The organism is Xenorhabdus sp. TS4, assembly GCF_014467265.1.
GTDB lineage: Bacteria > Pseudomonadota > Gammaproteobacteria > Enterobacterales > Enterobacteriaceae > Xenorhabdus > Xenorhabdus ehlersii.
In genome coordinates this window covers 1-106,178 of sequence record NZ_NKHQ01000013.1, presented here as the reverse complement: position 1 = coordinate 106,178, position 106,178 = coordinate 1, and the positions used below count along the sequence as shown (strand labels likewise).

The 106,178-nt window shown below is 44.7% G+C and carries 89 protein-coding genes, 5 tRNA genes and 2 pseudogenes; 62 read left to right on the top strand and 34 right to left on the bottom strand.

The window, feature by feature from the left end; translation table 11 throughout:
- Positions 1-116: 116 nt before the first annotated feature.
- From Xets_RS08560 to rsgA, 8 genes and pseudogenes are all read right to left on the bottom strand, one after another.
- Positions 117-1,583 (bottom strand): lipase family protein, encoded by a 1,467-nt coding sequence (locus Xets_RS08560; RefSeq protein WP_187651453.1) that lies wholly within the window; start codon positions 1,581-1,583, stop codon positions 117-119.
- On the bottom strand, positions 1,583-2,383 hold the full coding sequence (locus tag Xets_RS08555) for a DUF4123 domain-containing protein (RefSeq protein WP_187651452.1): 801 nt from the start codon (positions 2,381-2,383) through the stop codon (positions 1,583-1,585). The genes Xets_RS08560 and Xets_RS08555 overlap by 1 nt, the downstream gene beginning before the upstream one ends.
- A gap of 5 nt (positions 2,384-2,388) precedes the next feature.
- Positions 2,389-4,389, bottom strand: a complete 2,001-nt coding sequence (locus tag Xets_RS08550; protein ID WP_187651451.1) for a type VI secretion system Vgr family protein — start codon at positions 4,387-4,389, stop codon at positions 2,389-2,391.
- 32 nt (positions 4,390-4,421) lie between these two features.
- Positions 4,422-6,260 (bottom strand): type VI secretion system baseplate subunit TssF, encoded by a 1,839-nt coding sequence (locus tag Xets_RS08545; RefSeq protein WP_255430581.1) that lies wholly within the window; start codon positions 6,258-6,260, stop codon positions 4,422-4,424.
- A gap of 876 nt (positions 6,261-7,136) precedes the next feature.
- A pseudogene (locus Xets_RS08540) lies at positions 7,137-7,742 on the bottom strand (transposase); the annotation flags it as partial.
- A 377-nt stretch (positions 7,743-8,119) separates the two neighbouring features.
- The gene (mscM, locus tag Xets_RS08535) at positions 8,120-11,464 is read right to left on the bottom strand and encodes a miniconductance mechanosensitive channel MscM (protein ID WP_099132675.1); all 3,345 of its coding nucleotides are present in this window, start codon (positions 11,462-11,464) and stop codon (positions 8,120-8,122) included.
- Between the two features lie 40 nt (positions 11,465-11,504).
- Positions 11,505-12,410 carry an archaetidylserine decarboxylase gene (gene asd, locus Xets_RS08530; RefSeq protein WP_187651450.1) on the bottom strand — a complete coding sequence of 302 codons (906 nt, stop codon included), beginning with the start codon at positions 12,408-12,410 and terminating at the stop codon, positions 11,505-11,507.
- Positions 12,411-12,504: 94 nt separating this feature from the next.
- Complete coding sequence (gene rsgA, locus Xets_RS08525; protein WP_187651449.1) at positions 12,505-13,563, bottom strand: small ribosomal subunit biogenesis GTPase RsgA; 1,059 nt, start codon at positions 13,561-13,563, stop codon at positions 12,505-12,507.
- Positions 13,564-13,687: 124 nt separating this feature from the next.
- Between rsgA and orn the strand changes: the two genes are divergently transcribed.
- The 3 genes from orn to Xets_RS08510 all read left to right on the top strand — a co-directional run bounded on the left by orn (position 13,688) and on the right by Xets_RS08510 (position 14,655).
- Positions 13,688-14,233, top strand: coding sequence for an oligoribonuclease (gene orn, locus Xets_RS08520; RefSeq protein WP_099132672.1), 546 nt, complete (start codon positions 13,688-13,690; stop codon positions 14,231-14,233).
- A gap of 217 nt (positions 14,234-14,450) precedes the next feature.
- A tRNA-Gly gene (locus Xets_RS08515) sits at positions 14,451-14,526 on the top strand.
- 53 nt (positions 14,527-14,579) lie between these two features.
- Positions 14,580-14,655: transfer RNA gene (locus Xets_RS08510), tRNA-Gly, on the top strand.
- A 99-nt stretch (positions 14,656-14,754) separates the two neighbouring features.
- On the opposite strand, the gene Xets_RS08505 is transcribed toward Xets_RS08510, so the two are convergent.
- Entirely contained in the window at positions 14,755-18,117 is a 3,363-nt protein-coding gene (locus Xets_RS08505; protein ID WP_187651448.1) for an indolepyruvate ferredoxin oxidoreductase family protein, read from the bottom strand.
- Positions 18,118-18,500: 383 nt separating this feature from the next.
- Between Xets_RS08505 and Xets_RS08500 the strand changes: the two genes are divergently transcribed.
- A tRNA-Gly gene (locus Xets_RS08500) sits at positions 18,501-18,576 on the top strand.
- 428 nt (positions 18,577-19,004) lie between these two features.
- Positions 19,005-20,438: a 4-hydroxyphenylacetate 3-hydroxylase family protein gene (locus Xets_RS08495; protein ID WP_099132670.1), complete on the top strand. Its 1,434-nt coding sequence runs from the start codon at positions 19,005-19,007 to the stop codon at positions 20,436-20,438.
- 543 nt (positions 20,439-20,981) lie between these two features.
- Here the strand turns inward: Xets_RS08495 and queG are convergent.
- Positions 20,982-22,139, bottom strand: coding sequence for a tRNA epoxyqueuosine(34) reductase QueG (queG, locus tag Xets_RS08490; RefSeq protein ID WP_187651447.1), 1,158 nt, complete (start codon positions 22,137-22,139; stop codon positions 20,982-20,984).
- Between the two features lie 206 nt (positions 22,140-22,345).
- Here queG and tsaE point away from each other — a divergent pair, with 206 nt between their 5' ends.
- The 18 genes from tsaE to cysQ all read left to right on the top strand — a co-directional run bounded on the left by tsaE (position 22,346) and on the right by cysQ (position 40,027).
- On the top strand, positions 22,346-22,810 hold the full coding sequence (tsaE, locus tag Xets_RS08485) for a tRNA (adenosine(37)-N6)-threonylcarbamoyltransferase complex ATPase subunit type 1 TsaE (protein ID WP_099132668.1): 465 nt from the start codon (positions 22,346-22,348) through the stop codon (positions 22,808-22,810).
- A 14-nt stretch (positions 22,811-22,824) separates the two neighbouring features.
- A complete protein-coding gene (amiB, locus tag Xets_RS08480) occupies positions 22,825-24,156 on the top strand; it encodes an N-acetylmuramoyl-L-alanine amidase AmiB (protein WP_255430580.1) in 1,332 nt (443 codons plus the stop codon).
- A 60-nt stretch (positions 24,157-24,216) separates the two neighbouring features.
- On the top strand, positions 24,217-26,082 hold the full coding sequence (mutL, locus tag Xets_RS08475; protein WP_187651445.1) for a DNA mismatch repair endonuclease MutL: 1,866 nt from the start codon (positions 24,217-24,219) through the stop codon (positions 26,080-26,082).
- Entirely contained in the window at positions 26,075-27,016 is a 942-nt protein-coding gene (miaA, locus tag Xets_RS08470) for a tRNA (adenosine(37)-N6)-dimethylallyltransferase MiaA (RefSeq protein ID WP_099132665.1), read from the top strand. Before mutL ends, miaA begins: the two co-directional genes overlap by 8 nt.
- Before the next feature lie 107 nt (positions 27,017-27,123).
- The gene (gene hfq / locus Xets_RS08465; protein ID WP_099132664.1) at positions 27,124-27,426 is read left to right on the top strand and encodes an RNA chaperone Hfq; all 303 of its coding nucleotides are present in this window, start codon (positions 27,124-27,126) and stop codon (positions 27,424-27,426) included.
- A gap of 95 nt (positions 27,427-27,521) precedes the next feature.
- The gene (gene hflX / locus Xets_RS08460; RefSeq protein WP_187651444.1) at positions 27,522-28,802 is read left to right on the top strand and encodes a ribosome rescue GTPase HflX; all 1,281 of its coding nucleotides are present in this window, start codon (positions 27,522-27,524) and stop codon (positions 28,800-28,802) included.
- 320 nt (positions 28,803-29,122) lie between these two features.
- Positions 29,123-30,334 (top strand): FtsH protease activity modulator HflK, encoded by a 1,212-nt coding sequence (hflK, locus tag Xets_RS08455; protein WP_099132662.1) that lies wholly within the window; start codon positions 29,123-29,125, stop codon positions 30,332-30,334.
- A gap of 2 nt (positions 30,335-30,336) precedes the next feature.
- Entirely contained in the window at positions 30,337-31,326 is a 990-nt protein-coding gene (gene hflC, locus Xets_RS08450; protein WP_099132661.1) for a protease modulator HflC, read from the top strand.
- A gap of 192 nt (positions 31,327-31,518) precedes the next feature.
- Positions 31,519-32,817 carry an adenylosuccinate synthase gene (locus Xets_RS08445; protein ID WP_187651443.1) on the top strand — a complete coding sequence of 433 codons (1,299 nt, stop codon included), beginning with the start codon at positions 31,519-31,521 and terminating at the stop codon, positions 32,815-32,817.
- 177 nt (positions 32,818-32,994) lie between these two features.
- The gene (nsrR, locus tag Xets_RS08440; RefSeq protein WP_099132659.1) at positions 32,995-33,414 is read left to right on the top strand and encodes a nitric oxide-sensing transcriptional repressor NsrR; all 420 of its coding nucleotides are present in this window, start codon (positions 32,995-32,997) and stop codon (positions 33,412-33,414) included.
- A 44-nt stretch (positions 33,415-33,458) separates the two neighbouring features.
- Positions 33,459-35,894: a ribonuclease R gene (gene rnr / locus Xets_RS08435; RefSeq protein WP_187651442.1), complete on the top strand. Its 2,436-nt coding sequence runs from the start codon at positions 33,459-33,461 to the stop codon at positions 35,892-35,894.
- A 117-nt stretch (positions 35,895-36,011) separates the two neighbouring features.
- Positions 36,012-36,749, top strand: coding sequence for a 23S rRNA (guanosine(2251)-2'-O)-methyltransferase RlmB (rlmB, locus tag Xets_RS08430; protein WP_187651441.1), 738 nt, complete (start codon positions 36,012-36,014; stop codon positions 36,747-36,749).
- Positions 36,750-36,883: 134 nt separating this feature from the next.
- Positions 36,884-37,282: a 30S ribosomal protein S6 gene (gene rpsF, locus Xets_RS08425; protein ID WP_099132656.1), complete on the top strand. Its 399-nt coding sequence runs from the start codon at positions 36,884-36,886 to the stop codon at positions 37,280-37,282.
- 5 nt (positions 37,283-37,287) lie between these two features.
- Positions 37,288-37,605: a primosomal replication protein N gene (gene priB, locus Xets_RS08420; RefSeq protein ID WP_074021066.1), complete on the top strand. Its 318-nt coding sequence runs from the start codon at positions 37,288-37,290 to the stop codon at positions 37,603-37,605.
- A 4-nt stretch (positions 37,606-37,609) separates the two neighbouring features.
- Entirely contained in the window at positions 37,610-37,837 is a 228-nt protein-coding gene (gene rpsR / locus Xets_RS08415; protein ID WP_000135199.1) for a 30S ribosomal protein S18, read from the top strand.
- Positions 37,838-37,875: 38 nt separating this feature from the next.
- Positions 37,876-38,328 carry a 50S ribosomal protein L9 gene (gene rplI / locus Xets_RS08410; protein WP_099132655.1) on the top strand — a complete coding sequence of 151 codons (453 nt, stop codon included), beginning with the start codon at positions 37,876-37,878 and terminating at the stop codon, positions 38,326-38,328.
- Positions 38,329-38,542: 214 nt separating this feature from the next.
- Positions 38,543-39,163 carry a peptidylprolyl isomerase gene (locus tag Xets_RS08405; protein ID WP_187651440.1) on the top strand — a complete coding sequence of 207 codons (621 nt, stop codon included), beginning with the start codon at positions 38,543-38,545 and terminating at the stop codon, positions 39,161-39,163.
- 120 nt (positions 39,164-39,283) lie between these two features.
- Positions 39,284-40,027, top strand: coding sequence for a 3'(2'),5'-bisphosphate nucleotidase CysQ (gene cysQ / locus Xets_RS08400; protein ID WP_167450613.1), 744 nt, complete (start codon positions 39,284-39,286; stop codon positions 40,025-40,027).
- Positions 40,028-40,100: 73 nt separating this feature from the next.
- Here the strand turns inward: cysQ and Xets_RS08395 are convergent, their stop codons facing one another.
- The gene (locus tag Xets_RS08395) at positions 40,101-40,673 is read right to left on the bottom strand and encodes a YtfJ family protein (RefSeq protein ID WP_099132652.1); all 573 of its coding nucleotides are present in this window, start codon (positions 40,671-40,673) and stop codon (positions 40,101-40,103) included.
- A 333-nt stretch (positions 40,674-41,006) separates the two neighbouring features.
- Here Xets_RS08395 and Xets_RS08390 point away from each other — a divergent pair, with 333 nt between their 5' ends.
- Entirely contained in the window at positions 41,007-41,213 is a 207-nt protein-coding gene (locus Xets_RS08390; RefSeq protein WP_099132651.1) for a DUF1107 domain-containing protein, read from the top strand.
- Positions 41,214-41,290: 77 nt separating this feature from the next.
- Here Xets_RS08390 and Xets_RS08385 read toward each other — a convergent pair whose 3' ends face one another.
- The 3 genes and pseudogenes from Xets_RS08385 to msrA all read right to left on the bottom strand — a co-directional run bounded on the left by Xets_RS08385 (position 41,291) and on the right by msrA (position 42,503).
- Positions 41,291-41,476 carry a helix-turn-helix domain-containing protein gene (locus Xets_RS08385; RefSeq protein ID WP_244208791.1) on the bottom strand — a complete coding sequence of 62 codons (186 nt, stop codon included), beginning with the start codon at positions 41,474-41,476 and terminating at the stop codon, positions 41,291-41,293.
- A 109-nt stretch (positions 41,477-41,585) separates the two neighbouring features.
- A pseudogene (locus tag Xets_RS08380) lies at positions 41,586-41,681 on the bottom strand (type II toxin-antitoxin system RelE/ParE family toxin); the annotation flags it as partial.
- A 174-nt stretch (positions 41,682-41,855) separates the two neighbouring features.
- Positions 41,856-42,503, bottom strand: a complete 648-nt coding sequence (gene msrA, locus Xets_RS08375) for a peptide-methionine (S)-S-oxide reductase MsrA (RefSeq protein ID WP_099132650.1) — start codon at positions 42,501-42,503, stop codon at positions 41,856-41,858.
- A 137-nt stretch (positions 42,504-42,640) separates the two neighbouring features.
- Here msrA and Xets_RS08370 point away from each other — a divergent pair, with 137 nt between their 5' ends.
- Genes Xets_RS08370 through Xets_RS08360 form a run of 3 tightly spaced genes read left to right on the top strand, consistent with a single transcriptional unit; the run spans position 42,641 to position 48,515 of the window.
- Complete coding sequence (locus Xets_RS08370) at positions 42,641-44,383, top strand: autotransporter assembly complex family protein (protein WP_099132649.1); 1,743 nt, start codon at positions 42,641-42,643, stop codon at positions 44,381-44,383.
- Positions 44,380-48,165 carry a translocation/assembly module TamB domain-containing protein gene (locus Xets_RS08365; RefSeq protein WP_187651439.1) on the top strand — a complete coding sequence of 1,262 codons (3,786 nt, stop codon included), beginning with the start codon at positions 44,380-44,382 and terminating at the stop codon, positions 48,163-48,165. The genes Xets_RS08370 and Xets_RS08365 overlap by 4 nt, the downstream gene beginning before the upstream one ends.
- A gap of 2 nt (positions 48,166-48,167) precedes the next feature.
- On the top strand, positions 48,168-48,515 hold the full coding sequence (locus Xets_RS08360) for a gamma-glutamylcyclotransferase (RefSeq protein WP_099132647.1): 348 nt from the start codon (positions 48,168-48,170) through the stop codon (positions 48,513-48,515).
- 90 nt (positions 48,516-48,605) lie between these two features.
- On the opposite strand, the gene ppa is transcribed toward Xets_RS08360, so the two are convergent.
- The 3 genes from ppa to fbp all read right to left on the bottom strand — a co-directional run bounded on the left by ppa (position 48,606) and on the right by fbp (position 53,884).
- Positions 48,606-49,136 (bottom strand): inorganic diphosphatase, encoded by a 531-nt coding sequence (ppa, locus tag Xets_RS08355; protein WP_099132646.1) that lies wholly within the window; start codon positions 49,134-49,136, stop codon positions 48,606-48,608.
- A gap of 166 nt (positions 49,137-49,302) precedes the next feature.
- A complete protein-coding gene (locus Xets_RS08350) occupies positions 49,303-52,365 on the bottom strand; it encodes an inverse autotransporter beta domain-containing protein (protein WP_187651438.1) in 3,063 nt (1,020 codons plus the stop codon).
- A gap of 514 nt (positions 52,366-52,879) precedes the next feature.
- On the bottom strand, positions 52,880-53,884 hold the full coding sequence (gene fbp, locus Xets_RS08345; protein ID WP_099132644.1) for a class 1 fructose-bisphosphatase: 1,005 nt from the start codon (positions 53,882-53,884) through the stop codon (positions 52,880-52,882).
- Between the two features lie 183 nt (positions 53,885-54,067).
- On the opposite strand from fbp, the gene mpl reads away from it, so the two are divergent.
- The gene (gene mpl, locus Xets_RS08340; protein WP_099132643.1) at positions 54,068-55,438 is read left to right on the top strand and encodes a UDP-N-acetylmuramate:L-alanyl-gamma-D-glutamyl-meso-diaminopimelate ligase; all 1,371 of its coding nucleotides are present in this window, start codon (positions 54,068-54,070) and stop codon (positions 55,436-55,438) included.
- 73 nt (positions 55,439-55,511) lie between these two features.
- On the opposite strand, the gene argR is transcribed toward mpl, so the two are convergent.
- Positions 55,512-55,982, bottom strand: coding sequence for a transcriptional regulator ArgR (gene argR, locus Xets_RS08335; protein ID WP_099132642.1), 471 nt, complete (start codon positions 55,980-55,982; stop codon positions 55,512-55,514).
- A gap of 437 nt (positions 55,983-56,419) precedes the next feature.
- On the opposite strand from argR, the gene mdh reads away from it, so the two are divergent.
- Positions 56,420-57,358 (top strand): malate dehydrogenase, encoded by a 939-nt coding sequence (mdh, locus tag Xets_RS08330; protein WP_099132641.1) that lies wholly within the window; start codon positions 56,420-56,422, stop codon positions 57,356-57,358.
- Between the two features lie 110 nt (positions 57,359-57,468).
- On the opposite strand, the gene Xets_RS08325 is transcribed toward mdh, so the two are convergent.
- Positions 57,469-57,735, bottom strand: a complete 267-nt coding sequence (locus tag Xets_RS08325; RefSeq protein WP_099132640.1) for a helix-turn-helix transcriptional regulator — start codon at positions 57,733-57,735, stop codon at positions 57,469-57,471.
- Positions 57,736-57,922: 187 nt separating this feature from the next.
- On the opposite strand from Xets_RS08325, the gene Xets_RS08320 reads away from it, so the two are divergent.
- Positions 57,923-58,270: a DNA-binding protein gene (locus tag Xets_RS08320; RefSeq protein WP_099132639.1), complete on the top strand. Its 348-nt coding sequence runs from the start codon at positions 57,923-57,925 to the stop codon at positions 58,268-58,270.
- A gap of 75 nt (positions 58,271-58,345) precedes the next feature.
- Complete coding sequence (locus Xets_RS08315) at positions 58,346-58,726, top strand: DNA-binding protein (protein ID WP_099117221.1); 381 nt, start codon at positions 58,346-58,348, stop codon at positions 58,724-58,726.
- A 27-nt stretch (positions 58,727-58,753) separates the two neighbouring features.
- Here the strand turns inward: Xets_RS08315 and ispB are convergent, their stop codons facing one another.
- On the bottom strand, positions 58,754-59,725 hold the full coding sequence (gene ispB / locus Xets_RS08310) for an octaprenyl diphosphate synthase (RefSeq protein ID WP_187651437.1): 972 nt from the start codon (positions 59,723-59,725) through the stop codon (positions 58,754-58,756).
- Between the two features lie 251 nt (positions 59,726-59,976).
- On the opposite strand from ispB, the gene rplU reads away from it, so the two are divergent.
- The 3 genes from rplU (at position 59,977) to cgtA (ending at position 61,863) form a co-directional block, all read left to right on the top strand.
- Complete coding sequence (rplU, locus tag Xets_RS08305) at positions 59,977-60,285, top strand: 50S ribosomal protein L21 (RefSeq protein WP_045968299.1); 309 nt, start codon at positions 59,977-59,979, stop codon at positions 60,283-60,285.
- Positions 60,286-60,304: 19 nt separating this feature from the next.
- Positions 60,305-60,562 (top strand): 50S ribosomal protein L27, encoded by a 258-nt coding sequence (rpmA, locus tag Xets_RS08300; RefSeq protein WP_011148617.1) that lies wholly within the window; start codon positions 60,305-60,307, stop codon positions 60,560-60,562.
- A 131-nt stretch (positions 60,563-60,693) separates the two neighbouring features.
- Positions 60,694-61,863, top strand: a complete 1,170-nt coding sequence (cgtA, locus tag Xets_RS08295; protein WP_099132637.1) for an Obg family GTPase CgtA — start codon at positions 60,694-60,696, stop codon at positions 61,861-61,863.
- 91 nt (positions 61,864-61,954) lie between these two features.
- Here cgtA and dacB read toward each other — a convergent pair whose 3' ends face one another.
- Positions 61,955-63,415 carry a serine-type D-Ala-D-Ala carboxypeptidase gene (dacB, locus tag Xets_RS08290; RefSeq protein WP_187651436.1) on the bottom strand — a complete coding sequence of 487 codons (1,461 nt, stop codon included), beginning with the start codon at positions 63,413-63,415 and terminating at the stop codon, positions 61,955-61,957.
- 295 nt (positions 63,416-63,710) lie between these two features.
- Here dacB and greA point away from each other — a divergent pair, with 295 nt between their 5' ends.
- Positions 63,711-64,187: a transcription elongation factor GreA gene (gene greA, locus Xets_RS08285; protein WP_099132635.1), complete on the top strand. Its 477-nt coding sequence runs from the start codon at positions 63,711-63,713 to the stop codon at positions 64,185-64,187.
- 90 nt (positions 64,188-64,277) lie between these two features.
- On the opposite strand, the gene yhbY is transcribed toward greA, so the two are convergent.
- Positions 64,278-64,571: a ribosome assembly RNA-binding protein YhbY gene (gene yhbY, locus Xets_RS08280; RefSeq protein WP_047766250.1), complete on the bottom strand. Its 294-nt coding sequence runs from the start codon at positions 64,569-64,571 to the stop codon at positions 64,278-64,280.
- Positions 64,572-64,705: 134 nt separating this feature from the next.
- Here yhbY and rlmE point away from each other — a divergent pair, with 134 nt between their 5' ends.
- The 17 genes from rlmE (at position 64,706) to Xets_RS08195 (ending at position 82,898) form a co-directional block, all read left to right on the top strand.
- Positions 64,706-65,335, top strand: a complete 630-nt coding sequence (gene rlmE, locus Xets_RS08275) for a 23S rRNA (uridine(2552)-2'-O)-methyltransferase RlmE (RefSeq protein WP_074019936.1) — start codon at positions 64,706-64,708, stop codon at positions 65,333-65,335.
- Between the two features lie 48 nt (positions 65,336-65,383).
- Positions 65,384-67,303, top strand: a complete 1,920-nt coding sequence (ftsH, locus tag Xets_RS08270; RefSeq protein ID WP_099132634.1) for an ATP-dependent zinc metalloprotease FtsH — start codon at positions 65,384-65,386, stop codon at positions 67,301-67,303.
- Positions 67,304-67,369: 66 nt separating this feature from the next.
- Entirely contained in the window at positions 67,370-68,212 is an 843-nt protein-coding gene (gene folP, locus Xets_RS08265) for a dihydropteroate synthase (protein ID WP_187651435.1), read from the top strand.
- Positions 68,213-68,308: 96 nt separating this feature from the next.
- Positions 68,309-69,646 (top strand): phosphoglucosamine mutase, encoded by a 1,338-nt coding sequence (glmM, locus tag Xets_RS08260; protein WP_099132632.1) that lies wholly within the window; start codon positions 68,309-68,311, stop codon positions 69,644-69,646.
- Positions 69,647-69,825: 179 nt separating this feature from the next.
- Positions 69,826-70,164, top strand: coding sequence for a preprotein translocase subunit SecG (gene secG / locus Xets_RS08255; protein WP_099132631.1), 339 nt, complete (start codon positions 69,826-69,828; stop codon positions 70,162-70,164).
- Positions 70,165-70,249: 85 nt separating this feature from the next.
- Positions 70,250-70,339 (top strand) — tRNA-Leu (locus tag Xets_RS08250).
- Between the two features lie 58 nt (positions 70,340-70,397).
- Positions 70,398-70,474, top strand: a tRNA-Met gene (locus Xets_RS08245).
- A gap of 224 nt (positions 70,475-70,698) precedes the next feature.
- Positions 70,699-71,151: a ribosome maturation factor RimP gene (gene rimP, locus Xets_RS08240; RefSeq protein ID WP_139292463.1), complete on the top strand. Its 453-nt coding sequence runs from the start codon at positions 70,699-70,701 to the stop codon at positions 71,149-71,151.
- A 21-nt stretch (positions 71,152-71,172) separates the two neighbouring features.
- Positions 71,173-72,681: a transcription termination factor NusA gene (nusA, locus tag Xets_RS08235; protein ID WP_099132630.1), complete on the top strand. Its 1,509-nt coding sequence runs from the start codon at positions 71,173-71,175 to the stop codon at positions 72,679-72,681.
- 25 nt (positions 72,682-72,706) lie between these two features.
- A complete protein-coding gene (gene infB, locus Xets_RS08230; RefSeq protein ID WP_099132629.1) occupies positions 72,707-75,475 on the top strand; it encodes a translation initiation factor IF-2 in 2,769 nt (922 codons plus the stop codon).
- Positions 75,476-75,549: 74 nt separating this feature from the next.
- Complete coding sequence (gene rbfA / locus Xets_RS08225; protein WP_099132628.1) at positions 75,550-75,960, top strand: 30S ribosome-binding factor RbfA; 411 nt, start codon at positions 75,550-75,552, stop codon at positions 75,958-75,960.
- Positions 75,960-76,901: a tRNA pseudouridine(55) synthase TruB gene (truB, locus tag Xets_RS08220; RefSeq protein WP_099132627.1), complete on the top strand. Its 942-nt coding sequence runs from the start codon at positions 75,960-75,962 to the stop codon at positions 76,899-76,901. Before rbfA ends, truB begins: the two co-directional genes overlap by 1 nt.
- Positions 76,902-77,076: 175 nt before the next feature.
- Entirely contained in the window at positions 77,077-77,346 is a 270-nt protein-coding gene (rpsO, locus tag Xets_RS08215) for a 30S ribosomal protein S15 (RefSeq protein ID WP_099132626.1), read from the top strand.
- 264 nt (positions 77,347-77,610) lie between these two features.
- Positions 77,611-79,749 carry a polyribonucleotide nucleotidyltransferase gene (gene pnp, locus Xets_RS08210; RefSeq protein ID WP_099132625.1) on the top strand — a complete coding sequence of 713 codons (2,139 nt, stop codon included), beginning with the start codon at positions 77,611-77,613 and terminating at the stop codon, positions 79,747-79,749.
- A 183-nt stretch (positions 79,750-79,932) separates the two neighbouring features.
- Positions 79,933-80,817 (top strand): lipoprotein NlpI, encoded by an 885-nt coding sequence (nlpI, locus tag Xets_RS08205; RefSeq protein WP_099132624.1) that lies wholly within the window; start codon positions 79,933-79,935, stop codon positions 80,815-80,817.
- A gap of 100 nt (positions 80,818-80,917) precedes the next feature.
- Positions 80,918-80,998 carry a protein YrbN gene (gene yrbN / locus Xets_RS28340; RefSeq protein ID WP_120211369.1) on the top strand — a complete coding sequence of 27 codons (81 nt, stop codon included), beginning with the start codon at positions 80,918-80,920 and terminating at the stop codon, positions 80,996-80,998.
- Complete coding sequence (locus Xets_RS08195; RefSeq protein WP_187651434.1) at positions 80,988-82,898, top strand: DEAD/DEAH family ATP-dependent RNA helicase; 1,911 nt, start codon at positions 80,988-80,990, stop codon at positions 82,896-82,898. The genes yrbN and Xets_RS08195 overlap by 11 nt, the downstream gene beginning before the upstream one ends.
- Positions 82,899-83,020: 122 nt before the next feature.
- On the opposite strand, the gene Xets_RS08190 is transcribed toward Xets_RS08195, so the two are convergent.
- The 4 genes from Xets_RS08190 to Xets_RS08175 form a co-directional block, all read right to left on the bottom strand.
- Positions 83,021-83,167, bottom strand: a complete 147-nt coding sequence (locus tag Xets_RS08190; protein ID WP_187651433.1) for a hypothetical protein — start codon at positions 83,165-83,167, stop codon at positions 83,021-83,023.
- A 299-nt stretch (positions 83,168-83,466) separates the two neighbouring features.
- A complete protein-coding gene (btsR, locus tag Xets_RS08185) occupies positions 83,467-84,186 on the bottom strand; it encodes a two-component system response regulator BtsR (RefSeq protein ID WP_099132621.1) in 720 nt (239 codons plus the stop codon).
- A 2-nt stretch (positions 84,187-84,188) separates the two neighbouring features.
- Complete coding sequence (locus tag Xets_RS08180; protein ID WP_187651432.1) at positions 84,189-85,892, bottom strand: sensor histidine kinase; 1,704 nt, start codon at positions 85,890-85,892, stop codon at positions 84,189-84,191.
- Between the two features lie 192 nt (positions 85,893-86,084).
- Positions 86,085-89,156 carry an inverse autotransporter beta domain-containing protein gene (locus Xets_RS08175; RefSeq protein WP_099132619.1) on the bottom strand — a complete coding sequence of 1,024 codons (3,072 nt, stop codon included), beginning with the start codon at positions 89,154-89,156 and terminating at the stop codon, positions 86,085-86,087.
- A 907-nt stretch (positions 89,157-90,063) separates the two neighbouring features.
- On the opposite strand from Xets_RS08175, the gene Xets_RS08170 reads away from it, so the two are divergent.
- The 5 genes from Xets_RS08170 (at position 90,064) to Xets_RS08150 (ending at position 94,255) form a co-directional block, all read left to right on the top strand.
- Complete coding sequence (locus tag Xets_RS08170; protein WP_099132618.1) at positions 90,064-91,035, top strand: HlyD family secretion protein; 972 nt, start codon at positions 90,064-90,066, stop codon at positions 91,033-91,035.
- A gap of 21 nt (positions 91,036-91,056) precedes the next feature.
- Positions 91,057-92,202 carry an ABC transporter permease gene (locus Xets_RS08165; protein ID WP_099132617.1) on the top strand — a complete coding sequence of 382 codons (1,146 nt, stop codon included), beginning with the start codon at positions 91,057-91,059 and terminating at the stop codon, positions 92,200-92,202.
- Entirely contained in the window at positions 92,202-93,374 is a 1,173-nt protein-coding gene (locus tag Xets_RS08160) for an ABC transporter permease (protein WP_099132616.1), read from the top strand. Before Xets_RS08165 ends, Xets_RS08160 begins: the two co-directional genes overlap by 1 nt.
- A gap of 237 nt (positions 93,375-93,611) precedes the next feature.
- Positions 93,612-93,752: a hypothetical protein gene (locus Xets_RS08155; RefSeq protein ID WP_370588216.1), complete on the top strand. Its 141-nt coding sequence runs from the start codon at positions 93,612-93,614 to the stop codon at positions 93,750-93,752.
- Entirely contained in the window at positions 93,746-94,255 is a 510-nt protein-coding gene (locus tag Xets_RS08150; protein WP_099132615.1) for a GNAT family N-acetyltransferase, read from the top strand. The genes Xets_RS08155 and Xets_RS08150 overlap by 7 nt, the downstream gene beginning before the upstream one ends.
- On the opposite strand, the gene Xets_RS08145 is transcribed toward Xets_RS08150, so the two are convergent.
- Entirely contained in the window at positions 94,218-94,574 is a 357-nt protein-coding gene (locus tag Xets_RS08145) for a GIY-YIG nuclease family protein (RefSeq protein WP_099132614.1), read from the bottom strand. The genes Xets_RS08150 and Xets_RS08145 overlap by 38 nt on opposite strands.
- 282 nt (positions 94,575-94,856) lie before the next feature.
- Here Xets_RS08145 and Xets_RS08140 point away from each other — a divergent pair, with 282 nt between their 5' ends.
- Together Xets_RS08140 and Xets_RS08135 are read left to right on the top strand one after the other, a co-directional pair.
- The gene (locus Xets_RS08140; protein WP_099132613.1) at positions 94,857-95,108 is read left to right on the top strand and encodes a YdgH/BhsA/McbA-like domain containing protein; all 252 of its coding nucleotides are present in this window, start codon (positions 94,857-94,859) and stop codon (positions 95,106-95,108) included.
- 117 nt (positions 95,109-95,225) lie between these two features.
- Entirely contained in the window at positions 95,226-95,657 is a 432-nt protein-coding gene (locus Xets_RS08135; protein ID WP_187651431.1) for a YhbP family protein, read from the top strand.
- On the opposite strand, the gene nrdG is transcribed toward Xets_RS08135, so the two are convergent.
- From nrdG to pyrI, 4 genes are all read right to left on the bottom strand, one after another.
- A complete protein-coding gene (gene nrdG, locus Xets_RS08130) occupies positions 95,654-96,115 on the bottom strand; it encodes an anaerobic ribonucleoside-triphosphate reductase-activating protein (RefSeq protein WP_187651430.1) in 462 nt (153 codons plus the stop codon). The genes Xets_RS08135 and nrdG overlap by 4 nt on opposite strands.
- A 4-nt stretch (positions 96,116-96,119) precedes the next feature.
- Positions 96,120-98,042 carry an anaerobic ribonucleoside-triphosphate reductase gene (gene nrdD / locus Xets_RS08125; protein ID WP_187651459.1) on the bottom strand — a complete coding sequence of 641 codons (1,923 nt, stop codon included), beginning with the start codon at positions 98,040-98,042 and terminating at the stop codon, positions 96,120-96,122.
- A gap of 265 nt (positions 98,043-98,307) precedes the next feature.
- A complete protein-coding gene (ridA, locus tag Xets_RS08120; protein ID WP_187651429.1) occupies positions 98,308-98,694 on the bottom strand; it encodes a 2-iminobutanoate/2-iminopropanoate deaminase in 387 nt (128 codons plus the stop codon).
- A gap of 138 nt (positions 98,695-98,832) precedes the next feature.
- Positions 98,833-99,297, bottom strand: coding sequence for an aspartate carbamoyltransferase regulatory subunit (gene pyrI / locus Xets_RS08115; protein ID WP_187651428.1), 465 nt, complete (start codon positions 99,295-99,297; stop codon positions 98,833-98,835).
- A 260-nt stretch (positions 99,298-99,557) separates the two neighbouring features.
- Between pyrI and Xets_RS08110 the strand changes: the two genes are divergently transcribed.
- From Xets_RS08110 to Xets_RS08100, 3 genes are all read left to right on the top strand, one after another.
- The gene (locus Xets_RS08110) at positions 99,558-100,280 is read left to right on the top strand and encodes a M15 family metallopeptidase (RefSeq protein WP_167450608.1); all 723 of its coding nucleotides are present in this window, start codon (positions 99,558-99,560) and stop codon (positions 100,278-100,280) included.
- A gap of 63 nt (positions 100,281-100,343) precedes the next feature.
- Positions 100,344-101,561 carry a DUF819 domain-containing protein gene (locus Xets_RS08105; protein WP_099132608.1) on the top strand — a complete coding sequence of 406 codons (1,218 nt, stop codon included), beginning with the start codon at positions 100,344-100,346 and terminating at the stop codon, positions 101,559-101,561.
- A 235-nt stretch (positions 101,562-101,796) separates the two neighbouring features.
- Positions 101,797-104,115, top strand: a complete 2,319-nt coding sequence (locus Xets_RS08100; protein ID WP_187651427.1) for an FdhF/YdeP family oxidoreductase — start codon at positions 101,797-101,799, stop codon at positions 104,113-104,115.
- A 173-nt stretch (positions 104,116-104,288) separates the two neighbouring features.
- On the opposite strand, the gene pyrB is transcribed toward Xets_RS08100, so the two are convergent.
- The 3 genes from pyrB to Xets_RS24295 form a co-directional block, all read right to left on the bottom strand.
- Entirely contained in the window at positions 104,289-105,233 is a 945-nt protein-coding gene (gene pyrB / locus Xets_RS08095) for an aspartate carbamoyltransferase (protein ID WP_187651426.1), read from the bottom strand.
- A gap of 299 nt (positions 105,234-105,532) precedes the next feature.
- On the bottom strand, positions 105,533-105,661 hold the full coding sequence (locus Xets_RS24300) for a hypothetical protein (RefSeq protein ID WP_255430579.1): 129 nt from the start codon (positions 105,659-105,661) through the stop codon (positions 105,533-105,535).
- Between the two features lie 36 nt (positions 105,662-105,697).
- Complete coding sequence (locus Xets_RS24295) at positions 105,698-105,961, bottom strand: carboxymuconolactone decarboxylase family protein (protein ID WP_255430578.1); 264 nt, start codon at positions 105,959-105,961, stop codon at positions 105,698-105,700.
- Positions 105,962-106,178: the final 217 nt, after the last annotated feature.

The following is a 106,178-nucleotide window of genomic DNA, read 5'->3' as shown; positions in this document are numbered from 1 at the left end:
TTATCCTCTACCCAACAAAACACCCAAATGATAAAATCTTGTTGTGACATAGCCTTTTGTTCCTTTATTTCTCTTTGTTTGTCAACTTAAAGTTATAAAGGAGCGGCTATGTCATTTCAACTCACCATAAAAGTCGAGCATCGCGTTAATTTACCATGGTGTAAAAAGGGGTCGTTATCACGGCTGAGTGACTTAACACTTTTTGCAGTGAGAACACCTGCTATACTTAATGATGTTCCAATAGCCGTATCAAATACTTCGATTGCGTATCCTACAAATTTATGATCTGCTTGAAGAGCAATATTATCCATATCCTTGTTAAACGGTACAGATGGAACAAAATCATCTTCATTAACATGACGATAATGAGTAATTTCAGTGAGTTCCTGCACTGCGCTTTGGGTGAATAAACGTGGCATACCGTAGGTATAGAGGCAGGGATTATAGGATTTTAGTTGTGCGCTATGTAATAAGGCGAGGGCACCTCCCAAACTATGACCGCAGACGAATAGTTTTTTATTTTGTGTTAATTCAATAATATGTTCAAATACTGTTTTTCCATCGTCTCTTTTAGGTACTTGGATTTCTGTGACAAGATGAAAAGCTTCCCAAAAACCTTTATGGACTTTTCCTTTTTCGCTAAAACCACTACATACACCTTTAGGTATACAGCCTAATTCTAGCGGCTGGAATGTTCCATCTGTGAGAAGGTCCTTTGTTTCCGTCATTTCAGTACCACGCCATCCAATAATAACTTCTTTCGCGTTTGCCACGTAAAAAAGTTGGGTGTGACCCTGAGGAACTTTTTGTTTATTTGAGTCAATGTAGACAACTTCAGTATAGCGATCACTAAATGGGACATCATAAACCACCGGGGAAAAGGACTGGTCATTGACCCGATGAGGTGAACGTGACAGATCGAGCAACTGTTTTTGGAAGAGGTTTGTGACTGAACCTAAGTAATTTTCAGTATCTTCGGCATAAGTTAATATACTCATTAGCGAGAGATTATAGGCATTGACCAATGAATAATCTTTTTGATGATGCAACAACAAAGACCACGCCCTAAATGGACATACTTCAATGACATAGCGATATTCACCGACATATGATGGGTAAACTTCAAGACCCTGTGGTTCACTATCAGGAAAATGGTAACTTGGAAGGGGCTTTTCTCCTTTCCATTTTTCAATAACTGGAAATTTATCAACCAATTCTCCAATTTTTGCATAACGATATTGGCGACCTGATTCCTGACTTTCTTTAAAAACGGGGGAAATAGCTTTCATGGCTTCAGGAGAGCGCGTATATTCACTGTTACGCTTCAGTCTGAGTGGGCGTTTTTCCATTTCATCGGCAAGTTCTTGCCCACTAAGAAATAAACGTAAAGGAGAAGCCAATAATTGTTCTTCCCGGATCATACCATTTCCGTCTGTTGTTCCTTTGCGCGTGGTTTTTCTATTTTTTAATGTATAGGGCATATTGGCTATGGGTTTATTATGTTCATCGACAAGCTGAATTTCTATTTTGTTCTTTAACATGGCCTGACAATCATGACAATAAATCGAATTTGCATTACTCATCAATCTTTCTCCTGTTCTTTTTCTTGTTCCATCGCCAACAGATAATCCTGACCAGAGATTTTCTCAACGTATTGGCCCGCTTCAATTCTTTGCTGCAACCACTGTTCTATTCGTAGTTCCAGACTACCCACAGGTTGATCCAGTTGTTTCGCCATCTCACCGTGGTTTTCCCATAAATCATCATAAAGTGAACTACTTAACACTTTCAGACCGTAAGGGGATCGTAGCCAGACTGTCAGCAGGTGTTCACCCAGTGTAAACGGGATTTTACTGTTACCTTCACCACAGGCTTCGGGACGGCAAAACCACATCGGCTGTGGTGTGTCGATCATCAGTTCTGTCACCGGTGATAACATCAGAGACCAGTCGCTGACCGTGAAAGCGGGCACCATCGCACCGAAAACGCGGGCGTCCATGATGCGAAACAGTACCTGTTCGCCATTCATCATCACTAACTGGCGGTGTTGCCAGTGAACAAGCTGCTTCTGCCACGATATAGTGCTGCGGTACGCCCAGCCCCAACTGTTATCACTGAGTGCGTGACTATCCAGCATCTCTCCTATCTGGAATAACTGACTGAGCTTGGCCTGTACCAGCCATGGGCTTTGTTTCAGCATCTTATGCATCGGCGTACCGCTGTACAGTGGAAACGCCTGCTCAATCCAATCATTGCGGTAAAACTGATCTACCGGATTGGGTGTTGCCAGCGAATTGAGGATAAAGAATACCGGGGCATCATTGGGTTTATTCAGCCATGCCTGCCAGCTTATTGTAGTTTCTGTCATCGTCTCTTCCGTCATTATGATTATTCCTTTTTGGCGGGTTTAATCACTGGGCTGGCATCTTGCTGAGCCAGTAACGGGCAGTATGGGTGAACCGGAAATTCCACCATTGGCAATGGCTCCACACCTTCCGGGAGTTGCAGTGAAACTCCGCGTCCGCTACCTGCCGAACCCTGCCCGACATTAATCGGTGAACAGAGAATGCCGCCTGGTGTGACTTTGAGAAAACTGCCGCCCACTTTCAATGTGATTTCTGCCGCCGCTTCCAGCACCACTTTACCGCCGCTTTTCAGGTGGATTTCCTGCCCACTGTCAATCACGGTGGCATCGCCAGTCTGGATATGCTGGCTGCCGGCAATCCGGTGGGACACATCGCCTTCGGTGGTGATTTTGCGTGAACCGGCCACTTGATGATGGTCATCGGCACGAATATCGTGGTAACGGTTGTTATCGATGCGGCTCTTCTGGTCATGCTTGATATGCCAGTAAGCATCGTTTTCGATATGCGCGGTAAAATCTTTCTGACCGTGAAAATAGATTTCTTCGCTGCCTTTCGCATCTTCAAAGCGCAGTTCGTTAAAGCCTTTGCCCTTATGCGTCTTGGTCTTAAAGGTGGTACGGGTTTTTTCTGCCGGTAAATCCAGCGGCGGACGGTTCAGACCATTATAGACACAGCCGGTAACCATCGGTCTGTCAATATCCCCGTTCAGATAAGAAATAATCACTTCCTGCCCGATACGCGGTATCGCCATAAAACCAAAACCGTTACCATTCCAGCCCTGAGCCACACGTACCCAGCACGAAGCGCCATCATCCGGTTGGTCATAGCGGTTCCAGTGAAAATGCACTTTAATTGCGCCGTCTTTGTTGACGAAGATTTCTTCCCCTTCTGGTCCGACTACGATGGCGGTTTCATCGCCATCCGCCAGCGGTTTGTAGTGGAAAGGCGGGCGATAATCATCCAGACCGGAAATAAAACTGAAATGATTACTGAGCGTGGTGCCTTCACCGGCATCGTGCCCCAGTGCTTGCGGGCAGCGTCCGTGGTGGCTGATACCGACTACCTGCCAGCGGGTATTGAGCGGGGTGTGCGGATGCCTTTTTATCTCGAAGATTTTGCCCGGCATCAGTTTGATGCAGTTACTGCTGCCGCTGCCAGTCTGTTTCTGGTTATCCCACGCTTCCTGCCGGTATTTTAAAAATGGGATGGCGGCGGCATCTTTCTGAAAACGCCCGTAACTTTCAAACACGGTGTAAGGGGGCTGGCTACCAAAATCGCGGAAGCCTTCACTGCTGTGCATATGGGAGAGGTGATAGCGCGGATTCTCCGGATTGAAATCTTTATGCAGACTGCGCTGCGGACTCATGCCGACCCCCAGCCGCACCTGATAAATGGTGTCTGTTCCGTAGGCGGTGTCCGGCTGGGGCTGGTATTGCAGCGGCAAGCCAGCGGTCATGCCCAGATGGCTGTCATTGAAAAACAGCGTTTCATCCTCAAACCAGAAACTGAATCCCTCTTCCGCCGCTAACCGGCAGAAGAAAGCATAATCGGATTCGCGCTTCTGGGTGACATATTCCCGGTCCTGATGCGCATCGTAGAGTTTCGAATCGGCTTTTACCCGGTGTTTTTTCAGCAGGCTGTTTAATATCGCCGGGGCATTTTGCAGATGATAAACCCGGCTGTCCTGATTGAGCGTCAAACGCCAGCAGGCAGGGCGGACGGTGACGGTATAGCGCGTCTTGTTACCATCGGTGCCCACCCAATTAGCGTGAGAGACAATCCCGGTGATTTTACGCTGCTCCGTTTCACCATAAAAAACCTGCAACACTGCTTCCTGCATCAGCAGCGAGGCCAAATCAATTTCCGCCTGCGACTTAAAGGGGTTCGCGTTACCGGCCCTGACCAGCGTCAGGTTGAGGGTAAACAGCTCAGAGAGTTGTTCTTGCAAAGAAAAATCGCCGACCGCAAAGGTGTCTTCCGGCACACCCGCGATACGGCAGGTAAAACGTAATCCACTTTTCATTTTTATTCCTTATCGGTTATGACATGACTGCCTTACATGGCCGGGCGTAATCCATCAACGTGCCAGAACTGCCACAGTACTTCACTGTTGTCCGGGGTAAGAATTTCCAGCATGACGAACGAGGACTGGCAGATAAAGCAGGCCATCGCCTGATTGATTAAGCGGCTGAAGCGGTACATCTCGCCGGACGTGCGGTAACAACCGGGATTCAGCGTGAGCGATAACACATACCCACGAACCGGTTGCCCACGCCTTAAGCGGTCAGTCAGGCGCTCTTTTACCTGCACAATGCCGTCAATGTGTTGCTGGAACTGGCGGCTCAGCGGACGGTTTGTCTCGCTATGCGGGTCAAACAGGCGGAGAAACTGTTTCAGGCTGTCGGGGGCAAATAACATCACCGGCGGGCTGGAGAGGCAGGAGAGCAGCGACCAGCCGTTATTTTCCTGTAACAATGGGGGATAATCGGTCACCACCGGAATAATATTCTGCACATAAAGATGAGACGGGGCACTTTCCGGCGTCACGGTAATTGCGCCTTGTTCCAGCGTCAGTGCCTGCTCATGGTAGCCAATGAAATAGCACGACACCGCAATATCCGGCAGATTGTTTGCCGGATTGCCGGTCAAATCAAAAAAGCACAGCCGGTGCCGGGTTCTGCCCAGAAAATCAGATTCAGTCTGGAGCTGGTAGTAAAACGTGTCGGGCTGCGCATCGTCATCGAAAAAACGCCCGGCGGGAACAAACTGCTCAATCGGCAGCCAGTGATAAGGCGTGCCACGCTGCTCGCTGTCTTCGGGCTGCACCACCACCTGAACCTCCCGCAGCCGGTACAAGCACACCGATCCCCCCAAGGGCAGCGGATAGCGGTGATTGCCGGCTTCCAACCGGACAGGCGGGCTGGCCTGGTTTTCCAGATGGATCGCCGGCACACAACCCAACAAAAAGGCCCCCTCGACATCCTCCAGCGGCAATTCGCCCCCGAAACGCAAAATCAGCTCAAACGTGCCATCGTCATTCAGCGGGACTTTTGCGCAACTGCTGCTGATATCCAGCGTGACAAAGTTATAAAGCGCCGGCAACGCATAGTATTCCACCAACGGTTGCAGGCCGGAATAGGGACTTTTGGCGGTGGGCAGCAACGGTTCGTCAAGCAAGCCATGCCAGCCATAAGGAAAACTCTTCATTGTTCGCTGCTCGCCCTGTGTGTTCAGGCTGATATCACAGATATGTTGATCCAGCCACAGGCTGAGCTGGGTGGCGCGCTCTGTGTCGGTGCCGAGGAAGAACGTCAGCGAGCCACTTTGCCAGACAGAAGACGCCGAACCGGTTTGGCATAGTGTCAGGATAATTTCACTGTGAGTGCCCGTTTTCCTGACTGCACGCTCCTGGACAATCAACGGTTCAATATGCAAAGAACGGCAGGTTTTAAAGTTGATCAACTGCCCGTTAAGGCTGGCAGACACCGATGTACCGATCGGGATCTCGGCAGTGCCCTGATGTTCATCATCCGTGGGCGTAAATTGTACTATCGTCGTGGGTGGAATAGGAGACAGAGCTAACGGCCAGATACGGGAGAGAATGCCGTGAACAATTTCGGGAAAATTATCCTCCAGCTTGTCCCGCAGATTGGCAATCAAAAACGCAAAGGACTCGAAAACACGGGCAATATCAGGGTCATGAGAGGAAACCAGAAATTCAGCCAGATGCGGCGACTCTTTCGCGATGTGCTCAGCCAGCTCTCGCAGGTAAGCGCGCTCTTTTAGATAAAGCGATTCCTTTTCGTTTTTCATTGAATTTAACTTATGTTTTATCAATTGGGCTTCGGTATTATGCTGAATACCAGCGAGATAAAATGCGTAGCTGACCAGCAAAGCACATTTATTCTACACATTAATCAATCAAATTAATTAACGAATCAAATCCACTTTTTGGCTGGTTTTGGCGGAATATGGGGGGATTATCGGAATATGCGCGGTAATTCAGGCAAAAATAAGGCTGGCAGGAATCCTTAACGGTTTGACTCCCTCCTATCTGACCGTTAATATCTTTTTCTACAAAAATGATCCCTCGCTTGTCAGGATCGCCTTCGGGTGGCGAACGAAAACTCTCGTAGCCTGAAAGGGAGAGCAATATTGTGGTACATCTGCACACCTTTAGAAGCAGATATTGTCTGACGATGAAGATTTCTTAAACTGAAAATACACCCAAAAGGTGTTTTTATACTGTCAACTCAGTGTATTGAACGTGGGTTCATGCACTGATTTTTTAAATCAACATAGGTCCTATTTTCCTTTATCCTCAATGAACAACTGGATGACTTTCGCACATCCTGTTCATACTTCTTACTATCTCAACTTGAATTATTCAGCGGATAAATTTTCCACACCTACACAATTAACTCATTGCTACCGTTTAACACAGAACTTTTCGATATTTTGCTGCACCTGCTGGCATTTCAACGCTTGCACGACTTTTGCTAACTGTCTACGGGACTTAAGGCGTCACTTTTTGCCGGTTTACCGCTGAAAGTAACGCAATAGCCAAAGAACGACGCAACCATTACAGGCTCACACCTGCTTAACCACACAATGAATCTGACACTGCATTTATAGATTGAAAAAGGAGAACTTGACGATATCGAGGCTGATGTGATGGACGCCCCCTTTTTCAGTGGAAAATAGTGCCATCTTTTATCCGATGCACTGAATTTCGGGAGAACATCTCATGAGTACGATCAAAGTGGTGGGTAACCACATCCCTAAAAGCTCTTTCTGCCCCTCAATATTGATACCCAGAGTGAGAAAGACGGATTTATTGATGACGCGGTTGTCCTGACGGACTTTTAGCACGATACAATCCAGATAAACAATCGGATAAATGGCATCCAGAGGCCGATTTTGCCACTCAATGACTTGGTCCATGACCGCATCGGTGACCTTGGATATTAAGGCGGGGGAGACATCTGAATCATATAACTCTTTGAAAGTGGCTACGATTTCACGCGTAGTCATGCCTTTGGCATACAAGGTTAAAATCTGATTATCCATGCCGGTGAAACGCGTTTGGTTTTTCTTGATGAGCAAGGGATCAAAGCTCCCTTCACGATCTCGGGGAGTACTGAGTTCCAGAGGTCCATCGCCAGTGATTACTGTTTTTGATGAGTATCCATTACGAGCATTAGTGCCTGTTTCGGGCTGATTTTTCTCATAACCGAGGTGATGGTTCATTTCCGCATTAAGCGCGGCTTCAACACTGAGCTTTTTTAGTAAATGATCAAATTGGTTGAGATCGTCAGGGGTTTTGAGGTTTTTAGCCAGTTCATGGGCAAGAGCCTGTAATTGTTTCTCGTTCATAAATCAACCTTATTTTGATAGTAAATTAAACAGATCAAGATAAGGCAAATACACAATTTAATTTACAGGCTCCATCAGGGTTCACTGAAGCCGAATATATGTTTGCGACTACGTTGTCAAAAAAATTTACCCACCCACTTGAATTAAATCAGTGTCCATATATCGGGTTAACTAAGTAAAATCAGTTAGATAAAAAATAAAAAGGAAGCAAAAAAATCTGGGGCATTAAAAGGGGCATAAAACAAATTGACTAAAATAAATTAAAATATTCAATTAGTTATAATAAAATTCCATTCCTAGAAACGCCATTGAATGCCAGTAATCCGCTAATTTGAAAAGGTATGCGTTTGATCATGTGGTTATTATTGGCTATAGGCTTACAGTTCTCCTGGCCTGCGTGGAGGATTACGGCCCGTGAAGTTAGTTGTAGCACTGCGGATCTCTTGTCCAAAAATATCAACCCGTGCCTGGAATGGTGGGAATGGCAAGGTGATATCATGTTTGCGGAATTCCTGCAAAATATGTTGATGCACTTCATGACGGGCAGGCATACGATGCCCCATCTCTGCGGCATAAGCACGTAGTTCATAAATCTGAATGCCTTGTTGCAAATCCACTAAATATACTTCCGGCATCGGGTTATCGAGAATAAAGGGTGAACTTTTGGCGGCAGACATTAATATGTCGGTGGCGTTTGCGGAGTCAACATCAGCCGGCACAGGGATTGTCAGGACGATACGAGTGATCGTGTCAGACAGTGACCAGTTGATGAATTGCTCTGTAATAAAGGCCTTGTTGGGAACAATAATCTCTTTTTTGTCCCAGTCAGACAGCGTTGTTGCCCGCGTATTGATCTTCGTGATACTGCCTGTCAGACCACGGATAGTTACGGTATCACCAATGCGGATCGGTTTTTCAAATAAGATGATCAGGCCAGAAATAATATTGGTGAAAATTTCCTGTAAGCCAAAACCAAGTCCAACCCCCATTGCAGCAATCAGCCATTGTATTTTTGACCATTCAATTCCCACCAGAGAAAAACCAACCAGACCACCAATGAGGGTAATGCTATATTTGGTCAGTGTTGTAATGGCATAACCTGTTCCCGGTGTCAGCACTAAGTGCTGTAACAGGGCGAGTTCCAGCAGAGCTGGCAAGTTACGGACAAGTTGAGTAGTAATAACAATAACTAAGATTGCAATTAATACGGAGCCTAGGGTAATCGGCTGAACGCTATCAACACCGTTGATGGTTGTACTCACGTCCCAAAGCCGGATATTTTCAAGGAAAGAAAAGGCTGAATGGAGCTCAGACCACAATAGGATAAGTGAAACCAGTGCTGTCATTGTCAGGATTGAACGCACTAATCCTAACGATTGAGCACTGATGGCATCCAAATCAATGACTGGCTCTTCAACTTCGATTGTGCCTTCTACACTGCTATTAATATTGCCAGAATCTTCCTCACTTTTGGCACGCTGGGCCAATATTTCTGCACGGCGTTGTTTTGCCCGCTCAAAAGCTATCTTACGGCGCTGGATCAGCATCCATCGACGCACAATGTGGTAAACGACCAGCAGGAAGAACCAGATAGCGACAGAGGTTTCCAGACGACCTAATAGCGCCTGTGAGGTTTGCAGATAACCCAGGATCGAAGCGAGGGCCGCTAAGATTGGAGCCGAGAGTAGTATCCACCATAGAACAGAACTAACAATATTCTCACCTGAACCATGTTTATCCATATAGAGTGGAATGCCGGCACGTTTTAAGCTGCTGGTTACCAAACTTAGTGAAATACAGAGCATGATGAAACATAGCCTGCCGAGGGTTGCGATAAAATCCTGGTCTTTGTAATGATTAAAAGTGATCAATGCCATCATCAAAGGCACGATCAGGAAAATGGAAAGACGATAGAAACGCATCGCTCGCTTGATGCGTTCTTCTGGCCAGCGAAAATGGGCGATAAATAAGCCATTGGGATGGGCAAAGGCCGCACTGAGCATAAAGACCCACAGAACGGGGGTGGTTTCACGTACACCGTTGCCTATTGCGGTAGCCATTGGATATTGCCATGCATTTTGCAACCCATAACCAATGGCTGACCAAAGCATTGGCAACGGTAATGCCGCGACAACAGACCAAAAAACTGTGCGCATAGTCAGAGAGAAATGATCTTGTGTCACTTTACCGATGCGATTGCTCGAACGCTCAAGAAAAGCATGATACTGACGGTGTGAGCTAACACTAAAAATGACCAATAATAAAGTACCCAGCAAATAGAGCAGAGTATCTTGTTTAGTCAACATGCTGTGGATGGCGGCACCCAACTGAGAGAACGTATCCAGCGATAACAGACGCGTCAGATTTTGCACCACCTGCAATGGATAATTGAGCGATATAGGATTGACATCTGCTACCCAGAACAGATAACGGTGGGTAGCATCCTGAACTTCTTTCAGGGCATCATTTAATTTGTTGGTGATTACCTTGAATTGTGTCTGTTCCAGTATCTCATTGTCATATCCTGATAGCAGGGAATTTAATAGCTCTTTCCTGGTGCGGATAAGTGATTCGTAGACCTTCTTTTGCTCTGGCGTCAGAGTGTGATATGAGGGCAATATTTGCTCAAGAGGCCGTTGCAGGTGTTCCAGCATTTCCTCATATTTCAGTCTTTCGACCCGTAATTCGACAATATCCCTGTCAATTTGCTGGGATTTTGACATATCGGGAATATGGGTGACTCTCGCTCTCAAGGTTTCGCCAAGTGCAGTGGAATCGTTTAGCCATTGTGCTTGTTCACGGATAGTATTGAGTGTTTGGAGAACAAAAAGAATTTCGCTATTGGCCTTGCGCTGTTTTGAACCAATGGCTTCCATTCTCTGGGCTTGTTGATTGAGCATTTGCGACAATTGGCGGTTTTGCTGGAGTTCATCCTGCAAAAACTGTGGCAGTTTTTCTCCACTCTGTTCCGCCAGCATTTCTGTATACTCCAGTGCAGATTCCGTTTTCTGCTGGCGTTGGGTATTTAACTGGCTGCGTAATTGCTGGAGTTTAAGATCCAGTCGTTGATAGCGTTTTTTGTATAATTCTGCGCGTATGCGCGCAATCTCCTGACGATTATTGACAGAAAGTTGAGCCATCTCCAGTTCATCAGACATAGCCTTACGGGCATTGACTTCTGCTTGCGCCAGCGCTAATTGCGCTTTGGCCAGTGGTGTGGAAGGTGAATCCAGAGACTGGAGCCGAGAAGTTGCCTCAGCCAGCAAACGCTTTGTTTCAGCCTGTTGTTGAGGCAATTGACTCATGGAATCACTGATTTCTCGAAGCTTATCCTGTTCGTGCTGTAATTGGCGTCCTTGTTCCTGTAATTCGTTATTTGTCTGGATAATTTGCTGTTCTAAATTGCTGATAGGCTGATTGGCCTGAATGGGAGTAGCGGCATTGTTTTCAGCAAGGATTTTTTGGCGTAGTTCTTTGATGATTTTAGGAAATTCATCAATTGCTTGTCGATACTTCTGAGTACGCTCATTGGCGGATTTTGTATCATTAACCCAATTTATTGCCCCTTGAAGTGCATGTGTGATTTCAGAATCTTGTGAGCGCTTACTACCTCCAACCTGTTTCAGCTCTTGTTTTAGTTGAGTTTCATCCAACTGAGGCACAGAAGCAAAAGCCGGGTTCGCAATTAATAGGCTGAGAAGTAAACTGAAAATCAGGCGCACAATAAGGGGCTCCTTGGTTATAAATTAGCTGATGAGATCTTTAATTCTTTGATTCATCGTTATTTACTGTGAGTTCTTCTGATGTGACAGTCTGTGCCATCATGTCTCCCATACGGATTTGTGAACCACTGTATAAGTTGTTGGCAAAATTAATCTGATTAGCAGCAAACAAGTTGATCACTGTTGAACCCAGCTTGAATCGTCCCATTTCCTCTCCTTTTTTGAGGGAGATGATGCTTTCTTGACCTTCTGTAGGGTAGGTCCAGCGCTTGATGATGCCTTCACGCGGAGGTGTGACACAGCCACTCCAGACCGTTTCAATACTGCCAACAATGGTCGCACCAACCAGAATTTGCACCATGGGGCCAAACTCTGTCTCAAATAAACAGATGACGCGTTCATTACGCGCAAATAAGTTTGGCACATTGGCTGCCGTCAATGGGTTTACTGAGAACAGATCACCAGGGACATAGATCATCTCCTTAAGCACGCCATCACATGGCATGTGGACACGGTGATAATCCCTTGGCGATAAGTAAGTCGTGATAAATTGACCATTACGAAACTGTTCGGCCAGTTGATACTGCCCTGCCAGCAGTGCTTCTATAGTGTAATAGTGGCCTTTGGCCTGAATAATCTGATCTTCTCGGATCGCCCCTATCTGGCTTACGGTGCCGTCTGCTGGTAGAGCCAATTGGTCGGCTTCATTGGCAATAGGGCGAATGCCTTCCTTAAGAGGGCGGACAAAAAATTCATTGAATGTTGAATAAGCAGTGAATGAAGGATCTTTTGCCTCATTCATATCCACTTTATAGGCCTTAGCAAAAGCCTTGATTGCAAGCTGCGTTAGCCAGCCAGCCTTTTTATTGGCAAACCAACCTGCCAGTTTTGTAATGCATTGTTTTGGCAGTAAATATTGTAGACTGATTTTAAAATTATCCAGCACGTCAACCTCTTGGATCTCTTCTTGGCAAATTGGACAAAAGTCGGCTATTGTACCTGCCATTATTTTTAATGTCAGGGTATCGTTAATTATTGCCTTATTTTTGAGCGTTTGTGAAATTTCGGCGTGGTTTAACCTGTGCCATGCTTTCCAGAATCCGGTGGTAATTTTCGAAACGTTCCTGAGCAATGATGCCTTGTTCCAATGCTTTCCTTAGGGCACATCCAGGATCATCCAGATGTTTGCAATCACGGAACTTACATCCTCCCAGATATTCGTGGAATTCGACAAAACCTTGTGTAACCTGTTCTGGCGTTAGGTGCCACAATCCAAACTCACGGACACCTGGAGAGTCGATTACATCTCCCCCCAGTGGGAAATGGTAAAGGCGTGCGGTGGTAGTGGTATGCTGACCGAGGCCTGAGTTATCTGAGACATTATTGACCAGAATATCTTCTTTCATGTCGGGCAACAGGGTATTGAGCAAGCTGGATTTCCCAACGCCAGATTGGCCTGCAAAGATAGTGATTTTGTTAGCCAGCAGAGCGGTCAGTTCAGGGATACCCTCACCGGTATAGCTAGAAACTTCCAGTACGCGATAGCCGATATGGCGATAGATATCCATGACTTCGTTAACCCACTCACGGCTTTCGACATCCAACAGATCGATTTTATTGAGTACGATCAGAGGCTCGATATTGAGTGTTTCACATGCGACTAAATAGCGATCGATAATATTCAGCGAGAGTTCAGGCAAAATAGCGGAAACTATCACGATTTGGTTGATATTTGATGCAATGGGTTTGATGCCATCATAGTAGTCAGGACGAGTAAGAACGGAAGTGCGCTCATGAACCGCTTCTACGATACCATTCACTTTGACATCAGACTGGAGTTGTAGCGCGGGGCGCCATATAACGCGATCACCAGTGACCAATGAGTGTATTGTTCTACGGATATTGCAACGCTGTATAGAAGAATCTGCTGCTTCAATATCGGCATGTTGCCCGAATCGGCTGATCACCAACCCTTCTTGTGGTTCACCAAACTGGCTGTCATCCATTTCTGGTTTTTGAGCATCAGCCTTATTCAGCTTGCGCTGATGATTGGCTTGCACACGGCGTTGTTGCCCTTTGGAAAGTTTACTTTTAGCCACCGAACCTCACTTATTTTTTTGTTTATCTTTCATCTATCTTGCTGATCATCGCTGTGAGTGATCAAAAACGTTATGATACCTCACAGATACAGACTACCTCTTTTGAAGGAAACTAGGATATATCATGTCAAAAAGTGAGAACAATCTTATCTGGATAGATTTAGAGATGACGGGCTTAGATCCCGAGCGTGATCGCATAATTGAAATTGCGACTATTGTCACTGATTCGGAATTGAATATCCTTGCAGAAGGGCCTGTGATTGCGGTTCACCAGTCGGAAGAGCAATTGGCATTGATGGATGATTGGAATGTACGGACGCATACTGCCAGTGGATTGGTAGAACGTGTAAAGCAGAGCCAGTTTGATGATGCGCAAGCTGAAAAAGCAACCATTGCTTTTCTGGAACAATGGGTGCCAGCAGGAAAATCACCCATTTGTGGCAATAGTGTGGGGCAGGATCGTCGTTTCCTGTTTCGTTATATGCCAGAGTTGGAAAAGTATTTTCACTACCGTTATTTGGATGTCAGTACGCTTAAAGAATTGGCCCGCCGTTGGAAGCCAGAGATGTTGTCGGGATTCAGTAAGAAAAATACCCATCAGGCCTTGGATGATATTCGGGAATCCATTGCTGAATTGGTGTATTACCGTGAGCACTTTATCCAGAAGTAACACATTATTCCAAAATAAAGAGCGGTATTTGGTACAAGATTTGTACGTAAATTAATCTCTGTATTGATGGTTAAGCGGATTATTTGCTGGTTTAATCATCAATCGGAGGAAAAATACAATTTTTTGGGTTGTGGGACTTGTCAGAGGAATAATTTCTCGTATAATGCGCTCCCCGTACCGATGAAGAATTTCAACAGTACGACATACCAGAATATATGCGGGAATAGCTCAGTTGGTAGAGCACAACCTTGCCAAGGTTGGGGTCGCGAGTTCGAGTCTCGTTTCCCGCTCCAAATTAAAGTTTATTCGGGTAGACACGTCGGGCTTAATACAAGCCGTACAAGATGCGGGAATAGCTCAGTTGGTAGAGCACAACCTTGCCAAGGTTGGGGTCGCGAGTTCGAGTCTCGTTTCCCGCTCCAAATTCAGGACTGTAGATGTGATAGAAGTCTGCAAGTCATAGAGAAAAAGAGCCTTATGGCCCTTTTTTCATTATAAAATAATAGATTATCAACTTATTTTTATAACGATTTCAACAATTCTTCTTTGCTTTCCAACATGCGTTTCATCGCTTTCTGCTTCACATGACCAAAACCCCGTACCTGATTAGGTAGCTCAGCAATTTGCAGGCAAGTTGCCAAATTATTGTGTTCCATTTTTTCGATTAAAAAATCAATTAATCGTTCATACTCAAGCAGCAAATTTCTTTCCTGTTTACGCTCTTCCTGATAGCCAAAAATATCAAAAACAGTGCCACGCAGCGATTTACATGCGGCAAGAAAGCGGAATACAGGAACAATCCACGAACCATATTCCTTTTTTCCTCGTTGGCCTGTACGGGGATCTTTGCGACTGAAGAGAGGAAGGCTAAGGTGAAAGCGAATAGTATCTGTATTGTCAAATTGCGAGCGGAGCTTATCGAAAAAACCGGTTTTAACGTAGAGTCGGGCGACTTCATATTCATCTTTATACGCCATTAGCTTGAATAAGTTTTCAGCAACGGATTGAGTAATTTCTTCTGCATCGATCTGCTGAGCCACCATTTGAACCTGGGCAATACGGCTGAGATAACGCATCGCATATCTTTCATTTTGATAATCAACCAGAAATTGATACCTATGCATAATGAGATCGTCCAGACTTTTTATATTTTCTTGCGAAGGAATATTGAGGTGTTTTTGCAGAATATCGGGTTGTGCCGCCGCAATGCGGCCTACATAGAAAGCTCGTCGGGCATTATCTGCTGAGGCTCCCAGTTCTTGCATCGCATTGTTGACGGCAGATAATGTGATTGGGAGCTTGCCGAGCTGCCAGGCATAACCCATTAATATGATATTTGTTTGGTCTCTGTCACCGACTAGATGAGCAGCCATTATTTCTGCATCGATAGAGAGTAATGTTTGTGTATGTTGATTCAGGGTATCAAGCATTTTGGGGTGATCCAAATCCAACATAGGGGAGCGAAGCATAGTGCCGACTTGGGTTTCATGGGTGTTCAGTATGCATTTTGTTGATCCCCTTGACATCACTTCCAGTGCATTTTGCCCTGTTGTAGCCACCAAATCGGCGGCGATAACCAAATTAGCGCGTCCGCGATCAATCCTGACTTGATGCAGTTTATCCTTGTTATGGCATAACCGAACATGGGTTATGGCTTCCCCTCCTTTTTGCGCAAATCCGGTAAAATTGAGCAGACTGACAAAACAGTTATCTAATTGTGCGGCATTTGCAAGTAGATGTCCTGCGGTGACGATACCTGTACCGCCGATACCGACTAACAGGATTTCATAAGGTGTTTCGGCAGAAGCCAGTGTTGGCTGAGGTAGTTTGTGGATAATTTTATCTAACTCAGTCTGTGTGATGATCTTACTGAAGTCTGCACGTGGGTTGGCATTTTCGACAGTGATAAAGCTGGGGCAGAATCCTTTCAGGCAGGACAGATCTGAATTGCAAACGTGTTGGTCTATCTTGCGTTTAGTGCCTAAAGGTGTTTTGACTGGAATTACGGCAAGGCAATTTGATTGTATTTGACAGTCACCACATCCCTCACAGACCAATTCATTGATGACGGCGCGCCGCGTCACTTTTGGCGCTAAACCACGTTTTCTTTTACGACGTAGTTCTGTGGCACAGGCTTGATCGTAGATAAGTACCGTTACGCCAACGATATCTCGAAGACGCTTCTGTACATCTTCCAGATAATCTCGTTCATAGAGCTTCACATTGGCAGGAAGGCGGTTTTTATATTTATCCATGTCATCCGTCACGACAACCACTTCTTTCACACCTTCAGCAATCATCAAAGAAACAATTTGCGATAGGGTGATATTCCCATCCAGCGGTTGCCCGCCTGTCATCGCCACAGCATCATTGAACAGCAATTTGTAAGTAATGTGGCTTCCTGCGGCGACTGATTGGCGAATGGCTAAGTGACCAGAATGGAAATAGGTGCCATCTCCCAGATTTTGAAAGACATGGGAGCGATTGACAAACGGGGCATGTCCTATCCAGTCGACACCTTCACCCCCCATTGGCAAGAGGCCGTTTCCGGTGTTGCGATCCATCCACGTAGCCATAACATGGCATCCAATACCAGGCTGAGCTTGGCTACCATCTGGTAAGCGAGTTGAAGTGCTATGGGGGCATCCGGCGCAGAAATAAGGTGTACGTTTGGGTAAAGTTACATCGTGCTGAATGGTAGTCGTTGACCATTCTGGTGGCACGGGAAGAAATAAGTTGAATTGTTGTAACCATCCAGAAAGTGGGGCAGCAACCCGTGAAGGGCGTAGTTCAACGTCAGCAGGTAACAATTTCTGACCAAGATGGTTATGCTTACCTATCAGATTGGTCATTTTCTGTAATTTAACTAATTGATGAGCCAGCAGCATCTCAACGATAGTGGTTTTTTCTTCAATAACAAAAATATGACTGACTTGGGTAGCCAGCTCACTGAGAAGCGGTGATAAAGGATAAACTAAACGGACATGGAGAAAAGCGATGCCTTGTTGGGCCAGTTCAGAAGGCGTGAGGCCCCCGACACGGAGGGCTTCCATAACATCCTTATGGGCCTTACCAACTGTTACCAATAAAGCGTGTGGATGTTCGCAGGGGGCGAGCAGGTAATCAATGGGGTTAAGTTTAGCGAACTCTTCGACGGCTTTTAGTTTATAGGCCAATCGCTTTTCAATTTGTGGGCCAGGGAGATCAGGCCAGCGCCAATGCAGCCCATCGGGGCCAGGATCAACTTGGGGAAATTTATAATCAGGGAATGGTTTGCTTTCTCTGATGGCACCGCTTTCCACGACTTCACTGATTGCTTTAAAGCCAAACCATGTACCGCTAACACGTGATGCTGCCCAGCCCCATAAACCAACATCGAGATAATCGGCAACTGATGCCGGGTGCAAAACAGGCATACTCCATGCCATCATCGCAAGATCAGATTGATGGGACATGGAAGAAGAGACACAACCGTGATCGTCTCCGACGATAACCAGCACACCACCGTGCGGAGAGGAGCCGTAGGCATTGCCATGTTTAAGTGCATCACCGGAACGATCGACACCTGGCCCTTTGCCGTACCACATACCAAAAACGCCGTTAACCTGTCTGTCCGGATCTGTTTCGACTTTTTGTGTTCCTATCAGTGCATCGGCTGCGAGATCTTCATTGACGGCAGGTTGAAAGCGAATGTTGGCTTGGATAAGTTCTTTACTGTGTTGCCATAATATTTGATCTAAGCGGGCTAAAGGAGAGCCACGATACCCTGAAACGAACCCTGCAGTGTTGAGATTGTGGATTTCATCCAACTCAGCTTGAGCGAGTAGAAGGTCAAGCAGCGCCTCAGTGCCCGTGACAAATTTAGATTGATAATATCGAGCCATGTTCCTGACCCTCTCTTAAGAGAATAATTATCTAATTAACAACGAAAATTGTTGTTAATCTATTTCCACAAAATCGTTAGTACAAGCATAAATCTTATTAGATGTTGGTTAATTGTTTATTTAATGTTAACTCCATGCTGTTTGGTATTCCAGATAACTGTTGAGGGAATGGTATGAATTTTTTATGTCAGGCAGGAATGAGTGTCTTTTGAGCGTTTAGCATGGGAGTAAATGCAAAGGACTTGCCATTCTATCTTAACATGTTCATAATGGCGTCCATTCCTGATATGCAGGATCTAAGAATGACCTATAACTCATAAGGTTAACAGGCTTCAAGATCAGCATTCAGGCATCTTAAGCTAATAATATTAGCTGTCAGCGACGCGGGAATAGCTCAGTTGGTAGAGCACAACCTTGCCAAGGTTGGGGTCGCGAGTTCGAGTCTCGTTTCCCGCTCCAATTTCCTCCATTTTGTTATCTTCTTTCCATAAAAATATTTGCGTTTGTAATTGTATTTTATCTATTTAATGTTGATTAAGTTAATCTATCTATTATTCATTATCACGATAGCGCTGGAATTTGATATCGCTTTTCTGACTAATTCACCGGAATATATTTCAGTGCATTGAAAAGTAAAATTTTTTGTTAGCACTGGAAAGGTAATATCCCTCATGATCACTATTGAGATCTTGCGTCTGTAGAATGATTGCAGTCGGTATTAGTGACATTCATAGATTCTCGCCTTTTGCGATATTAACATCTGTATTGTCGTTATGCTCGTCCTAAATAGGGGCAATTATCTTCGTGTATTAATCGCTGGTGCTGATTAAAAGCCCCCTTTTCTTGACCTTTAAAAAATCGTAGCTAGCGATAGGAGTATAGAAGAGATGATAAGAACTGGAGAAAGATATCTTGATGATTTGCGTGATGGTCGAACTATTTTTATTAATGGGGAGAAGATCGCAAATCATGTGGATCATCCAGCGTTTAAGAATGCCATTAGGTCGGTTGCGAACTTATATGATTATAAAGTTGAACATGCCGACAGTATGACTTTTAAGACAGAAGCAGGTGAGCAGATTGGCTTATATTGGCAATTACCGTCTACACCGGAGAAATTAATTGCTCGTGGTCATGCTGCATATGAGTGGGCTAAGCAGACGGTTGGCTGGTTCGGAAGAAGTCCTGATTATGTTGCGTCAGCTCTTACAGGAATGATAACGCATATTGAGTTATTTGAATCTTATTCACAAGAACGGGCCGATGCTTTGCGAAATTATTTTTCCTATGTGAGTGAGAAAGATCTTTATTTGACTTATGCGCTGATTAACCCACAAGGCGACCGTTCAAAAACACCTGGTGAACATACTAAGAATATTTACCATACTCTTGGTGTAGTGGAAAAGAATGCTAAGGGAATTATTGTCAGAGGGGCAAAAATGTTGGCAACAGGAGCCGCTTTGGCAGATGAAGTTTTGGTTGGGACGCATTATCCCCTTAAACAGGGAGTTGATGAGCGATATGCACTCTCTTTCGCTATGCCGCTTAATACCAAAGGCATCAAAATCATTTCAAGAAAATCTTACGAATTAGGGGCGAATCCCAAAGATTATCCACTATCGTCTCGGTTCGATGAAAATGATTCAATGATCTATTTTGATGATGTGCTGGTGCCTTGGGAAAGGGTATTTGTCTTCGAAGATATTGAGATGTGTCTCTCTCAGTTAGATTCAACGGCAACAGAAGTTATGATGGATACCCAAAGCCTGGCTCGTTATGCTGTGAAGTTACATTTTTTGGCCGGATTAGCTCAGGCTATGGCTGAAACAAACGGTGTTGAGCAGATCCCCGCAGTGAAGGAGTCACTTGCACAGTTAGCCTGTTATGCAATGAATGTTGAGGGGTTGTTTAATAGCGTACTCCATTGCCCGAAAGTTTATAACGGGTTTTATGTGCCGGATAAAACGCTGCTTTATACGTATCGAGTTATCTCACAGTCAATCTATCCCAATGTATTAGAAACGATAAGGAAATTGGCTGGTGGTGGTATTTTAATGTTGCCATCAAGCGAGGCAGATTTCGAAGATAGTGAGATTTTAGGCATTATTGAGAAAACCCAATATTCGTCAATTGCTTCTCCTGTCGAAAGGGTCAGGTTGATGAAGTTGGTGTGGGATGCGGTTGGGTCAGAGTTTGCTTCAAGGCATCTCCAATATGAGTTGTTTTATGCAGGCGCCCCTTATCAGACGTTAGGGCGTCTTTACACGCAGTACGATTGGGAAGCGTCCAGAGCATTGGTGGAGAAGATAAGAATGCTTTAATTTGGGGTATGGAGATGTAGTGGTAAGGGATAGTTAGTAAAGAATAAGTGCCTGCGTGAAACGTTGGCACTTATTGCAAGCCCCACCCAAAATAAATTGTCGATAAAGCGCTTGCTATCCTGTTCCAACGGGTCCATAATGCCGCCTCATTTTTGAAGAGGCAGAGGAAAATTTCTCCACTAGCGTCTAGAATGAGTGAGTGAGCTATTACTTCGTTGCTGATTTCTGGTGTTTGCTACTAGAATTCAATTCTGATTTTTTATCCACAGTTTTTAACATTATCGCCTTATTAAGTCACCTGATGATGCTCTACTTGTTACACAGAGTTATCCACAGGAGGCTTCTTTGTGTTTGGTTTTTTTGAATTACCATTCATCACAGCAGTTCAAACTTAACTTATTGATTAATTAAAGTAATTAACCTAATTTAAAAATAACATGATCAATATTTATTTTTTGTTTGTTAGTTGATCAGAAAAGTATTTTCATTTTATTCACAAGGAAATGAAAGGCTTTTTTTACCAGAAATTCGGCTGATTAATTATTAGGCATCTCTGGGTAGGCCTTTGGTTATTGCTCTTATCAATCGTTTTTGTTGTGAGGTTTGAACTTCGATGGCATTGGCATTCCGGCGGGCCATTTGTTGGGTTATCGCCCAGTGGATATGTTCATCCAAAACTTCACTTAAGCCGAACCGTTTTTCCAACGCTAATACGACGTCCTCTTGATAGGGTGCATTGCCCAAGGCGACGGAAATGTTGCGTAACCAGCGCAAATACCCAATACGGCGAATTGGCGAGCCTTCCGTGATACGCAGAAACTTTTCCTCATTCCAATTAAATAACGCTAGCAGGTCAGGGGCATGCAGTGCGGCACGTGGGCTAAAGTCAGCTTCATCTGTTAATTGAGAAAAACGATTCCAGGGGCAAATAAGCTGGCAATCATCGCAGCCATAAATCCGGTTGCCCATGAGTGGGCGAAATTCTTCTGGAATGACACCTTCCAATTCAATGGTCAGGTAAGAGATGCAGCGTCTGGCATCGATGGTGTAAGGCTCAACAATGGCACCCGTTGGACAAGTTGTCATGCAGGCCACGCAGCGTCCACATTGTTCCTCTTGCGGAGCATCAATGGGCAGGGGAAGGTTAATTAGCAATTCACCGAGGAAAAACCAGGAACCAGATTCCCGATTTAATATAAGTGAGTGTTTACCAACCCAGCCAAGCCCCGCTTTTTCTGCCAGTGGGCGTTCCATAATTGGGGCAGAATCGACAAAAGGACGAAAATTCAAAGTTCCCTGATATTCATGAGCGCTGCAATATTCTTGGATCTTATCGCCCAGTTTTTTGAGACGCTGACGCAGCAGTTTATGATAATCTCGGCCCAACGAATAGCGGCTAATATAACCCATTTGCGGATTGTTAAGCGTACTGGCAAACGCTGCTTTAGCAGGCAGATAATTCATGCGTACACTGATAACCCGTAAAGTCCCTGGCAGAAGCTCATGGGGACGGGCGCGCATCATGCTGTGACGAGCCATCCAGTCCATTTCGCCATGATATTGCTTATCAAGCCATTCCTGTAGCCTCGATTCTTCTGCCGATAAATCGGTGTCACAGATGCCGATTTGCTGGAAGCCAAGGGAAAGGCCCCATTGTTTGATGTTGGTTGCCAGAAGATGCAGATCGAGAGGGGTTGCCATGAAATATCAAATTACTGCTGAATAGAGAGGGATTAGTTTAACACAGAGGGCATTGAATACAAAAATGCGGCATATAGCTGTTACGGTAGCACAGAAGATAGTAAATGATAATGTCTGAATTATGTTATGGTTACTGGTTAAGCTATTTAACTGATATGTCTACCTGATTAGTTTCTAATTCAATAAATCAAAACAGATATTTTTCAATGAAAGAACTCGTTTTATCACTTCCAAATGAAAATGCCACAGTTGCATTGGGTAATGCAGTGGCGGCAGTTGGCGATCGCGGCTATGTTATTTATCTATATGGCGATCTTGGTGCGGGAAAAACCACATTCAGCCGTGGTTTTCTGCAAGCTCTTGGCCATCAGGGGCATGTGAAAAGTCCGACTTATACGTTAGTCGAGCCTTATGCTTTACAACCACGGCCTGTCTATCATTTCGATCTTTACCGTCTGGCTGATCCCGAAGAGCTGGAGTTTATGGGGATCCGGGATTATTTCCATCAGGATTCTATTTGTCTGGTGGAGTGGCCCCAGCAGGGCGCTGGCGTTTTGCCTGATGCAGATATTGAGTTGTACCTGAATTATGACAGTGAAGGGCGCCAGGCACGTTTTGTTGCGTTATCTGAATATGGTGAAAGTCTGTTGGATAATTTGAAGTCCTTATGAAGGAATACCCGATCATGAAGAATGCCTTTTTCGTGGATGTGATAAAAAAATGGCGTGCCTATTGGGTGATGGCCTGTGCCTTGTTTTTCATGTTGAGCCAGTTAGTTATGACGGCCGCATCGGCGGCTACGCTGTCGAATATTCATGTGAAGAATGGTCCATCTGAGGCCGTTGTAACATTGGAATTCATTGGCGGACATCCTGATTATCGATTTTTTCCTTTGCATTCTCCTGAGCGGTTGGTGGTGGATATTCATCAACCCAGCAAAATTATTGGGCTACCTATGCGTTTATCCGGCCAGAATCTGGTAAAACTGATACGTTCCAGCCAGCCACCTGATGCACATCATCAACGGGTGGTGTTGGAGTTGGCAGATAAAGCCACAGTTACATCTACGGTGAAAACGTCTACGGTGAAAAATGTCGGCAATAAATCGCAAGTGATGATGACACTGAAAACCAATGGAGTAGTGAACAACTCATCAGTATCGACTAACCATGCCTCACAAAATGAAAGTAAGCGATTACTTACAAATAGTGGTCAACTTACGGGAAAAGAAACTCAGCCTGTATCGAATCACCGTGAGCAAGGTGTGAAGAAACAGGCTGCCCAATCTACGCAAGGAAGAGTGTCCCGCCCGATTGTCGTTGCTATTGATGCGGGGCATGGAGGACAAGATCCTGGGGCGATTGGGCAACAGGGGCTGAAAGAAAAGAATGTCACAATTAATGTTGCCCGTAAATTGGCAGCCCTTTTACGCAATGATCCCATGTTCACGCCTGTGTTGACGCGAAATGGCGATTATTTTATCTCTGTAGCAGGGCGTTCTGAAGTCGCCCGTAAACATAAAGCCAATATACTGGTATCAATTCATGCCGATGCAGCTCCCAATGGCAGTGCCAGAGGTGCTTCTGTCTGGGTGCTCTCCAATCGCCGTGCAAACAGTGAATTGGGGAATTGGCTGGAACAGCATGAAAAGCAATCGGAATTACTGGGAGGTGCGGGAGATGCTCTCGCCAATGGTACTGATCCTTATCTGAGTAAGGCAGTGCTGGATTTGCAATTTGGGCATTCACAGCGGGTTGGCTATGACGTTGCCATGCAGGTATTGCGCCAGCTATCCAGAATTGGTTCCCTGCATAAACGTACACCAGAACATGCAAGCCTTGGGGTTTTGCGCTCACCGGATATTCCGTCCATTTTAGTGGAAACAGGCTTTATCAGTAACGTGTCTGAAGAAGGGTTATTAGGCTCCAATCAGTATCAGGAAAAACTGGCACAGGCTATTCATTCGGGATTACGTCACTATTTTCTGGCTAATCCATTGCAGTCTGCGCCAAAGTAACCAAATATACGCTTATCAGAATAGGTTTGATAGGCTCTGAATTGTAATTAAGGTCAAATTATGGCTATCAAGATATTACCCCCACAATTGGCAAACCAGATTGCTGCCGGTGAAGTGGTTGAACGCCCTTCTTCTGTAGTGAAAGAGTTGGTGGAAAATAGCCTTGATGCCGGTGCAACCCGTATTGATATTGATATTGAACGGGGTGGCGCAAAGCTGATCCGAATTCGTGATAATGGCGGTGGGATCAGCAAGCAGGATTTGACGCTGGCACTAGCGCGCCATGCAACCAGTAAAATTGCGTCATTGGATGATTTGGAAGCGATTGTCAGTATGGGCTTCCGTGGGGAAGCTTTAGCGAGTATCAGTTCTGTTTCAAGGCTGACATTAACTTCCCGCCCTGAAAGTCAGGCGGAAGCGTGGCAATCTTATGCCGAAGGCCGTGATATGGACGTCACGGTAAAACCTGCCGCTCATCCTGTGGGAACAACGGTTGAAGTGTTGGATCTGTTTTATAACACGCCTGCCCGCCGGAAATTCCTGAGAACAGAAAAAACGGAATTTGGCCATATTGATGAAGTCGTGCGTCGAATAGCTTTGGCGCGGTTGGATGTCGCCATTAACCTGAATCACAATGGGAAATTGGTGCGCCAGTATCGTCCTGCTAAAGATGAATCTCAGCATGAACGGCGTCTGGCAGCCATTTGTGGAACCGCTTTTGTGCAACAGGCGCTGGCGTTGTCATGGCAGCATGATTCTTTGTCTATTAAGGGCTGGGTTGTAGATCCGGTGAATACGGCAGTGAGCGAGATCCAATATTGCTATGTCAATGGGCGCATGATGCGGGATCGCCTGATTAATCATGCGATTCGTCAAGCTTATCAGGATTTGATTAAGGGGGAGCAGCAACCCGCTTATGTTTTGTATCTCGAAATCGATCCGCGCCAGGTGGATGTCAATGTACATCCAGCCAAACATGAAGTGCGTTTCCATCAGGCTCGCCTGGTACATGATTTTATTTACCAGGGTGTAGCTGCGGTATTGAAACAACGCGGCACGGGAGATGAATTGGTGCTTGGTTGTCAGGAGAGTGCTACAAGCTGGGTGCCGGAGAATCGCCTTTCTGCGGGAGAAAACCATTTTACCCGCAAGCGTGTTGAACAAGCGGATGAGGCCTCTTCACGACGTCATGAGCATTATGATCGTGGTACGCAACAAATACATCATGGGGAAAGCTACCAGAAAAAACAGGGGGAGTTGTACCAAAAAATGATGCAATTCTCCCCAGAAGAAAAACGCCCGTTATTTCCAGAGCGGGGTGCGCGGGAAGGTGTATCGGTTTCTGCTACTCCTGTGCCATCGGGACAGGGGAAACATAGCTTTGGAAAAGTATTGTGTATCTATGCAGGTTGTTATGCTTTGATCGAATCCCCATCGGGAATCGGGTTGCTTTCCCTGCCAGTCGCTGAACGCTGGCTGAAACAGGCGCAACTGACCCCCGGAGAACAGGGGCTTAAATCCCAGCCATTATTGATCCCGCTGAAACTTGCTCTCAATCAGTCAGAAATGAGTGTCTTAAAGCAGAATAGTGACTTATTAAAGACTTTTGGCATTGAATCGACAGTCGCACATGGAAAAGTAACCATTCATGCGGTATCGTTGCCTCTGCGTCAACAGAACCTGCCGAAACTCTTGCCGGAACTGTTGGGCTATCTTGGGGAACAGTCAGCCGCTTCTGTTGAGCAGGTTGCCAGTTGGCTTTCCCGTCACGTGGATAGCGAGCATGAAACGTGGAACATCGCGCAAGCCGTCCAGCGTTTGGCTGATGTCGAACGCCTTTGCCCTCAACTGGTGGGATCGCCGCCGGATGGGTTATTACAGTTAATTGATTTACAAGCAGTGGTGGCATTCCTTAATCATGAGTGATTTAAAAACTCAACATCTGCCGACAGCCATTTTTATCATGGGGCCGACGGCTTCAGGGAAAACGGCGTTATCGATCGCTTTGCGTCAGCTTCTTCCGATTGAATTAATCAGTGTCGATTCTGCGTTGATTTATCGTGGAATGGATATTGGGACAGCAAAACCTTCCGCAGAAGAGCAGGCACTGGCACCTCATCGTTTGATCGATATTCTTGACCCTGCGGCAGTCTATTCTGCTGCCGATTTTCGCCGTGATGCATTGCAAGAAATGGCAGAAATCACGGCGGCTGGGAGAATACCCCTCCTGGTTGGTGGAACCATGCTATATTTCAAAGCCTTGTTGGAAGGATTATCGCCTTTACCTTCCGCAGATCCCGAGGTTAGGGCGCAGATTGAACAACAGGCAGCAGAGCTGGGATGGGACGCGTTACATCGACAATTACAGGAAATTGATCCCGTTTCTGCGGCAAGGATTCATCCTAATGATCCACAACGTCTTACTCGTGCACTGGAAGTTTTTCGAATTTCGGGTAAAACTCTAACTGAGTTGACTGAAACGTCTGGAGAAATATTGCCTTATCGAGTTCATCAATTTGCGATCGCGCCAGCAAGCCGTGAAATTTTGCATCAGCGTATCGCAGCCCGTTTTGAACAAATGATCAAATCAGGGTTTGAAGATGAGGTAAAAGCACTTTATGCTCGTAGTGATTTGCATACCGATTTACCCTCCATTCGTTGTGTTGGTTATCGTCAGATGTGGTCTCACCTCGCGGGCGAAATCTCTCATGATGAGATGGTTTATCGCGGTATCTGTGCGACACGCCAATTGGCGAAGCGTCAGATTACGTGGCTCAGAAGTTGGGACAATGTGACCTGGTTGGATAGCGATCAACCTAAACAAAATCTAAACACAGTCATGCAGGTTATTAGTACATAAATTCATTGATTGTGTACAATTGATCAGTACCAAGTATCATTTTTGAGTAGTTACTTTTCGAACCAATCGGTTCTTAGTTAAAAACAACAAAATAAGGAAAATATAGAATGGCTAAGGGGCAATCTTTGCAAGATCCATTCCTGAACGCTTTACGACGTGAAAGGGTCCCGGTTTCTATTTATTTGGTAAACGGCATCAAATTGCAGGGGCAGATTGAATCTTTTGACCAATTTGTCATTTTACTGAAGAACACGGTTAGCCAGATGGTTTATAAACATGCCATCTCTACTGTTGTGCCTTCCCGTCCTGTGTCTCATCATGGTAACAACCAGAATGTGCCGACTGGCGTTGGAAATTATCATGCTGGCACTAACCCGGCAGTACAACAGGAAGGCGATGGCGCTGAATAAATCAGCAGCCGTGTCTGAAAATAAAAACATAGGTAGGGAGACTTTACCTATGTTTTTTCTTATCGGATTTTTACTCAGCCTGAGGGGTTGCACCATTGTTTGATCGTTATGAAGGCGGAGAGTTAGCCGTTCTGGTGCATGTTTTCTTCTCACAGGAAAAAGATACGGAAAATCTCAGTGAATTCGAGTCATTGGTGACTTCCGCTGGTGTTTCTCCTGTGCAGATTGTAACGGGAAGCCGGAAGGCACCTCATCCGAAATATTTTGTCGGAGAGGGCAAGGCAGAGGAAATTGCTGAAGCTGTCAAGAACAGCGGTGCAGATGTGGTGTTGTTTAACCATGCCCTCAGTCCTGCGCAGGAACGTAATCTTGAACGCTTGTGCCAATGCCGTGTCGTTGATCGCACGGGGGTGATTCTGGATATTTTTGCCCAACGGGCAAGGACACACGAAGGCAAGTTGCAAGTCGAATTGGCACAATTGCGTCACCTGTCCACCCGTCTGGTTCGGGGCTGGACTCACCTTGAACGCCAAAAAGGGGGGATCGGGTTGCGTGGGCCTGGGGAAACCCAGTTGGAAAGTGACCGCCGTATGCTGCGTGACAAAATCAAACAGATTTTGGGACGCCTTAACAAAGTTGAAAAGCAGCGTGAACAGGGGCGCCAGGCACGTAATAAAGCCGATATCCCAACGGTCTCTTTTGTTGGTTACACCAATGCCGGAAAATCCAGTTTATTCAATAAAATAACTTCTGCCGATGTTTATGCGGCTGACCAGCTTTTTGCCACCCTGGATCCGACACTGCGCCGAATAGAGGTGGATGATGTTGGTACGGTTGTTTTGGCTGATACAGTTGGTTTTATCCGCCATTTACCCCATGATTTGGTGGCAGCGTTCAAGGCGACTTTGCAGGAAACTCGGCAAGCGAGATTATTGCTGCATGTTGTTGATGCGGCTGACCCTCGCTTCGATGAAAACATTATCGCTGTTGACAGTGTTCTTGAAGAGATTGAATCCAATGAGATCCCTTCTCTGATGGTGATGAATAAAATCGATATGTTGGAAGATTTTATTCCCCGCATTGATCGTGATGAAGAAAATCGGCCGGTCAGAGTTTGGTTATCTGCACAAACTGGCGCAGGTATTCCTTTATTATTGCAGGCATTGACCGAGAGCCTTTCAGGTGAAATTGCGCATTATAAATTGCACCTTCCGCCTGAAGCAGGGCGTCTGCGTAGCCGTTTTTATCAGCTTCAGGCCATTGAAGATGAATGGATGGAAGAAAATGGTCAGGTTGGTGTTGAAGTCAGGATGCCAATGGTCGATTGGCGTCGTTTGTGTAAACAAGAACCAAAATTACCCGACTATGTTGTCTGATTGATTGGCGCAAGACAACAAACAAGGTATCATTTTATCCGTCATTTCAAGGTGCTTATAGTCATGGAGTAGCAGAGATGAAATGGCGGTGATGAAATGACTGTGCCAGAATTGCAGTGACAGGTCAGCACTGTCAAAAGTTATCACCCAATAATATTGGTTGCTTACAAAACGATGAAGTTCGTCGTTTCTGCCCACGGAGGCCGCTGTCAAACCTGTCAAGGACAGGCAACGGCCTGTGAAGTGGGAAGCCTCACCCATCTGGGTGGAGAGCAGTCACCTCTGAAAAACCAGTAAAAACTAGAAAGTGGAGCTAAAACATGGCGTGGAATCAGCCCGGTAATAACGGACAGGACCGCGACCCGTGGGGAAGCAGCAATAATAATGGCGGCAACTCCGGCGGCAACAATAAAGGTGGTCGTAACCGTGGGGCAACTGATCTCGACGATCTGTTCCGTAAACTGAGTCAAAAACTCGGTGGTCTCGGTGGAAACAAAGGTGGAAATGGTTCTGGGCAGAACCCTAAATTTGGCGGGCGTCTTATTGGTCTTGCCGTTGCTGCTGCAATTGCTGTTTGGGTTGTAAGTGGTTTCTATACGATTAAAGAAACAGAACGTGGCGTAGTAACTCGATTTGGCAAGTTTAATCATGTTGTACAGCCTGGTTTGAATTGGAAAATGACGTTCATTGATCATGTCAGGGCGGTTAACGTTGAATCTGTTCGCGATTTGGCAACGACGGGGGCCATGCTGACTTCAGATGAAAACGTGGTATTGGCTGAAATGAACGTTCAATACCGTGTTACCGATCCAGCAGCTTATCTTTTCAGTGTTACCAATCCTGATGATAGTTTGCGCCAGGCTACAGACAGCGCCGTGCGCGGTGTTGTTGGCAAATATTCGATGGAAACCAATCTGACGGAAGGGCGTACTATTGTCCGTAACGATACTCAGAAGGTACTGGAAGAGACTATCCGTCCATACAATATGGGTATTACTGTGGTCGATGTAAACTTCCAGGCTGCTCGTCCACCTGAAGAAGTTAAGGCTGCATTCGATGATGTGATCGCAGCGCGTGAGCAGAAGCAGCAAACCATTCGTGAAGCCAGAGCTTACGAGAACGAAGTATTACCTAAAGCGAAAGGTGAAGCACAACGTATTATCGAAGATGCTAAAGCCTATAAAGTTAGCGCAGTATTGAATGCTAAGGGTGAAGTGGCGAGTTTTGCCAAAATCTTGCCTGAATATAAGGCAGCTCCAGAAATTACTCGCGAACGTCTGTATATCGAGACGATGGAACGTGTGTTGAGCAATACACGTAAAATCATTGCAAACGAGAAGAGTAATAACATGCTGCTATTGCCGTTAGATCAAGCGGTTAAAGATCAGGCACAAGTTCAGCAAAATACGTCTAGTAATACAGCAGTACAGAAGATTATTCGTCAGAATCAATCTACGCCACAACGGGAATCTAACACTTATGGTGGTAGCGATAACCTGCGCGGTGATACGGTCAGAATGGGGAGACCATAATCATGCGTAATTCATTTATTGTTGCGATTATTGCGGTATTGGTTGTTCTCTATTCATCAATCTTTACTGTCAAAGAAGGCGAACGTGGCATTGTGTTGCGTTTTAGTAAGGTTGTACGTGATGCAGAGAATAAACCGATCATTTATGAGCCGGGTCTGCATTTCAAAATTCCGTTTGTAGAAACAGTTAAAACCCTTGATGCCCGTATCCAAACTCTGGATATCACGGCTGACCGTTTCTTGACGCGTGAAAATAAAGACTTGATTGTTGACTCTTACTTGAAGTGGCGTATTAATGACTTCAGTCGTTACTATCTGGCAACAAGTAACGGTGATATCAACCGGGCTGAAATGATGCTGAGACGTAAATTCAGTGACCGTTTGCGTTCTGAAATTGGTCGCCTTGATGTACGCGGTATTGTGACTGATTCCCGTGGTCGTTTGACTACCGATGTGCGTGATGCCCTGAATCGGGGAACCCACGAAGAAGATGATGAAACAGATGTCGATAGTGCGATTGCATCTGCTGCGGCCTTGGTAGAAAAAGAGACAAAAGGCAAGCAACCAGCCGTTAATCCAAACAGCATGGCTGCCTTAGGTATTGAAGTTGTTGACGTTCGTATCAAACAGATCAACTTGCCACAGGAAATTTCAGAGGCTATTTACCAGCGTATGCGTGCTGACCGTGAAGCCGAAGCGCGTCTCCTGCGTTCAGAAGGTTCGGAAGAAGCGGAAAAGATCCGGGCTGCTGCTGATAAAACAGCAACTGAAATCAGGGCAGAAGCACAGAGCGAAGCATTGGTATTACATGGTGAAGGTGATGCGGAAGCCACTAAACTATTTGCGGATGCATTCAACCAAGATCCTGAGTTCTATGCATTTATCCGTAGCTTGCGTGCTTACGAGAAGAGCTTCAAGAATAACGGTAATGATGTAATGGTACTCAGTCCAGATACTGACTTCTTCCGTTATATGAAAGCACCTGCGAAGTAAAATCCTGTTAACCCACGGTAAGCCACTGTAAAAAATGACAGTGGCTTTTTTATATACCGCTATCATTACCAATGGTTTATTTATCAGTCCATTTATATAACTAAACGAAATAACAAGAAGTAATAAAAAATACTGAAAGGTGCTAAATGAGATGGTAGAATCCATTTTTAAGCAACCGAGTGAACTTTTGAAATGGGTAAGAACGTTGTCGTATTGGGCACCCAATGGGGTGACGAGGGCAAGGGTAAAATCGTCGACTTGCTGACTGAACGGGCTAAATACGTAGTTCGTTATCAAGGGGGCCATAACGCGGGCCATACACTAGTCATCAACGGTGAAAAAACCGTTCTCCACTTAATCCCATCCGGGATCTTACGTGAAAATGTCATTAGCATTATCGCAAATGGGGTCGTTTTAGCACCAGATGCTTTGATGAAAGAGATGAAAGAGCTTGAATCACGTGGGATTCCTGTACGTGAGCGCCTGCTTATTTCTGAAGCTTGTCCGCTGATCCTGCCTTATCATGTTGCATTGGATAACGCCCGCGAAAAAGCGCGTGGTGCCAAGGCAATTGGTACAACAGGCCGTGGTATCGGCCCTGCATATGAAGATAAAGTCGCACGTCGTGGTCTGCGTGTTGGCGATCTGTTTGATAAAGAAAATTTCGCTGTCAAACTGAAAGAAATCATCGATTACCACAACTTCCAATTAGTTAACTACTACAAAGAACCTGCTGTTGATTACCAGAAGACATTGGATGACATTTTGGCTGTTGCCGATATCCTGACTGGCATGGTAGTTGACGTTTCTGACTTGCTGTATAAAGCAACCCAGAAGGGTGAATTGGTCATGTTCGAAGGGGCGCAGGGTACTCTGCTGGATATCGACCACGGTACCTATCCTTATGTGACTTCTTCCAACACTACTGCGGGTGGCGTTGCAACGGGTTCTGGCCTGGGTCCACGCTATGTTGACTATGTCCTGGGTATCATCAAGGCTTACTCTACCCGTGTAGGGGCAGGCCCATTCCCAACTGAACTGTTTGATGAAACAGGTGAATACCTGCGTCAGAAAGGTCAGGAATTTGGTGCGACTACAGGTCGTAGCCGTCGTACTGGCTGGTTGGATATCGTTGCTATTCGCCGCGCGATCCAAATCAACTCCCTGTCTGGCTTCTGCATGACTAAATTGGATGTGCTGGATGGCTTGAAAGAAGTGAAAATCTGCGTTGGTTATCGCCTGCCTGATGGCACTGTCATTGACACGACGCCATTGGCCGCAGAAAACTGGGAAGGTCTTGAAGCGGTCTATGAAATCCTGCCCGGCTGGGATGAAAGCACTTTTGGCGTGAAAGATCACAGCCAATTGCCACAAGCGGCACTTAACTACATCAAGCGTGTAGAAGAGCTGACAGGCATTCCTGTTGATATTATTTCTACAGGTCCAGATCGTGCAGAAACCATGATCCTGCGTGATCCCTTTGATGCTTAATCGATAGATCGATCTTTTCGGCGCACATAACCGGGCTTATTGCCCGGTTTTTGTTTTCTCCCGTTTTGCTTAATTTTTAAAATACCCACATAATGATGATCAACTAACGAAAACCAATAAACATACATTTTTTGGTGCCAAATAAGCTCCGTGATATTCAGTCTCCCAGAGGTGAGTGTGCAGTTAACCAGTTTTACCGATTATGGATTACGTGCCTTGATTTATATGGCCTCTTTACCAGCAGGCCAAATGACGAATATTACAGAAGTCACTGAAGTTTATGGTGTCTCACGTAACCATATGGTAAAGATCATCAACCAACTGAGTCACTTAGGATTGGTGAATGCTGTCAGGGGAAAAAATGGCGGCATCAGTTTAGGGAAACCTGCCAGCGAGATCAGAATTGGTGATGTAGTTCGCTCATTGGAGCCTCTGTCATTGGTTGATTGTAGTGCCTGTCAAATCACGCCTGCATGTCGCTTAAAGTCAGTCTTGAATCAAGCGGTAGAAAATTTTTTGGAAGAGTTGGATAAACATACTGTGGCCGATATGGTCAAAGACAATCGTCCCCTTTATCAATTACTTTTAGTTAAGTGAAGCAAGGGGATAAACAGCTTGCTGATGACAATAGAGGAATGACGATGTCAAAAGATCCTTTTCAGGAACGAGAGGCTGCAAAATACGAATCTCCTATCCCAAGCCGTGAATACATCTTGGATATCATTTCTAAACATGCCACTCCGGTAAGCCGTCAGGAATTAGCACAGGAACTTCAGTTAACCACTCCAGAAGCTCTGGAAGCACTGCGCCGCCGTTTGCGGGCAATGGAACGTGATGGACAGTTGGTTTTTACCCGCCGGCAATGTTATGCGTTGCCAGAGCGGCTGGATTTATTGAAAGGTACGGTGATTGGACACCGTGATGGCTATGGTTTTCTGCGTGTGGAAGGCCACAAAGAAGATTATTTCCTGCCAGCCGATCAGATGAAAATGGCGATCCATGGTGATGTGGTTCTGGCACAGCCTTTACGACCAGACAGAAGAGGCCGCATTGAAGTGCGTATCGTGCGGGTTTTAGAGCCAAAGAGTAGCCAGATTGTTAGCCGGTATTTTATGGATGCGGGCATGGGATTTGTCGTCCCTGATGATAGCCGTCTCTGTTTCGATATATTGATCCCAAAAGAAGCAACTTGCGGCGCAAGAATGGGTAACGTCGTGGTGGTTGAATTGACAAATCGCCCGACTCGCCGGACTAAAGCCATCGGTAAAATTGTTGAAGTGCTGGGTGAGACCATGGGAACAAACATGGCGGTTGAGATGGCGCTGCGTACCCATGAAATTCCACACAGCTGGCCGCCAATGGTAGAAAAACAGATCGCAGGTTTGGACGAACATGTACCGGAATCGGCCACGCAAGATCGGGTAGATTTACGAGCGTTGCCATTGGTGACGATTGATGGCGAAGATGCACGAGACTTTGATGATGCGGTGTATTGCGAAAGAAAACGGGGTGGCGGTTGGCGATTGTGGGTAGCGATTGCTGATGTCAGCTACTATGTTCGCCCGCAAACCGCTTTGGATATAGAAGCACGCAGCCGTGGAAACTCGGTTTATTTCCCATCCCAGGTTGTACCTATGCTGCCGGAAGTACTGTCTAACGGATTGTGCTCCCTCAATCCAGAAGTTGATCGCCTATGTATGGTGTGTGAAATGACCGTTTCCGCCCAGGGCAAGCTCTCTTCCTATAAGTTTTATGAAGCAGTGATGAATTCACACGCTCGTTTGACCTATACCAAAGTCTGGAAGATTTTGCAGGGCGATCAAGAGTTGCGTGAGCACTACAAGCCGCTGGTGCAACATATTGAGCACCTGCATGAGCTTTATCAGGCATTGGAACATGCGCGTGAACAGCGTGGCGCTATTTCGTTTGAATCGGAAGAAGCCAAGTTTATCTTTAATGCAGAGCGTCGCATTGAGCGTATAGAACCCGTTGTACGCAACGATGCGCATAAACTTATCGAAGAGTGTATGATCTTGGCAAATATTGCCGCTGCTCGCTTTGTTGAAAAACACCATGAACCCGCGTTATACCGCATCCATGATCGACCAAAAGAAGAGAGTATCCTGAATCTACGTTCAGTCTTCAATGAATTGGGATTGAGCTTGTTGGGTGGCTTGACGCCAGAACCGAAAGATTATGCGCAATTGATGAAACAAGTCGCTGATCGGCCAGATCGCGAGTTACTGCAAACGATGCTGTTGCGCTCTATGAAGCAGGCGATCTATGAGCCGGAGAATCGGGGGCACTTTGGTCTGGCATTGCGCTCTTATTCTCATTTTACTTCGCCAATCCGTCGCTACCCTGATCTGGCTCTGCATCGTGCGATTAAGTACTTATTGGCACAAGAACAAGAAAAGGGTGCTGTTGAACATCGTGGGACGCCAACAGGGGGTTGGCACAACGATATGGAGCAGATGCTGCAACTGGGTGATCACTGTTCCATGACCGAACGCCGTGCTGACGAAGCGACAAGGGATGTGGCAGACTGGCTGAAATGTGATTTCATGCAAGATCAGGTGGGAAATGTTTTCACTGGACTGATTACCAGCGTGACAGGCTTCGGTTTCTTTGTCCGTTTGAATGATCTGTTTATTGACGGCTTGGTACATGTTTCGACGTTGGATAACGATTATTATCAATATGATAACGTCGGACAGCGTTTGATTGGTGAGTCTTCTGGAACAACTTATCGCCTCGGTGATGAAGTAGAGATCCGCGTGGAAGCGGTTCATATGGATGAACGCAATATTGATTTCACCTTACTTTCCACAACTCGCAAAGCGCGTAATCAGGGGAAGACGGCACGGGATAAGGCGAAAAAAGGTACGCCAGAGCGTAAAAATGGTAAAAAAGGCCGTGATCATAAAAAATCGGCCAATTTTGAGCCAGATAGCGCCTTTCGTAAAAAGAAAAGTACGGAAAAGCCTAAGTCAAGCAATAAGAAAAAACCGTCAAGCAAGACTAAAAAAATTGCGGCAAAACTGAAAGCGAAGCGCGCGAAAAAAAGCGACAGCTAATCGCTAGTAAAAACTAGCCAGCAAAGATTAATCTATACAATCATCAAACAGGGCGGATTTTGCCGCCCACTATTTTTGATATCTTAAAGATATCAGTGAGTCAGGTATCAGTCAGTCATGAGTGAAATTATCTACGGTATCCATGCCGTTAAAGCTTTGCTGGAGCGCGATCCACAACGTTTCATGGAAGTTTATGTGCTGAAAGGGCGTGAAGATCGCCGTTTAACCCCATTATTGCAGGAGTTGGAAGGTATCGGTATTGCGGTACAAATTGCCAACCGCCAATGGTTGGATGCCCAAACAGAAGGTGCCGTCCATCAAGGGATCATTGCCCGCGTCAAGCCAGGACGCCAATATCAGGAAAATGATCTGCCGGATTTGTTATCTCGGCTGGAGCGTCCATTCCTGCTGGTATTGGATGGCGTCACCGATCCACATAACCTGGGGGCTTGTTTGCGTACAGCGGATGCGGCGGGAGTTGACGCAATTATTGTTCCTCGTGATCGCTCTGCACAATTGAACGCTACCGCCAAAAAAGTGGCTTGTGGGGCGGCAGAAAGTGTACCGCTGATCCGTGTTACTAACCTTGCCCGGACACTGCGTTTATTGCAAGAACACAATATCTGGATTGTCGGAACCGCGGGTGAAGCCACACATTCTGTATACGAAAGCAAGTTGGTTGGTCCGATGGCTCTGGTGATGGGAGCGGAAGGAGAAGGTATGCGTCGATTGACTCGCGAACATTGTGATGAATTGATCAGTATTCCTATGGCGGGTTCAGTCTCTTCTTTGAACGTATCGGTTGCAACAGGGGTATGCTTGTTTGAAATCGTACGCCAGAGAAGCGTCCGGTAATTCTTTATTGAGTTTTTTGTATTGTACGGGTATAGTGACGCGTCGATTTTTCAGCCGTACTAAACACGTTCCTTGCCTCCATGGGCCACGGCTGACCCTGACAGGAGGCTGAATAATCCGTAAGGAGCAATCTAATGCGTCATTACGAAATCGTTTTTATGGTCCATCCTGACCAAAGCGAACAGGTTCCGGGCATGATCGAGCGTTACAGTGCGACTATCGCTAACGCGCAAGGTCAGATTCACCGTCTGGAAGACTGGGGTCGTCGTCAACTGGCTTACCCAATCAACAAACTGCACAAGGCTCACTACGTTCTGATGAACGTTGAAGCGCCACAAGAAGCGATTGATGAGCTGGAAACTAACTTCCGCTTCAACGACGCCGTTATCCGCAGCATGGTTATGCGCGTTAAGCACGCAGTAACTGAAGCATCACCAATGGTTAAGGCTAAAGACGAACGTCGCAGCCGTGATCTGGTCTTGGAAGAAGACCTGGCTGATGATGCTGATGAAGCTGGGGATTCTGAAGAGTAATTACCGTGACAACCAATCGTTTGGTGCTTTCTGGCACAGTGTGCAAGGCACCGATACGAAGAGTCAGTCCATCTGGTATTCCACATTGTCAGTTTGTGCTTGAACATCGTTCACAGCAGCAGGAAGCCGGGTTCAGCAGGCAATCATGGTGCAGAATGCCCGTTATTGCCAGCGGACAGTTGTTACAGGAATATACTCACAGTATAACGGTCGGCAGTCGAATAACGGTTTCAGGATTCATTAATTCCCATTATGGGCGTAATGGTCTTAGCAAACTGGTTCTACATGCCGAGCAGATTGAATTGATAGATTCTGGAGACTAGCCAAATGGCACGTTATTTCCGTCGTCGCAAGTTCTGCCGCTTCACCGCGGAAGGCGTACAAGAGATCGATTATAAAGATATTGCTACGCTGAAAAACTACATTACCGAAAGCGGTAAAATTGTACCAAGCCGTATTACTGGCACTCGTGCAAAATACCAGCGTCAGCTCGCTCGTGCTATCAAGCGTGCGCGCTACCTGTCTCTGTTGCCTTACACTGATCGCCATCAGTAATAGGCTCAGTCCATTAACGACTTTGAGAGGATAAGGTAATGCAAATTATTCTGCTTGATAAAGTAGCGAACCTGGGTAGCCTGGGTGACCAAGTTAACGTTAAAGCGGGTTATGCCCGTAACTTCTTAGTACCACAGGGCAAAGCTGTTCCTGCAACTAAGAAAAACATCGAATTCTTCGAAGCTCGTCGTGCTGAACTGGAAGCTAAACTGGCTGACGTTCTGGCAGCAGCACAAGCTCGTGCAGAGAAAATCAACGCACTGGGTTCTGTCACTATCGCTTCTAAAGCGGGTGACGAAGGTAAACTGTTCGGTTCTATCGGTACTCGTGATATCGCTGATGCAGTGACTGCGGCTGGCGTTGAAGTATCTAAGAGCGAAGTTCGCCTGTCTAACGGCGTTCTGCGTACTGTTGGTGAACATGAAGTTCACTTCCAGGTACACAGCGATGTATTCGCACAGTTGAACGTTAACATCGTTCCAGAAGCTTAATCGCTGATTAGCTGAAGAACATGTGACGAAAAACGCTGGCATTGCCGGCGTTTTTTGTTTTGTGTCGCAAAAATATGCCCCAAACATAAGGCCTGGTAGCAGTTATACTGCAAGAATTGGTGCCTTACATTATTATTACCCACTTTAACGCGTTTACCCATCCAGACAGTGCTGTTATGCTTGAGCTTTCACTCATTTAATAACAGGTACTTTCATGACAAAACCTTCTTTTGAGTCTATTGAAGCGCGGGCAAGTTACGGTATTGGTTTGCAGGTTGGGCAACAATTACAGGAATCTGGTTTACAAGGGTTAGAACCAGAAGCTCTGTTGGCAGGACTGTGTGATGCGTTGGAAAGCCGTTCTCCTGCTATTCCGGTAGAAGAACTGCATCGTGCGCTACGTGAGATACATGAACGTGCTGATAGCGTTCGTCGTGAACGTCAGCAGGAGATGGCAGAAGAAGGCAAAAAATTCCTGGCAGAAAATATTCATCGTGAAGGTGTAAGCAGCACGGAGTCTGGTCTGCAATTTTCTGTCCTGACACAAGGTGATGGTGCTATCCCTGCCCGTACTGATCGTGTTCGTGTTCATTATACAGGCCGCCTGATCGATGGCACTGTATTTGATAGTTCAGTACAGCGCGGTACGCCTGCAGAATTCCCTGTTAGCGGCGTGATCCCAGGGTGGATTGAAGCGTTGACCTTGATGCCAGTCGGTTCCAAATGGGAACTTTATATTCCGCACAATCTGGCTTATGGTGAGCGTGGGGCAGGTGCATCCATTCCTCCTTATAGCACGCTGATCTTCGAAGTGGAATTATTGGAAATTCTGTAACTTATTGAATAGCCGGTTAGCCGGCTATTACCCAAAATCGGTTTCGATTTGCAGCACAGCCAAAAGTTGCAATTTGAAAGCATTAAGGGGATAGCTGAACAATGAATGCAGAGGTGTATGATGCTACAACAGATCTGCCAATTGGCACGGGAAGCAGGCGTGGCGATCATGGAGGTCTATCAGGATGAGCAACCGTTGCAAGTAGAGCATAAAATGGATGATTCACCTGTTACTGCCGCGGATATTGCCGCCCATAAGATCATTAAAGCAGGATTGTTGCGCATTGCACCTGATATCCCGCTGTTATCAGAAGAAGAACCACCGTCATGGGAAGAGCGGAAAAATTGGCAGCGTTATTGGCTGGTTGATCCATTGGATGGTACGAAAGAGTTTATTCGCCGCAATGGCGAGTTTACTGTTAATATCGCATTGATAGAACAAGGTATACCTGTGATGGGAGTTATCTATGTTCCGGTACATAATGTCTTATATTCAGGGCAAGGGCGTCAGGCGTGGAAAGAAGCCAATGGTCAGATGCTTCCCATTAAAGTTATGCCAGCGAAACCGCCAGTTGTGGTAGTCAGTCGCTCTCACAAGGACGATGAGGAGTTGCAAGACTATCTTTCCCAGCTAGGGGTACACGATACACTTTCGGTAGGGTCTTCACTCAAATTTTGTATGGTTGCAGAGGGGAAAGCCCAACTTTACCCACGCTTTGGGCCGACCAACATCTGGGATACGGGGGCCGGTCATGCCATTGCTATTGCTGCGGGGGCGCATGTGACGGATTGGGAAGGGAAAACACTCAATTACACGCCGCGTGAATCCTTTCTGAATCCAGGATTTAGAGTTAGTGTTTTTTGATTCTGAAGCGATACATTAAGGTGATAATGGCTCACAATGGGAGAACCATTATCACTGTTCAGCGTTGAATAGGCTATTTTTCCAATTCTTCTTTAATTAGGCTGATCACATGTGTAATGTCTTCGTTACTTAACTTGCCATCTTTGACGAATTTCACCTTACCATTTTTATCCAGCACAATGATTGCCGAACTTTTGGGTTCCAGTCCCCAAGCCTTTTTAACCAGGCCGTTACTATCGACAATGAATTGTGACCACGGGAACTGTTTTTTGCTGTCTTCGATACTATTGCGAACAAAAACACCAGTGCCAAAAATAGCATCATCAGTATTCATGATGCTGGTGGTTTGATATTTATCCTTAGGTAAATCAGCATCCTTCAATGCTTGAATCAGGGGATCATTCATCTCTTTTGCGGAACTACGACCGGCAATATGCTGGATTGTTCTTACTTTTCCTGACAGTTCAGTACTGCTCCAATTTTGGTAGCTGAACTTACCATCGTTTAGCAACAGCTCACCTTTATCTGTCACACTGATAGCGGGAACAGGTTGTTCTAAGGTGATGTTATGAGCGAACGCAAATATTGGCGTTATACTCAATATTGCAGATAACACGATTCTTGTTAATATATTGTTTTTTAACATATTTATTCCTTATTTATCATGATGTGGCATGTTATCAGGGAATGACATATTCAGCATAGCGCTTGTTAACTGGTCTGTCCTCAATAAAATAAACAATTTAATAACATTTGAGGTGAGATATAAGTAAACAAAAGGGAAGCGTAATATAATACTTATTAATATCATAATATTACATTAAGGCAGAGATTGAATCTTAATATTGAGGGAACAAATTTCTATATACGTAGTCTATACAGTTGGCATAACCACGATGCATCTTCTGATTCATTGGCGAGTTATGCAGCAGCAATAGATAGAATAGTACCGTAAGAAGCATGGGAGGAAAAAACAGAGATGAAAATCTTTCGCCATTATAACCCTGTGAAAATTGCTCTCTACGTAAAAACCCTATTTCGTGGGCGGTTATATATTAAGGACATGGGTGCGTTTGAATTCAATTATGGAAAGATCTTACCCCCGAAAATCAGAGATAAACGCCATTTCCATGTAATGAGTGAAGTCAATCAGCAAGTATTGCGCTTACAGACCGAAATAGGGTGATTGTTTGTAACTGCTCATCGACTAATGGTAATAAAATCAATACATAACATTAGTATAATAAACGGCCTTGTGGCCGTTTATTGATTGTGTGTTATCAATAAACTCAATTTAATATTGATATTGGCACCGCAGGTATTAGCATATCGGGACAGGGTTCTTATGCTAGTCTCCATCGGATTTCCTTCCAGCCGAGTAATGGCAGAGGGTGAAACGCCCAATTTCTTGACCAATTCTGATTTAGACAAACCCGCGTTTGCACGCATTTGGTATAGCAACTCTATAATACCTGGCTTTCGTCTGGATCGTTATATGTCTGGATAGCTTCTGGGGTGTTTAACATTTCTGATTTCAGTTGTTCAAAATCAATACCGTTTATTTGTTCATCTCCTTCAGCCGTTTTCTGGCTATTTCTATCGCACCAGTCGGTGTTTTTTGTGTTTTCTTCACAAATGCATGGAGTAGATAAATTCTCTGGCTATACACAGGAGGAGGCGTTAACTCAATAGAAAAATTTCACTTTTTGGAGAAAATTTGTATAAATATAACACAATGCAGGGTTTGCTACTGGTTGGGGGCAGATGCTGATTGATCGTATTTCAGGTAGCTAGCCCAACGGTCATACCATTGGGCTAACTCAATCAGCTAGTTTCTAAGTGTCGGTGGGAAGCAGATCCCAGTACCACCTAAGCCACAATACCCTTCAGGGTTTTTGTGGAGATATTGCTGGTGATAATCCTCGGCAAAGTAGAATGGCCCCGCTTCGCGAATTTCCGTCGTGATAGTGCGTTGGTCGTTATTTTGCACCAGCGCTTGCTGATATTGGTCTCGGCTGGCAATGGCCTGTTCATATTGTTGTGATGAAACCGTGTACAGAGCGGAACGATATTGAGTACCAATATCACCATGTTGACGCATACCTTGGGTAGGATCGTGATTTTCCCAGAACAGGGTAATTAGTTGCGAATAGGTAATTTGGGTTGGATCAAATACGATCCTGACCACTTCTGCATGGCCTGTTAATCCAGTACACACTTCTTCATAAGTTGGGTTTGGCGTAGTGCCGCCGCTGTAACCCACGGAAGTGGTGTAAATTCCTTCCTGTTGCCAGAAAAGGCGTTCCACACCCCAGAAACATCCCATTCCTACATAGGCAATTTCCATATTTTCAGGAATGTTCTCTATCGCATGCTGCGTGATGGCATGGTAGGGTGATACGGTTAATGGAGTGGTTCTACCCGGTATGGCCTCTGGCGCAGAAACAGGTTGTCTTTCATTGGTTGAATTTGGCAAGATTCCCTCCTGTATATTCAAAGTCTTATGATTATATGTTGCTTGTATATTGTTAAAACTTTACCAGAATTAATTCATTGCGGCATTTTTATATTGTTGAATTTTATTCAACAGAGAGATAAATATTAGGAGTTCGAGTGTCACGATATCCCCTCATAGGTGCGCTTTGTGTCTTTATCGTCACTCCATCGGCTTATAGTGCAAATTTACGATTGAAACTAGAAGGTCTTTCTGGAGAATTAGAAAAAAATGCCAGAGTGCAACTTTCCAATATCAGTACCGATGAAGTTTCTCCTGATGGTCGTTTTCGTGCACGTGTGGAGAAAGCGATACGACAAGGGCTTCGTCCATTAGGATATTATGAATCCACCGTTGAATTTACCTATCAGGAGAACACGCCGCCTGCCCGTCCTGTTTTAACTGCAAAGGTAACGCTTGGTGAACCTGTGCGAGTGGCTAAAGTGAATGTTGATTTGGAAGGCGGTGCTAAAACAGATAAAGACTATGCCATCCTGATTAAAAAAAATATGCCCAAAGACGGGACCATACTTAACCACGGTGAATATGAAGATTTTAAAAATTCATTGACGAATCTGGCGGTTAAGAAAGGCTATTTTGATGCCGTCATGAAAAAAAGTGAGTTGGGGGTAGCAAAAGATCTGCACGAATCTATTTGGGATTTTGATTTCGATAGCGGGCAACGCTATCGTTTTGGTCCTGTGACATTCTACGGATCGCAAATTCGTGAAACCTACCTGAATAACCTTATTCCTTTTAAACCAGGTGAATACTATACCTCTGAACAATTAGCCGAATTTAACCGCCGTTTAGTGGATACCGGATGGTTCAACTCTGCGGTTGTTGTACCCGATTTTAAAATAGGGCGTGAGAGTAAGGATAAGTTATTACCATTAAATGCGTCCTTAGTGCCTCGGTCTGCCAACTATGTTGAATTGGGGGGAGGTTATGGAACGGATGTCGGGCCTCGTGTTCAGACAAAATGGAAAAAACCGTGGCTTAATTCCCGTGGACACAGTTTGAGTACCAGCCTTAACCTTTCTAGACGCGATCAAATCATTGACGCATCCTACAAAATGCCGCTTAAAGTTAACCCACTGGAAGAATATTATCAGCTACAAACGGGTTATAGACGTAAAGATATTAACGATACCATTTCGGATACGGCAACCTTAAACCTTTCCCGTAATTGGGATCGTTTTACGGGGTGGCAGTACAGCGTGAATCTGCGCTGGAGCCTTAGCCACTTTACTCAGGCTAACGTAACCAATACCACTATGCTGCTTTATCCGGGATTTAGTCTCAGCCGTATTCGCCAGCGTGGCGGCACAATGCCTTATTGGGGAGATAGCCAGCGTTACTCGATTGATATTTCTGATACAACCTGGCAGTCGAATGTCGATTTTCTCGTATTACAGGCTCATCATGTCTGGATAAGAACGTATCGGGAGAATCACCGTTTTGTGGTACGGGCAGATTTGGGCTGGATAGAGACTAGTGAATTCGACAAGGTGCCACCGGATCTCCGTTTCTTTGCTGGGGGGGATCGCAGTATTCGTGGCTATAAGTACCAGAAAATCTCACCGAAAGATAGTGCGGGAAAATTAGTCGGGGCATCAAAGCTGGCGGTTGGTTCGTTAGAATATCAATACAATATTTATGGCAATTGGTGGAGTGCGTTGTTTGTCGATTCCGGTGAAGCGGTGGATGACATTAGAAAGAGTAATTTTAAAACTGGCGCGGGAATTGGCGTGCGCTGGGCGTCACCGGTAGGGCCGATAAAATTTGATTTGGCAACGCCAATTGGAGATCCAGATAGTCATAATGTTGAATTTTATATTGGTTTAGGGGCCGAACTATGAAGTGGGCAAAAAGGGTTAGTATTGCTTTCCTGCTGATTGTTGGCCTGTTATTAGTGGCAGTTGTCGGACTGGTTGGCACTGAAACTGGTTTGCATTTGGTGATCAACAGTGCGGCACGTTGGGTTCCTGGATTGGATATTGCGAGTGTCAGCGGAGGTTGGCGTGATTTAACGTTAAAAGGCGTCAAATATCAGATGCCAGGCGTTAACGTTAATGCAGATAATTTACATCTCTCTATCCGGCTCTCCTGCCTGAAACACAGCCAGGTGTGCGTCAATGCATTGACAACTGAAGGGGTCACTGTTGCGGTGAATACCGCTGAACTTCCGCCATCGGCTCCTGTTACTGAATCAGAACCATTGACTGAATTGCAAACACCGTACCCTATCTCACTGGATTTGCTTTCTTTGAAAAATATTCATGTGCAGGTAGATGGTATCGCTATTGCATTGGATGAGTTTAAAACGGCTGCCCAGTGGCAGGAAAAACGACTGATATTAAAACCTACGGAAATTAATAGATTGCTGGTGGCATTGCCAAAAAGCACATCTGAAAAAATCGGTACAGCGCAAAAAATTGAGCAGCAGGCTGGAGCGGAAAAACCTCTGGGTGAAACGTTGAAGGCGTTGTTTGCCCAACCTCTGTTAGCGGAGTTACCTACTGTTCCCATTCCTCTTGATATCACGCTGGAGGGTATCCACGGCAGCCAGCTTCATTTGACAGGGGATACCGATATCAAGATTAACGATTTGCGGCTACAGGCCAGCAATCATGGGCAGGCAGTCGAGATAAAAACGTTAAGCGTACAGGCACAGGAAGGCTCACTGGCGATATGGGGGACGGCAAAGCTAGCCGAAAAATGGCCAGTTAACCTAGTGGTTAAGAGTAAGGTCAATGACTTAAATCATATCAATCTGGATGACTTAAAAGGGCAACAGATTGATTTAACGTTAAAAGGTGCGTTGTTACAGCAGCTTAATCTCGCATTGGATCTTTCCGGCCCTGTCGCTGCCAATTTGGATGCTCAGACTGAGTTGGCAACAGCAGGCTTGCCTGTTCGCCTGACATTGAAAAGCCAGCAACTGCAATGGCCACTTAAAGGCAAACCAGAATATCAGCTTGATGGCATCAAGTTGCGCTTAAATGGTCAAGCCAGTCACTACGCTCTTTCCCTTCGCTCGGATATTAAGGGCAACGATCTTCCACCGGCATCGTTGATGCTGGATGCAAAAGGCAATGAAGAATTGCTGAGGTTAACGCGCTTACGTTTGGCCACCTTGCAGGGGAAAGCCGATATTGCCGGCGTGGTTGATTGGAGTAAAGCCATCAGTTGGAATACCAGGCTCATTTTGGATGGCATCAATACGGCCAAACAGTGGCCGGAATGGCCTGCCAGAGTAGATGGTCAAATAGCCGTACGTGGCAGCTTGTATGGAGGAAGCTGGCAGCTTCAGATCCCTGAAATTACCCTTGATGGTCATGTGAAGCAGAATGCTATCAAAGCGCGTGGTAAGGCATCGGGTAACGCCGCGGGACAGTGGGATATTCCTCAATTCGATCTTACCGTTGGGCGTAATACGTTGAATGTACAAGGGCGGCTTACGGATAAGGCGTGGAAACTCGATGGTGAAATTAATGCACCGCAATTAACTGGCTTATTGCCGGGGCTGGCTGGCTTTATTACGGGTGAAGTCAAATTGCGAGGTAATATGCAAGCCCCGCAAATCGTGGCAGATTTGAATGCACGTGGGTTACGTTGGCAGGATGTGCTAAGAGTGGATAGCGCCGCGATCAAAGGTGATGTACGTTCGGCTGAACAGATCCAGGGTCAGTTATCGGTTGTTGTGCGGCAATTGCAGCAAGCGGATTTAACGATCAAGAGCTTGACGCTCAACGCGAAAGGCACAGAAAGGAAGCATGATTTACAACTGAAAATAGAAGGAACACCGGTATCAGGCCACTTGGCACTTAAGGGCAGCTTTGATCGTCAAAAGGAGCACTGGCAAGGCAGTATCAACAATACTGACTTTAATACGCCTGTCGGTGAGTGGCGTTTAAGTAAGGCGATAGCCATTGATTATTTCAACTTGCAGCAAAAGGCCATAGTGGGAACCCATTGCTGGCTTAATCCCAATGCTCATCTTTGTATCTCAAAACCTATTGAGGCAGGAACTAGCGGTCATGCACAAGTGGCACTTGAACGCTTTGATCTGGCTATGATCCAGCCATTCCTTGATAAAAGCACCCAACTTCAGGGGCTATTTAACGGTAATGCGGAGATCAGATGGACAGCAGGGCAGGGGTTGCCTCAGGCAAAAGTGACCCTTCAAGGGAATGGGGTACAAGTTCGTCAGGTTGTGGAAGGTAATACATTACCGATTAATTTTGAAACGCTGACCTTGCATGCAGGGCTGGCAGATGGCAAGGCTAATTTGGCATGGCTATTTAAATTGGCTGGCAATGGGCAGTTAAAAGGCGATGTGCAGGTCGCTGATTTAGAAGGTAGCCGAAAATTAGCGGGTAATGTCGATATTCAAGCACTTTCCTTAGGGTTGGTTAAACCCATTTTGGGTAAAGGCGAAAAAGTAGAGGGAGGATTAAATGCGAATTTACGTATTGGTGGCAAAGCCAAAGATCCACTGCTATTTGGTCAACTTAACGCTGATGCCCTGCAAATGAGTAGCCATTGGCTTCCGTTCGATATTACCCAAGGTCAGTTAGCCGTGCATTTTGCCGGTACTAGTTCTGATTTGCATGGCATGGTTAGAACCCCTGAGGGGCAACTCAACCTGAATGGTTATGCTGATTGGCGCAACTTAGATGCATGGTACGCCAGAGTGACAGCCGATGGTGATAAGTTACGTGTCACTGTTCCGCCGATGGTAAAGGTGAATGTCAGCCCAAATTTGGTGCTGGAAGCAAAACCAAACCTGTTGAAACTCGACGGTAATGTGGATATTCCGTGGGCACGTATTACGGTTCAGGAGTTACCAGAATCAGCGGTAGGTGTTTCTGCTGATGAAGTGATGCTAAATAACAATCTCCAGCCCATCGAGAAGAAAAAATCACCTACTTTGATTCAAAGCAACTTAAATGTTCATATTGGCAATGATGTGCATCTGAGTGCATTTGGTTTGAAGGCGCAGCTTAAAGGAAACTTGAAAGTCCTTCAGGATAAGCAGGGATTGGGCTTGAATGGCCAGATTGATATCCCGGAAGGGAATTTCCATGCTTATGGGCAAGATTTGCAAGTGCGTAAGGGAACAATTATGTTCTCTGGCCCGCCAGATCAGCCATTGTTGAACATTGAAGCTATCCGTAATCCAGAATCGACAGCGAACAAAGTCATCGCGGGTGTGCGTGTTACCGGATTGGCAGATAAACCGAAAGTAGAAGTTTTTTCTGATCCGGTAAAATCACAACAGGAAGCCTTGTCTTACTTGTTACGTGGTGAAGGATTGGAAAAAGGGGATTCTGACAACTCGCAAATGGCGGCTATGCTGATTGGATTGGGGATTGCCCAGAGTGGCCAATTAGTCGGTAAGATTGGGGAAACTTTTGGCGTTTCTGATTTGGCTTTAGATACTCAAGGGGTAGGTGATAAATCTCAGGTAGTTGTCAGTGGCAGAATTACCAACAACTTACAAGTGAAGTATGGTGTGGGTATTTTTGATTCTTTGGCGACGTTGACGTTACGTTATCGTGTGATGCCAAGATTGTATCTGGAAGCGGTATCTGGTATTGATCAGGCTTTAGATCTGCTCTATGAGTTTGAGTTTTAAAGATGCGAGTTATTGTTTATGGCAGCCTGAGGCGAAAACAAGGCAATCATCACTGGATGACGGATGCCCAATTGTTGGGAGAGCACAGATTAGAAGGTTATGAAATTTATGATCTGGGGCACTATCCGGCGGTTGTCCGTGGCGAAGGAACCATTGAATGTGAAGTTTATCGTATTACGCCATCCATCCTGACAGAATTGGATGAGTTGAAAAAAAACGCTCAGGAGTACGAAAGGGAACTGATTGAAACACCGTATGGCAAGGCCTGGATCTACCTCTACAAATTACCTGTTGAGGGATTGCACCGGATAACCTGTGGTGACTGGCTGAAACGCCATGAGAAAGAGTAAAAATTAGACAATCGGAAGATAAACAAAAACCTCTGTCCCTGGTCGGGGCAGAGGTTTTTTGGGATTAAAACCCGCAATTACCTGTCAGGATTATTTTTTAGCAGCGCGTTCAAAAGAAGACAGGATCTCAGCTTTAGCGGCTTCAGCATTATCCCAGCCTTCAACTTTAACCCACTTGCCTTTTTCCAGATCTTTGTAGTGCTCGAAGAAGTGAGTGATTTGGGCACGCAGCAGTTCTGGCAGATCGTTCACATCTTTGATGTGATCGTATTCTTTGCTCAGTTTGGTATGAGGAACAGCGACCAGTTTTGCATCTTCACCGGATTCGTCAGTCATTTTCAGGACACCCACTGGACGGCAGCGGATCACAGAACCTGGCTGCAATGGGTAGGGTGTTGGCACCAATACGTCAACTGGGTCACCATCGAGAGACAGGGTATGGTTGATGTAGCCGTAGTTACATGGGTAGAACATCGCGGTTGACATGAAACGGTCTACAAACAGGGCACCAGACTCTTTGTCTACTTCATATTTGATGGGATCGGCATTTGCTGGGATCTCAATGATGACATAAATATCTTCAGGCAGCTCTTTGCCAGCCGGTACATTATTCAGGCTCATAAAACGGTTTCCTTCAATGTTAAACCAAAATGGAGTGCGGGGTATTATAGCCAAAACAGGCCAAAATTCCTCGGATTTTTCGGTGGTTGGCGGTGGCTTAAAAGCATAATAAAAAAGCACAGACTCAAGTTTAATTGAGTCTGTGCTGATTTATATTAAGCGTAGTTTAATATGGCGAAACTTGTCCATAACCATCAACGCGTATTATACAAAGGAGCATTGACGAAGGGGCAGATAGACTTGCCTTTTTAGCTTCCCTTGTATCGTAGTCATATCCATAATAAAGTCCTCCCTCTGATGGAGTATATATTTTCATTATATTAGTCCCGGCCGTGTGATTCCGCAGATATTGCAATCCAAAGTCAGGGAAATGCGTTTTGTCATATTCATAACTAATTGACGTCAGAGTCGTCGTTTGCGGAGTTGCTCCTATATCAGTCAGGTTCGGTGTGACAGCGTTCTGACCATTGATATTATCCTTGCCAGTCCAATCCACATCCTGACAGTCTGGAGAGCCATTCAAGAGAACAGTCTTCGAACTCGGATTATTGGGATCAGGATGTTCAGGAATAAGTAGGTATCTCCGTGGGTTGAAGGTATAGTAATAACTAGATTTTACTCCCGTATCCATAACTGTTTTGGTGAGTGTCACTGTTACCGGCCATTGCTCAATGGAGAAACTATCTCGGGGGAATGTTATCTCTCCTGAGTATAAATCTACTTTCACCAAGTTAGGATTGGAAGATTTGATACTTGATGGACTGTTCGAAGTCTGTGTACCACCTGAGCGGTTAATTGCCGTGTAATCATACAACTGTGTTCCATCCTGCGCCAGTTGAATAACCAGATCTCCATGTACGTTATAAGGTCTTCCCTGCTCAGCAATATATTTCGTAACATTTGAACCTTTCGCACCCATCAGAATTCCCACTGGTATTGGGATAGGATCGAAGCTTACCGGTACGGATTGTATGCTATTTGTATCATTTTCACTGGCTGCATCTGGCATTAGTTTGAAATAAAGTCCATCTATACCGACAAGACTTGACATAGAGAGAGTCACATAACCCTCGTTATCGGTGGTTGGATTTGTAGGAATCTCAAGTTTAATTTCTTCTACAGGCGGAATGATATTAGAAGCAGCATTCATTATTTCCGCTTTAAGTTTAACAAGAGACTGATTCTTAAGAGGGAGTTTGCTTTCTGCGTCAATGACTGGCACCTTATAGGTATAGCGCTCTTTTCCGCCAGCGGTTAATGGCCCTACAGGTGATTGCGATATTGCACCGAATGCAAACTTCAAGCTTTTTGGTGTGACAAAATCGAGTGGCTTAGAGAAGCTTTGATGTTTGTCATTAATCAACACCTCAACTTTAGCACCTTTCACTACCTGGGTACTGGTCACAATCGCTTTGATTTTACCCTCCTGATCAGAGGAATTCTCATAGCCAGGTGCGGGCTTAACCGATAATCCCGGTAGATCAGCAGGCTCGGTACTCCATTGTAAGTTCATATCCATTTTTTTATTGATGGGATTGCCATTGAGATCGAACACAGTCGCAGTCACAATGATTGGTTTGCGTTCCGTTGCCTCATAAGGCCCTTTTTGGTCGAACACAAAATCTTTGGCCTGAATAGCATCACTAAGATTAGTGAAATAAAATGGCTTATCGCCTTTTATCTCCAATTTAGGTTGCTCATCCATTGACAGATAAATCTTTGTTTTCGGATTAATCGGTTGAGTACTGCTCAACATGGCAGTTAGCTGGCCTGCATCATTAGTCATGCCTGCTGAGTCCCAGGTTAATGTTGCATGTTTATCTGGTGGATCGAGGCTCCATTTTACGTTCGATATCGCCTTGTTTTTAATTGGCGGGTTGTTTTTATTGCCATAGGTGATTGTGGCTGCCAGCTCATAAGCCGGTTTGCCATTGGAAATTATAGGGCCTATGCCACTTGGCTTGATGCTTTGGTCTTTAATGGCAAAAGGCTCAACAACCACGTTCATGTAAGATGTCATGGGCTTATTGTTACCCGTGACTTCAGAAACAGCAGACAGGGTATAGCTGTTTATCCCCTTGGCAGAATATTTCGGCAGGTCCAGTTCAACAGATCTGCCATGAGGTGTGATAGCTCCCCCGTTTTTACGGAACTCTTCATTAGCCTGCCATGATAGTTTCTTCAGTTTGTGCTCAGCGGTAATATTAGGGGTGATTTGAACATGTTGGGCACTATATCCGCTTAATGTATTTGGCAAAGCAAGGTTGAACACGGGTTTTTTCTTGTAGTCCAGCACGATGTGGTTGTTTCTTTGCACGATATCATAACGGCTTCCCGTTAGTGTGCGCATAGCAGCAACACTATTCGGTGAAATTTGATCCGCAAAAGGCATACCAAAACGATAATTCAGATTGGCCTGGAAGAGAGCCTCACTGTGTCCACTGCTTCCGAGCTTATAATCCACACCCATTGTCATCAGTGGAATCGGGGTGTAATTTAGGCCAAGTCGGGCAAGGTTAGGGTTTTTTTGCTTGGTTTTCCGATTGAACAGGGCAACGTTATCGCCAAAGTACTGCTCATAACTCAACTTACCCCCAAGGTTTGGATAAGCTGGTAAGAAAAATTCACCATTGATATCGTAGCCGTTGGCTGGCCGTTCTTCATATTCCAGCTCTTTGGGGGATTGGCGCCATTTGCTCAAGCGCCAGTAAGTGTTGGCAGACAATTTAATATAATCGGTCCAAATTTCCCCACCAACCCCCAACCGTTGATGTTGTCCCGTGAAATCATTGTCAAGGAAGGTATTTAAACCATACATCCAATTGGGTGTGAAATAACGTCCACCAAGGCCGAGGTTTAGGGTATTGCGGCTATCGTGTCGGCGATAACCTAACTGAGAGAAAAATAGCCAATCCGCTTTATTGTCATAGAGAGGTAACAGTAGATCCAAGGAGCTGCTATCCAGTTTTCCTTTTTTATCGACGGAAAGATTAATATTGGCTGTACCAAATCTGGATAACCATTTTTGCGTTTCCGTGGATATCGCACCATTGATTTTCCCCAAAGCGTAGGATTTTGCCTGTTCGGTTAATTGAGATGGGGAAGAGGATAAAATATTACTCACCCTATGGATATTTTGTGCGATGACTCCTGCTTCTTTATCGAGAGCAGTTTGCTTATCTTGCGCCTGATTGGCGTTCTTTTCATTTTCTGATCCTGGTAAGGACATTCTATTCTCTTGAATTTTTTCACCCGCTGCAAGCGCACTCGTAGGAGTAAAGGGTAAAAAAAGCGAATACACGAGTATAGAAAGCCGAAAAACTTTATGATTTATATACGAGTCCATATATGAATTCCTCATAAAATATGGGCTGTCGCCAGCGCTTTAGCGTTACACCTTTGATGTTCCAAATTTCAGTTTTATTGGGTATAGCTATCTCATTAATATAAAAAAGATAATATTTCCCATACCTACATACATTAGGAAAACTTTTATTGTTATGCGTAATGAAAAATAATTATCGATTGATAGCAAAAAGTTATCAGTTTATTGCCACTGAAATTGGGTTTCATTTTTTAAAAAGTTTTTCATGTAAGAGCGGTGTTTTTTTCAGGAATGACTATGGCGTATCAGTGAGAATATATAATTAAATGGCCACAAGCTTAATAAGCCTGTGGTTTGGAAAATAAATGGAATAAGAGGTGGAAACCCACCTCTTTAAATTATGGCTTAATAATACTGCTTATTGATCAGGAAACTCGGCCATAAAACTTTCGGCTTTTTCTACCATAGATTTGGTGCCGACAAAAAAAGGTACTCGTTGGTGCAGTTTATTTGGCACGATATCCAGAATACGGTTTGCTCCATCGCTGGCTTTACCACCGGCTTGCTCAGCCAGGAGTGCGATTGGGTTGCACTCATAAAGTAAGCGGAGTTTGCCCGTTGGATGGCTTGCCGTACTTGGGTAGATATAGATCCCACCTTTTAATAAATTGCGGTGGAAATCCGCAACCAGAGAACCGATATAACGGGTTGTGTAAGGGCGCTGGGTTGCTTCGTCTTGTTCCTGGCAATATTTGATGTATTTTTTCACGCCCATTGGAAACTTGATGTAGTTCCCTTCATTGATAGAGTACATATTGCCCTTTGCTGGGAATTGGACTTTCTCATGGGTTAGACAGAATACACCGAGGGAAGGATCATAAGTAAAAGTATGGACACCACAGCCTGTTGTATAAACCAACATTGTGGATGAACCATAAACCACATAACCCGCTGCAACCTGACGATTGCCCGGTTGCAGGAAATCTTCTTCGGTTACAGGTTGCCCGATCGGGGTGACTCGATGGTAAATTGAGAAAATAGTCCCGACGGAAACGTTTACATCAATATTCGAAGAACCATCCAGTGGATCCATCAAAACAACATACTTCGCATTTTCTGCTCGGTCGCCATCAAAAATAACGATGTCGTCTTCCTCTTCGGAAGCAATGCCTGCAACTTCGCCGCGTGCTTTCAGTGCTGCCTTGAGTTTTTCATTGGCATACAAATCCAGTTTCATCTGGACTTCACCCTGAACATTAGATACACCACTTGTGCCTAAAATATCCACCAGACCGGCTTTATTGATATCTCTATGGATGATTTTGGCACCTAACTTTATGGCAGACAGTAGTGCAGTCAGTTCACCTGTAGCATGCGGAAAATCTTGCTGCTTTTCGACGATGAATTCGCCCAATGTTTTCATGACAAAGGCCTTGAATTGGTTGTGGTTTTAGGAAGCGTGCTTCACTTATGTGTTGCACTTATGTGCCGCACTTAGGCGCGGGCAGTTTAGCTAAAGAATCCAATGATTCATAGGTTATTGCATTTTTAATCTCTGATTTGAGGGTTAAAATAGTGATACAGTTCATGAATCAGGTAGAAATAAATGCGTATTCATATTCTTGGCATTTGCGGTACTTTCATGGGTGGGCTGGCGATCCTCGCTCGCGCACAGGGGCATGAAGTGACTGGCTCTGATGCCAATGTATATCCCCCAATGAGCACTTTGCTGGAAAAACAGGGCATTGAGCTGACCCAAGGGTACGATCCGGCACAGCTCGATCCTGCTCCAGATATGGTGATCATTGGTAATGCCATGACACGTGGTAATCCCTGCGTAGAAGCCGTGCTGGATCGAGGTATTCCTTATACTTCTGGCCCGCAATGGTTGCATGATCATATATTGCCGGAGCGTTGGGTATTGGCTGTCGCTGGAACTCACGGCAAAACAACGACAGCGGGTATGGTGGCCTGGATCTTGGAAGAGTGTGGCTATAAACCAGGATTCCTGATTGGTGGTGTGCCAGGGAATTTTGAAGTTTCAGCACACATCGGTGAAAGCCCATTTTTTGTGATTGAAGCTGATGAATATGACTGTGCCTTCTTTGACAAGCGTTCGAAATTTGTCCACTACAGTCCCCGCACACTGGTCATGAACAATCTTGAGTTTGATCATGCCGACATTTTCGAAAATTTGGGCGCTATTCAAAAACAGTTCCACCATCTCGTCAGGGTTGTGCCGAGTACCGGCAAGATCATTGTTCCTGATAATGATATTAATTTGAAGCAGGTGCTTTCAATGGGATGTTGGAGTGAATTGGAACAGATCGGAGAAAGCGGTCATTGGCAGGCGAAGAAAGCTAGCCAGGATAGCAGCCACTACCAGGTATTCCATCGGGGTGAGCAGGTTGGGGAAGTGAAGTGGTCATTGGTTGGTGAGCACAATATGCATAATGGTTTGATCGCAATTGCGGCAGCCCATCATGTGGGCGTTCAACCTGCGGATGCCTGTCAGGCATTATGCCAATTTATTAACGCCCGTCGTCGCCTTGAATTGCGCGGCGAAGTCAATGGCATCTCGGTGTATGATGATTTTGCCCATCATCCAACGGCTATCTTAGCCACACTGGAGGCGTTGAGAAGTAAAGTGGGCGGTATGGCTCGTATTCTTGCCGTACTGGAACCGCGTTCGAATACCATGAAACTGGGAATGAGCAAAAATGATATTGCTCCTTCTTTGGGGCGCGCCGATGAAGTTTTTCTCTATCAACCCACCAATATTCCGTGGCAGGTGGTTGAAATTGCTGAACAGTGTATTCAGCCCGCTCGTTGGAGTGGAGATATTGATACGTTGGTTAAAATGATTGTAGAAACGGCCCAGCCCAGTGACCATATTCTGCTTATGAGTAATGGTGGATTTGGCGGTATTCACGAAAAACTACTGGCTGCATTGACGAAAAAAATAAGCGCGGATTAATCAATATTTTCTTATATTTCGGTCTGCCATACGCATATTTTGATTAGATTGGCATACGGCAGACCTGAAAAAATTAAAGTTCTTGTTCAAACAGGTGGAGAATTGCTTCGTAAAGTTGTTTTGTCGTAAAGTTTTGCGCTGGAGTGGAAAAAATAGTGTCATCCCCTGCAATGCTGCCAAGGATCCCTTCTGCTTTCCCCAATGAATCTAATAGGCGGGCAATTAACTGTGCTGCGCCAGGGCTAGTTCGTATGACGACAATGCTGTGATTATAATCGACATCTAATACCAGATTTTTTAATGGGCTGGTGGCAGTGGGAACGCCCAATTCTGCAGGTAAGCAGTAAACCATTTCCATTTTTGCATTACGGGTTCGGACAGCACCAAATTTCGTCAGCATTCTGGAAACTTTAGATTGGTTGATATTTTCAAACCCCTGCTCTTGAAGTGCCAAAACAATTTCACCTTGAGAGCTGAATTTTTCTTCTTTCAATAATGCCTTGAAAGCTTTTACCAAATCTTCCTGTTTCGAAGGAACACGCATATTTCACCATCGTTGAATCCGTTATCAGGCGGACATTATGCGAAAGAGTGAATTTTTATTCAAGAAAGAGAAGAATAAACTAACATACAGGGCATAATTGTATATTTTCCAATATCTCCCTATTCATAATCTGAGGATTAATATCATTTAATTCCTGTGCATTTTCTTTCCGTCAGATTAAGCATAGTAAATGCATTGTTAATTAAATGGTGTTGTTTGACCTGAAAGGGAAGAGTAAGGTAATCAGTTAATTGATGAAGAATACGGTTGAAATAATTCTTAAAAAAGTGTCCATTATCTCATTAACAGATAAGCGTTTTGTTTAGAATAAAACAACTTTGGTGTTCCATCATCAGGCTATTAAGTGGATAATCTGGCTGTTAACAGATTGTTTTTAATACGTAGTGTTTACAGTACTTAATTTAAGGAGTATCAGGATGAAAGTTGCAGTTCTCGGCGCAGCCGGTGGTATTGGTCAGGCACTTGCCCTTCTACTCAAGACCCAGCTTCCTTCAGGTTCAGAACTTTCCTTGTATGACATTGCTCCGGTGACCCCAGGCGTGGCAACCGATCTGAGCCATATTCCAACGGAAGTTAAAGTCACTGGTTTTGCTGGTGAAGATGCAACCCCTGCCTTGGTAGGTGCAGATGTCGTATTGATTTCTGCGGGTGTGGCGCGTAAACCTGGTATGGATCGCTCCGATTTGTTCAATATCAATGCGGGTATCATTCGTAATCTGGTTCAGCAGGTTGCTAAAACTTGCCCAAAAGCATTAATTGGCATTATTACCAACCCAGTCAATACCACTGTAGCGATTGCTGCTGAAGTACTGAAAAAAGAAGGGGTGTACGATAAGAACCGCCTGTTTGGTGTCACAACCCTGGATATCATTCGTTCCAACACCTTTGTTGCTGAGCTGAAAGGCAAGAAAGTAGAAGAAATAGAAGTTCCTGTTATTGGCGGGCACTCTGGTGTGACCATTCTGCCTCTGCTGTCGCAAATTCCAGGTGTTAGCTTCACTGATGAAGAAATTGAAGCATTGACCAAGCGTATCCAGAATGCGGGCACTGAGGTTGTTGAAGCGAAAGCGGGTGGTGGCTCTGCAACACTGTCTATGGGACAAGCAGCGGCTCGTTTGGGGCTGTCACTGCTCCGTGGCTTGCAAGGCGAAAGCAATGTTGTTGAGTGCAGCTATGTTGAAGGTGATGGCAAATATGCCCGTTTCTTTGCGCAGCCTGTTCGCTTAGGTAAAAATGGTATCGAAGAACGTTTAGATATTGGCAAGTTGAGTGACTTCGAACAGAAAGCATTGGATAACATGCTGGATGTTTTGAAGAAAGATATTGAATTAGGCGAGAAGTTTATTAACGGCTAATTCATTTATTAATGATTTATTAATATACGAATTAAGTTAAATATATTAAATAACTAAAACCGCTAGTTATTTCTAACTAGCGGTTTTCCTTTCAATAGTTATATTGATAACTAATTATTCTTTTTCTCTCTAACTTTCCTTTCCAATAGTTCTCCTGTATGGGGATCGAAATAGCGGCTTGGCCATATTTCAGACGGATGTAGTTCTAAGTAATTCGCTATTATCCATTCTCCCTTGGGCCACGGGCGAGAAAGTGTATTCGCCAAAGTAGATGAACTCAGTCCCGCCGCGCGAGAAACGGCAGCTAATGTCGTTCCTCGTTTACGTAAAGCGGCAATAATATCAGCAGGATGCCAATCCGATTTCATAGAAATCATTTTTTTAATCCTTTTCTATTAAATTAGAAGCCACATTAGTGGTATAACTAAAGCGTTAATGTGAAATTAATAACGAACACGAACCTGTTATTAAGAAATTAAAATAACATTATTTTTTCTAAAAATGTTTCTAATTTTTTCTTAATAACTTCTTTTTTGAACTTGGTTACAAAAATAGAGAAACATTATGAAAAAAGAGTGGTATACGGCAATGGAGTTGACCGGTGTAGGTGAGTTGCCTAGATCACCACAAGGAGTTAATGCCAGGGCAAAACGTGAAGAATGGTTGAGGCAAAAACGGTCAGGTGTCCAGGGAAGGGCGATTGAATACCATTACTCTTGTTTTCCTAAATCAACGTTAGAAGCTTTGGAGCTTCATGAAACACCAACGGAATATCAGGTTCAGAAACAAGATCCTTTATCCATTTGGGTAAGTGCATTTAATTTACTCACCGAGGAAGAGAAGGAGGTCATTACCGAAGTGATATTACGAGATGGCATAAGAAGTTTTTTGGAAAAAATCATAGCTACTTGAGGCAGCTTTTAAAAAGCCAAGTGCTTAAAATTTGGCTTTCCCGTCACTGCTCCAGTATCAAGCGAGGAGAAAGAGATGAAAAAAGAGTGGTATTCTGCAAAAGAACTCATCGGCCTCGCAGGGCTGCCATCGTCTCCCCAAGGGGTCAATCTGATGGCAAGACGCGAGGGCTGGGAACAACGCCGTAAGCGTGGCGTACAGGGAAAAGCACTCGAATATAATGTCAACAGTTTGCCCGAAGAAGTCGTGAATGTACTGACGGTCAGTGAAAATTCGGTCGAATACTACCGTAATAAGCGACAGGATCCATTTATGATCTGGGTAGAGGCTTATTACCAGTTGAGCAAATCCGAAAGAGAACGAATGGTTAAATTTATTTTGAGAAAAGGGCTAGCCAGCCTTGTCCAATATGTCGGTATTCAAGATATTGATAATAAAGACAGCGCCCTAGATTGAGTTATCTGGGGCACTAATTGATTCAGTTTAGGAAAGTCGCTGTACAGCGACATGGGCCAATCCCTCAAGAGCCGCCTTGTATGGAGAGTCTTCCAGTGACTGCAATGCTGAAATTGCCTTATCAGCTTCTTCTTCTGCCCGCTGGCGGGTATATTTGAGTGAACCGCATTGTTTCATCGTTGCCAGGACGGTATCCAGCAAATGGCGGCCATTACCTTGTTCAATGGCACCTCGTATCAGAGTGGATTGTTCCGGTGTTCCGTGGTTCATAGCGTGCAAAAGAGGTAATGTTGGTTTGCCTTCGTTCAAGTCATCCCCTGTATTCTTACCAAGCGTATTGTTATCCGAGTCATAATCCAGCAGATCATCAATTAATTGAAATGCAGTTCCTAGATAACGACCATAATCACGTAGTGCTATTTCTTGCTCAGGAGTGGCGTTGGCGAGAATGGCAGCTGAATGCGCAGCGACTTCAAACAGGCGGGCGGTTTTACTGTAAATGACTCTCATATAGTCATCTTCGGAAATATTCGGATCATTGCAGTTCATCAACTGCATGACCTCTCCTTCAGCAATGACATTGGTAGCATCAGACATCAATTTTAATACGCGCATGGAATCGAGATCGGTCATCATTTGAAATGAGCGCGTATAGATAAAATCACCTACAAGGACACTGGCAGCGTTACCATAAATAGAGTTGGCTGTCGCTTTACCTCGGCGCATATCAGATTCATCAACGACATCGTCATGCAGCAGCGTTGCTGTGTGGATAAATTCAATCAAAGCAGCAACTTTGATGTGTTTTGTGTCTTGGCAATGAAGGGCTTTACCTGCCAATACGGCAATCATTGGTCGGATGCGCTTGCCACCGCCGCTGATGATGTAGTAACCAAGTTGGTTGATCAGCGCAACGTCAGAATTTAATTGGTTAAGAATGGTTTCATTAACCGCTGCCATATCATCAGCGGTGAGTTTAATTATCGATTCTAAATTCATGTTTTGGCTTTGGACTCTGATTCAGAGCTGTGCTCATTAATTAGCATATCAATAGATATCAAGATATATCGATTGTACTTGAAAAACCGTTCAAATAAATGACAATTGAAAAACTCTGTTTTTTTCTCATCTGCTCTAATTCTGCACTTGTCTTCTAAGTGGTTTTTGCGTAGAATTCGCGCCCTATTGTGAATATTTTATAGCGCGCTCTGGAAAGCATTTTTAGGGGGTGCGCGGAAAGCGGAGTTTATATGTACGCAGTTTTCCAAAGTGGTGGTAAACAACACCGAGTAAGCGAAGGCCAAACAATTCGCTTGGAAAAGCTGGACATCGCAACAGGTGAAACTGTTGAGTTTGACCAGGTACTGATGGTCGCTAACGGCGAAGACATCAAAATCGGCGCTCCAGTAGTTGAAGGCGTTAAAGTTAAAGCTGAAGTCGTAGCTCACGGTCGTGGCGAGAAAGTTAAAATTGTTAAGTTTCGTCGTCGTAAACACAGCCGTAAGCAGCAGGGCCACCGTCAGTGGTTCACCGATGTTAAGATCACTGGCATCGCTTAAGATTTAGGAGAGCAGATTAATGGCACACAAAAAGGCTGGCGGCTCGACTCGTAACGGTCGCGATTCTGAAAGCAAACGTCTGGGTGTAAAACGCTTTGGTGGTGAGTCTGTTTTGGCAGGTAGCATCATCGTTCGTCAACGTGGTACTAAATTCCACGCAGGCAACAACGTAGGTTGTGGCCGTGACCACACCCTGTTCGCATTAGCTGACGGGAAAGTTAAGTTCGAAGTTAAAGGTCCAAAAAACCGTAAATTTATCAGCATCGAAGCTGAATAAGTTTTTTGCATCTTGATCGAATCAGAAGCCCTGCAATGTGTGTTGCGGGGCTTTTTATTATTTTGGATTACGCCATCTCTGGGTACTAGCTGCCATCCAGCTTTACAGTGGCTATCCTACGGAGAAAAGTGATGAAATTTGTAGATGAAGCCAGGATTCTGGTTGTAGCGGGAGATGGTGGCAATGGTTGCGTCAGCTTCCGTCGTGAGAAATATATTCCCAAAGGTGGGCCGGACGGCGGCGATGGTGGTGATGGTGGTGATGTCTACCTGCTGGCAGATGAAAACCTCAATACACTGATTGATTACCGTTTTGAAAAATCCTTCCGTGCTGAACGTGGTCAGAATGGACAAAGCCGTGATTGTACGGGTAAACGTGGTCAGGACATTACGATTAAGGTTCCAGTCGGAACTCGTGTACGTGATGTTGCCACGGGCGAAGTGCTTGGGGATATGCTGCGCCATGAACAGCGTTTTATGGTAGCAAAAGGAGGCTTCCACGGCCTTGGCAATACCCGTTTTAAATCTTCGGTGAACCGTGCTCCTCGTCAAAGAACGATGGGAACTCCCGGAGAAAGTCGTGAGCTGATGTTGGAACTGATGCTGCTGGCTGATGTGGGAATGCTGGGGATGCCAAATGCAGGCAAATCCACCTTTATTCGTGCTGTATCGGCAGCAAAACCGAAAGTTGCTGATTATCCATTTACAACCTTGGTGCCAAGCCTTGGTGTTGTGCGTATGGATAACGAGCAAAGTTTTGTCGTCGCAGATATCCCTGGTCTGATTGAAGGTGCATCAGAAGGCGCTGGATTGGGTATTCGTTTCTTGAAGCATTTGGAACGCTGCCGCGTATTGTTGCATTTGATTGATCTCTGCCCAATCGATGAATCCGATCCAGTCGAAAATGCCCGTATCATCATCAAAGAGCTGCATAATTACAGTGAAAAACTGGCAGAAAAACCGCGTTGGTTGGTCTTTAATAAAGTCGATCTCATCGATGCAGAAGAGGCTAAGCAGCGGGCAAAAGCTATCGCTGATGAATTGGGTTGGGAAGGCGATTATTACATGATCTCAGCCGTGAATCGTCAGGGCGTGAAAGAGCTTTGCTGGGACATTATGGAGTTCATGAAGACGCAGCCTCGTAGTATGGAAACGTCGGAAGAGTCCCAACCGGAAAAAGTTGAATTTATGTGGGATGACTACCATAAAGAGCAGTTACAGCAAGCATCTGACGACGAAGATTTGGATGATGACTGGGACGAAGAAGATGACGAAGGCGTTGAGTTTATTTATAAACGCTAATCTTCATGTGGTCATTCGAATATAACAAAAGGGCGTTGTATTGGCGCCCTTTTTTCTTTTTGGCCAAGCTCTTCTTAGTCACTGAGCCAGCTCAGTGACTTTGATATAACGATTTATATAAATTGTGCTCAAAACGCGATAACGGAACACGACGGGCTCGTTGATCTTCTGGCGGAACAGAGTATGCAGAGACAAACTGGACAAAAGCAATTTGTTGTCCACTGGCAGCAGTCATAAACCCTGCGAGGTTATAAACACCTTGTAATGATCCTGTTTTGGCAAAGACTTTACCATCAAGCCCCGCTTCATGCAGGCCAGAGCGATAAGCCAACGTGCCATCATATCCCGCTTTGGGTAACATGGAGATGAAGTCCAGTTCATCATTGTGCTGAGCAATAAATTGCAATATCTCCATCATGGTTGTGGGGGCGATTAAATTGTGGCGTGAAAGGCCAGAACCATCCACCATGACAGTATTGCCCAAATCAATGCCTGCTTTCTGTTTAAGAATCTGGCGGACTGCATCGGAACCTGCCCGCCATGTCCCTGGCACATTGAAATAGCGGTGGCCGAGGGTACGAAAGAGAGTATCCGCAATCATGTTATCTGATTTTTTCAACATGATTTCGAGCATCTTATTTAATGGCACAGATTGATTTACGGCGAGGATCTTTTCTGGTTGTTTGGGAGCCGACTGGAGACGTATATGGCCTTTTAACTCAATACCGGCAATATTCAGTTCATTCTTCAGGAGGTTGCCGGCATAACTAGGCCCATTTTGGACAGCAAATGCCAATGGTAGTGGTTCATCGCGTTGTGTCAGACAGCCTGTGAGGGTATATCGATTCAAATCACCCGATGTAACATCAAATTCACAATACTTCGCTTCTGGTGAACCCTTAGCCAATGTTTTGACTTCACTCAGTACATTAACGGGATAAAAAGAGGGCACACGGACAAATGCCAGTTCGCCAGGTTGTTCTGCGCTGTAGAGTGAAACAGAAAAGCAGTTTTTATCCACGATTGCTGCTGATGGAGGGGCGCTGAAACACTGGGTCATATCGTTCCATATCCAGCCTGGTGCTTTATCGTGGCTGGAAAAAATCGAAATATCTATGACAAGGTCTCCATCAATCTGTTTTATACCAGATTGTTTTAGGGTTGCGGCCATAGTGCGCAGTTGTGAACGTGTCAGCATGGGATCACCGACAAAGCGAGCCGTTAAGTTACCTTCTAATACGCCATCTGAAAGATTAGCATCACTTTCCAGTGTTGTGATAAAACGGTAATCCTTACCAAGTTGCAATAGCGCTGCTAATGCTGTCACAATTTTCTGCGTACTGGCAGGTAAAGCCATTTGTTGCCCGTGATAATCAATTAAAGGATTTATTGCCCCAACGGTTTGGGCAATAAATGAAAAATGAGCTCCCGTAGGTAAATATTGGGCGCTTTTCTCAATAGAAGAGATATCAGAAGAGGCATTTGCACTGAAGATGCTCAGGCTCAAACTGAGCATACACGCTATTCTGCTGGGAATTTTTAAAAGAGCCATAGATCTCGCATATGAAGGTGATGTATTCCATGAATATTTGTATTAATGATACTAAGGTGCTGTTTAAAGGCAAAGTAAACGATGATCCATCACCAACTCTACGTTAGAATGATAGATTGACAGGTAAGTATGCCTGTGGACTTCAGATTGTGCTGAATTACACTTCTTTTTATTAAGTATCTGTAAGCCTGCCTGATAAGGTGTGCTCATTGTGCTGTTATTAAAAAATGTGCTGTTATTACAAAAAATCAGGAAGATGTTGTTTGGGCTTAGGATTAATTTAGAGGTTGAATAAATGAAACAAATTCCGATGACGGTACGTGGCGCGGATAAATTGCGCGAAGAATTAGAACATTTGAAAAATGTACGTCGGCCTCAAATTATTGCCGCAATCGCTGAAGCGCGTGAGCACGGTGATTTGAAAGAAAACGCGGAATATCATGCCGCTCGTGAGCAGCAGGGTTTCTGTGAAGGCCGTATTCAGGAAATTGAGGCTAAACTTTCCAATGCACAGGTGATTGATGTCACGAAAATGACCAACAATGGCCGAGTGATTTTTGGGGCAACGGTAACGGTACTGAACTTGGATTCTGATGAAGAACAGACCTACCGTATCGTCGGTGATGATGAAGCCAATATTAAAGAAAATCTTCTTTCAGTGAATTCACCGATTGCCCGAGGCCTGATTGGTAAAGAAGTAGATGATGTTGTTGTCATCTCCACGCCTGGCGGTCAAGTGGAATTCGAAGTTTTGAACGTGGATTATGTTTAATACACCATGATCAAAGAAAAAGGCCAGCTTTTGGCCTTTTTTCTCATAGTAAATAAATTAATATGGCACTTTTGTATAAATATGCCGTGATTATTTAGGTAGACTAATCTTGCGTTCTTCCGATGGACGGTAGAGAACTAACATTTTGCCAATGATTTGCACGTTATGTGCACCCGTTTCACGAACAATCGCTTCAGCGATCAAAGTTTTTATTTCGCGGTCTTCGCCTGCAACTTTGACTTTGATAAGCTCGTGATGCGAAAGAGTTTGTTCGATTTCAGCCAACACACCTTCGGTCAACCCATTGTTACCGATCATTACGACAGGCTTTAATGAATGGGCGAGACTTTTCAGGTATTGGATTTGTTTCTTGTTAAGAGTCATCGTTTTTTTGCTTAGTTGGGATTGAAAACGATATATTCTACCGCCATCTCATATCTATCACCATAAAAGTGTGGTGTGGTTTGATAAGAGAACGCAAAAAATAAGGCGCCTTATTAGTAGAGTTGGAAAGAACAATGGCCAATAAAAAACGCTCAGCAAGCTCAAGTCGCTGGTTACAGGAACATTTTAGTGATAAATATGTTCTCCAGGCGCAGAAAAAAGGGCTTCGCTCTCGCGCTTGGTTTAAACTTGATGAGATACAGCAAAGCGACAAAATCTTTAAACCGGGCATGACCGTTGTTGATTTAGGCGCTGCTCCTGGTGGGTGGTCTCAGTATGTAGTGAGTCAGATTGGTAATAGCGGGCGAGTCATTGCTTGCGATCTTTTGCCGATGGATCCGATAGTTGGAGTTGATTTCCTTCAAGGAGACTTTCGTGATGAGCTGGTATTGAAAACATTACTTGAGAGAGTTGGTGATAATAAAGTCCAGGTCGTCATGTCGGATATGGCTCCTAATATGAGTGGAACCCCCGCGGTCGATATTCCCCGATCCATGTATCTGGTTGAGTTAGCGTTGGATATGTGTCGTGATGTGCTGGCCCCTGGGGGTAGTTTTATCGTCAAAGTATTTCAGGGAGAGGGCTTTGATGAATACCTGAGGGAAATACGCTCCCTTTTTGCGAAGGTAAAAGTTCGTAAACCAGAATCTTCGCGGGCACGATCACGTGAAGTATACATTGTAGCGACAGGGCGGAAAGTATAGTACCCTGACTACTATTTGTTAACACAGTTGTAATATGAGGTTAATCCCTTGAGTGACATGGCGAAAAACCTGATTCTCTGGTTAGTCATCGCAGTTGTCTTGATGTTATTGTTCCAGAGTTTTGGTCCCGGCGATTCTAGTGGTCGTAGGGTAGATTACTCTAATTTCATCAATGAGATATCGCAGAATCAAGTAAGCGAAGTACGTATTTCGGGTCGTGACATTGATTTTACTAAGAAAGACAACAGTGGAAAATACAGCACTTATATGCCAATTCAGGATGAAAAGTTGCTGGATACCCTACTCAATAAGCAGGTAAAAGTTGTTGGTGAACCACCAGAACAGCAAGGCCTGTTGGCGACCCTCTTTATTTCATGGTTCCCAATGTTACTGCTCATTGGCGTCTGGATCTTCTTTATGCGCCAAATGCAAGGCGGTGGTGGTAAGGGGGCGATGTCTTTTGGTAAAAGCAAAGCCCGTATGTTGACTGAAGATCAGATCAAAACCACGTTTGCCGATGTTGCTGGTTGTGATGAAGCAAAAGAAGAAGTGGGCGAATTGGTTGAATATCTGCGTGAACCTGGCCGTTTCCAAAAACTGGGTGGTAAGATCCCGAAAGGCATCCTGATGGTTGGCCCTCCAGGTACGGGTAAGACATTGTTGGCTAAAGCTATTGCTGGCGAAGCGAAAGTCCCTTTCTTCACTATCTCTGGTTCTGATTTCGTTGAAATGTTCGTTGGTGTTGGTGCTTCCCGTGTTCGTGATATGTTTGAACAGGCAAAAAAAGCTGCACCGTGCATCATCTTTATTGACGAAATTGATGCAGTCGGTCGTCAGCGTGGTGCTGGTCTGGGTGGCGGACATGATGAACGTGAACAGACGCTGAACCAAATGCTGGTTGAAATGGATGGCTTTGAAGGTAACGAAGGCATTATTGTTATCGCAGCGACTAACCGTCCTGATGTTCTCGATCCAGCTTTGTTACGTCCTGGCCGTTTTGACCGTCAGGTCGTTGTTGGCCTGCCAGATGTTCGTGGCCGTGAGCAAATCCTGAAAGTTCATATGCGTCGCATTCCGCTGGATACTGATATTGATGCATCGGTCATTGCTCGTGGTACACCAGGTTTCTCTGGTGCGGATTTGGCTAACCTTGTGAATGAAGCTGCTTTGTTTGCCGCTCGCGGTAACAAGCGCGTTGTTTCTATGGTTGAGTTCGAAAAAGCCAAAGATAAGATCATGATGGGGGCAGAACGCCGTTCAATGGTTATGACGGAGGAACAGAAAGAATCCACCGCATACCATGAAGCAGGGCATGCCATTATTGGTCGTTTGGTTCCAGAACACGATCCCGTGCATAAAGTGACGATTATCCCGCGTGGCCGAGCGTTGGGTGTGACGTTCTTCTTGCCAGAGGGCGATCAGATCAGTGCAAGCCGTCAGAAGTTGGAGAGCCAAATTTCAACCTTATACGGTGGCCGGTTAGCGGAAGAAATTATCTATGGTGTAGATAATGTTTCTACCGGTGCGTCCAACGATATTAAAGTGGCGACATCTATTGCACGTAACATGGTGACACAGTGGGGTTTCTCAGAAAAACTGGGGCCATTGCTGTATGCGGAAGAAGAGGGTGAAGTTTTCCTCGGTCGTTCGGTTGCTAAAGCAAAACATATGTCTGAAGACACCGCGCGTTTAATCGATCAGGAAGTGAAGGCCATCATCGATCGTAACTATTTACGTGCGCGTCAGATTCTGATGGATAATATGGATATTCTTCATTCAATGAAAGATGCATTGATGAAGTATGAAACCATTGATGCTCCTCAGATTGATGATCTGATGAATCGTACAACAGTACGTCCACCGGCAGGTTGGGAAGGAGATAAGAATAGCGGTAATAGTAATAACCGTCATAACACCCCATCTCAGCAGCAAACGTCAAAGCCTGCGGATGGTAACCCAACCGCATAACGTGGCTAACAACCCTACATTAAACCCCAGGCTTGTCCTGGGGTTTTGACATTAAGGCACCTAGCGATGAAACTGACAGCCAGAGGCAGCGTCCTTGATCTTTCCTGCCCACAAGTAATGGGCATTTTGAATGTCACTCCCGATTCCTTCTCTGATGGTGGAATCCATAATACTTTTGATTCGGTATTGAAACATGCTGCTGAGATGATCAAAGAGGGAGCAACAATTATTGATGTGGGAGGAGAATCGACTCGTCCTGGAGCGAATGAAGTAAGTGAACAGGAAGAGCTGGATCGTGTTATTCCGGTGATTGAGGTACTGGCACAGCGCTTTGATATCTGGATCTCTGTTGATACCTCAAAAGCTGCTGTTATGCGGGAATCAGCCAAGGCAGGAGCGCATATTATCAATGACGTCCGTGCGTTGCAGGAATCTGGAGCACTTGAAGCGGCAGCACAAAGTGGTTTGCCAATTTGCTTGATGCATATGCAGGGACAACCTCGCACCATGCAAACAGAACCTCACTATGAAGATGTTGTATCGGAAGTAAAAACCTTCCTGATACAGCAAATTGAGCGTTGTGTTGCGGCGGGTATCGCGAAAAATAACCTGATTCTTGATCCGGGTTTCGGTTTTGGTAAGAACTTATCGCATAATTATCAGTTATTGGCTCACTTGCAAGAATTTCATCATTTGGGATTCCCTATTCTGGCGGGGATGTCACGCAAGTCCATGATTGGTCAATTACTTGATGTGCCACCGCAGCAGCGTGTGGCAGGAAGCGTTGCTTGTGCTGTGATTGCAGCCATGAAAGGTGCCCAGATTATCCGTGTACATGATGTAAAAGAAACCGTTCAGGCAATGCAAGTTGTTCATGAAACGCTATCTGAAAAGAATCCATGTTCATAGAATATATAGTTTGTAAAATACACCGTTTGTAAAGAACATGATGTCAGCAAAAAAACGCTGAGAGCAGAAAATTGGTTCAGTAAAGGAAAGAAATTTATGAGTAACCGTAAATATTTTGGCACTGACGGTATCCGTGGCAGAGTGGGGAATACCCCAATTACCCCTGACTTTGTATTGAAACTTGGTTGGGCTGCGGGAAAAGTGTTGGCGCGTCATGGTTCTCGCAAAATTATTATTGGTAAAGATACCCGAATCTCAGGTTATATGTTGGAATCCGCGTTGGAAGCAGGGTTAGCCGCTGCGGGACTGTCGGCATCCTTTACCGGCCCGATGCCAACACCAGCCGTGGCGTATCTGACACGTACTTTTCGTGCTGAAGCCGGGATTGTCATTTCCGCTTCCCACAACCCTTACTATGATAACGGCATTAAATTCTTCTCTATCGATGGGACTAAATTACCGGATGATGTTGAAGAGGCGATTGAAGCAGAAATGGAAAAACCTCTGACTTGTGTGGAATCTGCTGAGTTAGGGCGGGCAAATCGGATAGTTGATGCGGCGGGTCGTTACATTGAATTTTGTAAAGGGACATTCCCCAGTGAACAAAGTTTAAATGGATTGAAAATTGTTTTAGATTGCGCCAATGGTGCGACCTACCATATCGCACCGAATGTGCTCAGAGAGTTGGGAGCGGAGGTGATTACCATTGGTTGTGAGCCTAATGGCATCAATATTAATGAAGAGTGTGGTGCAACAGATGTCCGTCTATTGCAACAGCGCGTACTGGAAGAACAAGCGCACGTAGGTCTGGCATTTGATGGTGATGGCGACCGTATCATTATGGTTGATCATCTGGGGCAAAAGGTTGATGGCGATCAGATCATTTATATCATTGCACGTGAGGCGTTGAGACAAGGTCAGTTACGTGGTGGTGCTGTAGGGACGTTGATGAGTAATATGGGGCTGGAGTTGGCACTGAAACAGCTTGGTATTCCATTTGAGCGTGCGAAAGTTGGCGACCGCTATGTTCTGGAAAAATTGCAGGAAAAAGGCTGGCGTCTGGGCGCAGAAAATTCAGGCCATGTCATTTTGTTGGACAAAACCACAACAGGAGACGGTATTGTTGCTGGATTGCAAGTCTTGAGTGCAATGGTACGCAATAATATGAGCTTGCATGATCTGTGCAGTGGTATGAAGCTTTTACCTCAAGTTTTGGTTAACGTTCGCTTTACAGGTGATGTTGATCCCCTGCAATCAGAATCAGTGCTTGAAACTGTAAAATCAGTTGAGACTGAATTGAATGGTTGTGGTCGTGTTTTACTGCGTAAATCAGGTACAGAACCATTGATTCGTGTCATGGTGGAAGGCGAAGATGAAGAGCAAGTCACGACATTAGCGCATCGTATTGCTGATGCTGTGAAAAAAATCGGCTGATTTGTTGTTTTTTTGCTCGATCAGCGTCAGGATTTAAAATTAATCTTGCGTGTCTGATACGCTTTGGTTAGTATTCACACCCGCTCAATAAGTTAATTTTTCTAATTTTGTGAGCGGGTGATGCAACATAACGTCGCTATGAAATTGTGGTAAACGCCACGAGGAAACAGGTACAACATATGTATGAAGCTCTTTTAGGTATATTCTTGCTGGTTGGTATCGGGCTAATCGCTCTGGTTCTGCTACAGCAAGGTAAAGGTGCTGATATGGGTGCTTCTTTCGGCGCGGGTGCATCTAACACGCTGTTTGGTTCATCGGGTTCCGGTAATTTTATGACCCGCATGACGGCTATTTTTGCCACGTTGTTCATTGTTATCAGTCTGATTCTTGGTAACATGACTAGCAACAAGACGGGTTCCAACAGTAAATGGGATAACCTTGTCGAACCTGTAAAAGTTGAAAAACAGGCAGAAGTTCCGGCAACGCCAGCAAAACCAAATAGTGATATCCCACAGTAACATTCAGTAACAGAATTAAAATAGGGTTGTTGATTTTAATCATGAGTTTAGATAACCATTAGAATAACAAACCTATAAAATCAGTGCCGAGGTGGTGAAATTGGTATACACGCTACCTTGAGGTGGTAGTGCCTAAACAACGGGCGTACGGGTTCAAGTCCCGTCCTCGGCACCATTAATCTAGAAACTTGCGTTTTTAGTATTATCAGCGTAAGATTTGCCACGTTTTCGAACGCGGGATGGAGCAGCATGGTAGCTCGTCGGGCTCATAACCCGAAGGTCGTCGGTTCAAATCCGGCTCCCGCAACCACTTCTTAACAACCTGTACCTTTTCAACAGTAATAGCTCAGCAGCCATTGAGATGTCGATCTTGATTTGACAGGTTGCTTTGAAAGGTATAGAAAGAGGTTGGTTGAGACCACTGGCAGTAAACAGGGTCCAGTTGCATAAAGCCCCGAGTGTCGGGGTTTTTTGTTATTTGACAGCAGAACTACTGGGCTAATATAGCCCTTTTTTTATGTCTTGGGGGTGGGCTTGTCCACATTAGAGCAAAAATTAACAGAGATAATTTCAGCACCAGTTGAAGCTTTAGGTTTTGAATTAGTTGGCCTGGAGTTTATTCGCGCTCGTGTATCGACGTTGCGAGTCTATATCGATAGTGAGGAGGGTATCACTGTTGATAATTGTGCTGATGTTAGCCACCAGGTCAGTGCAGTGCTTGATGTTGAAGATCCGATTCCTGGGCTTTATAACCTGGAAATATCTTCACCAGGGCTTGAGCGTCCACTGTTTAAGGCTGAACATTACCAGCGTTTTATAGGTGAAGAAGTCAGCTTGGTTTTACGCATGGCAATGCAGAACCGTCGCAAATGGCAAGGTATCATCAAGGCAGTTGATGGTGAAATGATTACGGTTACGGTGGATGGAAAAGACGAAGTGTTCGCACTGAGCAACATCCAGAAAGCGAACCTGGTACCCCACTTTTAAAGTTCGAATGAGGCAACTAGGATGAATAAAGAAATTCTGGCTGTTGTGGAGGCGGTTTCTAATGAAAAATCACTCCCTCGCGAAAAAATCTTCGAAGCATTAGAGATTGCACTGGCGACAGCCACCAAGAAAAAGTATGAGCAGGAAATCGACGTCCGCGTTTGTATTGATCGTAAATCAGGTGATTTTGATACCTTCCGTCGCTGGTTAGTTGTTAACGAAGTGACTCAGCCAACGCGCGAAATCACACTGGAAGCGGCAAAATTTGACAACCCAGAGATTGAGCTGGGTGGTTATATTGAAGATCAAATTGAATCAGTGACCTTTGACCGCATTACGACTCAGACGGCAAAACAGGTTATCGTACAGAAAGTACGTGAAGCTGAGCGTGCAATGGTTGTTGATCAATTCCGTGAACAACAGGGTGAGATCGTGACCGGTCAGGTCAAAAAAGTGAACCGCGAAAATATTACCTTAGATTTAGGTAATAATGCTGAAGCGGTCATTTTACGTGAAGACATGTTGCCACGGGAAAATTTCCGTCCAGGTGACCGCGTGCGTGGTGTTCTGTATGATGTTCGCCCTGAAGCACGTGGTGCACAGCTTTTCATCACTCGTTCTCGTCCTGAGATGTTGGTTGAGTTGTTCCGCATCGAAGTACCTGAGATTGGTGAAGAAATCATTGAGATCAAGGCGGCTGCTCGTGATCCGGGTTCCCGTGCCAAGATCGCAGTGAAAACCAACGATAAGCGTATTGATCCTGTTGGCGCTTGTGTTGGTATGCGTGGTGCAAGGGTACAAGCCGTTTCCAGTGAACTGGGCGGTGAAAGAATTGACATCGTGCTGTGGGACGATAACCCTGCGCAGTTTGTCATTAATGCAATGGCTCCGGCGGATGTTGCATCTATTGTGGTTGACGAAGACAACTGCACTATGGATGTTGCCGTAGAAAACAGTAATCTTGCTCAGGCGATTGGACGTAATGGTCAGAACGTTCGTCTGGCGGCACAACTGTTGAAAAAACATCGTGGTGATGACAAATGGGAACTTAATGTCATGACTGCGGAAGAGCTACAAGCAAAACATCAGGCAGAAGCACACGCTTCTATTGATACATTTACTAAGCATCTCGACATTGATGAAGATTTCGCCACTGTATTAGTCGAGGAAGGTTTCTCTACGCTGGAAGAACTGGCTTATGTGCCAATCAATGAACTTCTGGCAGTAGAAGGACTGGATGAAGAAACCGTTGAAGTTCTTCGTGAACGCGCTAAAGCGGCCTTGACGACGCTGGAACTGGCTCAGAAAGAGAGTCTTGGTGATCAGCAACCTGCCGAAGATTTATTGAATCTGCCTGGCATGGAGCGTACTTTGGCGTTTAACCTGGCTGCCCGTGGCATCTGCACTCTGGAAGATCTTGCCGAGCAGGGTATCGACGACTTATCTGATATCGAAGGACTGAATGATGAGAAAGCAGGAGAACTCATTATGGCAGCCCGCAATATCTGTTGGTTTGGCGATGATGCATAAATAAACTGTAGCAGGAAGGAACAGAATGACAGAGGTAACCGTAAAATTACTGGCAGAAGAGATCCAGACATCGGAAGAACGTCTAATCCAGCAATTCGCTGATGCTGGCATTCAGAAAACCGCAACTGACTCTGTTTCCCAGAAAGAAAAAGAAGCTTTGCTGGCCTACCTGAACCGTGAACAAGGCGGTTCTGGCGGTCAGCCGGGTAAATTGACACTACAGCGTAAAACACGCAGTACACTGAACGTTCCTGGCACCGGTGGCAAAAGTAAATCGGTAGCGATTGAAGTCCGCAAAAAACGCACATATGTGAACCGTGATGCCCTTGAACAGGCTAAAGCGGAAGAACAGGCTCAGCGTGAAGCGGAAGAGCAGGCTCGGCGCGAGGCAGAAGAGAAGGCGCGGCTTGAGGCTGAAGCGAAAAAATTCGCGGAAGAGCAAGCTAAACGTGAAGCTGAAGAAAAAGCCAAACGTGAAGCAGAAGAGAGCGCTCGACGTGAAGCAGAAGAAAAAGCCAAACGTGAAGAGGCTAAACTGTCTCCGCGTGAGGCGGCGGAAAAAGAAAAAGTGATTAAGCAACATACCGAAAACAAACCAAAATCAGATCAGACTCACTCTGCCGTGCAAAATGAAAAAGCGCGTCGGGAAGCCGAAGCTGCAAATTTAAAACGTAAAGCTGAAGAAGAAATGCGCCGTAAGGTGGAAGCGGAAGCGAAGCGTGTTGCAGAAGAAGCACGTCGAATGGCAGAAGAGAATCAAGACAAATGGACTGATGACTCTGATAACAGTGACAGTAGTGACTACCACGTAACCACTTCCCGCTATGCTCGTGATGCGGAAGATGAAAATGACGCCAAAGTAGAAGGCGATCGTCGTTCCCGCTCTCGTGGCGGCAAATCCCGCCAGAAAAAGAATAACAAACATTCTGAATCGAAAGCTGATCGCGAAGAAGCGCGCGCTGTGGGTCGTACCAAAGGTAAACAACGTAAGCCTAGTACCTTACAGCAGAGTTTCACGAAACCTGTTGTCGCGGTTAACCGTGACGTTGTGATTGGTGAGACCATTACTGTTGCAGAATTGGCTAACAAAATGGCCGTTAAAGGTGCTCAGGTCATTAAGACCATGATGAACATGGGCGCAATGGTAACCATCAACCAAGTTATCGACCAAGAAACAGCACAACTGGTTGCCGAAGAAATGGGGCACAAAGTTATTCTCCGTCGTGAAAACGAACTGGAAGAAGCGCTGATGAGTGATCGTGATACGGGTGAAACCCAGGCAGAGTCTCGTGCACCAGTTGTTACCATCATGGGGCACGTTGACCACGGTAAAACTTCTCTGCTGGACTATATCCGTTCCACTAAAGTGGCTTCTGGAGAAGCTGGTGGTATTACCCAGCACATTGGTGCGTATCATGTGAAAACTGAAAAAGGCATGATCACCTTCTTGGATACCCCAGGCCATGCTGCGTTTACCTCCATGCGTGCACGTGGTGCGAAAGCAACAGACATCGTTGTTCTGGTTGTAGCAGCGGATGATGGTGTGATGCCACAGACCGTAGAAGCTATTCAGCACGCTAAAGCAGCCAACGTACCCGTTGTTGTTGCTGTGAACAAGATCGATAAGCCAGAAGCTGATCCGGATCGCGTGAAGAATGAATTGTCGCAATACGGCATCATTTCAGAAGAGTGGGGCGGTGAAAACCAGTTCATCAATGTGTCTGCCAAAGCTGGTATTGGTATTGATGAATTGCTGGAAGCCATTTTGCTTCAGTCTGAAGTCCTTGAACTGAAAGCGGTACGCACGGGTATGGCAAACGGTGTGGTCATTGAATCCTTCCTGGATAAAGGCCGTGGCCCAGTTGCAACCATTCTGGTTCAGTCTGGTACGCTGAACAAAGGCGATATCGTTCTGTGTGGCTTCGAATATGGCCGTATTCGTGCAATGCGTAACGAACTTGGCCGCGAAGTGACTTCGGCTGGTCCATCTATCCCAGTGGAAATTTTGGGTCTGTCCAATGTGCCATCTGCGGGTGATGAAGCAACGGTTGTTCGTGATGAGAAAAAAGCGCGTGAAGTGGCCTTGTATCGTCAGGGTAAATTCCGTGAAGTGAAATTGGCTCGTCAGCATAAAGCTAAGCTGGAAAACATCTTCGCTAACTTAGAAGAAGGCAAGGTATCTGAACTGAACATTGTTCTGAAAACGGATGTTCAAGGTACATGTGAAGCAATTAGTGACTCATTGCTGAAATTGTCTACTGATGAAGTTAAAGTGAAAATCATCGGTTCTGGTGTGGGTGGTATCACTGAAACTGATGCGACGCTGGCAGCAGCATCTGAGGCAATTATTCTGGGCTTCAACGTTCGTGCTGATGCTTCTGCACGTCGTATCATTGAAAACGAAAGTCTGGATCTGCGTTACTACTCCGTTATTTATAACCTGATTGATGAGATCAAACAGGCTATGAGCGGTATGCTGGCACCAGAATACAAACAGCAGATCATGGGTCTTGCCGAAGTTCGTGATGTGTTTAAGTCACCGAAATTTGGTGCTATTGCTGGTTGTATGGTGACAGAAGGTTCCATCAAGCGTAATAATCCGATCCGCGTACTGCGCGATAACGTTGTTATTTACGAAGGTGAATTGGAATCCTTACGTCGCTTTAAGGATGACGTTAACGAAGTCCGTAATGGTATGGAATGTGGTATCGGTGTGAAGAACTACAATGATGTTCGCGTTGGTGACATGATTGAAGTCTTTGAAGTGATTGAAATTAAACGCTCCATCGATTAATACCGTTATTTATCAATAGATTCATTCCATTCTTGGGGGGCTTTATGCCCCCCAAAATGTCAGGAGATATAACAATGGCAAGAGAATTTAGTCGTACTCAGCGCGTTGCACAGGAAATGCAAAAAGAAATTGCCATCATCTTACAGCGTGAAATCAAAGATCCCCGTATCGGTATGGCGACAGTCTCCGGTGTTGAGGTTTCCCGCGATCTGGCTTATGCCAAAGTATTTGTCACCTTTCTGAACGTACTGGTGGACGGGCATGATTCAGATATGGTTAAAGAAGGCATCAAGGCATTGAACGAAGCCTCTGGTTTTATTCGTTCCCTACTGGGTAAAGCGATGCGCCTGCGTATCATTCCTGAGCTGACATTCTCTTATGACAGTTCTTTGGTGGAAGGGATGCGTATGTCGAATTTGGTTAGCAACGTCGTTAAAAATGATGAGAAGCGTCGCGCATCTGCGGATCACAATGAGGAAAAATGATGGGGCGCCGTCGTAAAGGCCGTGCTATACACGGTGTACTGTTGCTGGATAAGCCACAGGATATCTCCTCCAATGATGCGTTACAGAAAGTCAGGCGGATTTTTAATGCCAGTAAGGCGGGTCATACTGGTGCACTCGATCCATTGGCGACAGGCATGTTGCCGATTTGCCTGGGTGAAGCGACCAAATTTTCCCAATTCTTGCTGGATTCTGACAAACGCTATCGTGTGATTGCCCGTTTGGGGCAACGTACAGATACGTCGGATTCACATGGAACAATCATCAGTGAGCGCGACGTAAAAATCACCGAATCTCAGCTCAATGCTGCATTGGATCAATTCCGTGGTGATACCATGCAGGTTCCTTCTATGTACTCTGCATTGAAACATCAGGGAAAACCGCTATACGAATATGCCCGTCAGGGTATTGAAGTTGAGCGTGAAGCGCGTCCTATCACTGTTTATGAATTACAATTCATTCGCTGGGAAGGGAATGAGCTGGAATTGGAAATACACTGTTCCAAGGGCACTTATATTCGTACCATCATTGATGATTTAGGGGAACTTTTGGGTTGTGGCGCGCATGTCATTTATCTGCGTCGTTTGCAGGTTGCCAATTATCCCAATCAAAGAATGGTAACGTTGGAACAGTTATATGAGTTAAACCAACAAGCTGAAGATCAAGAAATTGAGGCGTGGGAATTGCTTGATCCATTATTGCTACCAATGGATACCGCCGTGGTTCATTTTCCTGTCATTCACTTAACATCTGTCGTTGCGTCTTACTTCAAACAAGGCCAGCCGGTTCGCAGCAAACATAATTTGGCTTCAGATGAATGGGTGAGGGTGACCGAAGGTGATGAAAATAAATTTATCGGCATTGCAGTGATTGATGATGATGGACTAGTGGCTCCACGCCGTTTGGTTGTTGAAACGGAATAATGATAGCAACAGACAAGGAATTTGCAGCAGGTAAATTGAGTTGGGGCACAGAATGACGGTGATTGTGCTGTCTTGCGCTTCACCTATTTGCAGCGTAGAATACCGCGTCTGTACATGAGTGGCTGAATTAGAGATCGGCACTCGTCATTTTAAATTACATATTTGGAGTTATACTATGTCTCTAAGTACTGCTGCAAAAGCGCAGATTATTGCTGAATTTGGTCGCGGCGCTAACGACAGTGGTTCCAGCGAAGTTCAGATCGCACTGCTGACTGCTGACATCAACCACCTGCAAGGTCACTTTTCAGAGCACAAAAAAGATCACCACAGCCGTCGTGGTCTGCTGAGAAAGGTTGCACAGCGTCGTAAGCAACTGGACTACCTGAAGCGTAAAGATGTGGCACGCTATACTGCTCTGATTGAGCGTCTGGGACTGCGTCGCTAATTGATGAGTTTCAGTGGAAAGGGGCCTAATCGGGCCCCTTTTCTTCTAGGAAACGGAATTGTCAGGAAACAGAATCGGAAAATTTAATCTACTGTTTTTTGCACCGTTTCTAAAACTTGAACCTCTTCCGCTACAGTGACTCGCGCGGCTAATGAGAGTCCTCAAAGCAGTGAGCACTGTCATTAGTCGTGAGGGTGTAGCAAGAAGAGAAAATCCATTGTTGCTGGTTTCTTAAATCGGCAACATTAACAAAGGAAAATTATTTTGCTTAATCCGATTGTTCGTAAATTTCAGTATGGTCAGCACACTGTGACCATCGAAACTGGCATGATGGCTCGTCAGGCGACAGCAGCCGTTATGGTAAATATGGATGACACAGCGGTATTTGTCACCGTTGTTGGTCAAAAGAAAGTCAAAGCAGGTCAGGATTTCTTCCCTCTGACCGTTAACTATCAGGAGCGTACTTACGCTGCTGGCCGTATTCCGGGAAGTTTTTTCCGTCGCGAAGGCCGTCCGGGAGAAGGTGAAACATTAGTTGCTCGTCTTATTGACCGCCCTCTACGCCCTCTGTTTCCAGAAGGTTTCCTGAATGAAGTTCAAATCATCGCGACAGTCGTTTCTGTTAATCCACAAGTAAACCCTGATATCGTTGCCATGATCGGCTCTTCCGCTGCACTGGCGCTGTCTGGTATTCCATTCAATGGTCCAATTGGTGCTGCGCGTGTTGGTTATATTAACGATCAGTACGTTCTGAACCCAACTAGCGATGAGCTGAAACACAGCCGTTTGGATCTGGTCGTTGCAGGTACAAATAACGCGGTGCTGATGGTAGAGTCCGAAGCGGAACTGCTGACTGAAGAGCAAATGTTGGGTGCGGTTGTGTTTGGTCATGAGCAACAACAGATTGTGATTGATAACATCAATGCGCTGGTTGCTGAAGCAGGTAAAGAGAAATGGGATTGGGCACCAGTGCCTGTTAATCAACCTCTGCACGATCGTGTTGCAGAACTGGCTGAAAGCCGTCTGGGTGATGCTTATCGTATTACTGAGAAGCAGGAACGTTATGCTCAGGTTGATAGTATCAAAGAAGAAGTCACTGTGGCTATCCTGGCAGAATTTGCAGAAAAAGGCGTTGAACTGGAAGAAACCGAAGTGCTTGAAGTTCTCGCTATTCTGGAGAAAAATGTTGTTCGTAGCCGTGTTTTGCGTGGTGAACCGCGTATTGATGGCCGTGAAAAAGACATGGTTCGTGCTCTGGACGTTCGCACAGGTGTACTGCCACGTACTCATGGTTCATCCCTGTTTACCCGTGGTGAAACTCAGGCATTGGTAACTGCAACACTGGGCACAGAGCGTGATGCTCAGGTTATCGATGAGCTGATGGGTGAGCGTACAGATCGCTTCCTGTTCCACTACAACTTCCCTCCGTACTCTGTCGGTGAAACTGGCATGGTCGGTTCACCAAAACGTCGTGAAATTGGTCACGGTCGTCTGGCGAAACGTGGTGTATTGGCTGTGATGCCAGGCATCAACGAATTCCCATATACCGTTCGCGTGGTATCTGAAATCACTGAATCCAACGGTTCTTCCTCTATGGCTTCTGTCTGTGGTGCATCACTGGCATTGATGGATGCAGGTGTGCCAATTAAGGCAGCCGTTGCGGGTATCGCAATGGGGCTGGTGAAAGAAGGGGAAAACTTTGTTGTTCTGTCGGACATTCTGGGTGACGAAGATCATCTGGGCGACATGGACTTTAAAGTTGCGGGTAGCCGTGATGGTGTCAGCGCACTACAAATGGACATCAAAATCGAAGGTATTACCCGTGAAATTATGCAGATTGCTCTGAATCAGGCTAAAGGTGCTCGTCTGCACATCCTGAATGTGATGGAACAGGCAATTAATTGTCCACGCAATGATATTTCTGAATTTGCACCACGTATCCACACTATCAAGATCAACCCAGACAAGATCAAAGACGTGATTGGTAAAGGGGGTTCCGTGATCCGCGCATTGACGGAAGAAACAGGGACTACCATTGAAATTGAAGACGACGGTACAGTGAAGATTGCGGCGACTGACAGTGACAAAGCACGTCATGCTATCAGACGTATCGAAGAAATCACTGCGGAAGTTGAAGTGGGTCGTATTTATGCTGGTAAAGTGACCCGCATTGTTGATTTTGGTGCATTCGTTGCTATCGGCGGCGGTAAAGAAGGGCTGGTACACATTTCTCAGATCGCCGAAAAACGTGTAGAGAAAGTCACTGATTATCTGCAAATCGGGCAAGAAGTTCCTGTGAAAGTGCTGGAAATTGACCGTCAGGGACGTATCCGCCTGAGCATGAAAGAAGCCGTGATTACAACTGACGCAGAATTGCAATCACCGGAATCATCAGTAGAATAAATTTGACGTAAAGAGCGGCGTCCTGTAAAAAGGGCGCCGTTTATCTCAATAAATTTCGAGTTATTGTTCTTAGCAGTAGTTTGAAAGATGAGAGAACGTCAATTTTGGGCAGGACGCCTGAAATATACAATGTGGGTGGAGTAATAGGGCATTCTGATTGATGTCTGGCTTCGGGAGTGGGAAATGAATTCTTTTCTGCGCTGGTGTTATGTTGCGGCTATTTTTCTCCTTGTGGGATGTAGCGGCACTGGGTGGCGTAAAAATGAAGTGATTGCTATTCCATTACAACCAACATTGCAACAAGAGGTTATTCTGGCTCGCATGGAGCAAATACTTGCGAGTCGGTCACTAACGGAAGATGAATATGCACAGCTTTTATATGAACGAGGTGTGCTGTATGATAGCCTCGGGCTGAGGGCACTGGCGCAGAATGATTTTTCAGTGGCTTTGTCTATCCGCCCTGATATTCCTGAAATTTTTAATTATCTGGGAATTTATTTTACGCAGGCAGGCAATTTTGATTCTGCCTATGAAGCGTTTGATTCTGTTTTAGAGCTTGATCCAACTTACAACTACGCGCGAATGAATCGCGGCATTGCACTGTATTACGGTGGCCGCTATCGATTGGCGCAGGATGATCTGCAGGCGTTTTATCAAGACGATCCAAATGATCCCTTCCGTTCGTTGTGGTTGTACCTTGTGGAAGATAAAATTGATCCTAAGGCTGCAATGACTAATTTGTCGCACCATTTTGACAAAGCGAACCGGGGAAGATGGGGCTGGAATATTGTTGAATTCTATTTAGGCAAAATCGGTGAAAAAATATTGATGGAACGCTTAAAACAGGGTTCAACAGATAACACTTCGCTCGCTGAGCATCTCAGTGAAACTGACTTCTATTTAGGTAAACATTACCTAAGTCTGGGGGATGAGGATAGCGCAACTGCGTTATTCAAGCTGACGGTGGCTAACAATGTGCATAACTTTGTTGAGCACCGCTACGCATTGTTGGAATTGGCGCTATTGGGCCAAAAACAAGATGATTTATCGGAATCGAACCAACAATAGCTGACGAACATTTTCACGACAGATTTTAAAGTCCGCATCTCTGGAGATGGGGGCTTGTTTGTTCGTTTAATAACATAATTTGAGCCAGTTCACATTTTAAATGAAAATGACAGAAATTCTTTTCACTGTGTTATGTAGACTGGCCGCCATGATCAATGAGGCACCATTACATGACCACTGAGACTGAAATCTCTTTTGCTGATTTAGGTTTATCAGCACCTATCCTTTCTGCGTTGGGAGACCTGGGCTATGAGAAGCCTTCTCCTATTCAACAACAATGTATTCCACACCTGCTGAGCGGCCGTGATGTGCTGGGTATGGCACAGACGGGCAGTGGTAAGACCGCCGCTTTCAGCTTACCTTTATTGAATAACATTGATGCTGAACTTAAAGCGCCACAAATCCTTGTGTTAGCGCCAACCCGTGAACTGGCGGTGCAGGTTGCTGAAGCGTGTTCAGATTTTTCCAAACATATGCGCAATGTGAATGTTGTTGCACTTTACGGTGGACAGCGTTATGACGTTCAGTTACGTGCCTTGCGTCAGGGACCACAAGTTGTGGTGGGAACGCCGGGACGTTTACTCGACCACCTGAAACGTGGAACATTGGATCTGTCCAACCTGAAAGGTTTGGTACTGGATGAAGCTGACGAAATGTTGCGTATGGGCTTTATCGAAGATGTTGAAAACATCATGAGCCAGATCCCTGCTGAACATCAAACCGCGCTGTTCTCCGCGACAATGCCAGAAGCGATCCGCCGCATCACTCGTCGTTTCATGAATGATCCACAGGAAGTTCGTATTCAGAGCAGTGTGACAAACCGTCCTGACATTAGCCAAAGCTACTGGTCTGTTTACGGTATGCGCAAAAATGAAGCGTTGGTGCGTTTCCTTGAAGCAGAAGATTTTGATGCTGCGATTATTTTCGTGCGCACCAAGAATGCAACGCTGGAAGTTGCAGAAACGCTGGAGCGTAACGGCTACAACTCTGCGGCATTGAATGGTGACATGAACCAGGCTCTGCGTGAACAGACACTTGAGCGCTTGAAAGATGGCCGTTTGGACATTCTGATTGCGACTGATGTAGCTGCTCGTGGCCTGGATGTTGATCGCATTAGTTTGGTTGTTAACTACGACATCCCAATGGATGCAGAATCTTATGTACACCGTATCGGTCGTACCGGTCGCGCTGGCCGTGCGGGTCGTGCCCTGTTGTTTGTTGAAAACCGCGAACGTCGTTTGCTGCGTAACGTTGAACGCACCATGAAACTGACAATCCCGGAAGTTGAACTGCCAAACGCAGAGCTTCTGAGCCAGCGTCGTCTGGAGAAATTTGCGGCCAATGTTCAGAATCAACTGGAAAGCAGCGATCTGGATCAATACCGCGCATTGTTGTCTAAACTGGGAACCGGCGATGATCTGGATATGGAAACACTGGCAGCAGCCCTGCTGAAAATGGCACAAGGTGAGCGCCCACTTATTCTGCCACCCGATCCAGTGCGTCGTCCTCGCCGTGAATTCAACGATCGTGATGACCGTCGTCGCAATAGCAATAGCAATAGTAACAGTAATAGCTTTGGTGAGCGTGACAGAGGTGATCGTCCTCGTCGTGAGCGTCGTGACGTGGGTGATATGGAACTGTATCGCATTGAAGTTGGTCGTGATGATGGTGTTGAAGTTCGCCATATTGTGGGCGCAATTGCAAATGAAGGTGATATCAGCAGCCGTTATATCGGTAATATCAAACTGTTTGCTACCCACTCTACGATTGAACTGCCAAAAGGGATGCCAGGGGAGTTGCTGTCTCACTTCACCCGTACTCGTATTCTGAACAAACCAATGAATATGCAGTTGATGGGTGATGCGCAACCATTTGAACGCCGTGAGCGTCGTGGTGGCCGCAATGGTAACGGCGGTAATGGTGGCAATGGTGGCAATGGCCCACGTCGTGACCGTGATGGTTTTGGTAATAACGGTGGTCGTCGTTTTAACAACGAACGTCGCGGTGGTGAGCGTGGTTCTTTCCGCGGTCGCAGCAACGATGAAGCACCACGTCGCCGTCAAAGCAATGGCAATGTATAAGCACTAATTTTTCATTGACTTGCTTGATTTATCGTTGCATTGAAAATATCGCAATGATGAATTAAATAAAGCCCTTTCTCCGTTAAGAGAAAGGGCTTTTGCTATTTATTTTGCTGATTTTATTAAAGTTTTTTCTTAGTAATATGTTTGTTTAATTCAGCTTTGACCTCAGCATCTGAAAGTAAGCGCTCACCTTGATGAATAATGCGTTTTCTTAACTTGCCTTTGAAACCAGCATGTGCCACTTCCTGCAAAATTCGTTCTTCCACAGGACACAATCCTCCTTCATTTTGATCCAATGGATACGGTGTTTGCACTCAAAAAGCTGCTTAATTCCTTGTAGGAAGCCATGCTGATTGAGCAGAGCATTTAATTGAAACATCGCGTTATAAAAGTCACCGATCAGCAAACGTGGGGTACTGAAATTTCCCGTAATCTCAAGATCTTGCTGATTTTTTAGGTTTTTCAGGATCATTAGGTTAGTTTTAATTTTGAGATAAAAATCCGCCAAGGGCATTTCCTTTGTTTATTTTCCTGTAGGGTTGAGAAATTATGCCCTAAGCGGTGATTAATTTAACCCCAATGCTTCCTTAAGCGGTTTCAGATAACGACGACTAACTGGAATACGCTTATCATTGCTCAGTACCAGCTCTGCCTGCCCATTGTCTCCAAAAACAATTTCCCGTAATTGGGTCATGTTGACTAAATACTGGCGATGGCAGCGAGTTAGTGACGTGCGGGTTTCCAGTGTCCGCAGGGTCAACTCGGTAAAGCCTTCCTGCCCGTTAGCGTTCATGACATATACACCACTCAGGCGGGAAGTGACATACAGAACATCATCCAATGGCATCAGCCAGATTCGGCTATGTCCAGTGCAGGGAATATATTTCAGTTGTTCATCTTCACGTTGAAGATCTGCCAGATTTTGTTTTTGATAGCCAGAACGCAGTCGTTGCAGTGTCTTACTCAGGCGCTCTTTTTCCAGCGGCTTCAATAAATAATCGAATGCATGTTCTTCAAAGGCTTGCACTGCATATTCATCAAATGCAGTCAGGAAAACAATGTAAGGGCGATGCTCTGGATCGAGCATACCCACCATTTCCAGTCCGGTAATACGGGGCATTTGAATATCGAGGAAAACAACATCGGGTTTCAGACGATGGATGGCACCAATCGCTTCGACTGCGTTGGCACATTCTCCCATGATTTGAATATCAGTTTCCTCTGCCAGCAGACAACGTAGATTTTCACGAGCCAATGGCTCATCGTCAACAATCAATATATTCATATTTACGCCGCTTTTTTAGCCTGTTTTTTTTCTAATGGCAAACACAAAATGACACGGGTAAATTCTTCTGGTTGACAATCAACTCTCACCCCATACTGTTTACCATAACGAAGCCGCAGACGTTTATCTACTAAGCTCATCCCAAGACCTTCATCCCCCACTTTTTTGGGGCAATATAGCCCTGCATTATCTTCAATCTCTGCCAATAGCAATTGGTCTTCTTGATAGGCTCTAATCGTAATTCTTCCTGTATCCAGTAACTGTGATGTGCCATGTTTAATGGCATTTTCTACCATTGGTTGGAGGGAAAAGGCTGGTAACCGTGCATTGCGTAAGGATTCAGGTATCTCGATAGCAATTTGGAGGTGTTCACGGAAACGGGCCTTTTCAATTTGTAAGTAAGCGTTTACATGCTCTAGCTCATTTTCTAACGTGGCGATATCTTCAGGTCGCTTTAAATTCTTACGGAAAAATGTTGAGAGATACTGCACAAGCTGGCCTGCCTGCTGGCTATCCCGACGGATAACAGCTTGCAGTGTATTTAAGGCATTAAATAAAAAGTGAGGATTCACTTGCGCGTGAAGGAGCTTTATTTCTGATTGTAGCAAAGATTGTTTATTCCGTTCGTACTGTCCGGCAAGAATTTGGGCAGAAAGCAGGCTGGCAATTCCCTCTCCCAATGTGCGATTGATGGAACTGAATAGACGATTCTTGGCTTCGTAGAGTTTGATAGTACCAATAACCTGTTGGTTTTCCCCCCGTAAAGGGATTACCAGAGCGGAGCCAAGTTTGCAGGTTGAGCTAAGGGAACAGCAATAAGGAGTTTCATTGCCATCGGCATAGACAACTTCATTATTCTCAATGGCACGATGAGACTGTTTGGAAGCAATCGGGGTGCCGGGTAAATGGTGATCTGAGCCGATACCAATAAACGCCAGTAACTTCTCCCTATCCGTAATCGCGACGGCCCCGATCTCTAACTCCTGATAGATAACTTTGGCTACGCGCATACTATTATCTTCATTGAATCCCTTACGTAAAATTCCCTCTGTACAAACAGCAATTTTTAACGCTTGGGCAGAAAAAGCGCTGGTGTATTTTTCGAAAATAGCGCGTCTGTCCAATAAGATACGGATAAACATGGCCGCCCCGATACTATTGGCGATGATCATGGGGGCAGCAATATCTTTTACTAAACTCAGAGCTTCACTAAAAGGATTGGCAAGTAGCAGGATAATGCCCATTTGGTTACATTCAGCAAGGAAAGTGACAATGGCCGCCGTCCACGGGTTCAATAATTTATTGATCTGTCCTTTTTTCATCAAATAAATATGTACAAGGCCACCCAATACACCTTCTACAATGGTGGATACCATACAGCTAAATGCAGTCATCCCGCCGAGAGAATAGCGGTGTAAACCCCCAGTGAACCCTACCATCGCACCGACTGTTGGTCCGCCGAGAAAGCCTCCCAACACAGCACCAATCGCACGGGTATTGGCAATCGAATCGTTAACATTTAGCCCAAAATACGTTCCCATAATGCAGAAGATGGAAAAAATTACGTAACACATCAGCTGATGAGGTAAACGGCCAGTTACTTGCAACAAGGGAATAAACAGGGGGGTTTTACTCAGGAGCCAAGCGATCACCAGATAGATACACATCTGCTGAAGTAATAACAACACAAGGTTAAATTCGTACATATATTTTCATTTTGTAATTAATAATATGTGATTAATAACGATAAAAATTTAAGACGCTATTATCAAAGGTAGAATTTAACACCGTCAAGTCAATAGGTGTGGCAGGATAACGTCTTTATAGGACTGGGGAAGAATTATCCGCCCCTCTTGGGGCGGATTTTGCCAGACAATGAAAATGACTTACAAATGGCGTTATTCTTTACAGATAACGTAATCATAGACTTTATCACTGACAACATGTTCAAATCCTTCGTTTATATTCACAACGTAATGTTCATCTTTCCCTTTTTCGTCTTTCCCTATCGTTGCAGAACGATAGGAGCGACGTTCAGGCCAACCAAGTTGGTCATGCATTGCATTGTTTGGATGGACCCGGTACAGAGCCATCAAATCTTCTTTTGTTGGCAACTTGCTATGTATTTTCTTACAGTACCATGCGGCTCCTGTTGCGTGACGGCGTGGCCATATTTCGCCATCTTCGGTATAAGTGTCCTGTCCGAATAAATGATTAGCCATTAGTTCTGCTTGCAATCGAGGGCGCTTAAAGATAACGCCATTTTCAGCCACTACGGTATCAGGCATATGCCCCCAAAAATTAGCTACGGGAACGTCTGGGCTGGTAGCCACAGTAAAAATGACATCTTTAGTTTGTGAGGCCGCAATACCGTCCACTGAGATAGATAATGTCGTCTTCACGCCAAGCCCGTTCGGATCGGTCACGGCAATAGACAAAACACCTTGATCGTCCGTGAAACCTTGGTACGTACCTGATTTGCCTCTCAGTAAAGCCGTGATTTTCTCAGTAACATTCTGACGATTCAGTGACTTGATGGCGTTAACTCTGACTGCGACATTTTGGGCTGGCTGTTCGTGATTTAGCGTTTTGATTTTCAGTATGATCGGTTCATGGTTTTTAACCTTATCAGCGCTTACTGTGATCGTCATATCGTCGGCTAGCCCTCTGACAGTACCCCCTTTTCCACCATCATGGGTATGGTTTCCTTGATCGGCACTCATGCTGGTATCAACGCTCTGTGTATTGCCGATACGATCCATCGCATTTTTTGCCTGAACAGCAATCTCTTTCACCCTACCCGCATCTGACAGTGTCAATGTATAGTCGGGGATCTTGCCTGATTCTGTTATTGTATGGCCTTTGGTTATGTCAATATTGCCCTTATTGCCCCAGACATAGATTGATTTATCCGTTGGGTCGCCATGATTAGGATTAAAGGTATAGGTTGCGCTTAATTTCTGGCCCATCTCCAATTTGCCAGCTATGGCTAAATTTTTGACGATTGGCGCCTCAGGATGTACGAACATGATCTCGACGGGCTTGATGATAATACCCTCTACTTCTGGAGTGATTTTCAGTACCCCGCTCTTTTCGCCAGCAGTGAGTTTAGATTCATAGATACCCGGTTGGACTTCTTTCATTTTATCGATCTTGGGATCACTGCCATTTCCACTTAATCCACTTGAGACCAATTTGATGTCTGAGGCAGCTCCGCGTATAGGTTTGTCATCTTTATCTTTCAGAGTTAATGTCAGGAGGGTAGTGACATGACCATCAGCCAGAAGCTCTTTGTCTTTTGCTGAGAAGGTGGATTTATTAGCATTAACTACAGCGGGAAGCACTTGTACTTTTACTTCAGCCCGTTTGGATGTATTGCCGTGCTCATCGTAAGCAATAGCTCCCACCGTGTAGGTATTGTTGCCCTGAGATTGATATTTGGGCAAGGTCAATAGGTAGTGTGTGCTACCTTGGTGTTGGATATTACCTCCATTGGCAAAAAAGTCTGCTGCATCCCACTCAATATCTTTAAACCCATATTTGCTGTTGACACTGACATGGAGAGGTTTGGTATCTCTCGCATGACCAATAATCAAATTATCTATTGCCAGAGAGATCACTTCACGTTTGCGATATTCCAAAACGATCTGGTTGTTGCGATCAACCAGATCATAGCGACTGCCTTGCAGAGAGCGCTTAAATGCTACTGCATCTGGATCAATCTGTTTAGCCCATGGCGTACCAATCTCATAACTCAGTTCGATATTGAACAGGGTTTCCCCACCACCGGACATAGCTTGTTTGCGGTCAATACCGAAAGTCAGCAATGGGATAGGCGTGTAATCAACCCCGAAAGTGAAGGCCGAGGGATTTTTCTGGCGATGGTCTTTACTCATAAGCCCAACTTCATTCCCGAAATATTGCTCATACACCAACTTACCACCGAATTGTGGTAAAGAAGGCAAATAACCTTGTACTTTCAGGTCGAAGCCATTGGCGGGGCGCTCATCATAATCGGTCAATAGGCGGGATTCTTTCCAATTACTTAAGCGAATATAGCCGTTAGCCGCTAATTTCAGGTAATTGCGGGCATATTCTGCCCCAAGACCGAGTCGGCTATTATCACCAGTGATATCGTGGTCGAAGAAAGCATTGTAGCCCAGCATCCAATCATCAAAAAAATGACGTTGTCCAAATCCAATATTGGCGGTATTGCGTTTATCAATATGGCGCAAGCCGAACTGTGTAAAAATCATCTGGTGATAGGTATCATACAGCGGCAGTAACATATCAAATTGGCTGTCATTCAAATGGCCATGACTATCTATATTAAGCTGTACACGAGCAGTGCCATAGCGTCCCAACCAATTTTGAATTTTCTGATTGGCTTCGCCCATTGCCAGGCTGTTTAATTGGCTTGCTGCATTATTCTTAATGTCGTCACTGGCTAGTAACTGGCCAATGCGAGAGGAAATCTCAGCCAGATTACTAGAATTTTCATCAATAGAAGACTTGTCTTCTTTAAGAGGGACTTTGTCTAATGAGGGTTGTTCTAATGATGATTGTTTTAATAAAGGTTGCTTTGATAAAGAGATTTCTGATGAGGAATAGTTAAAAGGTAAAAATTTATTGTTTCGAGGTTTTGGAACATCAATCTCGCTACCCACTCCGAGTGTGATAAAAGGCTTATCAAAGGTACGCAATTGGTTGATTTTTTTTAAATCAGAGACAGTTAAACCATAACGTTTAGCGACGATTTTGACATTTTCTCCTGATTTCAGGACATAAGGCTCTGTTGGTAATCCCCATGTTTCATTTTGAAAAGTTGAGAGGGTTTCGGCAGTAGCGATAACGGGAGTGAATGCACCAGCAACGGGAAACGCAAGTTGGGTGACAATGTTCACCCAGGCTACACGTTTCACCAAACTTTGCTTATTATGTAAGCGTGGCTTATCGAATTTTTTGTTCATATCTATAGACCCGTAACAATAAAAAATACCATGCGATAGCCAGCAGCAAACCTATCCATTCCAGGATATTATTTTCTATTTACTGCCTGCCATAAGTCGTGTAATTAGGGAGAAAAACGCCAAGTGTGGTTTTTTATTCCAGCATAAAATTATTTTTTGATCAATATAACTTTTTATATCAATCAATTTGATATTTAAACCCCATTTTATTTAAATAATTAAGTAAAAATAAATGGTTATCATTTTGTTTTATATTATCTTAATGCCTTTTTTCTGATTGTTATAAAAATGCAAGAAAACATGATTTGTTTATTATTTGTTTTCTATTTTGTTATAAAATAAAATCAGCTGATTCTTATTGGGAATGAATAGTTATCGAAAATATTTGGGGCTGAAAGATAGCATTTGTTTTTTTACTCTATTAATAAATACGAATTTATAATTTTAATTGAAATATTTAATTTTATTGCATAATTTACGTTTATTTTTCGCAGGTCTTTTATTTTTTCAATATTTATCTTGAATGAAAAAGAATTATAGCGATTAATTCATCCTCTCTATTAAATTAATTAATATAAATTTAATTAACTAATTGTTTTTGTGATTACTATTCAGTTTTATATGATGATGTGTTAAATGTTTTATATTTGTTAAAAAACATCATACTATTATTATGGGGTTTTATACCGATATGACCTTTGCTTACCAGCGTTATAGGGTTTATGGCAGTATTTATCACTGATAAGGGGTTTTTCCCCGGAAGTGCTAAAATTTAGGCAGTGGAGAATATTTAGGCATAGTTTATGCGGTTTGCCTTAACTTAACTGACACTGTAAATAATATCGGGCTGGCTGTAATTTTATCGAAAATTTTGATCTGATAGTACGCTTAAGGCTTGCAGAACATAATGAAGAAAAGAACACTTTTCACAATATTACTGATTATTTTTCTAATCGCGATGGCAGTACTTTTCCGTTCCCATAGTCAGGAGCTCTTGTTGCAAGGAGAGGTTGATGCGCCAGAAGTTATTGTTGCGTCTAAAGCGATGGGGCGAGTCGTTAAGGTCCATATTGAACGAGGAGATAGTGTCAAAGCAGGACAACTGATGGTGAGTCTTGATAGTCCTGAACTGGCGGCTAAAGTTGCCGCGGCGCAAGCTGTACGTGATCAAGCTAAGGCAAAACTTGAATTATCCCTGCATGGAACTCGAGAGGAGAACATTCGAAATTTAGAAGCTATTTTTGCACAGGCCCAATCAGAGTACACAAACGCACAACGTGAATTTAATCGCCTCAAAAATATGTCAGCCAACGGCTATGTATCTGCCAGTGCTCTGGATAATGCACGCAACGCACGGGATATTGCCTATCAAAAGATGTTGGGGGCTAAAGCAGATTTGGATGAAGGAAAAAATGGCGACCGTATAGAGTTAAGACAGCAGTTTCAGGCAGCATTGAATGAAGCAGAAGAAAACCTGCGTGAATTGAAAATACAGAGTGATGATCTGCAAGTCAAAGCCCCTGTTGATGGCGAAATCGGGCCATTGCCGGCAGAAGTTGGTCAACTTTTTAATGCTAATAGCCCGTTGGCGACATTGATACGTATTTCAGAGGCTTATTTTGTTTATAACCTGCGTGAAAATATTTTGGCGAACGTTCGCAAGGGCGACAAAATTAAATTGCGTGTACCTGCACTGGGAAATAAAGAGATTGAAGCTGAAATCCGTTATATCGCGCCAATGGGGGATTATGCAACGAAACGCGCAACCCGGGCGACGGGGGATTTTGACCTGAGAACGTTTGAGGTTCGGTTATATCCATTGCAACCCGTTGATGGCTTACGTCCGGGTATGAGTGCCTTATGGCTCTGGAATAAGTAAGGTATAAATAAGGGCCGCCTGATGAATAGAAAAGCGGTGTGGAGCAGTTTCGAACAGGAATTTACGCGAGAATTTAGTACTGCGCTGCATAGTCCGGTTTTTCACTGGCTAGGGTGGCTGTTTCCTTTGCTGCTGTTTATCTTAATTAGTGCTAATTATTCAGAAGGAACACTGTTTAATTTGCCTGTTTCGGTTGTGGATAATGACCAGAGTACGCTGTCACGCACTTTTATCCGTAACTTGGATGCTGCACCCCATGCGAATATTAAGTCTTATGACAATAGCTTACCAGAATCTATAGAACGTTTGCGTAGGGCGCAGGATTACTCCCTACTTTATATCCCTGAGGATTTTGAAAAAGATGCTTTAAGCGGGAAACAGCCGACGGTAAGTATGTATTACAACGCCCTATTTTATGGCGCAGGTCGCTACTCGACTCAGGATTTCAGCGGATTGGTGGCGGAAACTAATGCAAAATACCGTACAATCATTGCTTCCGAAATAGGCCGGCAGTTACCTCCATTAGCTAAAGCAACCATGTCCTATGACAGCTTGTTTAACGCCAGCGGCAGTTATATCTATTACCAGCAATTTGCGGCAACCATTCATCTATTACAACTTTTTGTCGTCACATGTACTATCTATACAATGGCCAGAGGAAAACAGCTCTTGGAAACGAGATATTTCATCGGAGCATTGTTGGGAAAATTGGCGCCTTATACCTTGATTTTCACACTGCTATTGATGGTGGAAATTACGGCACTGGTTCTTTTTTCGGGAGCAAAAGTAGCGGGTAATCCTTTGTATATGCCGATTGTTGGATTTTTCTATGTGATTGCTGCACAAAGCATTGGCCTATTGCTGTTTACCTTCACCAACAGTGCAATAACTGCCTATACCTTGATTGGGATGTTAGTCAGTATTGCGATGACGTTTTCTGGCATGCTCGTGCCAACACTCTCTATGGTATGGCCCGCGAGGGTTATCTCTACTCTTGAGCCATTAACTTATGCTTTGAATGCCATGTTTGATATCTTCCTGCGAGAGGTATCACTACAGATTATTTTGCATGTTTGCCTGATATTGATGATCTATCCTGCGGTTTGTGGCCTTTTGATTCGCAATCGCTTGTGGCAGCGCCTTAATCGATCAGAGGGAACCGCATAATGTCGAGTAATGGGCAAACAAATTGGGCGTTGTATTGGCAGACCCTGCGCGATGTATTTTTGGGGATGCTGGAAAAACCCATGTGGTTGCTGTTGATTGTTTCGCTATGTGTGATGAGCCTGGTCTACATTCGTCCTTCTTTGTGGGACTTACCGATTGCAGTGATCGATCAGGATAACAGCCATGCGAGTCGCACGCTGATCCGCCGTATTGATTCCATGGCAAAAGTGGCACCCCAAATCTACAGCAATCTCGATGATGCCCGTCGTGACATGCTACAGCGCACAATCTTTGCCATTATCATCGTGCCGGTGGATTTTGAAAAACGTCTGTTGAGTGGACAGAATGTCACTGTGCCGGTTTATGGTGATGCGACAAATCGTCTCGCCAATGGGCAGATCCAACAGGATTTGGCACTGGCTTATCAACAACTTTTGTCAGAATACAACGGCAAATTACTTTTGCAATCGGGTTTCAGCATTGAGCAGGTGAAAACTTTGCTACAACCGATTCGAAGTGAAACTATTGGGTTATTTAATCCGGGTGTCAGCTATGCTGCAATCATATTTCCTGGTTTATTGGTCATGCTGTTGCAACACTCTTTGTTAGTAGCTTGTGTTCGCGTCAGTATTACCCTGCGGGAAACGCCCAAAGGTAATCCGCCGTTACCCGTCTATTTAGGAACATTGTCCGCTTTGATCCCTATCTGGCTATTTCTGTCAGTGATCTTTTTTATCCTGTGGCCGTGGATATTGGGGTATCGGCAGGATGCACCGATTTACCTTGTGCTTTTACTGACATTTCCATTCTTGTTGACGGTATTGGGATTGGGAAAATTGGTGACAGAATGTTTGCGTAGCGTGGAAATGATTTATTTAACGCTGGCTTTTATTACCACGCCAATCTTCTATATTTCCGGCACAATCTGGCCGCCCCAGGCGATGCCTGATTGGGTCAGGGTGATCTCATTGGCATTGCCCTCGACATGGGCGACAAAAGCAATAGCAGGGGTTAATCAAATGGGATTGCCATTGCACAATGTATACAAAGATATCGGTATGATGTTACTGCTTGGTGTGATGTATATGGTTTTAGGCATTTTGGTTGGTATGCTGCGCAATAAAGAATTTCGTTGTATCATCCAGCGTATTAAACAGTTCTTTTCATCGTAATATCCATAAAATCACATCCATAAAGAAGCCGACAGGGATATTTGATCATTCAAATTCTACAGGGGATTTGAATGTCTGTAAGGCTGTTGCGATTCGTTCGGTAGACGTTTTTTAATAAGGGATTTATCATCGAATTTCACATTGTAAGCAACTCCTTTTCTCTATTAATCTCTTTCCTGATACATTGTTTTTCAGCATCGTTTATGGGTTGAAGGGAATACAGAATTGGGACTACATGTGAAAAATCAGATGGATTCCATTGAAGTGGGATCTATGCCATCCATCCTTCGCTTTGGTCTATTGCGTCTGGCTGAATTGATCAAAGTGGGACAGAAAGAGGGCGCTGATCAGAACGATCGCGCGTTATCGTCATGTTAATCAGGGTCGAAATTCCTGTCGATGCTATGGGGATTGATTGTTTGTTACGCCAATCTTTTGAAACATCGGCAGAAGCTGAGTTAATTCATCAACTAAGAGAAGATGGTTTATTGACACTAGGTATTGTTGCGACCGACGATGAAGGCCATGTGATTGGTTATGCCGGTTTCGCACCTGTTGATATCAATGGTGAAGATCATCAATGGGTAGGTTTGGCGCCATTGGCAGTGGCGGAACCGTATCGTTGTCATGGGCTTGGTGAAAAATTGGTTTATGAAGGACTAGATAGCCTGAACGAGTTTGGATATGGAGCGGTTGTAGTGCTGGGGGAGCCTCAATACTACTGCCGTTTGGGTTTTAAACTTGCTAGTGAATATCAAGTGCATTGCCAATGGCCTGATTGTGAGGATTACTTCTTGATCTATCCCCTGGCTGATATTTCACAGGGAGACTGTCATGGTTTGGTTACTTATCCAGCCCATTTTGCTCACCTGTGGGCATAACCTGAGTGAAAAGCTTCTCAGATGAACTGATTTTTGTTAAATAAGTCGTTATGCAGAGAGGCTGGTCTATCACTAGCCTTTCTTTTTGTTGCTTACTCAGTTTTTTCACGCGATATTCCATTTTTAATGCCACACTTTTATCCCCCACCTGACTTTGATAGACCAACGTCAAGGGGGCTTTTCCTTTCAGGTATTTTGCGCCTTTTCCGGCTGCATGTTGCTTAAATCGACAAGAGATATTGTTGGTTATTCCGGTATACAGGCTCCCATCCCGTGTTCTGATCAGATAAATATACCAGTGAGATACTTTAATATTCATTATTTATTTTTAATAATTTTAGCAATTTAATTTATGTAGGAAATTAACGCATATTTCAGTGATAAGTGTGATTATAAGCTGAGTTTTTGATGATTTTTAAATATAACAAAATGAATTTATTAAAATTATATGTCATTCATTAACCAGTGTCAGTGTTTTTTGTTCAAAAAAATTGAAAAAATATAGCAACAATTGCTAATTATAATATTCTGAACAAGCGTATAACATGCTCACAATTACAAGAGATTAATGCCATGTTAAAAATGAGTAGAGGAGCAAAATATGAAAAATGTAAAAACTATTATCGCTATTTTAGCATTAAGTGCGGTTTATTCCGGTTCTTTTGCTGCTACTGAAGTTCAGGTTGCTAAGGGAGAAAAGATCGGGGTTGTTTCAGTGAGTGGTGCAGAGACACTAGATAGCCTGACCGCAGAGTTATCCAAAAAAGCTGATGAAGCTGGAGCAACTCATTTCCGTGTTGTGTCTGCAAATGGCCAGAATCAACTCAGTGGAGTTGCCGAAATTTATAAATAATTTATAGTGTTTCTATACAAACCTCAGGATTTATTGAGTCAAATTCAGAACACGTAACTGGATAAGGCGCCTGTCGTGTTCTGTTATGGCTTAAATAAAATAACGGTATGGAAATATATGGATTTAAATAAAGAAATTTTAATAATTAGCCGATATCTTGCCAGGCAGCATGTATTTACTCTTTGCACTTCTTCAACCCAGGATTTATGGTGTGCGAACTGTTTTTATGTTTTTGATGCTGATAGCATGGCGTTCTGGTTTATGACGGAATCTGATACCCGCCACGGCCAGATGATGCAAAACAATCCTATCGTTGCAGGTACTGTTGCCGGCCAAACACGCAATATCGCGCAAATCAAGGGTGTTCAATTTCGTGGTGAAGTCATTCCATTGGCAGGTGAAGCTGAAACTATCGCCAGAGCACGTTATTGCCGCCGTTTTCCCATTGCTTTGGCAGCCAAGTCCCCAATCTGGCAGCTCAATATCAATGAAATTAAAATGGTGAATAATACCCTCGGTTTTGGCAAAAAATTGCATTGGCAGCGTTAAAAATAGTGGATAACCTGATTATGGCTGCCTCGCCAGATTAACGAGGGATCATACAGCGCTTGTTCAAATTTCCCATCCACTACCACATGGATATAACTGATAACTTCTTGTTGAATTTCACTTAATTCATTAAGGACATAACCTGTCCATAGCCAGATATCCTTATCTGGGCATTCTTCCTGTACACGTTTAACCAGTTGCAGTATGTGGGGAACATTATGGGGATGCAGAGGATCACCACCAGACAGTGACAGACCTTGCCGTTTAATACGATGATCTTTTAGGTCAGCGATGATCTGATCTTCGATTGCTTGCGTAAAAGGCTGGCCTGAATCGATTCGCCATGTACTTTGGTTGTAGCAGCCACGGCATTGATGCAAACAACCTGATACGAACAGCGTACAACGAGTTCCGGGGCCATTTACCACATCAAGCGGATAATATTGATGATAATTCATGCTATTAACCTATTTGCCCATTGCCGAGATGTTTCACGCGGCGTTTCACTTCCTCCTGCTTACCGGCATTGAATGGGCGGGCATCCGGGCTGCCGAGGTAACCACAAACACGGCGAATAACTGAAACATGGGCTGGATCATGATTGCCACATTGGGGACAGGTGAATCCCTTACTGGTACAGGCAAACTCACCGGTAAAACCACATTGATAACACTCATCAATTGGCGTATTGGTGCCATAGTAAGGCACACGTGAATAACTGTAATCCCAGACATCTTCTAATGCTTTCAAATTATGTTGCAGATTGGGATACTCGCCGTAGCAAATAAAACCACCGTTTGCTAATGGTGGATAGGGTGCTTCAAAGTCCAGCTTATCATAGGGATTAACCTTCCTTTCCACATCCAGATGGAAGCTGTTGGTATAATAGCCCTTATCGGTGACACCTTGGATGATGCCAAATTCAGCGGTATCCAAACGGCAGAAGCGGTCACATAAATTCTCGCTTGGTGTACTGTACAAACTAAACCCATAACCCGTCTCCCGCTTCCACTGATCGACGGCGTTACGTAAGTGTTTAACAATAGAGATGGCTTTCTGCTGGCGCTGTTGATCATCAAACAGGTGAATGTGATTACCATATAACGCATTTATTGTTTCATGAATGCCAATATAGCCCAACGAAATAGAAGCACGGCCCTGTTTGAAAATATCGGCAATATTGTCATCTGCTTTCAGGCGTACACCACATGCACCTTCCATATAGAGGATCGGGGCAACGCGAGCCTTGGTATTTTCGAGGCGAGAAATTCGGGTTATCAGCGCTTTTTTGGCGAGTGACAAGCGTTGATCCAAAATTTGCCAAAAATCAGCTTCGTTACCCTTAGCTTCGAGCGCAATGCGGGGAAGGTTCAGGCTGATAACGCCTAAATTGTTACGCCCTTCGTGAATTTGCTGACCGTTTTCCTCATACACGCTGAGAAAACTGCGGCAACCCATTGGCGTTTTAAATGATCCTGTTACTTTGATCACTTGATCATAATTGAGGATATCGGGATACATGCGTTTACTGGCACATTCCAGGGCCAGTAATTTGATGTCATAGTGGGGATCACCAAACCGGTGATTCAATCCATCACGAATGGTAAAAACCAGTTTGGGGAAAACGGCGGTCTTACGGTTTTTTCCCAAACCCGCAATGCGGTTGCGCAGAATTGAAATTTGAATCAGGCGGGCTTCGTTGGTTGTCCCCAATCCGAAACCGAAAGTGACAAATGGTGTTTGTCCATTGGCGGTATGCAGCGTATTGACTTCATATTCCAGAGACTGGAAGGCGTCATAACACTCTTTTTCCGTGCGGGCTTCTGCATAGGCAAGCTGATCGGCAATATTCCACTCTTTGGCAATGGCCAGATGTTTGTCATAACTGGCCTTCACAAAAGGGGCGAGGACTTCATCAATACGATTAATGGTTGTGCCACCATAAATGTGGCTGGCAACTTGTGCGATGATTTGGGCGGTGACCGCAGTGGCGGTAGAAATGGATTTGGGCGGTTCAATTTCCGCATTGCCCATTTTAAAGCCGTTAGTCAGCATGTCCTGCAAATCGATCAGCATACAGTTGAACATAGGAAAAAACGGGGCGTAATCCAGATCATGATAGTGAATTTCTCCTCTATCGTGTGCCTGCACTACATCATGTGGCAGAATATGTTGCTTGGCATATTGTCGGGCGACAATTCCAGCCAATAAATCACGCTGGGTTGGAATTACCTTACTGTCTTTATTGGCATTTTCATTGAGAAGAGAGAAATTGCTTTGCTCGATCAGACCCCGAATTTCTTGATCTAACCGATCATGCCATGTATGGGAAGCCTGTTCAGAGGTATTGCCCTTACTAACGTCATCCTGTTGCGTCACAACCATTTTCACGATATGGCTCCTCAATATGTTATCCACAGGCCAAAATGAGATGAAGGCTCGCTTTCTGCTTTAATGTGGATAATTTTGTGTATAAATACTATATGTAGTGGTTATTTTATATTAAAACACAATATGTAGCTTTTATAAGCTAATATACAACCTAAAAAATTGATCCAAGACAGAGAAAGGGAAGATTATGAGGGGGAGGAAGATGAGACGGGAATAACAACCCTGATACCGGAGTTATCAGGGTTGAGAAAACGACAAATTAGCCACGAATGGCGATAGCTTCGATTTCGATTTTCACGTCTTTTGGCAGACGGGCAACTTCAACACATGAACGGGCAGGGAACGGTGCATTGTGTTCAGCGAAGAACGCTTCGTAAGTTGCGTTCACGGCCGCGAAGTCATTCAGATCCTTAACAAACACGGTGGTTTTTACGATATCAGTGACTTTCAAGCCAGATTGTTCAATAATAGCTTTAACGTTTTCCAAAGATTGACGGGCTTGAGCAGTCACCTCTTCAGGGATAGCACCGGTTTTTGGATCAACAGGGATTTGGCCGGAAGTGATAACCATGCTACCCAGATCAACACCCTGAACATAAGGGCCGATTGCTGCTGGTGCATTTTCGGTATGGATAGAACGTGACATTCGAAACTCCTGTTTGACATCTAAATGGAAAAATTTTCTGGATCGCCATTATAGTGATCCTCTGTCCCGCATCAATTGATACAGGACATTCTTACAGATTACGTGAACTGGCAGCGGATAGATTGTTTGAATCGGAGATTAATCGTTATCGATAACGGCTTGACGATCAAACTCTTTCTCACAGTACTTACAGCGCAACACCACATCGTCTTTTTCTGACATAACATAGAAGCTGCTGTCGACAGGTTCATTATGGCTGATGCAATTACTGTTTGGGCAGACAAGGACACTGTCGATTCTGTCGGGCAAGTTGATTTGCATCTTTTTGACCACAACGTAATTCTCAATATTATTGATTGTGGCATTGGGTGCATACATGGCGAGTTGGTTTGCCTGTTGTTCTGTCAGAAAGGTGTTTTCAATCTTGATCAGATCTTTTTTACCCAAATGGTTGGAAGGCAGATTCAGGCCAATCGTAATGCGCTGGTCTGTTTCGGTGAGTTTGAACAGTGACAATAACTTAAAGCCGACGTGGGCTGGGATGTGATCGATAACCGTGCCACATTTAATGGCTTCTACTTGTAGTTGATGGTCTTGCGTCATGTTGTGTCATGAATACCGTTTCGGTATTCCTCCTCCAGATATTAGGGTCGGCTTATTTTGTCATAGACGATTTGGCATTTCACCTGATTACCTTTTGAATATAAAAGACGATTTAACTCAATAATAGAAAATAAATAAAATTTGATGGATAGCACTTCTGTTGCTAACCTGTAAATATATTGTTACTTAAATGAAATCAATACCAATATCACAGTGTAAGGTTGAACATGTTGCTATCTGCTTCTTCTGGAAATATAAACGTGGGAAAAAATGCTGCGGAAAAAATCTCGGTAGAGGGTGATTTTGATTGGAAAATAATTAATGAAATTCCTATTTATGAATGCCATGAATCTTTAGAAATCATTACTGATTCGAATAAATTAAAACAAAAATCGGTTTATTATCTGGCAGGAATAAAAGGCTCTATTGAATATTGTATGGTAAGAAAAAGTGTGGCCGAAAAATTAAGGATAGCATCACAGTTACTTCCTGCTCATTTGGGGATTTTAGTATTGGATGGCTGGCGTTCACGGGAAACTCAGCAAGCATTGCAAGAGATAACGCAGGTAAAGATCGCAGAGCAATATACTGAATTATCGGCTGAGGAACAGCATAAACTATTACAGCAATTTGTAGCTCCAGCGCCAGTAGGAAAAAATCAAATCAGCCCACATCTGACAGGAGGTGCAGTGGATGTCACGCTCTTTAATATAGAATCTGGTCATGCACTTTTTTTGGGGACAGAGTTTGATGAAGTGAATGAACTTTCCTACACCGCTGCATTGGAAAAAGCCCCTGAAAAAAATATGTCTGCCACTTTATATCGCCGATTACTCTACCACGCCATGAAGCAAGTAGGATTTACCAATTTACCGACTGAGTGGTGGCATTATGATTACGGTAACTCCATGTGGGCATTTTATAACAATCGGACAGCTATTTATGGAGCAATAGATGAAACTTCAGACTATTTGAATAAGTAAATCATTGAATGAGTCAGTGCGTGAATATCTTCTTTTTTATTTAAAAAATATCGGGAAAAAATAATGAAAAATACATTCATCACAGCTGACAATTCATTAATGCTGTGGGCTTTTATTATGATTGTTGTCGCTGCCGCCATAATGGCAGAACAGCGTTTTAAATGGGCATCTAAAATACCGGGAGCAGTGATTGCATTGATCGTTGCTGTCTTGGCTTCCAATTTAAATATCATTCCTACCGAAGCACCGGCTTACGATGCTGTTTGGGGATATATCCTGCCCCTGGCAATCCCCTTATTATTATTTAAAACCAACCTGCACACTATTCTTAAAGAAAGTGGACGATTACTGATACTTTTCCTGATTTCTTCCGTTGCGACCATGATTGGTACAATCGTCTCCTTCTGGCTTTTCAGGGTTTACATACCAGAGTTAGATAAAATCAGTGGCATGATATCGGCTTCTTATACGGGAGGAGGAGTTAACTTTGCGGCAATGGCCGCCAAGCTGGAAACTTCCCAGGACATGGTGGCCTCTACCATCGTTGCTGATCATTTTATGATGGCCGCTTATTTTATTATCCTGATGCTTTTATCTGGTTGGACAGTGGCGAGAAAATTCTGGGGCAGTCCATATACCGATTTGGTTGAAAATACGCCTAATTTAGATAAATCCCAACCCTTGGCGGCTGCTTATTGGAAACCAAAAAATATCGCCCTGAAAGACATTGCTATATCGCTGGCATGGTCAATTTTTATCGTTGCGCTATCATTTCAGCTTTCATCATGGTTAAAAGCCTTGCTTGGGCAGCCAAACAACGTTTACCAAGAGCTGGTTTTCAGCCTGATTTCCGATAAATACCTGCTTCTGACTACCGTCACTTTTATTATTGTCTCAATATTTAAAGAGACATTTAGCAAACTGAATGGCACTCAGGAATTGGGGACTTACGCCATTTATATGTTTTTTGTTGTGATTGGCATACCTGCATCTGTTCAAGTCATTATCAGCCATGCGCCACTCCTATTTGCCTTCGTCTTTGTGATTACTATGCTGAACTTGATACTGACTTTTGCCGTGGGAAAAGTGTTTAAATTCAGCCTTGAGGAAAACATTTTGGCGTGTAATGCCAATATCGGCGGGCCAACTACCGCAGCAGCGATGGCAATTAGCCGTGGTTGGATTAATCTGGTCGGCCCGATTATGGTGATTGGTACTGTTGGCTATGTCATTGGTAATTATGTGGGAACGTTCGTTTATTTTATGGTAGGTAATTTGTGATGTGGCATATTTCTGTTTTAGTGATTCCAATCGTTATACCCGTGTTCTTCTTTTTCTCTCAAGCCTAATAACTCGGTTTTTTCGTGATATAACCACGGAATAATTATCACAATGGGCAGATAGGAGTATGATCACAGCGGTGGTAAGCCGCCAATGAATGAAATCGACGTTATTGGTTCACCTGTAAAGATGTGGCCTAATTGTATTGGTCGCGACATAAAAAATAGAGATTTTTATGAAATTCAAATCAAAAATAAAACCTTACCATGCGGCTGCTGGTGGTTGGGGTTCGCTGGAGGCAACAACCCGTTTTGTCTTTGATAGTAAACGAGCACTGAAAAATATGGTTAACCTGATGCGCATGAACAAGCCCAGAGGCTTTGATTGCCCCGGATGCGCATGGGGGGATGACAACAAAAGCCTATTTAGTTTTTGTGAAAACGGTGCCAAGGCAGTCACTTGGGAAGCGACACGTCGGTATGTTGATCGAAAATTCTTCGCAACCCATAGCGTTAGTCAACTTTACCAACAAAGCGATTATTTCCTTGAATATCAGGGGAGAGTGGTTGAGCCGATGAGCTATAACCCGCAGACGGATCATTATGAGCCGATAAGTTGGGATGATGCTTTTGCCCTGATTGCCAGCCACATTAAGGCGATGGATAACCCCAATCAGCTTGAACTATACACTTCGGGGCGCGCCAGTAATGAGGCTTCCTGGCTGTATCAATTGTTTGGGCGTGTCATGGGAACCAATAACTTCCCGGATTGCTCCAATATGTGCCATGAAGCCAGCGGTTCCGGTATGTTGGAAAGCTTAGGCGTTGGGAAAGGCACCGTTCGGCTGCAAGATTTTGATCATGCTGATGCTATCTTTGTATTTGGTCAAAACCCCGGAACAAACCACCCGCGAATGCTGCATAGCTTACGACATGCTGCTGAGCGCGGAGCACACATCGTTACGTTTAATACCCTGCGTGAGCGCGGGCTGGAACGTTTCGCTGATCCACAAAAACCGCTCGAAGTGATCACTCCAATGGCAGGGGAAATTAGCCACCGTTACTATCAGCCCAAACTTGGTGGCGATATGGCTGGGGTGCGAGGGATAGTCAAAGCACTTTTGGAAACCCATAACGTCCTGCTGGCTGAAGGAAAATCAGGTATTTTTGATCTGGAATTCATCGCAACTTACACCAACGGAGTGGATGCTTACTTACAAGAAGTTGCAGCAACCGCATGGTCATTGATTGAAGATCAATCGGGATTAACCGAAGCACAATTGCGTGAGGCGGCTACCATTTATCAGAGTGCTGGGCGTGTCATCTGTACCTGGGCAATGGGGATAACCCAACATAAACACTCTTTGGTTACGGTACGTGAAATCGTTAACCTTCAATTGCTTTTTGGTCAATTGGGTAAATCGGGCGCAGGGCTTTGTCCGGTACGTGGTCACAGTAATGTACAGGGTAACCGGACGATGGGAATAAATGAGAAACCGTCCCAACTTTTCCTGGATAACATGGCTGCTCATTTTGGTTTTGAGCCACCTCGTGCACATGGCCATCATGTTGTGGAAGCGTTGAGTGCCATGTTGCGTAATGAAGTTAAAGTTCTGATCGCACTGGGTGGAAACCTTGCGGCAGCGGCTCCAGATAGTGCACGGACAGAAGACGCGCTTAGACATTGTGATTTGACCGTACACATCAGCACAAAATTAAACCGGAGTCATCTTATTACCGGTAAAAAAGGTGCCCTTATTCTGCCAACATTGGGGCGTACCGAACGAGATATTCAGGCTACGGGCGCACAGTTTGTGACGGTAGAAGACTCTTTCAGCATGGTTCATGCCTCAGAGGGCGTAAATAAGCCATTATTTGATAGCCAGCGTTCTGAAACAGCGATTATTGCTGGTATTGCCAATGCAACAGTCGGCAATCGCGCAACGATTAACTGGCTGGAATTAGCCGGAGATTACAATAAAATTCGCGATCATATTGCAGCGACTATTCCAGGGTTTGCTGATTTTAATAAAAAATGTGAACATCCCGGCGGTTTCTATCTTGGTAATGCTGCTGCCGAATTACGTTTTGCAACACCGAGCCAAAAAGCTGAATTCAGTCATGCACCGCTGCCAAAAACACTGTTCCCGCAAATTGAAGGCGCTGATGTTCCTTTCACTTTGCAAACTTTGCGTTCACACGATCAATATAACACCACGATTTATGGGCTGGATGATCGTTATCGAGGGGTTTATGGTCAGCGGGAAGTGTTGTTCATGAATCCGGAAGATATTGTTCAATTGGGATATCAGGTCGGTGATTTGGTAGATATCGAAACAGTATGGAATGACGGTATCAAGCGTAAAGTTTCCGGCTTTAAATTAGTGCCTTATACCATTCCACGTGGAAACCTTGCCGCTTATTATCCAGAAACCAATCCATTAGTCCCAATGGAAAGTATTGGTGATGGTACAGGCACGCCAACTTCAAAATCTGTACCGGTGAAATTATCTCTTACTGAACCGAATGGGTCTGAACCTCAACGTCTTGTATAAGACGTTTATGGCTCTTTTGCCTACCTATCTATCACAGTTAGTAATATGTCGATTCAGGCTCGGTTTTTGAAGATAACAAGTATTCTTCATTAAAAACCGAGCGGGATAAAAATCTTTTCAAAGAAAGTACGATTATGATCAAGGAATAGTTTCCCCAATCATCATATTGATGCCTATTTATTTTCTATAACAACATCTTCATTCAATACCAGTGACAGTAATGCCTGGCGGGCGAAGATGCCATTTCCTGCTTGCTGGAAGTAGTAAGCATATGGTGTTTTATCAACATCTACTGTGATTTCATCGATACGTGGTAGCGGGTGCAGCACTTTCAGGTTTTCCTTAACATTCTCCAGATCCGCTGCGCGCAGAACAAACTGAGCCTTGATATTGGCATATTCTGAAGGATCAAGACGCTCTTTTTGGACACGGGTCATATACAGAATATCGAGTTCGGACAGCACATCTTCAAAATTATTGTGGAGGCTGTAACTCACCTGTTTTTCTTCCAGCATATGCAGAATATAGCCTGGCATTGCAAGTGCATCTGGCGCGATAAAACAGAAATGGTTGCCATTAAATTTCGCCAGAGCTTGTGTCAGTGAATGCACGGTACGACCATATTTCAAATCACCGACCATAGCAATTTTCAGGTTTTCCAACCTGCCCTGAGTTTCCTGAATGGTGAACAGGTCGAGCAACGTTTGGGTCGGATGCTGGTTTGCGCCATCGCCGGCGTTGATAACAGGGATATGGCCGGAAAACTCAGAAGCCAGTCGTGCCGCACCTTCCTGTGGATGACGCATAACGATTGCATCGGCGTATTGGCTGATAATGGAAATAGTATCAGCCAACGTTTCTCCTTTTTTACCCAATGAAGTATTACTACTGTCAGCAAAACCCACGACGGAAGCGCCGAGTCGCTGAATGGCAGTTTCAAAAGAGAGGCGGGTACGTGTGGAGGCTTCAAAAAAGCAACTTGCTATCACTTTGTTTTTCAGTAATTCAGTCTGTGGATTGGCTTTTAATGCAGCGGCCGTCTGCAATACCAGTTCCAGATCTGCGCGGCTCAGATCATTAATTGAAATGATATGCTTGCGATATAACGGATTAGCCATGTTTACGTTCCTCTTTTATGACTTTTAGCCTTGGACTGGACAGGCAAAAAAAAGCCCCTCAATTGAGGGGCTTTTTAAATGTTTGGTTAAGCAATGGGAAAAACAACGCGTTTACGCTGTCAGCAGACAGAGCTTCGTTAGCTTGGTGTTTTCTAACAGTTTTTACAACGCAATCTTTCATGTTTTCTCCCAGCAAATCGTCGCGCATTATACTCACGATAGCATTCATCGCAAGGATTGCCGGAAGAAATTTTTGTTTCAATTAATGGCCAGGTTAAATAGCCTGCATAATGATGTGATTATTCGTTTCGATCACCTAAACTGACCGCCATTCTGTTAAGAGCATTGATTAAAGAGATTGCTGCTGTCAGGTCAACAATCTCTTTTTCTGTAAAAACAGCATCCAAGCGTTCTTTGATCTTATCCAATATACTTTGCCTAGGATTTGTCGTTAAGGCTTCACATCACTCCAATGCCAGTTTTTCTTTTGGGTTGTAGATACTGGAATTGAACCATGCAGGTAACTTATCCAGTTTTACTTGTTCTATACCATGATCTTTGCGGATTGCTTCGGCATGAAGATGGCAACAATAGGCACAACCATTAATTTGAGATACCCGTGTTTCCACCAACAGAACAAGCTCTTGATCCAGTTCAGAGGCATGGATTTCTTCATAGCTTTTATATAACGGGTTAACAATCCTGGGTGAGACTTTTGCATAATTCATTCTTATCTCTCTGATATTTTGTTTTTTGTCGAAGGGGGTTAACCAGAAATAGGTAATATAAATCTATTTTCACGCGATGCTCGACTTTTATGGTGAGTTGAAATGACATAGCCGCTCCTTTATAACTTTAAGTTGACAAACAAAGAGAAATAAAGGAACAAAAGGCTATGTCACAACAAGATTTTATCATTTGGGTGTTTTGTTGGGTAGAGGATAA

What these genes read in the sequence shown, in the direction of transcription:
- Xets_RS08560 (WP_187651453.1), bottom strand. Translation starts at nt 1,583, where the DNA reads ATGAGTAATGCAAATTCGATTTATTGTCATGATTGTCAGGCCATGTTA.
- Xets_RS08555 (WP_187651452.1), bottom strand. Translation starts at nt 2,383, where the DNA reads ATGACGGAAGAGACGATGACAGAAACTACAATAAGCTGGCAGGCATGG.
- Xets_RS08550 (WP_187651451.1), bottom strand. Translation starts at nt 4,389, where the DNA reads ATGAAAAGTGGATTACGTTTTACCTGCCGTATCGCGGGTGTGCCGGAA.
- orn (WP_099132672.1), top strand. Translation starts at nt 13,688, where the DNA reads ATGTCAAAAAGTGAGAACAATCTTATCTGGATAGATTTAGAGATGACG.
- Xets_RS08505 (WP_187651448.1), bottom strand. Translation starts at nt 18,117, where the DNA reads ATGGCTCGATATTATCAATCTAAATTTGTCACGGGCACTGAGGCGCTG.
- Xets_RS08495 (WP_099132670.1), top strand. Translation starts at nt 19,005, where the DNA reads ATGATAAGAACTGGAGAAAGATATCTTGATGATTTGCGTGATGGTCGA.
- queG (WP_187651447.1), bottom strand. Translation starts at nt 22,139, where the DNA reads ATGGCAACCCCTCTCGATCTGCATCTTCTGGCAACCAACATCAAACAA.
- tsaE (WP_099132668.1), top strand. Translation starts at nt 22,346, where the DNA reads ATGAAAGAACTCGTTTTATCACTTCCAAATGAAAATGCCACAGTTGCA.
- amiB (WP_255430580.1), top strand. Translation starts at nt 22,825, where the DNA reads ATGAAGAATGCCTTTTTCGTGGATGTGATAAAAAAATGGCGTGCCTAT.
- mutL (WP_187651445.1), top strand. Translation starts at nt 24,217, where the DNA reads ATGGCTATCAAGATATTACCCCCACAATTGGCAAACCAGATTGCTGCC.
- miaA (WP_099132665.1), top strand. Translation starts at nt 26,075, where the DNA reads ATGAGTGATTTAAAAACTCAACATCTGCCGACAGCCATTTTTATCATG.
- hfq (WP_099132664.1), top strand. Translation starts at nt 27,124, where the DNA reads ATGGCTAAGGGGCAATCTTTGCAAGATCCATTCCTGAACGCTTTACGA.
- hflK (WP_099132662.1), top strand. Translation starts at nt 29,123, where the DNA reads ATGGCGTGGAATCAGCCCGGTAATAACGGACAGGACCGCGACCCGTGG.
- hflC (WP_099132661.1), top strand. Translation starts at nt 30,337, where the DNA reads ATGCGTAATTCATTTATTGTTGCGATTATTGCGGTATTGGTTGTTCTC.
- Xets_RS08445 (WP_187651443.1), top strand. Translation starts at nt 31,519, where the DNA reads ATGGGTAAGAACGTTGTCGTATTGGGCACCCAATGGGGTGACGAGGGC.
- rnr (WP_187651442.1), top strand. Translation starts at nt 33,459, where the DNA reads ATGTCAAAAGATCCTTTTCAGGAACGAGAGGCTGCAAAATACGAATCT.
- rlmB (WP_187651441.1), top strand. Translation starts at nt 36,012, where the DNA reads ATGAGTGAAATTATCTACGGTATCCATGCCGTTAAAGCTTTGCTGGAG.
- rpsF (WP_099132656.1), top strand. Translation starts at nt 36,884, where the DNA reads ATGCGTCATTACGAAATCGTTTTTATGGTCCATCCTGACCAAAGCGAA.
- rpsR (WP_000135199.1), top strand. Translation starts at nt 37,610, where the DNA reads ATGGCACGTTATTTCCGTCGTCGCAAGTTCTGCCGCTTCACCGCGGAA.
- rplI (WP_099132655.1), top strand. Translation starts at nt 37,876, where the DNA reads ATGCAAATTATTCTGCTTGATAAAGTAGCGAACCTGGGTAGCCTGGGT.
- Xets_RS08405 (WP_187651440.1), top strand. Translation starts at nt 38,543, where the DNA reads ATGACAAAACCTTCTTTTGAGTCTATTGAAGCGCGGGCAAGTTACGGT.
- cysQ (WP_167450613.1), top strand. Translation starts at nt 39,284, where the DNA reads ATGCTACAACAGATCTGCCAATTGGCACGGGAAGCAGGCGTGGCGATC.
- Xets_RS08395 (WP_099132652.1), bottom strand. Translation starts at nt 40,673, where the DNA reads ATGTTAAAAAACAATATATTAACAAGAATCGTGTTATCTGCAATATTG.
- Xets_RS08390 (WP_099132651.1), top strand. Translation starts at nt 41,007, where the DNA reads ATGAAAATCTTTCGCCATTATAACCCTGTGAAAATTGCTCTCTACGTA.
- Xets_RS08385 (WP_244208791.1), bottom strand. Translation starts at nt 41,476, where the DNA reads ATGCGTGCAAACGCGGGTTTGTCTAAATCAGAATTGGTCAAGAAATTG.
- Xets_RS08365 (WP_187651439.1), top strand. Translation starts at nt 44,380, where the DNA reads ATGAAGTGGGCAAAAAGGGTTAGTATTGCTTTCCTGCTGATTGTTGGC.
- Xets_RS08360 (WP_099132647.1), top strand. Translation starts at nt 48,168, where the DNA reads ATGCGAGTTATTGTTTATGGCAGCCTGAGGCGAAAACAAGGCAATCAT.
- ppa (WP_099132646.1), bottom strand. Translation starts at nt 49,136, where the DNA reads ATGAGCCTGAATAATGTACCGGCTGGCAAAGAGCTGCCTGAAGATATT.
- Xets_RS08350 (WP_187651438.1), bottom strand. Translation starts at nt 52,365, where the DNA reads ATGTCCTTACCAGGATCAGAAAATGAAAAGAACGCCAATCAGGCGCAA.
- fbp (WP_099132644.1), bottom strand. Translation starts at nt 53,884, where the DNA reads ATGAAAACATTGGGCGAATTCATCGTCGAAAAGCAGCAAGATTTTCCG.
- mpl (WP_099132643.1), top strand. Translation starts at nt 54,068, where the DNA reads ATGCGTATTCATATTCTTGGCATTTGCGGTACTTTCATGGGTGGGCTG.
- argR (WP_099132642.1), bottom strand. Translation starts at nt 55,982, where the DNA reads ATGCGTGTTCCTTCGAAACAGGAAGATTTGGTAAAAGCTTTCAAGGCA.
- mdh (WP_099132641.1), top strand. Translation starts at nt 56,420, where the DNA reads ATGAAAGTTGCAGTTCTCGGCGCAGCCGGTGGTATTGGTCAGGCACTT.
- Xets_RS08325 (WP_099132640.1), bottom strand. Translation starts at nt 57,735, where the DNA reads ATGATTTCTATGAAATCGGATTGGCATCCTGCTGATATTATTGCCGCT.
- Xets_RS08320 (WP_099132639.1), top strand. Translation starts at nt 57,923, where the DNA reads ATGAAAAAAGAGTGGTATACGGCAATGGAGTTGACCGGTGTAGGTGAG.
- Xets_RS08315 (WP_099117221.1), top strand. Translation starts at nt 58,346, where the DNA reads ATGAAAAAAGAGTGGTATTCTGCAAAAGAACTCATCGGCCTCGCAGGG.
- ispB (WP_187651437.1), bottom strand. Translation starts at nt 59,725, where the DNA reads ATGAATTTAGAATCGATAATTAAACTCACCGCTGATGATATGGCAGCG.
- rplU (WP_045968299.1), top strand. Translation starts at nt 59,977, where the DNA reads ATGTACGCAGTTTTCCAAAGTGGTGGTAAACAACACCGAGTAAGCGAA.
- rpmA (WP_011148617.1), top strand. Translation starts at nt 60,305, where the DNA reads ATGGCACACAAAAAGGCTGGCGGCTCGACTCGTAACGGTCGCGATTCT.
- cgtA (WP_099132637.1), top strand. Translation starts at nt 60,694, where the DNA reads ATGAAATTTGTAGATGAAGCCAGGATTCTGGTTGTAGCGGGAGATGGT.
- dacB (WP_187651436.1), bottom strand. Translation starts at nt 63,415, where the DNA reads ATGGCTCTTTTAAAAATTCCCAGCAGAATAGCGTGTATGCTCAGTTTG.
- greA (WP_099132635.1), top strand. Translation starts at nt 63,711, where the DNA reads ATGAAACAAATTCCGATGACGGTACGTGGCGCGGATAAATTGCGCGAA.
- yhbY (WP_047766250.1), bottom strand. Translation starts at nt 64,571, where the DNA reads ATGACTCTTAACAAGAAACAAATCCAATACCTGAAAAGTCTCGCCCAT.
- rlmE (WP_074019936.1), top strand. Translation starts at nt 64,706, where the DNA reads ATGGCCAATAAAAAACGCTCAGCAAGCTCAAGTCGCTGGTTACAGGAA.
- folP (WP_187651435.1), top strand. Translation starts at nt 67,370, where the DNA reads ATGAAACTGACAGCCAGAGGCAGCGTCCTTGATCTTTCCTGCCCACAA.
- glmM (WP_099132632.1), top strand. Translation starts at nt 68,309, where the DNA reads ATGAGTAACCGTAAATATTTTGGCACTGACGGTATCCGTGGCAGAGTG.
- secG (WP_099132631.1), top strand. Translation starts at nt 69,826, where the DNA reads ATGTATGAAGCTCTTTTAGGTATATTCTTGCTGGTTGGTATCGGGCTA.
- nusA (WP_099132630.1), top strand. Translation starts at nt 71,173, where the DNA reads ATGAATAAAGAAATTCTGGCTGTTGTGGAGGCGGTTTCTAATGAAAAA.
- infB (WP_099132629.1), top strand. Translation starts at nt 72,707, where the DNA reads ATGACAGAGGTAACCGTAAAATTACTGGCAGAAGAGATCCAGACATCG.
- rbfA (WP_099132628.1), top strand. Translation starts at nt 75,550, where the DNA reads ATGGCAAGAGAATTTAGTCGTACTCAGCGCGTTGCACAGGAAATGCAA.
- truB (WP_099132627.1), top strand. Translation starts at nt 75,960, where the DNA reads ATGGGGCGCCGTCGTAAAGGCCGTGCTATACACGGTGTACTGTTGCTG.
- rpsO (WP_099132626.1), top strand. Translation starts at nt 77,077, where the DNA reads ATGTCTCTAAGTACTGCTGCAAAAGCGCAGATTATTGCTGAATTTGGT.
- nlpI (WP_099132624.1), top strand. Translation starts at nt 79,933, where the DNA reads ATGAATTCTTTTCTGCGCTGGTGTTATGTTGCGGCTATTTTTCTCCTT.
- yrbN (WP_120211369.1), top strand. Translation starts at nt 80,918, where the DNA reads ATGAAAATGACAGAAATTCTTTTCACTGTGTTATGTAGACTGGCCGCC.
- Xets_RS08195 (WP_187651434.1), top strand. Translation starts at nt 80,988, where the DNA reads ATGACCACTGAGACTGAAATCTCTTTTGCTGATTTAGGTTTATCAGCA.
- btsR (WP_099132621.1), bottom strand. Translation starts at nt 84,186, where the DNA reads ATGAATATATTGATTGTTGACGATGAGCCATTGGCTCGTGAAAATCTA.
- Xets_RS08180 (WP_187651432.1), bottom strand. Translation starts at nt 85,892, where the DNA reads ATGTACGAATTTAACCTTGTGTTGTTATTACTTCAGCAGATGTGTATC.
- Xets_RS08175 (WP_099132619.1), bottom strand. Translation starts at nt 89,156, where the DNA reads ATGAACAAAAAATTCGATAAGCCACGCTTACATAATAAGCAAAGTTTG.
- Xets_RS08170 (WP_099132618.1), top strand. Translation starts at nt 90,064, where the DNA reads ATGAAGAAAAGAACACTTTTCACAATATTACTGATTATTTTTCTAATC.
- Xets_RS08165 (WP_099132617.1), top strand. Translation starts at nt 91,057, where the DNA reads ATGAATAGAAAAGCGGTGTGGAGCAGTTTCGAACAGGAATTTACGCGA.
- Xets_RS08160 (WP_099132616.1), top strand. Translation starts at nt 92,202, where the DNA reads ATGTCGAGTAATGGGCAAACAAATTGGGCGTTGTATTGGCAGACCCTG.
- Xets_RS08150 (WP_099132615.1), top strand. Translation starts at nt 93,746, where the DNA reads ATGTTAATCAGGGTCGAAATTCCTGTCGATGCTATGGGGATTGATTGT.
- Xets_RS08145 (WP_099132614.1), bottom strand. Translation starts at nt 94,574, where the DNA reads ATGAATATTAAAGTATCTCACTGGTATATTTATCTGATCAGAACACGG.
- Xets_RS08140 (WP_099132613.1), top strand. Translation starts at nt 94,857, where the DNA reads ATGAAAAATGTAAAAACTATTATCGCTATTTTAGCATTAAGTGCGGTT.
- Xets_RS08135 (WP_187651431.1), top strand. Translation starts at nt 95,226, where the DNA reads ATGGATTTAAATAAAGAAATTTTAATAATTAGCCGATATCTTGCCAGG.
- nrdG (WP_187651430.1), bottom strand. Translation starts at nt 96,115, where the DNA reads ATGAATTATCATCAATATTATCCGCTTGATGTGGTAAATGGCCCCGGA.
- nrdD (WP_187651459.1), bottom strand. Translation starts at nt 98,042, where the DNA reads ATGGTTGTGACGCAACAGGATGACGTTAGTAAGGGCAATACCTCTGAA.
- ridA (WP_187651429.1), bottom strand. Translation starts at nt 98,694, where the DNA reads ATGTCACGTTCTATCCATACCGAAAATGCACCAGCAGCAATCGGCCCT.
- pyrI (WP_187651428.1), bottom strand. Translation starts at nt 99,297, where the DNA reads ATGACGCAAGACCATCAACTACAAGTAGAAGCCATTAAATGTGGCACG.
- Xets_RS08105 (WP_099132608.1), top strand. Translation starts at nt 100,344, where the DNA reads ATGAAAAATACATTCATCACAGCTGACAATTCATTAATGCTGTGGGCT.
- Xets_RS08100 (WP_187651427.1), top strand. Translation starts at nt 101,797, where the DNA reads ATGAAATTCAAATCAAAAATAAAACCTTACCATGCGGCTGCTGGTGGT.
- pyrB (WP_187651426.1), bottom strand. Translation starts at nt 105,233, where the DNA reads ATGGCTAATCCGTTATATCGCAAGCATATCATTTCAATTAATGATCTG.
- Xets_RS24295 (WP_255430578.1), bottom strand. Translation starts at nt 105,961, where the DNA reads ATGAATTATGCAAAAGTCTCACCCAGGATTGTTAACCCGTTATATAAA.